The organism is Bradyrhizobium sp. MI1.10 (genome assembly GCF_055811035.1).
Genome location: NZ_JBVVPN010000002.1, coordinates 62,247 through 173,575, shown reverse-complemented (window position 1 = coordinate 173,575; position 111,329 = coordinate 62,247). Strand labels below are relative to the sequence as shown.

Sequence of the window (111,329 nt, the reverse complement as noted above, 5' to 3'; positions counted from 1 at the left end):
GGCGCCGCGCGAGCCCGCCGCGGGCGGCTCGGAGACGTGGTGGTCATCGTGGCCGTCGCCGGGCTCGTGATGTGTCTCGTGGATGACCGACGCATCCTCATTGATCGTGTCGGACGCATGGGCGTGTGCGCCATGGCCGTGATCATCGTGATGCTCGACCGTGTCGCCCGAGGGGTTGCGGGCATGCGCGCCGAAAAGCGCGATCAAGCCGGCCAGAATGGCGCCCAGCAGAGGCAGGAAGACGATTGCCTGGACCATGATTTAATCTTTCCGCATGATCTGGTCGGAAAACCCGTATCCACTTTTCCGGATCATGCGATCAGCCCTTCATCAGATTGACGTCCTCAACCGCGATCGAGCCGCGGTTGCGGAAATAGACCACCAGGATGGCGAGACCGATCGCGGCTTCAGCGGCCGCGACGGTGAGCACCAGGAGCGCGAACACCTGCCCGACGATGTCGCCGAGGAAGGTCGAGAACGCCACGAGGTTGACGTTGACCGCGAGCAGGATCAGCTCGATCGACATCAGGATGACGATGATGTTCTTGCGATTCAGGAAGATGCCGAGGATCCCGAGCGTGAACAGGATCGCGCCGACCGCAAGATAGTGTCCGAGCCCGATCGTCATTTCACCCACTCCGCCGCGTCAGAATCCTGGAGCCCCTGCCCCGGCGTCACCTTGCGTATCGCCATCGCTATTTCGGGCGTGCGCGCGTTCTGAACGTTGATGTCCTGCCGCTTGACGCTCGCCTTGTGCCGCAGCGTCAGCACGATGGCGCCGATCATCGCGACCAGCAGCACCATGCCCGAGAGCTGGAAGTAGTGGATGTACTTGGTATAGAGCACCAGGCCCAGCGCCTCGGTATTGGAGACGTTGGTCGGGATCGCCGCCGTGATCGTCTTGGCGACGCCGGGGTTGATGACCCAGAAGCCGACCGTGAGCAGCAGCTCGAACAGGAAGATGCCGCCGATCACGAGGCCGACCGGGAGGTACTCGATAAAGCCTTCGCGCAGCTCGAGGAAGTCGACGTCGAGCATCATGATCACGAACAGGAACAGCACCGCGACGGCGCCTACATAGACGACGATCAGGATCATCGCGAGGAATTCGGCGCCCATCAACACGAACAGGCCGGAGGCGTTGACGAAGGCCAGGATCAGGTACAGCACGGAGTGCACGGGATTGCGCGAGACAATCACCATCACCGCCGAGGCGACGCAGACGCCGGCGAACAGATAGAAGAACAGCGCGGGAAGGATCATGCTCTCATCTCACCGGTACGGCGCGTCGAGTTCGATCGCTTTCGCGATCTCGCGTTCCCAGCGGTCGCCATTGGCGAGCAGCTTGGCCTTGTCATAGAACAGTTCCTCGCGGGTCTCGGTCGCGAACTCGAAGTTCGGACCTTCGACGATGGCATCGACCGGACAGGCTTCCTGGCAGAGGCCGCAATAGATGCACTTCACCATGTCGATGTCGTAGCGCACGGTCCGGCGGGTGCCGTCGTTGCGGCGCGGACCGGCCTCGATGGTGATGGCCTGGGCCGGGCAAACCGCTTCGCACAGCTTGCAGGCGATGCAGCGCTCTTCACCGTTCGGATAGCGCCGCAGCGCATGCTCGCCGCGGAAGCGTGGCGAGATCGGCCCCTTCTCGAAGGGATAGTTCAGCGTCGGCTTCGGCTGGAAGAAATAGCGCATGGCGAGGAAGAACGCCGAGACGAATTCCGACAGCAGAAGCGAGCGTGCAGTGGCGTTGATGTTGATACCCATGACGGCCCTCACTTCGGCGCGATGCCGGCAAAGTGCAGCACACCGGCCACCACGATCACCATCGCCAGCGACAACGGAAGGAAGACTTTCCAGCCGAGGCGCATCAGTTGATCGTAGCGGTAGCGCGGCACGATCGCCTTGGCCATCGCGAACAGGAAGAACATGAAGAACAGCTTCAGCGAGAACCAGATGATCCCCGGCACCCAATTGAAGGGCGGCAGGTCCACCGGCGGTAGCCAGCCTCCGAGGAACAGGATCGTCGCCATCGCGCACATCGTGGCAATCGCGACATACTCGCCGAGCATGAACAGCAGATACGGCGTCGAGCCGTACTCGACCATGAAGCCGGCGACGAGCTCGGATTCCGCTTCGACGAGGTCGAACGGCGGGCGGTTGGTTTCCGCCAACGCCGAGACGTAGAAGATCACGAACATCGGGAACAGCGGCCAGACGTACCAGTTCAGGATGGTGAGCTGCGGCAGCCCGATCAGGCTGGCGAGGCCGCGGACATGCTGCGCCTCGACCACGGCCGAGAGGTTCAGCGTGCCGGCGCAGAGCAGCACCGTGATGATGACGAAGCCGATCGAGACCTCGTAGGAGACCATCTGCGCCGCCGAGCGCAGCGCCGCGAGGAACGGATATTTCGAGTTCGACGACCAGCCGGCCATGATGATGCCGTAGATCGACAGCGACGAGATCGCGAAGATGAAGAGAACGCCGACATTGATGTCGGAGATCACCCAGCCGAGATTGGTCGGGATCACCGCCCAGGCCGCGAGCGCGAGCACGCATGAGACCAAGGGGGCAAGGAGAAACACGCCCTTGTTGGCGCCGGACGGGATGATCGGCTCCTTCAGCACGAACTTCAGGAGGTCGGCGAAGGATTGCAGCAGGCCCCAGGGACCGACCACGTTCGGGCCGCGGCGGATCTGCACCGCCGCCCAAATCTTGCGGTCGGCGAGCAGGATGTAGGCGATCGCCACCAGCAGGACGACCAGCACCAGGACGCTCTCCGCGATCATGATGATCAGCGGCCAGAGAAACCCGGTCCAGAATGCGCTTTCGAAGAATTCCATCGGCTCACTCCGCTGCGGTCAGCATCTGCCCGGAGGCAAGCCGCGAACACTCCGCCATCACGGCGGACGCACGCGCGATTGGGTTGGTCAAATAGAAGTCCTCGACAAGCGGCTTGAACGGAGCCTTCTCCGTTGTGCCGCCCTTCCCCGCGAGCTTCTTGATCTGATCGGCCGAGCCGGCCTCGATCTGATCGAGACGGATCAGATGCGGCACGGCCTTGAAGATCGCCTGGCGCAGGGCCGAAAGCGAATCATAGCCAAGCTTCTTGCCGAGCGCCTCCGACAGCGCGCGGACAATCGCCCAGTCCTCGCGAGCCTCGCCCGGCGGGAATGCGGCCCGTCCGGTCATCTGCACGCGGCCTTCGGTGTTGACGTAGATCGCCGACTTCTCGGTATAGGCGGCTGCCGGCAGGATCACGTCGGCGCGATGGGCGCCGCGGTCGCCGTGGGTGCCGATATAGACGACGAAGGTGCCGTCCGACGGCTTGATCTCGTCGGCGCCGAGCAGGAACAGCAGATCGAGCGTCCCGAACGTCGTCATCTGCGCCGCGTTCAGCCCGCCCTGACCGGCGACAAAGCCGATGTCGAGCGCACCGACGCGCGAGGCACTCTCATGCAGCACGCCAAAGCCGATCCAGCCGTCCTTGAGCGCGCCGACGTCGAGCGCGAGCTTGGCCGCGGCTGCGAGAATGGCGGCGCCGTCGTGGCGCGAGGCGGCGCCGGCACCGACCAGGATGATCGGGTTCTTGGCGTTCTTCAGCACGTCCATGAAGGAGTGCTTGCCGGCCGCGAGCTCACCGAGCGTCTCGGTGCCCGCGCCGAGGTGATCATAGTCGTAAGTCAGATCGGCCTTGGCGCCGATCACGCCGACCTTGAAACCGCCGGCGCGCCAGCGCTTGCGAATGCGGGCGTTGAACACGGCCGCCTCTTTCCGCGGATTGGCGCCGATGATGAGCAGCGCATCGGCCTGCTCGACGCCGGCGAGCGTCGGATTGAAAATGTAGGAGCCGCGGCCGAGCGCGGGATCGAAGGCATCGCCACCCTGCACCGCCAGATTGGCCGAGCCGTATTTGGCCAGCAAATCCTTCAGCGCGAACATCTCTTCGACGCCGGCGAGATCGCCCGCGATCGCGCCGATCCGCTTGCCGTCGGTGCGGGCCGCCTTGGAGGCGATCGCGGCAAAGGCCTCGGGCCAGCTGGCCGCGCGCAGCTTGCCGGCTTCGCGAATATAGGGCCGGTCGAGGCGCTGCGTGCGCAGGCCGTCGACGACGTGGCGGGTCTTGTCCGAGATCCACTCCTCGTTCACGGCCTCGTTGATGCGCGGCAGGATACGCATCACTTCGCGGCCGCGGGTGTCGACGCGGATCGCAGAGCCCACGCCGTCCATCACGTCGATCGACTGGGTCTTGCCGAGCTCCCACGGGCGCGCGGCGAAGGCATAAGGCTTCGAGGTCAGCGCGCCGACCGGGCAGATGTCGACGAGATTGCCCTGGAGCTCAGACGTCAGCGCGTGCTCGAGATAGGTCGTGATCTCCATGTCCTCGCCGCGGCCGGTCGCGCCCATTTCGGGGGCGCCGGCCACTTCCGCCGAGAAGCGGACGCAGCGGGTGCACTGGATGCAGCGGTTCATCGAGGTCTTGACCAGCGCGCCGAGATATTTGTCCTCGACGGCGCGCTTGTTCTCGGCGAAGCGGCTGGTGTCGACACCATAGCCCATCGCCTGGTCCTGCAGGTCGCACTCGCCGCCCTGGTCGCAGATCGGGCAATCCAGCGGATGGTTGATGAGAAGGAATTCCATCACGCCTTCGCGCGCCTTCTTCACCATCGGCGAACGGGTGGAGATTTCCGGCGGCTCGCCCCTGGGACCCGGACGGCAATCGCGCACGCCCCAGGCGCAGCTCGCGACCGGCTTCGGGCCGCCCTTCACCTCGACGAGGCACATCCGGCAATTGCCGGCGATCGACAGCCGCTCGTGATAGCAGAAGCGCGGAATCTCGGCGCCGGCCGCCTCGCACGCCTGAAGCAGCGTGTATTCGGCGGGGACATCGATCTCTTTACCGTCGATGATGAGCTTGGTCATTGTCTCTACTCCGCCGCGACCATGTTCACGGGATCGCGGACGCCGGCATCGTCGATGTCGGCCTTATGCGAATACTGGTCGATGCGCGCTTCGATCTCATGACGGAAATGCGCGATCAGGCCCTGGATCGGCCACGCCGCCGCGTCGCCGAGCGCGCAGATGGTGTGGCCTTCGACCTGCTTGGTGACTTCCAGCAGCATGTCGATCTCGCGCTTGTGGGCGCGACCGTCGGCCATGCGGGTCAAGACGCGCCACATCCAGCCGGTGCCCTCGCGGCATGGCGTGCACTGGCCGCAGCTCTCGTGCTTGTAGAAATAGGAGATGCGGGCGATGGCGCGGATCAAATCGGTCGACTTGTCCATCACGATCACGGCCGCGGTGCCGAGGCCCGAGCGCAGCTTGCTCAACGAGTCGAAATCCATCGGCGTGTCGATGATCTGCTCGGCCGGCACCATGCGCACCGAGGAGCCGCCGGGGATCACGGCCTTGAGGTTGTCCCAGCCGCCGCGGACGCCGCCGCAATGCTTCTCGATCAGCTCACGGAACGGAATGCCCATGGCCTCTTCGACGTTGCAGGGCCGCTCGACGTGGCCGGAAATGCAGAACAGCTTGGTGCCGACATTGTTCGGACGGCCGATGCCGGCGAACCACGCCGCGCCCCGGCGCAGAATGTCCGGCGCAACCGCGATCGACTCGACATTGTTGACGGTGGTCGGGCAGCCGTACAGGCCGACATTCGCCGGGAACGGCGGCTTCAGCCGCGGCTGGCCCTTCTTGCCTTCGAGGCTCTCGAGCAGCGCAGTTTCCTCGCCGCAGATGTAGGCGCCGGCGCCGTGGGCGACATAGATGTCGAACGGCCAGCCGTTGATATTGTCCTTGCCGACCAGCTTGGCCTCATAGGCCTGGTCGATCGCCGCCTGGAGATGCTCGCGCTCGCGGATGAACTCGCCGCGGACATAGATGTAGCAGGCATGCGCATTCATCGCACAGCTCGCGATCAGGCAGCCCTCGATCAGGAGATGCGGATCGTGCCGCATGATCTCGCGATCCTTGCAGGTCCCGGGCTCGGACTCGTCGGCGTTGACGACGAGATAGCTCGGCCGGCCGTCGGTCGATTCCTTCGGCATGAACGACCATTTCAGGCCGGTCGGGAAGCCGGCGCCACCGCGGCCGCGCAGGCCAGAGGCCTTCATCTCGTTGATGATCCAGTCACGGCCCTTGTCGATGATGTTCTTCGTTCCATCCCAGGCGCCGCGGCGCCGCGCGCCCTCGAGCCCCCAATCGTGGAGGCCGTAAAGGTTCTTGAAGATGCGGTCCTTGTCCTCGAGCATGTCAGTGCTTTCCGATCAACGGTTGGCTTGCTTGTAGGCAAGCCCGGCGGCGCAGACGGCAAAGGTCAGCGCCCAGAGCAGGCTGGATTCCAGCGACGCGCTGAGGGCGAAGCGCTGAAGCAGGAAAATGAATGTGGCCGCCACGGCGGAATGCATTGCGACGAAGCCCCACTTCTTCACAACACTGCTCCCTTCAACTCGCGGCGCCGAGAGATCACGCATCAGGTGATCTCCTTCAGCGTGGTCGGCCCACCGGTCGGCGCCGAGAACTGGCGGCCGTTCTGCGGACCGGGCTTGGGCGGATTGCCCGAAGCAAAGCCGTCAAGCACCTTGCCGAAGCTTTCCTTGGTCAGATCCTCATAGGTGTCCTTGCCGATCAGCACCATCGGCGCATTCACGCAGGCACCGAGGCACTCCACCTCCTCCCAGCTGAAATTGCCGTCCTTGGAGAGATGGAAGGGCTCGTGATGGATGCGGTGCTCGCAGACGTGGATCAGATCCTCGGCGCCGCGCAGGCGGCACGGCGTGGTGCCGCAGACCTGGATGTGGGCCTTCTTACCGACCGGGGCCAGCTGGAACATCGTGTAGAAGGTCGCGACCTCGAGCACGCGGATATAGGGCATATCGAGCATGTCGGCGACAGCGCGGATCGCGGCCTCCGAGACCCAGCCTTCGTGCTGTTCCTGAACGCGCCAGAGGATGGCGATGACGGCCGAAGCCTGGCGCCCGGCCGGATATTTCGCGATCTGCTGCTTGGCGAACGCGAGGTTCTCCTCCGTGAACGCAAAGCTCGCGGGCTGGACTTCCTTCGGTGCTAATCGGCGAACGGACATCTCTTCAATCTCTCATTGCATGCGGCGCGCGGTTTTCGCATTCAGGGCATTGATCCTGTCCTGCCAGAATGCGCTTGCGGTGCCGAAAACATTGTAGCCGACATGGGTGGAGACCTTGATGCGGTCGAGGATCGACAGCTCGGTCACCGTCTCCATACGCCTTGTGCTGGGATCGTAGACGATCAGCTTCAGCGGGGTGTGTTCGAGGATGTAGCGCGATACTGCGTGCGAGCGGTCGCTGCCGTGCTCCTCGCACATGACGACGCTGTCGGCCTGGAGCAGCCGGGCGCCGCCCTTGATCGCCTCGATCTCGACGCCCTCGACGTCGAGCTTGATCAGGTACTTGCCGGTGCTAGCGACCTTGCCGTCGTCGATCAGATTGTCGAGCGCGATGACCGGCACGTCCTCGCCGACCGCCGACGCATCGCCGGCAATGCTGAAAGCCTCGTGCTTGGTGCCTGACAGACGCGCGGTGCCACGGGCCGCGCCGATCGCGCATTTCATGGTCTCGAAGCGGCTGCCATTGATGCGGACGTTGTTGGCGAGCTTCGGATAGTTCTGCCCCGACGGCTCGATCGCGATCGCCTTGTGCGAACCGAACGGCTTGCTTGACACCAGCACCGACCAATAGCCGTAATTCGCGCCGCAATCGAGCAGCGTGTAGTCGACGTCGATGGAGTCGGCGAACAACAGCTCCAGCTCGTCCTCGTAATTGTAGGAGCGGTTGAGCAGCTTGCTCCAATAGCCGTCGCCGTAGGGAAATTCGAACACGGCGTCGGGGTTGAGCTTGATCGCGATGTTGCGCTCGGGCAGCGTCTTCCGCAGCAGATTGGCGCAGGCGATGTAGCCCATATGCGAGAAGTGCGACGAGATCTTCGATCCCGTCACCAGCGCCAAGGCAGCCGTCCGCTCCCACAGGTTGGCCCCTTCAAGGGCCCCCGAGGCGCGGTCAAACTGGATCGGCGCCTGCGCCATCACCGATCGACCTCTCCGAACACGATGTCGAGCGAGCCGAGGATCGCCGAGACGTCGGCGAGCAGATGACCGCGGCAGATGTGGTCCATGGCCTGCAGATGCGCAAAGCCCGGCGCGCGGATCTTGCACTTGTAGGGCTTGTTGGTGCCGTCCGAGATCAGAAAGACGCCGAACTCGCCCTTGGGCGCCTCGACCGCGGCATAGACCTCGCCGGCCGGCACGTGGACGCCTTCGGTGTAGAGCTTGAAGTGGTGGATCAGCGCTTCCATCGAGCGCTTCATCTCGCCACGGCGCGGCGGTGCGACCTTGTTGTCCTCGACGACGACGGGGCCCTTCCCGTCGGCTGCGTTCAGCTTCTGGATGCACTGCTTCATGATGCGCACGGACTGGCGCATCTCTTCCATGCGGATCAGATAGCGGTCGTAGCAGTCGCCGTTCTTGCCGATCGGGATGTCGAAATCCATCTCGGCGTAGCATTCATAGGGCTGCGACTTGCGCAGATCCCAGGCCGCGCCCGAACCGCGCACCATCACGCCGGAGAAGCCCCACTCCCAGGCTTCCTTCAGCGAGACGACGCCGATGTCGACGTTGCGCTGCTTGAAGATGCGGTTGGCGGTGAGCAGCCGGTCGAGATCTTCGACCACTTTCAGGAACGGATCACACCAGGCGTCGATGTCGTCGACCAGCTTCTGCGGCAGGTCCTGATGCACGCCGCCGACGCGGAAATAGGCTGCGTGCATGCGGCTGCCTGAGGCGCGCTCGTAGAATACCATCAACTTTTCGCGCTCTTCGAAACCCCACAGCGGCGGGGTCAGCGCGCCGACGTCCATCGCCTGCGTGGTGACGTTGAGCAGGTGCGACAGGATCCGGCCGATCTCGCAATAGAGCACGCGGATCAGCTGCGCGCGGCGCGGCACCTCGATGCCGAGCAGCTTTTCTGCAGCCATGCAGAAGGCGTGCTCCTGGTTCATCGGCGCGACGTAGTCGAGGCGGTCGAAATAAGGGATCGCCTGCAGATAGGTCTTCTGCTCGATCAGCTTTTCGGTGCCGCGGTGAAGCAGGCCGATATGCGGGTCGACGCGGGCGACGACCTCACCATCCAATTCAAGCACAAGACGAAGAACACCGTGCGCAGCTGGATGCTGCGGTCCGAAGTTGATCGTAAAGTTGCGAAGCTGTTCGGGTTGCTCGTTCATGATCAGACCTTCGGCCCCGCTTTTTCATCGCCCGGAAGGACCGGATAGTCGGCGCCCTCCCACGGGGACAAAAAGTCGAACTTGCGGAATTCCTGGTTGAGCCTGACCGGCTCGTACACCACCCGCTTCTCCTGGTCGTCGTAGCGGACCTCGAGGAAGCCGGTGGTCGGGAAATCCTTGCGCAGCGGATGACCCTCGAAGCCGTAATCGGTCAGGAGGCGGCGCATGTCGGGATGACCGACGAAGATCACGCCGTAGAGGTCGTAGGCCTCGCGCTCGAACCAGTCGGCGCCGGGAAACACCTCGATCAGCGACGGCACCTGCGTGGTCTCGTCGGCCTGGGCCTTGAGCCGGACCCGCGCGTTCAGGGTCGGTGACAGGAAGTGATAGATCACGTCGAAGCGCTTCTCGCGCGAGGGATAGTCCGCCGCCGTGATGTCGGTGAAATTGATGAAGCGGCAGTTCGGGTCGTCGCGGAGGTACTTGACCACCTCGACGATCTTGCTGACCTCGACATCGACCGTGAGCTGGTTGAAGGCCACCGAATGACCGATGGCGGCGCCCGGAAGCGCGCTAACGATCGTCTGCCCCAGGGCGTCGAGCTTGGCGTCGTCCATGACGTAAAACCTTAGCGTTCGATGGTGCCGGTGCGGCGGATCTTCTTCTGCAGCAGCAGCACGCCGTAGAGCAGCGCTTCCGCCGTGGGCGGGCAGCCCGGCACGTAGATGTCGATCGGCACGATACGATCGCAACCGCGCACGACCGAGTAGGAATAGTGATAGTAGCCGCCGCCGTTGGCGCAGGAGCCCATCGAGATGACGTAACGCGGCTCGGGCATCTGGTCGTAGACCTTGCGCAGCGCCGGCGCCATCTTGTTGGTCAGGGTCCCCGCGACGATCATCACGTCCGACTGACGCGGCGAGGCGCGCGGCGCGAAGCCGAAGCGCTCGACGTCGTAGCGCGGCATCGACACCTGCATCATCTCGACCGCGCAGCAGGCGAGACCGAAGGTCATCCACATCAGCGAGCCGGTACGCGCCCAGGTGATGAGGTCGTCGGTCGCGGCCACGAAGAAGCCCTTGTCGGACAGTTCCGAATTGACCTCGAGGAAGAACGGATCATTGGCCCCGCCCGGCTTGCCGGTCGACGGGTCAAGGATGCCCTTGGGGGCCGGCGCGAGAACCGGACCGGCGGACGACACAGGGTTCAATCCCATTCCAGTGCGCCTTTCTTCCATTCATAGGCGAACCCGACCGTCAGCACGCCAAGGAACACCACCATGGACCAGAAGCCGGTCGCGCCAAGCTTGCCGAACGCCACAGCCCAGGGAAACAGGAACGCCACCTCGAGGTCGAAGATGATGAAGAGGATGGCGACGAGATAGAAGCGGACGTCGAACTTCATGCGGGCGTCGTCGAAGGCGTTGAAACCGCACTCATACGCCGACAGCTTTTCCGGGTCAGGCTGCTGGAACGCCACGATGAACGGCGCGATCAGCAGCACCAGGCCAATGAGGCCCGCTACCCCTATGAAGACGACGAGTGGAAGATAGTTCTGCAGAATGCCGCTCATTGACGAGCCCTTTTTCCCGCAGCCTCGGGACAGCCACGGATTCGTCCAGTTTGGAATTGTTCTGAGCCTTAGCGCAGTGCACCAATGGGCGCAAGACACGCTCTTTTTAGGCCCTTTGTCGCCCTCAGAACGGTGGAAATCCCGGAATCACCCCGCGGCTGGTATGGAGCAGATCGACCGCCCCAGCAAGGGCGCCCCGATCAGTCCACACGCGCTGGGCCGTGACGTCCGTGGTTGGGAAGGCTCACTCTATCTAGGCCGCGACGCTGCAAAGTCCAGATTACAACGAGGCCAAGCGCGCCCATTATCGGGCGAGCGACCCGGGAGCCATGCATCACGATCGGACCCGGGCTCGTCTGGCGAATGCGTCGGGCAGGAGGCGCCCGCTTCGCCGCAGCGAAAAATGGGTGGCGAGCGCGGCGGCAACGTGGCTGGGTCGTCGCGCGCCGCGCTCGCATGAGCTTCGGGCCGGGGGGCATGGCCCGCGAGCTCATCGATCTCGTGGTGGAAGCCGGGTGACGAGCCGGTCAGGCTCTCACGATCGCCTTTCGCCTTTCCCCACCATTTGGCCTGTCCTCACCATTTGTAGGAAACGCTGGCGGTGACGCGCCGGCGGTCGCCGTAGAAGCAGGAGGACGCCGCCGCGCAGCTGGCGACGTAGATCTTGTCGGTCAAATTGACCACGTTCAGCGCGGTGCGCCAGTTCTGCCATTCATGGTGGAGCGCGAGATCGCCCAGCACGACCGCGGGAACCTCAAGGGTATTGGCCGCATCCGCCCACGACGAACCGATATAGCGGATGCCGCCGCCGAAGCCGAAGCCCGCCAGCGGCCCGTCCTTGAAGGTGTAGTCCGCCCAGCCGGACACCAGAAGCTCAGGCGTGTTGGTCGGGGTCTTGCCGACCAACGCCGGGTCCAGATCCCTGCTGTTGAACAAATGGTAGGCCGTGAACGAGCCGATCAGCTTCAGCTCGCGCGTGGCGTTCGCCACCGCTTCGAGCTCGATGCCGCGCGAGGTCACCTCCCCGGTCTGGTTCTGCAAGGTCGTGACGACAGGGTCGGTCGTTGCCACATGCTGACGTTTCAAGTCGAACACCGAAGCGGTGAAGTAGCCGTCAAATCCCCGCGGCGCGACCTTGACGCCGATTTCCGCCTGCTGGCCGGTCTCCGGCAGGAACAGCTGGTTTTGCGCGTTGAGGCCGATAATTGGATTGTAGCTTGTGGCGTACGACACATAGGGCGCGATGCCGTTGTCGAAATTGTAGATCAGCCCGGCGCGCCCGCTGAACCTGCTGTCGTCGCGGCTGGCGAGCGTGGCGCCGGTATCACGGCCAGCCTGCGTCGTCTCGACCCAATCGTTGCGGCCGCTCAGCACCAGCGTGAAGTTGCCGAGCTTCATCTGATCCTGAAGATAGGTGCCGGCCTGCTTCTGCGTAATCTGGAAGTTGCGGAACGGTGCGCCCGTCAACGGAATGTCAAATCCATAGGCGGGATTGAAGACGTTGATCGAAGGAACGGTGCCGAAGTTGAAAGCCTGATAGTCGTCGATCTGGTAGCCCTTCAAATCGACCCCGAACAGCATGGTGTGCCGCACCGCGCCGGTGTTGAAGCGGTACTCCAGCTGGTTGTCGAGATTGGCTTGGTTGGCGGTGTTCTTCGCATACCAATTGTAGCGACCAAGACTAGCCGTGTTGATGTCAGCCCAATTGTTGCCGACGTAGCCGCGATAGGTCACGTCGACATGGGCAAAGCGCGCATTTTGCCGGAATGTCAGATCGTCGGTGAGATTGCGCTCGACCTGATAGCCGAGCATCTCCTGCTCGCGCGTGAACTTGTCGACGCTGGGATCCCCGGCGAAAAAGCTGGTCGGGATCTTGCCGAACCGAGCGTTGGTCACCGTGCCCTCATAGGGCAGGAAGTTGATGCCTCGGGTTTCCTGCCGGGAAGCTGAAGCCAGCACCGTGAACGTCGTGTCGGCGTCCGGCTTCCAGGTCACCGAGGGCGCGATGAAGTAGTTGTTATCCGGCGTGAAATTGACCTGCGTGGGGCCGTTCTGGACCTGGCCGACGACGCGGTAGAACAGCTTGCCGTTCTCAGGGCTCGTCGCGACCGGACCGCCGACATCGAAGCCGACATAGGCATTGCCGAAATTGTTGACGCCGGTCTCGATGAAACGGACGGGCTCCGCGGGCGGCATCTTGCTGATGACGTTGACGATGCCGCTCGGGCTCGATCCGCCATAGAGCACGGCCGACGGACCGCGCAGCACCTCGACGCGCTCCATGTTGGGCGTCTGAAGCTTCCAGCTCGCATAGGACGTGTAGAACAGCTGCATGCCGTCGAGGAACAGTCCGACATCGTCGGACTTGAAGCCGCGGATCAGCCACCAGTCGTTGCGCGTGTCCGCGCCGAAGGTCCCGGCGCGGACGCCGGCGGCATAGCGCAGGACCTCGTCGAGCTTGTTCGCCTTCTGGTCGCGGATCTGCTCCGCGCCAATCACCGACACCGCCTGCGGCGTCTCCATGATCGGCGTGTTGGTCTTGGTGCCGGACGAGCTGCGGCCGGCGACGTAGCCGTGCACCGGCCCGCGTGGCGTCTCGACGAAACCGACATTGCGCGGCGGCGGCCTGCTCCGGCTGGCGGTCTGCTCGGATGATCGCGGCGCGCGGCGCTGGACGGAGGGCGCCGCCCGGCGGCGCGCTTCCGGCGCGGTGACGGTCACCGACGGAATGTTCTGCGCGCCACTCTGCGCAGGAGATTGTGCAAGCGATGCCTGCGGCAGCAAAACCCAGGCGGATGCGGTCGCCAATACGGCCGACCGCAGCATTCCAAGACTGTTCACGCGCAACCCCAAAACTGCGTGTTTTGATTGCACATGCTGTCGGCCCATGACGGCATGCGCTTGCGGTGACGCTTAGGGGAGCGCGCGCGAATTCCCTAATTGAAAGCCTCTTAGAAGGAGTCTTAGAAAGAGTCTTGGAAAGGGTCTTGGAAGCGATCCAACATGTTCCGGGATCGCCGAAACGTCAGCGCGAAATCTTCTCGCTCTCGAGCATCTCGGCGGCGATCGCCGTCAGCTGATCGACCTGCTGCAGCAAGGTCGCGAACTCGGCTTCGCTCAGATGTTCGCGCAAACGCCGATTGCGCTCCTGCGCACCGGCGACGATCGCATCATGTGCCGCAAGGCCCGTTGCGGTCAGCGAGACCAGCACCTCGCGGCTGTCTTTCGGGTTGGCCGATTTCGCGATCAGCTTGCGCGACACGAGTTCCGCAAGCGCGCGGCTGATCTGCCCCTTGTCCTGGCCGACGGCTTCCGCAAGCCGCGCCACGCTCATCGGCGGCCGCCGGCCGAGCGAGGCGACCAGGCCGAACTCGACCGATGACAATCCGGCGAGGCGCTTGTAGCGCAGGATGGCACCGCGCTTGAGCAGATTGGCCAGCACCATCAGCCGCGACGATAGCATGACGGTGATCGGCGCCGGCGACTGACTTTCGTCCGCATCGGACGATGTGCGCCCGGCCCTGCTTGATGTCTGGCTCATGGTCCACCTCTGCCAAGAAAGCCGCGGCGTGCCAAGTCTTGGTAGCGCGACCTCCCCAGCCTGATCCGAATGCGACTAAGAGGCATTTAGAAATCGTTGACATTATCATCTATCTAATCTTCACTTGGCACAAGGCATCAAAAATGGCCCGGCCGGTACGGCCAACTGCGGGAGGACCGGTATGAGCATCACCCAGCGGGATCGCGATCTCGGCACGGCCTATGCGATGAAGCCGGCGCACACCCGCACCGAGCTCACCTCGGTCGTGCGCGGCACGCCGATGGGCGAACTGCTCCGCCGCTACTGGCATCCGGTTGGCCTCATCAGTGACGCCACCGACACGCCGAAGAAAGTCCGCACGCTCGGCGAGGATCTGGTGCTGTTCCGCGACAAGCACGGCCGCGCCGGTTTGCTGCACGCTCGCTGCTGCCACCGCGGCACCACGCTCTATTATGGCAAGGTCGAGGAGGACGGCATCCGCTGCTGCTATCACGGCTGGAAGTTCGACACCGAGGGTCATTGCCTGGAGCAGCCCTGCGAGCCCGACGGCGGCCAGTTCAAGGACAAGGTGCGCCAGCCCTGGTATCCGGTCGAGGAACGCTACGGACTGATCTTCGCCTATATGGGCCCGGCCGAGAAACGTCCGGTGCTACCGGCCTATGAATGCCTGGAGACCATGGACGACGGCGAGTTCGTCGAGGCCGACGATTCCTCGATCGGCGGCGGCGGTCCCGCGATCATCCCCTGCAACTGGCTCCAGCATTTCGAGAATGTGGTCGATCCCTACCACGTGCCGGTGCTGCACGGCTCGTTCTCGGGTCCGCAATTCACCAACATGATGGCGTCGATGCCGGAGGTGACGTTCGACAAAACGCCGCGCGGCATCGCCGTACGCTCGATCCGCAAGCAGGATGACGGCCGTGTGTTTTACCGCGTCACCGAGGCGGCGCTCCCCACCTTGCGCGTCGTGCCGAACCCTCGCGTGGCGCAGTTCGCCCGCGTCGAGTCGCTTGGCTGGACGCTGCCGATCGATGACACCTCGTTCCGCATCTACGTCGCCGGTCGCGTCAAGAGCGCCGGCGACATCGGCCGCATGCGTTCGAAGTTCAACGGCAAATTCTGGTGGGACATGACCGAGGAAGAGCACCAGCAATTTCCGGGCGATTACGAAGCCCAGGTCGGCCAGGGACCGCAGACCATCCATTCCGAGGAGCATTTCGGCCAGAGCGACCGCGGCATCCTCATGATCCGGCGCATGCTGAGCGAGCAGCTCGAAGCGATGGAAGCAGGCCGCAATCCGATCGGAATCTCATTCGATGTGAACGCGCCTCCGGTCGAATTCGAAGCGGGGAATTACATCCGCGAAGGCTGACATGCCAGCTCCAATCAGGGCTGGACCGACAACGAGAACAACGACAAATTGGGGGAAGCGATGGTCGATGTGACGTCACAGATGTCGGTGCAAACGGCCGCCGCGGCAAAACCCTCGGCACGGCGCTATTACGTGCTCGGCCTGCTCACGATCATCTACGCGCTGAACTTCCTCGACCGCACGATCTTCAACGTCCTGATCGAGCCCATCAAGAAGGAATTCCAGCTCAGCGACACCATGATGGGCCTGCTCGCGGGCTTCGGCTTCGCCCTGTTCTATTCCCTGCTCGGCATTCCCATCGCGCGCGTCGCCGACCGGCTCAACCGGCGCAACATCGTCGCCGCTGCGTTCGCGTTCTGGAGTGCGATGACGGCGTTGTGCGGCGCCGCTTCGAGCGTCACTTCGCTGGCGCTGGCGAGGATCGGCGTCGGCATCGGCGAATCCGCGGGCTCTCCCGCCTCGCAATCGATCGTCGCTGATCTCTTTGCCAAGAATGAGCGTCCGCGCGCGCTCGGCATCTACGCCGTCGGCACCTATCTCGGCGTCTTCCTCGGCTATTTCGTGGGCGGGTACGTCAACCAGCACTATGGCTGGCGGATGGCATTCTACGTCGCGGGCCTGCCCGGTATCCTGCTCGCTATTGTCCTGTGGCTGACGATCTCCGAGCCGAAGCGCGGCGCCATGCAGGAGACTTTCGTGCCTGAGCCGCTCGGGCCGACCCTGCGCTTCCTGGCCTCGCAGCAGAGCTTCATCATCGTGCTGATCGGCTTCTGTCTCACCACTTACACGAACTATGCGACCGCGGCGTGGATACCGCCGTTCCTCGCGCGCGTGCACCATCTGTCGAGCGCCGAGATCGGCACCTATGCCGGCACCTTCAAGGGGCTCGCCGGCATGGCGGGCACCCTGCTCGGCGGCTTCGTGGTGGCGCAGATCAGCCGCCGCGACGATCGCTGGAAGCTGTGGGCGCCCGCCATCACCTCGGGCCTTGCCGGCCCGGTGTTCGCGCTGTGCATGCTGACGCAGGACTTTGCGATGATGGTGGCCACGCTGGCGCTGACCTCGTTCCTGGTCGGCTTCCATCTCGGACCGATCTTCGCGATCGCGCAGACGGTGGCCAAGCCGAGCATGCGGGCGCTGGCCTCCGCCCTGATCGCGCTCACCGCCACCTGCTTCGGCCAGGGCGTCGGGCCGCTCGCGGTAGGCGTGGTCAACGATGCCCTGAAGGGCGCTTACGGCGCCGAGGCCGTGCGCTATTCCCTGCTTTCGGCGGCGGTCACGACCACGCTGGGGGCGCTCCTGTTCGTCTGGGCGGCGCGCTCGATCCGGAACGATATCGGCCGGGCGGCCGTCTGAGGCCGGTGCAGACCGCAAGCCCGGCGAAACCAACCGGGCGTATTCATGAAACCATTTTGCGGAACCCGCGAAACCATCCGGAAACAGACGGTCCTTACAAGAAGAGCCATAGACGGCGGCAAAGCCCGTCGGGAGGCTCAGATGAACCACTCCATTCACTCTGCTGATCGTGCGACCCACCTGAAGATCGTGGTGGTGGCGCTGGTGGCCGGCATCACGGTGGCCGGCTTCGGGATCGCAGCCCGCACCAATGCCGATTACAGCCAGACCGCCCAATCCGCCCACGTGATCAAGGCCGGCAAGCCGGTCGTGGTGACCAGCGCCGGGACGTCGGAGATCCGCTGAGGATCAAAAAGGTCCGGTTTGATACCGAACGGCCGCCTTCGGGCGGCCTCTTTGATTCAGGCGATGGGGTGATGCTCCGATATGGATCGGGTCAATAGCTGCCGCAGCAGTGCTTGAATTTGTCGCCTGAACCGCAGGGACAGGGATCATTGCGGCCGACACCGCTCTGCCCATAACGCAGCCGGTTGAGGGCCTTCCTGTTCTGCTCCAGGATCATCTTGCGGCGCGTCTCCTGCACGCCGATCACGGCAGCATTGTCGCCGGCGTCCCAGAACGCCTGCGGCTTCAGATGGGCGAGCTTGCCGCTGACATAGACCGGGTAGAACCAGCCGAGCGTTCCGTCGCGCAGGCGCTGCAGCGTCGTCAAATCGTAGAGGAAGAAACCTGCGTCCAGCAGCATCGCGTTGATGTCCTGGAAGTCGTCAACGTCAGTCTCGCAGACGACAACGCTGCAATTCTCGAGCACGTACCGCGCGCCCTTCAGTGCGGCCTGTTCCGCGCCCTGCACATCGAGCTTGAGCAGGAACGGCGGCTTGAGCGACAGCTCCTCGACCAGCGCATCAAGCGTCGTCGCCGGCACTTTCACCTTGCTGGTGGAGAGGTCGTTGACCCGCGACCAGTAGACGTCGCCGGCGGGGCGCAGCGATGACCAGTAGGGATGCACCGATTCCGTGATCTCGATCTCGCCCTCGTGGTCGGTGATGGCGCAAATGCGATAGTGCCCGCCAAGCACCTCCTTGATCGCCTTGAGGGAGTCCTCGTAGATCCTGTTAGCATCGACGTTCAGTGGCACCGCACCGCCGAGGCACGACTGATGGTTGAGCACGAAGTGCCCATCGGCGCAGCCCAGATCGATGACGGTGCCGTAGCGCACGCCCTTCGCGAACAAATTCTGCAACGTCGCGCTGAAATCGGCTGCCTGCATCAAATCGATCCGAACAATCCCGGATTGAGCGGTACCATGCGATCGACGGCGCGATCAATCCGGCGCCTGACGGCCGTGGCGCGGGCGAGAGATTTTGCGTGGGTCAAAGACCAAAAAGCACGCGGAAGTCGGGGCGCGCCGGACCCGGGATCGAAGCGAGATCAGGATTTGAAGGTAAGGGTATGAAAGGATTGCCAAAAATGGCGCGAGAGACGGGGCTCGAACCCGCGACCTCCGGCGTGACAGGCCGGCGCTCTAACCAACTGAGCTACTCCCGCGTGACACGCAAATGTCTGCGGAACGAGGGGGGACTTAAAGGCCGGACCTGTTGAAGTCAAGGATGTTGCATCCACAGCCGGAACGATCGGTTTTCCGCTGAGAGCGCGCACGAACGTGACCCTCGCCCGCGGGCCTGACGTGTCAGTCCAGCCCCGAATCGTCTACCCCTCCGGGAACTTGCGGGGTTTGGGAGCCGTCATCCCGACCACCGGCAGGAATCGAGGAGGCCAGACATGGCTAAGAAAGACTCGGCCAAGAAGGATTCGGCGAAGAAGGCAGCCGCTCCCGCCACCATCACGCTCAAGCACCTCGCCGCCGACATTGCGGAGAGCCAGGACCTGTCGAAGAAGCGCGCCGAGGCCGTTCTGACCGACATGGTCGACCTCATCACCAAGCATCTGAAGAAGGGCGACCGCGTCCGGATCGTCGGGCTTGGAATCCTGCAGGTGCGCAAGCGCGCCGCCCGCACCGGCCGTAATCCCGCCACGGGCGAGCCCATCCACATCAAGGCCAGCAAGAAGGTCGCCTTCCGCCCGGTCAAGGAGCTGAAAGAGGCGATCTGACCACTCACGTTTCGTTAAGCCTGATCGGCTTGCTCCGGCCGCAACGCGGCCCAGTTTTCTGGTATACCGCCTCTCTCACCTCACTCGGCGGTTTGACCAGAAATGTCCTCCCTCACCTTTTCGCACACCGTGACCGAGCGCTTCCTGCGCTACGTCACCATCGACACCCAGTCCGATCCGGAATCCCCGAGCTCGCCCTCGACGGAGAAACAGAAGGATCTCGGCCGTGTGCTCGCCGCCGAGCTCAGGGAAATGGGCGTCGAGGACGCTCATCTCGACGATTACGGCTACGTCTACGGAACGATCCCGGGCAACACACCCAAGAAGGTGCCGGTGATCTGCTTCTGCTCGCACATGGACACCTCGCCCGACGTCACCGGCAAGGACGTCAAACCGCAAATGGTGAAGAACTATCGCGGCGGCGATATCACCCTCCCAGGCGACACCAGCCAGGTGATCCGCTTCGCCGAGCATCCGGCGCTGAAGAACCAGATCGGCAACGACATCATCACCACCGACGGCACCACGCTGCTCGGCGCCGACAACAAGGCCGGCGTCGCCGAGATCATGGATGCCGCGCATTTCTTCATCAACAACCCGCAAGTGAAGCACGGCACCATCAAGATCCTGTTCACGCCTGACGAGGAGATCGGCCGCGGCGTCGACAATGTCGACATCAAGAAGCTGGGCGCCGAGTTCGGCTACACCATGGACGGCGAGAGTGCGGGCAGCGTCGAGGACGAGACCTTCTCGGCGGACGGTGCCACCATCACCATCAACGGCGTCAGTGCCCACCCCGGCTACGCCAAGGGCAAGATGGAGCATGCCATCAAGATCGCCGCCGCCATCGTCGAGCGCCTGCCCCGGGAAGGCTGCTCGCCCGAGACGACATCAGGCAAGCAGGGCTTTCTGCATCCGATCGGCATCGAGGGTGCGCTGGAGCAGGCGACGCTCTCCTTCATCGTGCGCGACTTCACCGAGGAAGGGCTGAAGGAGAAGGAGATCCTGCTCGAGAACATCGTCAAGGACGTGATGAAGGATTTTCCGCGCTCGACCTACACATTCGAAGTGCGGGAGCAGTACCGCAACATGAAGCAGGTGATCGATCGCCACCCGCACATTCTCGAATACGCCATCGAAGCGATCCGCCGCGCCGGCCTGCGCCCGATGCGCACCGCGATCCGCGGCGGCACCGACGGCTCCCGCCTCTCCTTCATGGGCCTGCCCTGCCCCAACATCTTCGCCGGCGAGCACGCATTTCACTCCCGGCTCGAATGGGTCAGCCGGCAGGACATGGAGAAGGCGGTGCAGACGATCGTCCACCTCGCCATGATCTGGGAGGAGAAGGCCTAGCGCCTCTCGTCAAAGCACCATGGCCGGGATCGCTCCCGGCTATCGGTTGGGCGCGACCCGTCGTCGGTCTTGGACATGCAATCGATGCAACACATTGTGTCTGGTCGCGCCAGGCTTGCAACCGAGGTTGCAGGCAGCGGCACTGCGACGGTCTTTCTTCATGCCAACGTGTGCGACCGTCGCATGTGGCGCGCCCAATTGAATGGAATGAGCGCCACTCACAAGACGGTCGCGTATGATCGACGGGGGTTCGGCGAAACTCGCGCCGAGCCGGAGGACTTTTCCGCACTCGCAGACCTGGTCGCGGTGCTGGAGGCTACCGCAGACGACCAGCCCGCAATCCTCGTTGGCTGCTCCCTCGGCGGCCGCATCGCGCTCGACGCCGCCCTCCGGCATCCGTCGCGTGTTCGGGCCCTCGTTCTGATCGCGCCGAATGTCGCAGGCGCAGCCGATCCGGTCTACACCCCTGACATCGAGACGCTGATAATCCAATCGAGGCAGGCCGAGGCATCCGGCGATCTCGGTCGGTTGAACGCCATGAAGGCGCGCCTCTGGCTTGATGGACCGCTGGCGCCCGAAGGCCGCGTAGTCGGTGCCGCTCGCGATTTGCTCCTTGATATGAACGGCATAGCGCTCCGGTGCCCGCCATTCGGATCGGAGGTCGACATTCGCCCCTTCTTCCACCGGCTTCATGAAATCGCGGTACCAACCCTGGTTGTATGGGGCGACCTGGATTTCCCCTACGTCCAGGAACGCTGTCGCCAAGTCGTCGCGTCAGTCCCAGACGCAGAGAGCCACGAAATGCCGGGCGTGGCACATCTCCCTAACCTGGAGCGCCCGGCGGAAATCACAACTCTCATTGCCGAGTTTATCCGCCGGCGCGCCGGGACCGACAGGTAGACAGCAACAACGCCCGATCCGCTTACGGCACCGGCATCGCGCGCGGATTGCGATGGAAGCGGTTCGAGCTTGCCATCCAGTTCGGCAGCGGCTCGCCGTCGCGATGGCGACCGCCGGCCACCGCCGCAGCCCAGGCCACCGCAGCGCCGATCAGGGTTGCTGCCGCAACGGAGAAGGCGACGATGATGGAGTTACGCCGCGCCCGATTGATCGCCGTCCTTGAATCCGCGATCACGGCGTCGACCCGTCGTTCCGAGTCGGGTGCCGCGAGTCCCGTCAGCGCGGCCACCTGCTGCACGAGGTAGGCCCGATCATCGGTGCTGACGCCGCTGTGGCTCGATGACGTCATCAGGATGCGTCCTGCTTCGGCACGAGGTTCCCTGAGGTCGGTGTTGGGGGGCCGCCGCGCTACGCGAAACAGCTTATCCAGCTCGTAACTCAACAAGGGCTCGGCGGCGGAGGTATTGCTGGCCGAACTGCGCATCGGCGAGCGGTCAATCGCTGCTGCGCCGAGCATCGCGAGCAGAGCGGCACCAAGCAGCACGGCAAGCGCCCAGGACATCAGCCCATGCACGCCATCCCGTCGTTCGCCATCGTCTTCGATCGTCGCAATCGCCGGCGCTGGTCTTGCTGTACGGCCGGCGACATAGCCGCCAAAGCCGAAGCTGATAATCGCCTGGATGATCAAATAGAAGCCGGACAGCAGCGCAAGCGCCGCCGATGCATCGCGCCATGTCGGCGAGGCTGAACTGACGCCCAGGCCGACGGCGACTCCAAAGCCGACCAGGATGAACGACATTGCGCCGGCAGCCAAAGCGCCTGCGATGACCGAGCTCCACTGGATGGTGCGCCGGTCATCGGCAGCGACGCCGCCGCCTTCCATGATGTCTTCCCGTATGAGAGTTTCCATCGTCATCACCGCCCTCTCAACGCAGGCCGAAGAACGACAGGATCGCCATGATCACGACGATCAAGCCGATGAGATAAATCAATCCGTCCATGGTCCGTCCTCCTCAATGTCTCCTCGTCGCTAATCACAACGAATAAGGAAGGTTCCAAATTGGACCGAGCCTGCGGGAACGAACCGGCGCGATGCGGATTATTTGTCCAAGTCCCAAGGATGAAGTTTGTGAGCACGAAAGCCCCAGCCGGTCGGTCCCGGCTGGGGCTTTGTTTTTGGGCGGCGGTTCCTGTCCTATGTTAACGACGCCGGCTCTCCGATCATCAAGGATGCGATCGGGGCGGAACCTCTGGATTGGGAGAGCCGCGTGGATCGCAGAACCGCGTGCCTTCATCAGGCAGATGCATTCCGGGAAAAGGCAATCGCCGATCCCGAGCACCACGACCAGTGGATCGACGAAGCCATCAAATGGCTGGAACGCGCCATGGAAGCCGGCTGTCGCGCCGTCGTCACGGTCGAAGCCGGCGATGTGCCGAACGTGGCAGGCGGAGCGTCAGCCGATGCTCAGCTCAGCTTGATCACGCGCCAATGAGAAGAGCTGCCGTCTTCGCGACCGCTGCGGCAATTGTTCCAGGGACGTAACAATGTTGCGGGTCGACACTGTTCCCGCCCCCATGCTAGGCCGGACGCAGACCGCAACCAGAGTGAAATCGTGCTCGCGAACCGCCAGCCCTCAGGATCATGCCGGCCGCGCAACTGGCGCGGGCTGCTGTCTGTGCTGATCGCGGTTGTCTACCTGCTCGCGGGAGCGCTGCATGGCCTGCACGACATCGACGTCACCACGCCCGGTGGCGGCTCGGAGATCAGCGCGGTCCTTGACGGCTCCGCAGATCACAACGACCACAAGGCCATCGGCGGACATCATTGCCATGGCTGCTTCTCGGTGACGGTGGCGCAGCCGGCGCCACCGGCCGCATCGATCGGGCTCGTGTCCGTATCGCGCCCACAACGCGCACCCCGGCTCGCCGGAATTGTTCCCGACACCGACTCCCCGCCTCCCAAACATATGACCTGAATGGATTGGTCGGGCGCTCCGCGCCCATGAGGTTCATCCTTCACAGGTCGGTTTCATGTTTTACAGGGGAATGGCCGCGCGCCTGGCGTGCGCGGTAGCGTGTCTGATTGTCGGATTGGCGCTTGCGCCGTCTCACGCCCAGACTCTGACGATGCGGAGCGCACTCTCGCGCGCGCTGGCCACGAGCCCGCGACTGACCGCGGCGGAGCGCGATGTCGGCATCGCCACGGGCCAGCGCATCCAGGCCGGTGCGCTCCTCAATCCGGAGCTGAGCTACGAACAGGACAATTCGTTCGGGTCCGGCATCTATCGCGGCACGCGATCGGCGGAGACCACGCTTCAGATCAGCCAGGCCTTCGAGCTGTTCGGCAAACGCGACGCGCGGATTGCGGCGGGTGTCGCCGGCATCGAGGTGGCCGCGATCCAGCGCAAGGCCGTCAGGCTGGAGGTGCTGTCGGAGACCGCGATTGCCTTCCTTAGCGTACTCGGCGCGCAGCGGCGCATCCAGATCCTCGACGAGCAGATCACCGCCATCGATCGGCTGACGCCGCTCTTGCGCCGCCGCGTCGAGGCCGGCGCCTCCTCGCCGGCCGAGACCGGCCGTGCGGAAGTGGCATCCGCCCTGGTGAGGGCCGACCGCGAGCGCTTCAAGGCGACGCTGGCCAGCGCCCGGCGCGAGCTGGCGGTACTGATGGGCGACGCGGCACCGAAATTCGGCGAGGTCTCCGGACGGCTCGACACGATGGGACGGCCGCCGACATTCCAGTCCGTCGTCGCCGCGATCGATGCCAATCCGCAGCTGGTGCGCTGGACCGCGATCTATGCCCAGCGCAATGCCGAGCTGTTGCTGGCGCGGCTGCGGCCCTATCCCGACGTGCGGATCGCCGCCGGCTGGCGCCATTTCAACGAGACCAATGACGACGCGGCGCGCCTCACCGTCTCGGTGCCGATCCCCGTGTTCGACCAGAACCAGGGCAATATCCTTTCGGCGCAGGAAAGCCTTGCCAAGACCAAGGCCGAGCGCGAGGCCAACCGCAACACGCTGATCGTGGTCGCGGGCCGCGCCTACGACTCGCTCCAGGGCTCGCTGCGCGAGCTCGCGGTGCTGCGCGAGAGCGCCATTCCCAAGGCCACCGAAGCCTCGGACGCCATCGCCCAAGGCTACGGCCAGGGCCGCTTCAGCCTGCTCGAAGTGCTCGATGCGCAGGCCAGCGTCACCCAGGCGCGGCTGCGCGAGCAGGAGGCGCTGCAGAATTTCCACGCGGGGGTGGCGACCATCGAAGGCCTCGTCGGCAATCCCTTCACGCTGGCGCGGGAGAGCGCACGATGAAGACGTCCTCCACCATCCTCGTCGCATTCGTTACCGCCGCGCTCGGCGCTTATGGCTATTCCCTGCTGGCCCCAACAAGGGTCGAGCATGCCGAACACGCCGCAGACAAGAAGCCGGACAAGCCGAACGACCATGTCGAGCAGGACGAGCACGGCGCCGACCGGATCCGCATCTCCGACATCAAGCTCGCAGCCGCCGGCGTAACGTTGGCGGAAGCCGCGAGCGTCACGCTGACCGACACGCTCGCCTTCAACGGCATCCTGCGCGCCAACCAGGAAGCCGTGGTGCAGGTGACGCCGCGCTTTCCCGGCGTCGCCAAATCGATCCAGAAGCGCATCGGCGACAAGGTCGGCAAGGACGATCTGCTCGCCGCGATCGAGAGCAACCAGAGCCTCACCGTCTACGAGCTCAAGGCGCCGCTTGCCGGCACCATCATCGAGCGGCAGATCTCGCTCGGCGAATACGCCTCCGAGCAGAAGCCGGCTTTCGTCGTCGCCGATCTCTCGACCATCTGGGTCGACCTGTCGATCTACCGGCAGGACCTGCGGCGCGTCCGCCTCAACGACGAGGTGCTGATCGATCCCGACGACGGCCGCGGCGAGATCAAGGGCACCATCTCCTACATGGCCCCGATCGGCTCGAGCGACACCCAGACCGCGCTGGCGCGCGTGGTGCTGCCAAATCCCGACGGGCGCTTGCGTCCCGGCCTGTTCGTCACGGCACGGCTGATCCTCGCCGCGCGCGACGTCGCGGTCGCCGTGCGCAAAAGCGCGATCCAGACGCTGGAGAATAGGACCATCGTGTTCGTCCGCGAGGACGGCGACAAGATCGAGGCGCGCCCCGTGGAGCTTGGCGATTCCGATTCCCGCCATGTCGAGATCAGGGCCGGACTATCGGCCGGCGAGCATTACGTCGCGGAAAACAGCTTCGTCGTGAAGGCGGAGATGGGCAAGGGCGAGGCCGAGCATGATTGAGCGCCTCATCGCGGTCTCGCTGCAGCAGCGCTGGCTGGTCCTCTTGCTCGCATTCGGCGTCGTCGCTTTCGGCGCCTGGAATTTCCAGCGCCTGCCGATCGACGCCGTTCCTGACATCACCAACGTTCAGGTCCAGATCAACACCCGTGCCCCCGGCTATTCGCCGCTGGAAACCGAGCAGCGCATCACCTTCCCCGTCGAGACCGCGATGGGCGGGCTGCCCAAGCTCGACTACACCCGCTCGCTCTCGCGCTACGGCCTGAGCCAGGTGACGGTCGTCTTCAAGGACGGCACCGACATCTATTTTGCCCGCCAGCTCGTCGGCGAACGGATCCAGCAGGTAAAGGACCAGCTTCCGGCCGGCGTCGAGGTCGCGATGGGACCGGTCTCGACCGGGCTCGGCGAAATCTTCATGTACACCGTCGAGGCCAAGGCGGGCGCGAAGACGCAAGGCGGCCACGACTATTCGCTGACCGATTTGCGCACCGTGCAGGACTGGATCATCAAGCCGCAGCTTCGCAACGTGCCGGGGGTGATCGAGGTCAACACCATCGGCGGCTTCGAGCGGCAATTCCACGTGCTCCCCGATCCCGGCAAGCTGATGGCCTACCGGCTTGGCTTCCGCGACGTCATGACGGCGCTCGCCGCAAATAATGCCAACGTCGGCGCCGGTTATATCGAGCGCAACGGCGAGCAATATCTGGTTCGCTCGCCGGGCCAGGTCGGCAATGTCGGCGAAATCAGGGACATCGTCATCGGCTCGCGCGGCGGCAATCCCGTCAGGATCAGGGACATCGCGACCGTCACCGAAGGCCGCGATTTGCGCACGGGGGCCGCAACGCGCGATGGCGAGGAAACCGTGCTCGGCACCGCCATGCTGTTGATCGGCGAAAACAGCCGCACCGTGGCGCGCCGTGTCGCGGCCCGGCTCGAGGAGATCGCCAAATCGCTGCCCGACGGCGTCGTGACGCGGACCGTCTACGACCGCACTGATCTGGTCGAAGCCACCATCCGCACCGTCGAGAACAATTTGGTGGAAGGCGCGGCCCTGGTCGTGGCCGTGCTGTTCCTGATCCTCGGCAACATCCGCGCAGCGCTGGTAGTGGCCTGCGTCATTCCGCTGTCAATGGCCATGACGGTCACCGGCATGGTCGAGACCAGGGTCAGTGCGAACCTGATGAGTCTGGGCGCGATCGATTTCGGCATCATCGTCGACGGCGCCGTGATCATCGTGGAGAACTGCCTGCGCATGCTGGCCGAGGCTCAGCGCGAGAAAGGCGGCCTGCTCACGACCTCCGAACGGCTGCGTGCGATCCGGCGCGGTTCGAGCGAGGTGATCAAGCCGAGCCTGTTCGGTACGCTGATCATCGCGGTGGTCTACCTGCCGGTGCTGACGCTGACCGGCGTCGAAGGCAAGATGTTCACCCCGATGGCGCTGACGGTGCTGATGGCGCTGGGCGCCGCGGTGCTGTTCTCCATCACCTTCGTGCCGGCCGCGGTTGCCATCTTCGTCACCGGCAAGGTGTCGGAACACGAAAACCTGTTCATGCGGCTGGCGAAGCGCGCCTATCTCCCCCTGCTCCGGCTGGCGATCGACCATCGCCTCAGCGTCGCAATCATGGCCGCCATCATCGTGGTCGCAAGCTGCGTTGCCGCCGCGCGCATGGGCGGTGAGTTCATTCCGAGCCTGGACGAAGGCGACGTCGCACTGGCCTCGATCCGGATTCCCGGAACCAGCCTGACCCAGTCGCTGGACCTGCAAAAGGCGCTGGAAAAACGCATCAAGCAGATTCCGGAGGTGAAGGAGTTCTTCACCCGCATCGGCACCGCGGAGATCGCGACCGACCCGATGTCGCCGGCACAGACCGACGGCTACATCATGCTGAAGCCGCGCGCCGAATGGCCCGACCCCGGCAGGCCCAAAGCCGAGGTGATCGAGGCCATCGACCGTGCCGCCGACGACATCCCCGGCAGCGCCTATGAAATCTCCCAGCCGATCCAATTCCGTGTCAACGAGCTGATCTCCGGCGTGCGCAGCGACGTCGGCGTCAAGATCTTCGGCGACGACCTCGACATCCTGCAAGGCGCGGCAAAACAGGTGGAGGCCGCGATCCGCCGTATTCGCGGCGCCAGCGACGTCAAGATCGAGCAGGTCTCGGGCCTGCCGATCCTCACGGTTCGTCTCGACCGCCAGGCACTCGCCCGGTACGGGCTCAGCATCAGCGAGGTGCAGGGCATCGTCGAGATCGCGGTCGGCGGCAAGTCCGCCGGCAAGCTGTTCGAGGGCGACCGCCGCTTCGACATCGTCGTGCGCCTGCCGGAACATCTGCGCGGCAATCTCGAAGCCATCAGGGCGATCCCGATCCCGCTGCCACCGGGTGAGGAGGCAACAATCGGCGCGCCGATCCGGACGGCACTGCCCGGCTCCCCCCTCGCCCAGATGCGCTATGTGCCGCTGTCGTCGGTCGCAACCGTCGATGCGACGCCCGGCCCGAACCAGATCAGCCGCGAGAACGGCAAGCGGCGCATCGTCGTCACCGCCAATGTCCGCGCGCGCGACCTCGGCTCCTTCGTCACCGAGGCCGAGGCGGCCGTCGCGGAGAAGGTCAAACTGCCGCCGGGCTACTGGATCGGCTGGGGCGGACAGTTCGAGCAATTGGTCTCCGCCACCAAGCGGCTTACGCTGGTGGTGCCGGTGGCGCTGCTGCTGGTGTTTTTGCTGCTGTTCATGGGCATGGGATCGGCGGCGGATGCGGCGCTCGTTTTCTCCGGCGTGCCGCTGGCGCTGACGGGCGGCGTCATGGCGCTGCTGCTGCGCGGCATTCCCCTATCCATCAGCGCTGGCGTCGGTTTCATCGCGCTGTCGGGCGTGGCCGTGCTCAACGGCCTCGTGATCATCGCCTTCATCGAGCGGCTGCGCAGCGAGGGGCACCCCGTTGTTGACGCGGTGCGCGAGGGCGCGCTGACACGCCTGCGTCCGGTGCTGATGACGGCGCTGGTGGCGTCGCTCGGCTTCGTGCCGATGGCCCTTGCCACCGGGGCCGGGGCCGAGGTGCAGCGGCCACTTGCGACCGTGGTGATCGGCGGCATCATCTCCGCGACCGTGCTGACACTGCTGGTACTACCGGCGCTCTATGTGCTGTTCCGCCGTGACGGGGCTGCCGAAACGCCTACAATGGCGCCTGATTTGGCAGCTTCCGAGGAGCGCTAGAATTGGGAAGCCACGACCATCACGGCGGTCATCACCATGACCATAGCCACGGCCATGATCACGATCATGGTGGCCACACCCATGTCCATGCGCCCGCCAGCTTCGGCAAGGCTTTCGCGATCGGCATCTCGCTCAACACCGCGCTGGTCGTGGCCGAGGCCGTCTACGGCTATATCGGCAACTCCACCGCCCTGCTTGCGGACGCCGGCCATAATCTTAGCGACGTGCTCGGCCTGGTCGTGGCCTGGTGCGCATCGATCGCGGCGCGGCGCGCGCCCAGCGGCCGCTTCACCTACGGCCTTCGTGCCTCCACCATCCTGGCGGCGCTGGCGAACGCGGTGTTCCTGCTGGTCGCGACCGGCGCGATCGGCTGGGAAGCATTTTTGCGCCTGCGTGAGCCGGAGCCGGTCGCCGGCATCACCGTGATGGTCGTCGCCGGCATCGGCATCCTCATCAACGGTTTTACCGCCATGCTGTTCGCGCGCGGCCGCAAGGACGACATCAACATCGAAGGCGCCTATCTGCACATGGCGGCCGACGCCGCGGTCTCGCTCGGCGTCGTCATCTCGGCGGCGCTGATCATCTGGACCGGCTGGCTCTGGCTCGATCCCGTCACCAGCCTCGTCATCTGCGCCACCATCCTCTGGAGCACCACCAGCCTGCTTCGCGGCTCCATCGACATGTCGATGGCAGCCGCGCCCAGGGGCACCGACATTGCCGCGATCAAGATCCTTCTGCTGGGGAGGCCCGGCGTCACTGCGATCCACGATCTCCACGTCTGGCCGATCTCGACCACCGAGACGGCTCTGACCTGCCACCTCGTCATGCCCACCGGCGCCGGCGATGCCTTCCTGATGGAGACCGCGCGGATGCTGAAGCGCTCTCACCGCATCGGCCATACCACCCTTCAGGTCGAGACGCATCCCGACAACGGCTGCGCGCTGGCGCCGGATGATGTGGTGTGAGGCGGCTGCGTGGCAGCTCCGATCTCCGGTGTCGTCCCGGACAAGCGCAGCAAAGCGGAGCGCTGATCCGGGACCCATAACCACAGGAAGTAGTTTAACGAAGACTCGTGGTTATCAGACTCGCGCCGCACTTGTCCCTGGGGCTATGGGTCCCGGCCCCCGTGCGCAATTGCGCACTAGGCCGGGACGACGCCGAGTGTTTGGCGACGGCTACGCCTAGACAGTGACGCCTACGCCGCCTTCGCCGTCACGATCCAGATCGCGCCCTGAAGCGCCACGCTCTGCCCCTTCAGGAACGGCGCGAGCATCTCGCGGATCGAGGCTTTTGCCGCGGCATATGTCTCCGGAGGATGGCCCTGCAGCGCGCGGCTGGCGGGGCCGATCTGGAGCGAGCCCTCGACCGCGGCATCCAGCCCGCCACCGATCGCGACATCCATCGCGAGATTGTGCGGCTCCATGGCGACGTCGACGAAGCCCGCGCCCTTCAGGATGCGCGTCACGCGCTCTTCGGAGGCAAAGGCGAACGGGCCCGGCTCGTCCGGCCCGACCGGCGGCATCTTGGGCACATGTTTGTAGACCGCCATCAACGGCGCCATCATCCACGGATTTTCCTTCGGCTCGCGCCAGCAGGCAAACGCCAATCGCCCCGTCGGCTTCAGCGCACGGCGGAGGTTGGTGAAAGATGCGATGGGATCGGCGAAGAACATCACGCCGAACCGCGAGGCCAGTAGGTCAAAGCTCGCCGGCTCGAATGCATGCACCGTCGCATCCGCCAGCACGAAATCGAGCGGCAAGCCCTTTGGCGCAAACGCACGCGCCTGCGACAGCATCGGCTCGGAGACGTCGAGCCCAAGCGCGAAACCATTCGGGGTCACCGCTTTCGCGAACGCGAACGTCGTCGCGCCGGAGCCGCAACCGACATCGAGGACGCGCTCGCCCGGCTTCGGCCTGGCGCGGGCGATCAGCACGTCGGCAATGGGGCCGAGCAGGCTCTCCTGCGCCGCATGGCGATCGGCCCAGCGCTGCCCGCTGGGGCCATTCCAGTAGGCGATCTGGTCGGCGTTCTGCTCGTGTCCGCTCGGCTGTTCCATTGGGGCCTCTGTCGTTTTGTCGGTCGTGATACCACGCCGGAAGGTCATCAAGCGGTTCAAATGAGCACGGTTTGCGGTGCGGCCGCCTCTTGCTCCAACACCCGAGGGGGCGCTAAAGAGGCGCCGTGGGGCGGTTAGCTCAGCTGGTTAGAGCATCTCGTTTACACCGAGAGGGTCCGCGGTTCGAATCCGTGACCGCCCACCAGCCGGCCCTCAATCTCCCGGCCGTCCCGGCAGCAGTGGCACCGCGTCGATCCACACCGCCGCCGACTGGCACCAGATCTGCCTGACGGGCCGCAATTTGTCGCGCTGGCGAATGCTGCCCCAGCGGATGCCCCAATCGTCCTCCTGATCGCCCTCGCCGCTCGTGAATAGCGGGGAACCGCAGTCGCCACAGAAATGCTGGAAGCGCATCCGGCCATTATCGCCGCGCTTGCCGTAGATTCTGGGCGTGCCGGCGGTCAGCTTGACGTCCGCCTTGGTGCAGATCGCCGTCACCCGGAACGGCGATCCCGTAAGGGTCTGGCAGTCCCGGCAATGGCAGACCGACACCGTCTCGGGATCGATCTCCGCTTCAAAGGTGATCGCGCCGCAATGGCATTGCCCGTCGATGTGCATTGTCGTCATCCGCTGCCCCACAACAAAAACGGCGCCCGAAGGCGCCGTTTTATCATCTTTTCGAGCTGTGATCTCAGTGAGCGGTCAGGCCGCCGGCGGCTTCGTCGCCGTCCGGCTTCACCGTCACCTTGGTGTCCTCTTCCCAGACGATCGGCACCGGCTTCTTGACCAGCGCCTTGGCGACGACGTCGTCGAGGCGCGAGACCGGGATGATCTCCATGCCGCCCTTGATCGCATCGGAAATCTCCGTGAGATCCTTGGCGTTGTCCTCGGGGATCAGCACCGTCTTGATGCCGCCGCGGGCAGCAGCCAGCAGCTTCTCCTTCAGGCCGCCGATCGGCAGCACGCGGCCGCGCAGCGTGATCTCGCCGGTCATCGCAACATCATGGCGGACCGGGATGCCGGTCATGACCGAGATGATCGCGGTGGCCATCGCCACGCCCGCCGACGGACCGTCCTTCGGCGTCGCGCCTTCCGGCACGTGCACGTGGATGTCGCGCCGGTCGAACAGCGGCGGCTCGATGCCGTAGACGATCGCGCGCGAGCGGACATAGGACGCCGCCGCCGAGATCGATTCCTTCATCACGTCACGCAGATTGCCCGTAACCGTCATCTTGCCCTTGCCGGGCATCATGACGCCTTCGATTGTCAACAGCTCGCCGCCGACATCGGTCCAGGCAAGGCCGGTGACGATACCGACCTGCGGCTCACTCTCGATCTCGCCGTAGCGGTACTTCGGCACGCCGAGCAGCTCTTCCAGAGTCTTCTCGGTGACCTTGACCGACTTCTTTTTGGAGATCATCAGCTCCTTCACCGCCTTGCGGGCGAGTGTGGAGAGCTCACGCTCCAAATTGCGCACGCCCGCTTCGCGGGTGTAGCGGCGGATCAGAAGCAGCAGCGCGTCGTCGTCGATCGAGAACTCCTTGGAATCCAGGCCGTGCTTGGACACCGCATTCGGGATCAGGTGCTTGCGCGCGATCTCGACCTTCTCGTTCTCGGTGTAGCCCGCGATCCGGATGATCTCCATGCGGTCCATCAGCGGCCCCGGAATATTGAGCGTATTCGCGGTGGTGATGAACATCACGTTGGACAGATCGTAGTCGACCTCGAGATAGTGGTCGTTGAAGGTCGCGTTCTGCTCGGGGTCGAGAACCTCGAGCAGCGCCGAGGACGGATCGCCGCGGAAATCGGCGCCCATCTTGTCGATCTCGTCCAGCAGGAACAGCGGATTGGACGACTTCGCCTTCCGCATCGACTGAATGATCTTGCCGGGCATCGAGCCGATATAGGTGCGGCGGTGACCGCGGATCTCGGCCTCGTCGCGCACGCCGCCGAGCGAGACGCGCACGAATTCGCGCCCCGTCGCCTTCGCGATCGACTTGCCGAGCGAGGTCTTGCCGACGCCGGGAGGACCGACGAGGCACAGAATCGGGCCCGTGAGCTTGTTGGCGCGCGACTGCACGGCCAGATACTCGACGATGCGGTCCTTGACCTTCTCCAACCCGTAGTGATCCGCATCCAGAACCGCCTGCGCGGCCTCCAGATCCTTCTTCACCTTGGACTTCTTGTTCCACGGGATCGACAGCAGCCAATCCAGATAGTTGCGCACGACGGTCGCTTCCGCGGACATCGGCGACATCTGGCGCAGCTTCTTCAATTCATGCTGCGCCTTCTCGCGCGCTTCCTTGGAGAGCTTGGTCTTGGAGATCTTCTCTTCGAGATCGGCGAGCTCGTCGCGACCGTCGTCGTCGCCGAGTTCCTTCTGGATCGCCTTCATCTGCTCGTTGAGATAGTACTCGCGCTGGGTCTTCTCCATCTGGCGCTTGACGCGCGAGCGGATGCGCTTCTCGACCTGGAGCACCGAGATCTCGCTCTCCATCAGGCCCAGCACCTTCTCGAGGCGCTGCGTGACCGACAGCGTCTCCAGGATGCCCTGGCGATCCGCGATCTTGACAGCGAGATGCGAGGCGACGGTGTCGGCGAGCTTGGCGAAATCGGTGATCGCCTGCACGACGCCGACGACCTCGGCCGAGATCTTCTTGTTGAGCTTCACATAGCTCTCGAAGTCGGACACGACCGAGCGCGCCATGGCCTCGGCCTCGACCGACTTCGCGTCGGTGTCGGCGAGCGCAATCGCGGTCGCTTCGTAATAGTCGGCACGATCGGTGTACTTCTGCACGCGCGCACGCTCGAGCCCTTCGACCAGCACCTTCACGGTGCCGTCGGGAAGCTTCAAGAGCTGAAGCACGCTGGCAAGCGTACCGGTCTCGTAAATGGAATCGGGTGCCGGATCATCGTCGGACGCGTTCTTCTGGGTCGCGAGCATGATCAGCGCGTCGTTCTTCATCACCTCTTCGAGCGCGCGGATCGACTTCTCGCGGCCGACGAAGAGCGGAACGATCATGTGCGGGAAGACGACGATGTCGCGCAGCGGCAGCACGGGATAGGCGTGCGTTTCGCCATGAACGATGGTTGGCCTGGGTTTTGGATTGGTCATGGCCTTTTCCTTTTGCTTTGCCCCCTTGCACGCAGCCCGCCATGCTCATGCGCAACCGCCACAAGGTGCCGAGGTGATCCGCAAAACCGGTCGGTCCTTCTGAGGTTGGACCGGCCTGCCGGATCGGAACTGAGGCGAATCTTGAAGAGAATTTTTGCTCGCCGCCGACATTAGGTGGCTATCGACCCGGGGGGTGTCAAGTCATTGAAAGACGCGCGCCATCAGGCGCTTACGCACGCGAACAAGCGACACAACACCGGCTGCGGAGATATTTTCCGCAGCCCCTTGCTTGATGAGACGATTGGAGCGTTCCAGCGCCGAAATCAGGCGCTGGCGTTCTCGACGGCGCGATCGGACCGATCGGCGTAGATGTAGAGCGGGCGCGCCGTTCCTTCCACGACTTCGCGGGAAATCACGACTTCTTCCACACCTTCGAGGCCCGGCAGGTCGAACATGGTCTCGAGCAGGATCGCCTCGAGGATCGAACGCAGCCCGCGCGCACCGGTCTTGCGCTCGATCGCCCTGCGGGCCACCGCGCCAAGCGCCTCGTCGGCGAAGGTCAGCTCGATGTTCTCCATCTCGAACAGCCGCTGGTACTGCTTCACCAGCGCGTTCTTCGGCTCGACCAGGATCTTCTTGAGCGAAGCCTCGTCCAGATCCTCCAGCGTCGCCACGACGGGCAGACGGCCGACGAATTCCGGGATCAGGCCATACTTCAGGAGATCCTCCGGCTCGACGTGACGGAAGATTTCGCCGGTGCGGCGGTCTTCCGGCGCGAGCACCTGGGCGGCGAAACCGATCGAGGTCGACCGTCCGCGTGCCGAGATGATCTTTTCGAGGCCCGAGAACGCACCACCGCAGATGAACAGGATATTGGTGGTGTCCACCTGCAGGAACTCCTGCTGCGGATGCTTGCGGCCGCCCTGCGGCGGGACCGAAGCCACCGTGCCTTCCATGATCTTGAGCAGTGCCTGCTGCACGCCCTCACCCGACACGTCCCGCGTGATCGAGGGATTGTCGGACTTGCGGCTGATCTTGTCGATTTCGTCGATATAGACGATGCCGCGCTGGGCACGCTCGACATTGTAGTCGGCGGCCTGGAGCAGCTTCAGGATGATGTTCTCGACGTCCTCGCCGACATAGCCGGCTTCGGTCAGCGTCGTCGCATCCGCCATCGTGAACGGCACGTCCAGGATGCGGGCGAGCGTCTGCGCGAGCAGCGTCTTGCCCGAACCGGTCGGACCGATCAGCAGGATGTTCGACTTCGCAAGCTCGACGTCGTTGTGCTTGGTCTGGTGGTTGAGGCGCTTGTAGTGATTGTGCACCGCGACCGAGAGGACCTTCTTCGCATGGTTCTGTCCGATTACGTAATCGTCCAGCACCTTGCAGATTTCCTTCGGCGTCGGAATCCCGTCGCGCGACTTCACCAGCGAGGATTTGTTCTCCTCGCGAATGATGTCCATGCAGAGCTCGACGCACTCGTCGCAAATGAAGACCGTGGGACCCGCGATCAGTTTGCGAACTTCGTGCTGGCTCTTGCCGCAGAACGAGCAATACAGCGTGTTCTTGGAGTCGCTCGTGCCGACCTTACTCATTCATGTCTCCGTCCGCGGTTCGATCCCGTCCGCTCGATCGCCCTATTCCGGCACGACAGCCGGTACAGTCCTTCAAATAGAGCAAATTCCGTACCAAAAAAGACCCTACGCGTTGCATGCCGTGCGAATCACGGTCACTCGATTCTCCGCGATCATAGCCGATCAGTCGTAGCGAACCATGCTGTCACCCGACTATCAAGAATTCGCTAATCGGGGAGCGCCGGCTACCCGTGACAATACCGTGATTTCCGGTCTTGGCACGGGCGAAGTGATCGAAATCACCCCGGCGTTGCTGGATTGCCACGAAAAACAAGCACGAAAGCGGAACTTTCTGCCTGTCGCAGGGCGCAAAACTGCGTTTTGCGACGCGCGCACGTGTCCTTAACGTGAACGCTCCCTGACGGTGCCGGCGATCCCAGAGGGATTGCCGGCACCGTAGTGCTACGGAGTCTTCGGCGCCGCGGTTTCCTCGGCGCGCTTGTCGATGACCCTGTCGACCAAACCGAACTCCTTGGCGTCGCTCGCAGTAAGGAACTTGTCGCGTTCCAGCGCGTCCTCGATCGCCTTGTAGGTCTGGCCGGTGTGCTTCACGTAGATCTCGTTGAGCCGCTTCTTCAGGTTCAGGATTTCCTGTGCGTGCAGCATGATGTCGGTGGCCTGGCCCTGGAAGCCGCCGGAAGGTTGATGCACCATGATGCGCGCGTTCGGCAGCGAGAAGCGCATGTCCTTCTCGCCGGCGCAGAGCAGCAGCGAGCCCATCGAGGCGGCCTGGCCCGTGCACAGCGTCGAGACCGGCGGACGAATGAACTGCATGGTGTCGTAGATCGCGAGGCCCGACGTCACCACGCCGCCCGGCGAGTTGATGTACATCGAGATTTCCTTCTTCGGATTTTCCGCCTCAAGGAACAACAGCTGCGCGACGATCAGCGTCGACATGCCGTCCTCGACCGGCCCGGTCAGGAAGATGATGCGCTCTTTCAGAAGGCGCGAGAAAATGTCGTAGGCGCGCTCGCCACGGTTGGTCTGCTCGACCACCATGGGCACGAGGTTCATGTAGGTTTCAACCGGATCGCGCATGAGTCACCTAGGGTTTTGAAGAGGCGGACATCGCCAGGCCCGGCTGCCAGTCGGGGCTGGATCTGCCGGAAGGCCGATGGACGTCCCGTGATGCAGGAACTTGGTAGAAGAACTTGGTAGAAGCAGAAGGCGTAGCGACAGATATAGCCCAATTCGCGCCTGACAAGTGCGGAGCGAATTAAGGCTTAATCCGTGAGGCAGTTGAAGCTGATTCGTACAAAGAGGCCCAGCCGGCCACCTGGCTAGCTCGACCTCTTCGCTGATCATCCTTAATGCAAGGCTATCCCAAAGGCTCTCCTAAAGGCTCTTCTGGAGCCCTCAGGCGGCGGTCTTTTCCGCCTCGTCGTCCTTGTAGAGATCGTCGCGCGAGACCTTCTTCTCAGTCACCTTGGCAAGCTCGAGGATGAAGTCGACGACCTTGTCCTCATAGATCGGTGCACGAAGCTGGGCCAACGCTTGGGCGTTGCTGCGGTAATAGTCCCAGACCTCCTTCTCGCGGCCCGGCATCGAGCGCGCCCGCTCGATCACGGCGCGGCCGACCTCGTCGTCGGTCACGGAGATCTTGTTCTTCTCGCCGATCTCGGAGAGCACGAGCCCCAGCCGCACGCGGCGGTCGGCGATCTTACGGTACTCTTCCTTGGCGGCGTCTTCAGTGGTGTCCTCGTCGGCGAAGGTCTTGCCGGCGGAGTCCATCTCGGCCTTCACCGAGTTCCACATCAGATTGAACTCCTCGTCGACCAGCGAGGGCGGAGCCTCGAAGCGATGGGCCTCGTCGAGGCGGTCGAGCAGCGCGCGCTTGACGCGCTGGCGCGTCGCGGTCGCGAACTCGGCGACCAGCCGCTCGCGCGCCGCTTCCTTCAGCTTGTCCAGCGATTCGAGGCCGAGCGTCTTGGCGAACTCGTCGTCGATCGCGAGATCCTGCGGCGCCTCGATCAGCGTCGCGGTGGTCTCGAACTCGGCCGGCTGGCCGGCGAGCTTATCGTTCATGTAGTTCTTGGGGAACGCCACCTTCAGCGTGCGGGTCTCGCCCGCGCCGATCCCGATGAGCTGCTCTTCGAAGCCGGGGATGAAGGTGTTGGATCCGATCACCACCTGGATGCCCTCGCCGGCGCCGCCCTCGAAGGGCTCGCCGTTGATGGTGCCCTTGAAGGCGACGGTGACGCGATCGCCCGACTCGGCCTTGGCGCCCTCGCCCTTCGCGGCATAGCCGCGGTTCGAATCGGCGATGCGCTTGATCGCCTCGTCGACGTCGGCGTCGGTGACTTCGGCGACGGGCTTCTCGACCTCGAAGGTCTTGAAGTCGGCGAGCGCGATCGACGGCACCACCTCGATCGCAACCGTATAGGTCAGGTCGGTTTTGCCGTTGAGCAGCTCCTCGACCTCGGCCTGCTCGGTCGGCATGGTGATCTTGGGTTCGGTCGCAAGGCGGAAGCCGCGCTCGGAGAACAGCTGCGTGTTGGTGTCACGAATGGTCTGGTCGATGGTCTCGGCCATCACCGAGCGGCCATAGACCTTCTTGAGGTGCGTGACCGGCACCTTGCCGGGACGGAAGCCGTTGATGCGAACCTTGTCCTTGAGGTCGACGAGCTTGGCACCGGCCTTGGCGTCGAGATCAGACGCGGGAACGCTGATCTTGAACTCGCGCTTCAAACCTTCCGAGAGGGTTTCTGTGACCTGCATGGTGTCCAATCTTCTTCTCGTTCGGTCCCGGCGCGCATGCGTCGGGACGCTGTCATTAATCGATCCGGCGCGAGGCGAGCGCCTCAACGCCGGTGGTTCATCGGACCGGCTTCCGGCGGACAAACATCCGCGCGGGAGCAGATCGCGTAATCCGTGCAAACGCTGAAAGCGCTTGGTGCGGGCGGAGGGACTCGAACCCCCACAACTTTCGTCACTGGAACCTAAATCCAGCGCGTCTACCAGTTCCGCCACGCCCGCGTAAATTTGCATCAAGACCGGCCGCGATGCCGCGGGCGGCGGGCTTATAGCATGTGCCCGCCTGTTCGCAGCAAAAAAATGGCCCGATAGAGGCAGGCTTCAACTAGGCACGACGGCTGGACTTATCCAGCACGGCGTGGTCGGGATCGGCCATGAGAACGCGGATTTTCGACCCGACGAGGCGCGAGGTTTTGGCCGGGCTTGGAGCGGGACTGGGCGCCTCTGCGGCCGGGCTGATGGCGGGCGGCGCAGTCCCGGCCATGACCGCCCAACTCGCCCTTCAGGCAAGGCCGGCGACGTTGGCTCTGAGGCCGGGTCAGCCGGCTACACCGATCTGGGAGCTGGCCGCCGTAAGCCACCTCGGGGATGTCCGTCTCAAACGTGGCGACCGCTGCGAGGTGGTCTTTCGCAACGGCCTGCCCGTACCGCTTGCACCAGTCTGGTACGGCCTCAATGGCCCGGACGCGGCCGACCCGCTTCGAGGACGCGCCCCGACGGCCCCGGACGCGACGGAAACATCAATTATTTCAGTGCCAAACGCAGGAACCCTGCTGGCCGACTTTCGCCTGTTCGAGGACAGCCTGAAGCAGCCCGCGCGCCCGCTTCCGATCATCGCCACCGAGACCAACGCGGTCGCCGCCGATCGCGACGTGGTCCTCTTGATCGAGGAATGGCGGCTGCGGCCGGATGGGACCGCGCTTCTCCCGGGCCGGGACCCGAAGGACACGTCCCCGCTCTATACAATCAACGGAACGACTTCATTCGAACTCTCAGCTTCGGCGAATGAGCGGCTGCGGCTGCGCTTTATCAACGGCTCGCAACGTTCTGTTCTGGCGATCAAATTGGAAAGTCACGAGGTCCAGGTGCTGGCCTTGGACGGACAGCCGGCTGAGCCGTTCCCGGCTCGCAACGGCGCCCTGGTGCTGGCTCCCGGCGCACGCGCCGACGCCTTCGTGGATGCGGCCACATCGGCCCCATTCCTGCTGCATGACGGCAATGAGGCGCGCCAGGTCGGCCGCCTGACGGTCTCCGGCAAGCTTGAGCGGCGCGCGCCGCTGTTGCCGCCGCAGCCGCTCCCTCCGAATGACCTGCCCGAGCGACTCGATCTGAAAGGCGCCCTGCGGTTCGATGTCGCGCTCGGGGCAGCCGACGCCGGGTGGGTACTGCCCGCAAATTTCTCGACGTCCTCCGCCCCCGCTTTTCGCACCAAGGCCGGCCGCACCGTCGTGCTGGCGCTCAAGAACCCCGCACCCGTCGCCATCGTCGTCCATCTGCACGGCCACCATTTCCGCCTGCTCGACAAGCTCGACGACGGTTGGAAGCCCTATTGGCTCGACACGCTCGCGATCGAACCCGGCCAGACTCAGCGCATCGCGTTCGCTGCGGCCTCCCCCGGGCGATGGCTGATCGAAACCGTCGTAACCGAATGGGCCGCCCCGCGGCTGGTGCGCTGGTACGGGGTGGAGTGAGGGGCTCCGACTAGGCGTGCGGCTTGGCTGTGAGTTCGATCCCGAGCGCCTTCATCACCGCAATAGTCGTTTTCAGCGTCGGATTGCCGTTGGTGCTGAACGAGCGATAGAGCTGCTCGCGAGAAAGACCAGTCTCTTTGGCGATCTGCGTCATCCCCTTGGCGCGGGCGACGACCCCAAGTGCATGGGCGATATAGGCCGCATCCTCGGTCTTGAACGCCTCTTCCATGAACACGGCAATGGCCTCGTCGGACTGCAGGTCTTCGGCCGGGTCATAGGTCGTCAGCTTCTCGCCCATCTCATTCGCTCCACATCTCGGCAAGGCGCTTCGCCGCCTTGATGTCTTTCACCTGCGTGCTCTTGTCGCCCCCGCACAGCAAAACGATGGTCGCGTTGCCCCGCTTCCGAAAATAGATGCGATATCCGGGCCCGTGATGAATACGCAGCTCGCTCACACGGTCGCCCACCGGTTCGACGTCGCCTGCGTGCCCATGAGCCAACCGATCCAATCGCGAAGCAATCAGCGCTCTGGCACGCTCATCCTTGAGACGTGATCGCCACTTCCGAAACGTCTCAGTCTGCTTTCAATCACATGTAGTTTTTAGACTACAATTGTTCACAAATGAAGTGGCCTACGCATCCAGAGGTACCGAGCGTCGGGTTCTTTCTCCTCGTTTCGGGTCCCGTTGGTCTGCTCGATCAACGTAAACCCGCGCGCTTCATAGAAGCGCCTTGCGCGCGCATTGCACTGGAAGGTCCAGAGCTCCAGCCGTTCGTTGGCATGCTTGGCGACGTCGAGAAGTTCGGCGCCAGTCCCCCGCCCTTGAACAGCGGGAAGCACGTAAAGCTGCTCGATCCAGCCGTCACGGAAAGCGATGATCCCGCTCAGTACATCGCCGTTGAAGCGTCCCCACACGCGGCACGTCGCGAACACATGCTCGCGGTAGAACCAGTGATCCTCGTCCGGCGTATGCAGCCCAGCGAGCCAGGGCATCGCATGGTCGAATGCAGCCCGGTGAACCTGCGCCGCCGCGCCCATATCGGTGAGCGCGAGCTGCCTGAGCATCAATATTCAATCCCCAGCGCATTATAGATCCGCCGGTGCACGGCCGGCAGCGTCTCGGTGAGATCCTCTGCTATCAGGCCCGGTCCCGCCTCGCTCGCCGCTTCGCCATGCATCCACACAGCGATGCTGGCGGCTTCGAATGCCGGCACGCCTTGCGCCAGCAGCCCTGCGATGATGCCGGCGAGCACGTCGCCGGCACCCGCGGTGGCGAGCCAGGGCGGCGCGTTGGCGGCGATGGTGGCGCGGCCGTCGGGCGCGGCAATCGTGGTGTCCGCGCCCTTCAGCAGCACGACCGCGCCGGAGCGTTCGGCGGCGGCGCGCACGCGCTCGATCTTCGAGCGCCCCGGATGTTTATTGCTGAGGTCGGAGAACAGCCGCGGGAACTCGCCCTCGTGCGGCGTCAGCACTACCGCCTTGTCCTGCGACGTCTTGATCGATTCGAACAGGCGCTCGGGATTGGCGGCAAAGCTCGTCAGCGCATCCGCGTCGAGCACCAGGCGCCGCTGCGCGCTAAGCGCTGTGTGGACGAGATCGCAGGTGCGCTCGCCGACCCCCGCGCCGGGGCCGATCATGCAGGTGTTGTAGCGCTTGTCACCGAGCAGCTCGCCGAACTCGATGGCGGTATCGACGGGGCGAACCATCACCGCGGTGAGCGCAGCCGCATTGATCGCCAGCGCATCACGCGGCGTGGCCAGAGTCACCAGGCCCGCCCCGGCGCGCAACGCCCCGCGCGCGGCGAGCCGCGCCGCACCGGTCGCCGCCGCATCGCCCGACACCGCCAGCACATGGCCTCGCGCGTATTTATGGCCGTCGATGCGCGGCACCGGAAAGGCTGCGCCCCAGAAGTCCGGATCGTTCTCGAAAATCTGCGGCGCGATCTCGTCCAGCACCTGCGCCTCGATGCCGATGTCGGCGACGCGGACCTGGCCGCAATGCATGCGCCCCGGCAGCAGCAGATGCGCCGGCTTCTTGCGGAAGAAGGTGACGGTCTCGGTGGCGTTCACCGCCACGCCCAGCACGGCCGCGCTGGTGCCGTTGATGCCGCTTGGCAGATCGACCGCGAGCACCGGCGCACCGTTGGCGTTGATCGCCTCGATCATCTCACGTGCCTCGCCGTCGACCGGACGGCTGAGGCCCGCGCCGAACAGCGCATCGATGATCAGCGCCGGTCGCCCGATCGCCTGCGGGTTGAACGGGAGCACCGGGTGTTTCCAGCCCCGTGCCGCCGAGGCCGCATCGCCCTGGAGCTGGTCCCGCTCGCACATCAGGATGACCGAGACCTCGCGGCCTTGCGCGGCGAGCTCGGCGGCTGCGACAAAACCGTCCCCACCGTTGTTGCCGGGGCCGGCCACGATCAGGATCGGCCCCTCCTCCACCAGCGCGTTGGCGGCCTCGGCGACCGCCTGGCCAGCACTGAGCATCAGCTTGAAGCCGGGGGTGCCTGCCGCAATGCTGAGCTGGTCGGCACGCTGCATTTCGGCGTTGGTCAGAACTTCCATGCCACTTCCCTGTCCAAAAGCCTTTTCAAGAGGCACGTTCTGCGTCGGGCGATCCGACGGAACAACGATCTGCACAAATATTGGACCCGTTTGCCTATTCCATAGTCTGCGGTATTTTGTGCGGGTCGGCGCCACCTATCAGAGCTGCACGTTAAAAGGCTGATAACGCTCCAATAATCAGGGCATTTGCAACTTGGCATAGACCCTGCTTTCGCGGAAGTCGCTTCGGTTCGTCGTGCTCACTGGCATTTATCAGGGTGTGGCCGGCCGTTGTTGCCGGACTGGTCAGGGATCCCGGCATAGCGAAGACAGGATCGTGCGTTAAGAAAAGCGCATCCTGACGAAGACGTTGCTATTTGTTCGAAAGGCCGGGAGGCGCGCAGTGAAGAAGATCGAAGCCATCATCAAGCCATTCAAGCTCGACGAGGTGAAGGAAGCGCTTCAGGAAGTCGGCCTTCAGGGCATCACCGTCACCGAAGCCAAGGGCTTCGGCCGGCAGAAGGGTCACGCCGAGCTGTACCGCGGCGCAGAATACATCGTCGACTTCCTGCCCAAGGTGAAGATCGAGATCGTGATCGGCGACGATCTGGTCGAGCGCGCCATCGACGCAATCCGCCGCGCAGCGCAAACCGGGCGCATCGGCGATGGCAAGATTTTCGTCTCCAACATCGAAGAGGCGATCCGCATCCGAACCGGCGAATCCGGGCTGGACGCTATCTGAGCCGGGTGCTATCCCGCATTTTGCGACATTCTGACAAGAAATAGGCTGCTTCGGCGGCCTCATTTTGTTTGTGCCTCGCGCGCCTCAAGAAGCGTGAACACGGTCGCTTGAAGCTTGGAAACCGACCCGCAGAGCCAAAAGGGGTATGCATGAAGACCGCCAAAGACGTCCTGAAATCGATCAAGGACAACGACGTCAAATACGTCGACCTGCGCTTCACCGATCCGCGCGGCAAGTGGCAGCACGTCACCTTCGACATCAGCATGATCGATGAAGACATTTTCGCCGAAGGAACGATGTTCGACGGCTCCTCGATCGCCGGCTGGAAGGCGATCAACGAGTCCGACATGTGCCTGATGCCCGATCCGGTGACCGCGACGATCGATCCGTTCTTCGCCGAGACCACCATGGTCATCACCTGCGACGTGCTTGAGCCGACCACCGGCGAGCCCTACAACCGAGACCCCCGCGGCATCGCCAAGAAGGCCGAGGCGATGGTGAAGTCGATGGGCGTCGGCGACACCGTGTTCGTCGGCCCCGAAGCCGAGTTCTTCGTGTTCGACGACGTGCGCTTCTCCGCCAACCCCTACAGCACCGGCTTCCGTCTCGACTCCTCGGAGCTGCCGACCAACTCTGACACCGAATATGAAGGCGGCAACCTCGGCCACCGCGTCCGTACCAAGGGCGGCTACTTCCCGGTGCCGCCGCAGGATTCCGTGCAGGACATGCGCTCGGAGATGCTCGGCGCCATGGCCAAGATGGGCGTCAAGGTCGAGAAGCACCATCACGAAGTCGCCTCCGCCCAGCACGAGCTCGGCATGAAGTTCGACACGCTGACCTTGATGGCCGACCACATGCAGATCTACAAATACTGCATCCACCAGGTCGCGCACATCTACGGCAAGACCGCCACCTTCATGCCGAAGCCGGTCTTCGGCGACAACGGCTCGGGCATGCACGTGCACCAGTCGATCTGGAAGGACGGCAAGCCGGTGTTCGCCGGCAACAAATACGCCGACCTGTCGGAGACCTGCCTCCATTACATCGGCGGCATCATCAAGCACGCCAAGGCGATCAACGCCTTCACCAACCCGTCGACCAACTCCTACAAGCGTCTGGTCCCGGGCTACGAGGCTCCCGTGCTGCTCGCCTATTCCGCGCGCAACCGCTCGGCCTCCTGCCGCATCCCCTACACCGCTTCGCCGAAGGCCAAGCGCGTCGAGGTGCGTTTCCCAGATCCGCTCGCCAATCCCTATCTCGGCTTCGCCGCGATGCTGATGGCCGGCCTCGACGGTATCAAGAACAAGATCGATCCGGGTCCGGCAATGGACAAGGACCTCTACGATCTGCCGAAGGAAGAGCTGAAGCAGATCCCGACCGTGTGCGGCAGCTTGCGCGAGGCGCTGGAAAACCTCGACAAGGACCGCGGCTTCCTCAAGAACGGCGGCGTGTTCGACGACGACTTCATCGACGCTTACATCGAGCTGAAGATGACCGAAGTCGCCCGCTTCGAAATGACCCCGCATCCGGTCGAGTTCGAAATGTACTATTCGGGCTAAACGGCCCGAACGACCGCGACACACGAAAGGCGCCCCTCGGGGCGCCTTTTTGATTGTGGTCCTCGACTTTCGTTCTGTGTCTGACTCCACTTCGTTCTCAAAGAACGAATCGGAATCGAGAAAACCGGCGCGCACCATTTCTTGATAACTGGTTTATTACGCCCGAGAGATCGAGGCCGCCTTCACGCCGTCACCCGACAGCGACTGGATTTGCTTCGCTGCGCTCACGATGACGATGGTTATGGGCCTCGGCGCGCTCGCAGCTACGCCGCCGCGCGCTGCTTCGCCACCATGGCTTCGCCAAAAGCCTCGAACAGTTTTCGATTGATCGGATTGTGCTGCGGGTCGTATTCGGCGTGCCATTGCACCCCGAGTGCAAAGGCCTTGGCTTCCGCGATGCGGATTGCCTCGATGGTGCCGTCCTCGGCGATGCCCTCGATCAGCACGCGCTTGCCGGGATCGAGGATGCCCTGGCCGTGCAGCGAATTGACCCTGATCTTGTTACAGCCGAGCAAGTCTGCGAACGCGCCGCCCGGCGTCAGATCGACGTCGTGACGATCGGCGAACACCACGGTCGGATCGGGATGGATCTCGCCGTTCTCGAGCCTCGGCATGCGGTGGTTCATGCGGCCCGGGATTTCGCGGATCTCGGGATGCAGCGAGCCGCCGAAGGCGACGTTCATCTCCTGGAGGCCCCGGCAGATGCCGAACAGCGGGATGCCGCGGGCAACGCATGCGACCGAGAGCGCCAGCGCCACCTCGTCGCGGTGGATGTCGTAGGGCTCGTGCGCCTCACACGGATCGACGTTGAAACGGGTTGGGTGGACATTGGCGCGAGCACCGGTGAGCACGATGCCGTCGACAGTGTCGAGCAGCGCGCCGATATCGGTGATATCGGGCGAGCCCGCGAACATCACCGGCAGGCCGCCGGACACCTCGGCCACGGCGCGCAGATTACGCTCGCCGACCATCTGGACCTGAAATCGATTTTCAACGCGATGGGCGTTCCCGATCACGCCGACGACCGGCTTTCTCATCTCCCGTTCAGACCTTTCGCCGAAGACGATTCTCCAAACATGCCCCTGGGATGGAACAAATTCAACAGAAGGGTACGCGGGACGGCAATGCTATTTTCGCGCAAATGGCCGGGCGGAGGACGGGCATGGCCCCTCTCTCGCCGGCGTCCGTGGCCCGCAGGGCCAAGGACGCGTCAATCGCGCCAGAGCCTGGCTTGATCCGAGGCGGGATTTCGCGAAAGAGTACCCGCCTGCCGCCTTCGCATAGGAGCCGATGTGACCATTCCCGCAGATGAACGGCCCCGGACCCGCACCGATCTGGCCTGGGCGATCTCGGTCGGGGGCATCGGAATCGTGCTGTTCGCGGCAATGCTGGTCTTCACCTGGTATTTTGCAGCTACCCTGCTCCTGATCTTCACCGGCATGCTGCTGGGCGTCGGCCTCAACGCGCTGACCAACGCGCTTGGCCGCCGCGTGCACCTGCCCCACGCGGTCCGGCTCGCGATCGTCTGTGCCGCGCTGGCGGTAATGCTCGCAGGCGTTGCTTATCTCGGCGGCGCCACCATTGCCGAGCAGGCCTCGCTGCTGAGCAAGACAATCAAGTCGCAGATCACCAACGTCCGGTCCTTCCTCGAAAACCATGGGATCGACACCAGCTTCTTCGATCTCGGCAACGCCGCGCCCGCCGCCTCCACCGATGCGACGCCGGCGCCCGCGCCGAACTCGGGCTCGCACGGCGGATTGCCGGGCGCAGGCGCGCTGGCCTCGAGCGGCGGCGCGATCGTGAGCCAGACCTTCAAGCTGCTGCTCGGCACCATCAGCGCGGTCGGCAACATCTTCATCGTGCTTTTCCTGGGGCTCGCCTTCGCCGCCCAGCCCGCGGTCTATCATGACGGCCTGTTGTTTCTCGCGCCGGCCAGGCATCGCGCCCGCATCACCCTGATCATCGACGGTATCGGCGAGACGCTGGAGCGCTGGCTGATCGCGCAGATCATCGTGATGCTTGCGGTCGGCGTGGTGACCTGGATCGGGCTCGTCCTCATCGGCATTCCCGGCTCGTTCATCCTGGGGATTCAGGCAGGCCTGCTCGCCTTCATTCCGACGGTGGGCGCCATCATAGCCGGCGTCGTGGTCGTGCTGGCGAGCCTCGCCTCAGGATGGATTCCGGCGCTGTCGGCCTTTCTCCTCTTCATGGGCGTGCACGCCATGGAGAGCTATGTGCTGACGCCGATCCTTCAGCGGCAGGCACTGGACATTCCGCCGGCCACGCTGTTCGCGTTCCAGATCCTGCTCGGCGTCGTGTTCGGAATCTGGGGCCTGGCGCTGGCGCTGCCGCTGGTCGCCATCGCCAAGGTGATGATCGACCATTTCAAGACGTATGAAGCGCCGCCTCTGGCGGAGGCGGCCTGAGCCGCCTCAGGTGGTGAGCACGGTTTCGGTGTGCTCGACCTCGGGGGGTGCCGCAAAATACTGGCCGACGAGGCCGCGCCATTCGGTGAAATTCTCGGAGCCGCGGAAATCGACGGTATGGCTCTCGAGCGTCTCCCACTTCACCATCAGACGATAGCGCTGCGGCTTCTCGATCGACTTGTGCAGCTCGAAACCGTGAAAACCCTTGGAGCGGCCGAAAGCGGCCTTGGCCTTGGCGACGGCGGCCTCAAAGTCCTTCTCGCTGCCCGGCTTGACGTCGATTTGCGCGATCTCGGTGATCATCTGTTTCCACCCATTTTGTTTGATGGGCGTGTCTACCGCAGCCCGCGACAAAGAAAAAGGCGCCGAAACGGCGCCTGCCCGGTCCAGAAATGCAGATCACTCAGGCAAGCAGCAGAACGGTGCCCGCCACTGTCAGCGCACAACCGGCGAACAGCGCGAGCGGCCAGTAATTGCGGCCTTGCGTGTAACGCCCCTGGGCGCGGCGCTCGGTGATCAGCGCGCTCTCGTATTCGTCCGCGGTCGAAAACAGGCAGGCGAAGCCGCCGCGTGCCGAAGTCGCCGCGGCTTCGAGCGACATCAGGGCGGTCTGCGGATTCTGTCGACGGATCGATTCCATGACCGCAATGGTAGGGATCGAATGGTAAACAGGGGATTACCGCGAGGCCTCCTTTGCCTAGGCCGTCGCCGGTTGTGTCTTGGATTGCGTGTTGGGCACGCCGATCCGAGCGGCGCTCTGGCGGCGCCAGTTCTCCAGCGACAGTGGCAGCTCCTCCGCCGATTCGACGCGGTTTCGGCCGCCGCGCTTGGCCTGGTAGAGCGCGGTGTCGGCCGAGGCCAGCAGCACTTCGAGCTCGGTGCCGGCCGGACCGCCGGCGACGCCGATGCTGACGGTGGTGTCGACCGGGCCCTCGTCGACGACGACGCCGGAGGTCTCGAAGGCCTCACGCACGCGCTCGGCGACCAGCACGCCCTCCTCCAGCGAGCATGGCAGCAGAGCCGCGAACTCCTCGCCGCCGATGCGACCCGACATGTCGCTGATGCGCAGATTGCTGACGAGGACGGTCGAGAACAGTTTCAACATCTCGTCGCCGGCGGGATGGCCGAAGCGGTCGTTGATCGACTTGAAATGATCGATGTCGAAGATCATCACGGTCACGGGACGGCCGGCCTTGGCCTCGCGCTCGATCACGCGTCCGCAGGCTTCCGAGAAGCCGCGGCGGTTGAGCATGCCGGTCAGGGGATCGGTGGAGGCGGCGGTCCGGTGCGCGGTGACGGTGCGCTCGGACACCAGCATGAAGATCACGAACACGGTGCCGACGGCATAAAGCACGAGCTCGACCGCGAACACGGTGACCCAGATGCTGGTGGAGAAGCCCGCATCGTTCGGGCGCAGGAAGCTGCCGAGCACGATCGGCAGCATCAAGACGCAGCCGTGCATCACCGGGACCACGAAGGCCGGCCAGCGCCGTTGCAGGCTCTTGCGCCGCTCGACCCAGAGCTCGCTCGCGGTCAGCGCCGCATAGACCGAGACGATGCCGGCGCCGACGATCATGCGCAGCATGGACGCGGCGGGATCGAGCAGTGTGGCGGCAGCGGCCCAGGCGAGCGCGCCGACCAGGAGTCCCGGCCAGTTCGGCTTGCGGCCGTGGAAGACGCGCGCCGCATTCCACACCATGCCGCAGGCGACGAAGCCGACCGCGTTCAGCGCAAGGTAAAGATGCGGCCCCAGTCTGTCGCCGGCCGCCGTCCAGAGCGCGACCGATGCGGCGCCGAGCAGATACGCGGTGCCCCACCATTTCAGCGCAGGGCTGTTCTCCTGCCTTCCGAAAAATACCATCATGGCGCCGAGCAGTGCGGCGACCATGGTCGCGACCAAATAGAGCGTGATGCTATCGAGCGACATCATGTCGGCCCCCTCTTAGACATAGCAGTTACGCGATCGGCTCAGCCGATTTGCGCGCCCTTCCAAATGCGACGCTATGTCTCGCGGGTTCCATTCAGGTTTTCATGCGGGCCCAAGTTTTCAGGAAACACGCCATCAATTTGCATACAAACGAACAGCAAAAAGGGCGCTGAAATCAGCGCCCTTTTGCATCTCATTGAAGCCGCTTTCGCGGCGAATGCGACCGAAGCGATTAACGCTTCGAGAACTGGAAGGACCGGCGGGCCTTGGCCTTGCCGTACTTCTTGCGCTCGACCACGCGGGAGTCGCGGGTGAGGAAGCCGCCCTTCTTCAGCACGGTGCGCAGCTCCGGCTCGAAATAGGTCAGCGCCTTGGAGATGCCGTGACGAACGGCACCGGCCTGGCCAGACAGACCGCCGCCGGCGACGGTGCAGATCACGTCATACTGGCCGGACCGCGCGGCCACGGAGAAGGGCTGCTCGATCATCATGCGCAGCACGGGACGGGCGAAATAGACCTCGACCTCGCGCGCGTTGACCGTGACCTTGCCGGCGCCCGGCTTGATCCAGACGCGGGCGACCGCGTCCTTGCGCTTGCCGGTGGCGTAGGCGCGGTTGAACTTGTCGACCTTCTTCTCGTGCTTGGGCGCGTCGGGCGCGGCTGCCGTCTTGAGCTGCGAGAGCTGGTCGAGCGACTGAATGGATTCGGCCATGTTATGCGGCCCTCGTGTTCTTGCGGTTCAACTTGGCGATGTCGATCTTCTCGGGCGTCTGGGCCTCGTGCGGATGATCGGCGCCGCCATAGACGCGGAGGTTGCCCATCTGGACCCGACCGAGCGGACCGCGCGGGATCATGCGCTCGACGGCCTTCTCGAGCACGCGCTCGGGATGCTTGCCCTCGAGGATCTGGCGCGCGGTGCGCTCCTTGATGTGGCCGACGTAACCGGTGTGCTTGTAATAGGTCTTCTGCTCGCGCTTGCGGCCGGTGAGAACCGCATACTGCGCATTGATGATGATGATGTTGTCGCCGCAATCAACGTGCGGGGTGTAGGTCGGGAGGTGCTTGCCGCGCAGGCGCATGGCGACGATGGTGGCGAGACGGCCGACGACCAGACCCTTGGCGTCGATCAATACCCACTTCTTCGTCACCTCAGCCGGCTTTGCCGAAAAGGTTTTCATGTCAGAGTTTCCGTGGACGGGGAGCATCGGCGCGAACACCGCACCGGACTGGCGGTTTTCTAGAGAACAGGGGCGCCGCGGTCAATGCCCAAAGCTGTAATTTACATGTGCAATATCAATTGCTTATAATTAAGGTATTACGATACCTGCAAAAAGCTCAAACGTTTGGAATGGAATAGGTTGAGGTGACATGCGCAATCGGATCGGGCGAGGTCCCGGACAACAGCTTCACCTCGCCGACCGCGAGGCGCTTGCCGAGCTTGAGCAGCCGCGCCTCCGCCAGCACGTCCTGCCCGGGCTGCCCCTTGCGCAGGAAGTTGATGTTGAGATTGGTGGTCACGGCGAGCCCGATCGGCCCGATCGCGGACAACAGCACCACGTACATCGCGAAGTCGGCGAGCGCCATCAATGTCGGGCCGGACACGGTTCCGCCTGGCCGCAGCATCTTTTCGCTATAGCGCTGACGCAAAAGGCAGGCCTGACCGTCCGCGCTCTCGATCGTGATGTCGTCGCCGCTGAAGGCCTGGGGAAACTCGTTGCGGAGGAACTGCTCGAGCTCCGCCACGCTCATTTTCGCTAACGCCATGCTACCCCTCACCCTCGCTTCACGTCCCCTGTTACATTAAGTTATCTGCGTCATCCAATCGCAATAATCCAACGGGAAACGCTTTGATGTCCGTCCAGGCCGCCCGCGCCCCTTCCCCGCAACCACCTATCCTGCTGCGCGAGACCGTGGGCCCCATCGCGGTCCTGACCCTCAACCGCCCGGCCGCCCGCAACAGCCTGTCGGCGACGATGATCGCAAGCCTGCACGCCACGCTCAACGAGATCCGCGACGACAAGGCCATCCGCGGCGTCGTAATCGCGGCCAACGGTCCCGCCTTCTCCGCCGGCCACGACATGAAGGAGCTGACCGCGCGCCGCGCCGACCCGGATCGCGGCCGTGCCTTCTTCGCCGAGATGATGACCGCCTGCAGCGCGATGATGCAGGCGATCGTGCACCTGCCCAAGCCCGTGGTCGCATCCGTCCAGGGCATCGCGACCGCCGCGGGCTGTCAGCTCGTGGCAAGCTGCGATCTCGCGATCGCCTCGGAAGCAGCACACTTCGCTACCCCCGGCGTCGACATCGGCCTGTTCTGCTCGACGCCGATGGTGGCGCTGTCGCGCAACGTGCCGCGCAAGCAGGCGATGGAGATGTTGCTGACGGGCGAGCCGATCCCGGCCGTACGCGCCCGCGAGATCGGCCTCGTCAATCGTGTCGTCGCCGCCGGCACCGAGCGCGCCGCCGCCATTGCGCTCGCCGAACAGGTCGCGCTGAAATCCGCCTATACCGTCAAGCTCGGCAAGGAGGCGTTCTACCGCCAGGCCGAGATGAGCCTTGCAGACGCCTATCGCTATGCGGCAGAGGTGATGACCGAGAACATGATGGCGCGAGACGCCGAGGAAGGCATCGGCGCCTTCATCGAGAAGCGTACGCCGACATGGCGGGATGAATAGTCAACTCCTCATCCTGAGGAGCCGCGGAACGCGGCGTCTCGAAGGATAGAGGCCCGACTGCGGCTTCATGGTTCGAGACGCGCGTGCCGCGCTCCTCACCATGAGGTCAGAGAAAGAAGAAGATGAACCACGACGCCTATCCCGACAATTACATCCGGGGCATCCTCAACAACGTGAAATCGATCGCGATGGTCGGTGCCTCGCCGGCCAACGTGCGGCCGAGCTATTTCGCGTTCAAATATCTGGCCCAGCGCGGCTACGACATGATTCCGGTTAATCCCGGCCATGTCGGAAAGGAGCTGCTCGGAAAACCCTTCGTCGCCTCGCTGTCCGACATTGACCGTCCCGTCGACATGATCGACATTTTCCGCAACTCCAGTCACATCATGCCGGTGGTCGAGGAAGCCCTCACTCTTGATCCGCTGCCGATGGTGATCTGGATGCAGTTGGGGGCGCGCGACGATGCGGCGGCGCTGAAGGCGGAATCGGTTGGTATCAAGGTGGTGATGAACCGCTGCCCCAAGATCGAATATGGCCGCCTGTCCTCGGAGATCTCCTGGATGGGCGTCAATTCGCGCACGCTGAGCTCCAAGCGCGCGCCGGCGCCGACGCAGGGCATGCGGCTATCCCTCAATCGGATGAGTGTTGGCGGCGGCGAAACCGCGGCCTCGGACCGCGCCGCCAAAAACAAGACTGAGCAAAGCTGACGCAGTTGCGAAGGTTTCATTTCGCGAACGCGACAATGCGTAGCACGATCGTTCCGATGTGAAGCCCCGCCTTGACGGCAGCCGCGGCGCCAATCAGCATGCCGCGCGATTTCAGACCACGAGAACAGGACGCCCTCAATGAGCGATCGCCTTCCGGGATTTTCGACCCTCGCCGTGCATGCCGGTGCACAGCCCGATCCCACCACCGGTGCGCGCGCGACTCCGATCTATCAAACGACGTCATTCGTCTTCAACGACGCCTACCATGCCGCCTCGCTGTTCGGCCTGCAGGCGTTCGGCAACATCTATACCCGCATCGGCAATCCCACCAATGCGGTGCTGGAAGAGCGCGTCGCGGCCCTCGAAGGCGGCACTGCCGCGCTTGCGGTGGCCTCGGGCCATGCCGCGCAGGTCGTGGTGCTGCAGCAATTGCTCCAGCCCGGCGACGAGTTCATCGCCGCGCGAAAGCTCTATGGCGGCTCGATCAACCAGTTCACGCACGCGTTCAAGAGCTTCGGCTGGAACGTGGTGTGGGCCGATCCCGACGACATCGCGAGCTTCGAGCGCGCGGTCACGCCGCGCACGAAAGCAATCTTCATCGAGTCCATCGCCAATCCCGCCGGCAGCATCACCGACATCGAGGCGATCTCGACGGTGGCGCGCAAGGCAGGCGTCCCGCTGATCGTCGACAACACGCTGGCCTCGCCCTATCTGATCCGTCCCATCGATCATGGTGCCGACATCGTCGTGCACTCGCTGACGAAGTTTCTCGGCGGCCACGGCAATTCGATCGGCGGCATCATCGTCGATGCCGGCACCTTCGACTGGTCGACCGGCGGCAAATATCCGATGCTCTCCGAGCCGCGGCCCGAATATCACGGCATCCGGCTGCAGGAGACGTTTGGCAATTTCGCCTTCGCGATCGCCTGCCGCGTACTCGGCCTGCGCGACCTCGGACCCGCGCTGTCGCCGTTCAACGCCTTCATGATTCTCACCGGCATCGAGACATTGCCGCTGCGCATGCAGAAGCACTGCGACAATGCCAAAGCGGTCGCCGAATTCCTCGCCGGCCATCCGGCGGTGGCCGCGGTGAACTATGCGGGGCTTGCAAGCGACAAGTACAACCAGCTCGCGCGCAAATACGCACCGAAGGGCGCCGGCGCCGTGTTCACCTTCAGCCTGAAGGGCGGCTACGATGCCGGCGTCAGCCTGGTGTCGAAGTTGCAGCTGTTCTCGCATCTGGCCAATGTCGGTGACACCCGCTCGCTCGTCATCCATCCGGCCTCGACCACGCACAGCCAGCTCGACGACGCTGCCAAGATCAAGTCCGGCGCCGGCCCCGACGTGGTGCGGCTTTCGATCGGCATCGAGGACAAGGAAGATTTGATCGCCGATTTGGAACAGGCGCTGGGTACGTAGCATCACCGTCATTCCGGGGCGCGCGACAGCGCGAACCCGGAATCTCGACGTCGCATCATAAGCTCTGGATTCCGAGTTCGGTGCTTCGCACCGCCCCGGAATGACGATCGCCGTTAACAGTCATTAACCATATCTGCCGCATACATCGTCACTGGATCGCCCCTTTGATTCGGAGCCGACGATGCTGCGCTGGACGGTGCCTGCCCTTGCGGCGATGCTGACGGTCTCAGCTGCGATTGCCGCCGATTTGCCGGCCACGCCGAGGCGACGGGCTGCCGCTCCGCCACAGGAGCCGCCGCAGGTCTATGTCGAGACCGATCCGGATGCGCTGATCTCGCCGGCCTACGGCATCGGCAGCTACATCCGCAATTTGCCGGGTACACCACTGCTGCCGGGCTCGCACACGCTGCCGGGCTATTACGGCCGTCCCTGGGACTACGATTACCAGGGCTCGTATTACGGCGGGAAGCAGGTCGATTATTTCTGGCGCCTGCCCTACTCGTGCGGCATCTACGGCTATTGCTGAAGAGCAGATCCGATCAGCCGGCCTGACCGATGGGAACCGCGCGCGGCTGCGCTTCGGTTGAATGCCGTGGAGCGAGCCGCTCCATCTGCGTCACCGCAAGCGTCAGCACCACGATCGCGACCGCCTGATGTGCGAGCGCGAGATCAATCGGCACCTGGTTGAGCAGCGTGAGGATGCCGAGCAATGCTTGCAGGCTTATCGCGCCCAGCAGCAAGAGCGCGCCGCGCGCCGCGGATCCCGCGCGTGAACGCACCGCATCGAACGCGTGCAACGCCGCCAGCGCCAACAGCGCATAGGCCGTCATGCGGTGCTCGAACTGCACCGTCAGCACATTGTCGAACATGTTGCGCCACCACGGCGTCTCGAACCACAGCCGCTCCCCTGAGGGAATGAACGCACCGTCGATCTGCGGCCAGGTGTTGTAGGCGCGACCGGCGCGCAGGCCGGCAACCAGCGCACCGAAATAGATCTGGATAAAGGTCACGACGAGGAGCAAGCCGCTCGTGAAGCGCAGCGGCGACGACGCCGCAATTTGCGGCCGTTCTGCGAGCCGCCGCACCGTCCAGACGATGCCGGCGAAGATGATGAGCGCGAGCACAAGATGCGTCGCCAGCCGATATTGCGACACCTCGACGCGTTCAGACAGCCCCGAGGCCACCATCCACCAGCCGACCGCGCCCTGGAGCCCGCCGAGCCCGAACAACAGCCACAGCCGCCGCTTCAAATCACCGGACAGGCCGCCGCGCCAGAGGAAGAACAGGAACGGCAACAGATAGGCGACGCCGATGAAACGGCCGAGCAACCGGTGGCTCCATTCCCACCAGAAGATCTCCTTGAACTCGGACAGGCTCATGCCGGCTTTGAGCTCGCGATATTGCGGGATCTTCTTGTAGGCCTCGAAGGCCGCCGTCCACTGCGTTTCCGAGAGTGGCGGCACGCTGCCCGTGACCGGCTTCCATTCGACGATCGAGAGCCCGGATTCCGTCAGCCGCGTCGCACCGCCGACCAGCACCATCAGCGCAATCAGCGCAGCCACTGAGATCAGCCACCAGCGCACGGCGCGATGCGGCTCGGACGGGGCGGAAATCGTCGTCATTCGAGGCAAAACCAGAGCTTGAACCGGCAAGGCTTGAACCAAACTGCGTGCCCCTTATAGTCCCCCGCTCCCGCAGCGCAAGTTACGCGAAAGCCGCGACATTCCGTCATGACGATCCGCACCCGCAAGTTCCTCGGCACCATCCTGCTCCTGGTGCTCGCCACCGTCTGGGCGCTGCTCGGCATGGCGCTCGCGCAGATGCCGTGGATCGCCGAGTCCGGCTGGCGGCAGGCAATCTACTACGTGGTGGTCGGCATGGGCTGGGTGCTGCCGGCGATGCCGATCGTGAGCTGGATGCAGCGGCCCGACCGGGCCAAGTCGAGCTCGTAGCGCTTCCAGTTCGTAGCGCTTTTAGGGTGTCGCAGTGCCCGTCGGCTTCACCGGCGCAAAGGCCGTGCCCGACACCAGCACCCGCATCATGCGCAGCGAGCGCACCCGGCCATCCCAGCAAATGCGCGGCAACGCGCGCAGATTGGTGCGGCCCTCCGCGTCCACGACGCCCGGGATCGTCGTCACAGCACTGGCAAAGCCGGCCTCCTCCGCCATGATGACATGGCTGCGCCGGAACGAGGCGCGATCGCCGAACGGAAAGGCGAGATGCCGGATGTCGCGAGCGAAGGCCGCCTCCGCCACCGCCTTGCCCATCGTCATCTCGCGCAGCGCGGCCGCATCCTTCATGTTGGCGAGAACGGGATAGTTCACGGTCGCGCTGCCGATCGTCACCAGCGGATCGGCCGCAAGCCTCGCCAGATCCTCCCAATTCATCGATGCCTCGCGTGAGAGCGCGGCAAGGTCGACCCGGTAGCGCGTGCAGAGATCTGCGATCGCAGCCGACACATCCGCCGGCGGCAGCGAGTGCAGCCAGGCCTCGACGAACGAAAACAGCGCCTGCTTCCCGGCGTTATCAGCGACAGTGAAGCGCTGCTCCTTCTCGCCCATCATCAGGCTGACACGGCTCTCGCGCGCGATCACCTGTTCGAGGCCGAGCCACCAGGCCTCGCCGACGCCATCGGGAAACGCCGTGGGCACGTAGATCGTGAGGGGCACGGCGTGGCGCGCCAGCACCGGATAGGCAAAGTCGATCAGATCCTTGCCGGCGCCGTCGAAAGTGAGCGCCACGAAGCGGCGGTGTTCCGACAGCGTCACCGCGCGCCGGCAGACCTCGTCCATGCCGATAAAATCATACTTCCACCGCTTCAGCGCGCGAATGGCGCGATCGAGGAAATGCGGCGTGATCTCGTTCTCGCGCGACGGCTGAAACCCGCCGCGCCGCCGCGGCCGCACATGCGCAAAGCGCAGGATGGCGCCGGCACCACGACTGCGCAGCGCAGCCTGGCCTGTGAACCAGGTCAGCTCAAGGCGCAGCCGTTCCAGCCATCTGTCGTCGGATGCCAATGTCCCACCTCGCGCCCGTCGGCGACCGTTCCCCCTCTTATAGTCATTACCCTTTGTTGACATTTCTTTGCAAAGGTCGGCCACAGGCCGAATTACGCATATTTTTTCTCGACAGGTTCGCGAATGACCATGGCTGCGGCGATGCAAAGCCGGACGGCGGAATTGCCAGCGCGGTCGAAAGCGGGCCGTATCGCGCATGTCGATATCGTGACCGATCTCGGCGCGGCCGAGGCCGTCTGGCGCGCCTTCGAGCAACCCGGTCACCTCTTCACGCCCTATCAGCGGTTTGATCTGCTCAGTCCCTGGCAGCGTCTGGTCGGGGAGCACGAACGCGCCCGCCCTTTCATCGTCATTGCCCGCGACGCCGAGCATCAGCCGCTGCTGCTGCTGCCGCTCTCGCTGCGCCAGAACCACGGCGTGCGCACGGCCTGCTTCATGGGCGGCAAGCATACGACCTTCAACATGGGCCTGTGGAACGCCGAATTTGCAGCGCAGGTCGGCATCGGCGATCTCGACGCGCTGTTTGCGCCGCTTGGCGAGCATGCCGACGTGCTCGCATTGACGCAGCAGCCTCTGCGCTGGAACGACCAGCAGAACCCGTTCGCGCATTTGCCGCGCCAGAGCGCGATCAACGGCTGCCCGCTGCTCACGATGGAACCGGGCGGCCCCCCGGCATCGCGGATCAGCAACTCCTTCCGCCGCCGCCTCAAGAGCAAGGAGAAGAAGCTCCAGGCGCTCGCCGGCTATCGCTATCATTTGGCGACCACCGACGCGGACATCACCCGCCTGCTCGACTGGTTCTTCCGCGTCAAGCCGGCGCGGATGGCCGAGCAGAAGCTTCCCAATGTCTTCGCCGAGCCCGGCGTCGAGCAATTCGTCCGCAGCGCCTGCCTTGCGTCACGCGGTGACGGCCGCGTCATCGACATCCATGCGCTCGAATGCGACGACGAGGTGATCGCGATCTTCGCCGGCGTCGCCGACGGCCAGCGCTTCTCGATGATGTTCAACACCTACACGATGTCCGAGCACGCCCGCTACAGCCCCGGGCTGATCCTGATGCGCTACATCATCGACCGCTGCGCCGAGCGCGGCCACCGCTCGCTCGACCTCGGCATCGGCTCGGACGAGTACAAGCGGATGTTCTGCAAGGACGACCAGGACATCTTCGACAGTTTCGTTCCGCTGACGTCACGTGGAAAATTCGCGGCGATGGCGATGTCCTCGCTGAGCCACGGCAAGCGGCTGGTGAAACAGAACCAGATGCTGTTCGAGCTCGCGCAGCGGCTGCGGCGAGCGTTCGGGTAAGAAATTCTGCGGTTGGGAAACGCTCCCCTGCGGCCCATCCTTCGAGACGCCCGCGTCTGGCGGGCCCTCAGGATGAGGACAGAGTTCGCGGCAGCAGCTTCAACGGATTCCGATTTAGCCAAGCCTCATCCTGAGGAGACCGCGAAGCGGTCGTCTCGAAGGACGAGGCGCTCGCTCGGTCCCCACGGAGAGGCAAGAACATCACGCCGCCACGACCCGCGGCGCATCCCTCGCATCCGACGGCTGCACCGGCCTGCTCAGCATCGTCACTTCGCTGAAGCCGACGGCGCTGAGCTGCTCGCGCATCAGCGCGCGCGCATCCGCCGTCATCGACGCGTCGGGCACCACGACGGCGCGGGCATTCGCCGTCAGGAGCTCAGCCGGAAGGTCGGAGGCACTGCCGGCATCGAGCAGCACGTGGTCGTAGGCGCGCAGCAGCGCGTCGATCGCGAGCGTCACGCGCGGCGACTGCAACAGGCTGCGATCGAAGCCGGGACGGCCGGCCATGACCAGATGCAGCCGCGAAAGCTTGTCCCGGGTGATGATCTGCGCGAACGACGCCTCGCCCTGCATCAGTTCGGCGAGACCGGGGGCCGAGGCATCGACGGACACGGCGGCCATGGTCGGCGAGGACGCGGCAAGATCGACCACGACGACCCGCGCATCGCGCGCCAGGTGCCGGGCCAAGGTCAGCGTCGACAGCGTGATGGCTTCGCCGCTGGCAGTGCCGAGTACCGTAACCTTCTTCGCCATGGCTCCGGCGGCGCGGAGGCTGTCGGCCAGATGCTCGATCTCCGCGAATGCGGTGACATCGGCATCGGCCGTCATCTCCGGCTGGAGCGGCGCGGGTTCTGCCATGACTGGATCGACGACCGGATCGGCAAAGGGCTCGACGACCGCTGGTTGGACGATTTGTTCCTGGCGAGCCGACGCCCGCGCTGGCGCGAACACCGCGACCGCCCGGGGCGCAGTCTGGCGCAGCAACTCTCCGGTGACGACGACGCCGGACGAGAGCAGCAGTGTCGCGATCGTCGCGATCAGCACGATCGGCAGCTTCTTCGGATAGGCCGGCGTGTTCGAAACGATGGCGCGCGAGATGATGCGGCCATCTGTCGGCGCGGTGTCGATGGTCTCGCGGGTGTTGGCTTCACGGTATTTCGCCAGATAGGTTTCGAGCAGGTCGCGCTGGGCCTTCGCCTCACGCTCGAGGGCGCGGAGCTGCACGTCCTGGCCGTTGGTGGCCGTCGCCTGCTTCTTGAGCTGCTCCAGGCTTGCGGATAATTCCTGGACGCGCCCGCTGGCGGCGCGCGCATCGTTTTCGAGCGTGCGGGCAAGCTTGGCGGCCTCGTCGCGGATCTGGGTGTCGAGGTCGGCGAGCTGCGCCTTCAATTCCTTGATGCGCGGATGGTTGCCGAGCAGCGTCGAGGATTGCTCGGCCAGCTGGGCCCGCAACGCCACGCGCTGCTGCGAAGGCGTGCGCATCGATTCCGAGTTCAGCACTTCCGACGATTCGATCGGCTTGCCGCTCTGAATCATCTCGCGGATCAGGCGCGCCTTGGACTCGGCGTCGGCCTTGAGCGCGCGCGCATTGTTGAGCTGGGTGTTGACCTCGCCCATCTGCTGGTTCGACAGAGTCGTGTTGTTGGTGCCGACGAACAGGCTCGACTTTGAGCGGAAGTCCTCGGCCTTCGCTTCGGCCTCGGAGACGTTCCGTCGCAGCTCGTCGATCCTGCCGGCATACCACTGGCTGGCGTTTCGGGCCTGATCCTGGCGCGCATCCTGCTGGAGCACGAGATAGCCGTCGGCGATCGAATTGGCGACGCGCACGGCGAGATCGGGATCGGCAGACTGGAATTCGATCACGATCACGCGCGACTTGTCGACGGCGTAGGCCTGGAGGCGCTCGTAATAGGCGTCCAGCACGCGCTCTTCCGGCGTCATCGAGAACGGATCGCGGCCGATGCCGACCAGCGCCGCAAGCGACTTCAGCGGCGAAATGCCTTGCAGCACGGGATCGAACTCGGGCCGCTCCGCAAGCTTGTTCTTCTTGATGATCTCGCGCGCGAGATCGCGCGACAGCACGAGCTGCACCTGGCTGGTGACGGCTTCGGCGTCGAGCGCCTGCCGTTCCTCGGCGCGATCGCTGTTGGGGCGCAGAAACACGTTCTCGCGGCCGTCGATCAGGATACGGGATTCCGACTTGTAGCGCGGCGTGATGAGATTGACGATCGCGACCGATGCGACGAGCGCCAGCACCGTCGGCACGATGATCCAGCTGCGCTTGCGCGCCAATGCCGCGCCGAGCGCGTGCAGGTCGATGTCGCCGGACTCGACTGGCGCGGGCCTCGGTGCGATGGGCGCAGGCTTTGCTTCAATCGGGGGCTCGAGCTCGGCCCGCTTGGCTGCGGCCTTCGCGACAGCCCGCTCGACCACCGCCTTGTCCTTGCCGGCACGCCAGAACGCTAAACGCATCGAACACTCCCGCAGGCGCAACGCCACGAACCTACCTCAACCGAGGCGATTACACTCCATTAAGGTTGCCGCTGGGTTAATCGCAGCGCCCGGCAACTCACGCGGGTACTTCCGTCACCGTTTGTTAACCACGAGGGCTCTTAATCCGTCTCGATATTTCGTCAGATTGTTCGAGCATTCGCCGTCGAGCGCTGGTTTTGATCATGCCCCCCTCTCCCGACCAGCCGCTTCGCATCCTGCACGCCGTGCGCGCTCCGGTCGGCGGCATCTTCCGCCACATCCTCGACGTCGCCAACGGTCAGGTCGATCGTGGCCACCATGTCGGCATCCTCGCCGACAGTCTCACCGGCGGTGAACGCGCCGACAAGGCCCTTGCCGAACTCGCACCGCGGCTGAAACTCGGCGTGCACCGGATGGCGATCCGCCGCGAACCGTCGCCTGACGATGTCCTGGTCTGGTTTCGCTTGCGGCGCCTGATCGCCACGCTCAAGCCCGACGTGATGCATGGCCACGGCGCCAAGGCCGGCGCTTTCATCCGAATGCGGCGGCGATCCGACGACACCATCCGCATCTACACCCCGCATGGCGGCTCGTTGCATTATCCCCTCAACACTTTCAAGGGCGAGTTTTACGCGCGGCTCGAGCGTGCGCTGATGGACGCGACCGACCTGTTCCTGTTCGAAAGCGCGTTTGCCCGCGACACCTATCAGCGCATCGTCGGCAAGCCGAAGGGCGTGGTGCATTGCGTCTTCAATGGCGTGACGCCGGAGGAATTCGAACCTGTCATCATGGCCGACGACGCCACCGACCTCGCTTATGTCGGTGAGTTCAGGCACATCAAGGGCGCCGATCTGCTGGTCGAAGCGGTGGCGCGCCTACACGAGGGCGGCAAGAAGGTCACACTGACGCTCGGCGGCGATGGTGAGGAGACCGCGGCGCTGAAAGCGCAAGTCGAGCGGCTCGGCCTCTCCAGCGCCATCCGCTTCATCGGTCACGTCAAGGCACGCTACGGCTTCTCCAAGGGGCGGCTGCTGGTCGTTCCCTCGCGTGGCGATTCCATGCCCTATGTCGTGATCGAGGCCGGTGCCGCCGGCATTCCGATGATCGCGTCCAAGATCGGCGGCATTCCCGAGATTTTCGGCGCGGAGAACCCGGCGCTGTTTGCGCCGAGCAACGCGGAGGCCATGGCGGAAGCGATTGCGGCCGCGCTCGATAATCCGCTGGGAACAGCGCAGCGCGCCTCGTCACTTCGCGAGCGCATCTCCGCGCATTTCTCCCAGCAGGCGATGGTCGAGGGCGTGCTCGCGGGCTATCGCGACGCATTTACCAATCACTAACCATTCTTAAGACCCGCTTTAGAGAATCTTCCGATTTGTCCGATAATCCAAGGCCCAGGGGATGCTCGCCCGGGGCGCAAGGACGCGGCCCGCGGGTTTTTGGAATGGACGTGGACTCCCGTGGAACCGCTCAACGCACGCTCGATGCTCGATGCCGCGACCAGCGCCGCGGCGAAGCCGGCTGACCAGCCCTTTGTGGAGCGCCGCCAGCGGCTCTCGCTCGCCGCGCTTGACGTCGTCAACCAGAAGGTCGCCCGCGCCTATTCGCCGATCGTGATCACCGGCTTCGTACGCCTCGCCGATTTCGCGCTGCTGAGCCTCGTCGGCATCGTACTCTATCTCGGCTATGTCATGCCGCACGCCGGCTCCTTCAGTTGGATCTATCCCGCGCAGATCATCGCCGTCGCGATCTCCGCCGTGGTCTGCTTCCAGGCCGCCGACATCTATCAGGTGCAGCTGTTCCGTGGTCAGCTCCGGCAGATGACTCGGATGATCTCGTCCTGGTCGTTCGTCTTCCTGCTGTTCATCGGCATCTCCTTCTTCGCCAAGTTCGGCAGCGAAATATCGCGGCTGTGGCTTGCCGCCTTTTACGTCCTCGGGCTTGCCGCGCTCCTCTGCGAGCGTCTGGTGCTGCGCTCGCTGGTGCGCGCCTGGGGGCGCGAGGGCCGGCTCGACCGACGCACTATCATCGTCGGCTCCGACCGCAACGGCGAACAATTGGTCGAGGCCCTGAAAGGGCAGGAGGATTCCGACATCCACGTACTCGGCGTGTTCGACGACCGCAACGACAGCCGCGCGCTCGACACCTGTGCCGGCGCGCGCAAGCTCGGCAAGGTCGACGACATCGTCGAGTTCGCCCGCCGCACCCGCGTCGATCTCGTGCTGTTCGCTCTGCCGATCTCCGCCGAGACGCGCATCCTAGAGATGCTGAAGAAACTCTGGGTGCTGCCGGTGGACATCCGCCTCTCCGCGCATACCAACAAGCTGCGCTTCCGTCCCCGCTCCTATTCCTATATCGGCGAGGTACCGACGCTCGACGTGTTCGAGGCGCCGATCACCGACTGGGACCTGGTGATGAAATGGCTGTTCGACCGCGTGGTCGGCACCCTCGCGCTGCTCGTGGCCTTGCCGGTGATGGGATTGGTGGCGATGGCCGTGAAGCTCGACAGCCCCGGCCCCGTGCTGTTCCGACAAAAGCGCTTCGGCTTCAACAACGAGCGCATCGACGTCTACAAGTTTCGCTCGATGTACCATCACCAGGCTGATCCGACGGCCTCGAAGGTCGTGACCAAGAACGACTCGCGCGTCACCCGCGTCGGCCGCTTCATCCGCAAGACCAGCCTCGACGAGTTGCCGCAGCTCTTCAACGTGGTCTTCTCCGGCGATCTCTCTTTGGTCGGCCCGCGTCCACATGCGGTGCAGGGCAAGCTGCAGAGCCGCCTGTTCGACGAAGCCGTCGACGGCTATTTCGCCCGCCATCGGGTCAAGCCCGGCATCACCGGCTGGGCCCAGATCAACGGCTGGCGCGGCGAGATCGATAATGAAGAGAAGATCCAGAAACGCGTCGAGTTCGACCTCTATTACATCGAGAACTGGTCGGTGCTGTTCGATCTCGTCATTCTGCTGAAGACGCCGATCTCGCTGCTGACCAAGAACGAGAACGCGTATTGAGTTTGTCGTGCCGGAGCCACGCTGTCATCGCCCGGCTTGACCGGGCGATCCAGTAATCACCGGCAGTGGAAACTGCCACGAAGGGCTCGGAGTGCTGGATGCCCCGCCTTCGCGGGGCATGACGGCGGAAGTTGTGTGGTAAGAATAGCGTGAGCATGTGATGGCGTATGCGGCAACAGCCGGGGAGATGAATGCAGCCGTTCGCGCTGCGCCCGGCGTGCTGGCGCTCCAGCGCGCGCTGGTATGGCTGGTCGGCGCCTCCGGCGCGATCGTCTTCATCGAGCCGAGCCCCTACGAGATCGTGACGCTGCTGGCCACCGTCACCTTCTTCGCCACCGGCCTGCGTCTGCGGCTCGCTTTGATGCCGCTGGTGCTGATGCTGATTCTGCTCAATGTCGGCTACACGATCAGCGCGGTCCCGCTGTTCGAGCAGTCCGAGGTGGTGAGCTGGATTGCGACCTCCTGGTACATGGCGGTGACAGTCGTGTTCTTCGCCATGGTCACGTCGGAGGACACCGCGGCCCGGCTTGACATGCTCCGCCGCGGGCTCGTGGTCGGCGCGATGGTCGCCTCGCTCTCGGCTGTCGCCGGCTACTTCCACCTGGTTCCCGGCGGCGACGATCTCCTCACGCTGTATGGACGCGCGCGCGGCACCTTCAAGGATCCGAACGTGCTCGGCGCCTTCCTGATCCTGCCGGCACTGTTCTCGCTGCAGAGCGTGGTTTCCGACAAGGCCGGCAAGGCGTTTCGCAACGTCATCGCCTTCGGCATCATGTCGCTGGCGATCCTGCTCGCGTTCTCCCGCGCCGCCTGGGGCGGGCTGGTGCTGACATCCGCCTTCATGCTGGCGCTGATGGTGCTGACCAGCCGCACCAACGCGCAGCGCTCGCGCATCATCGTCATGGCGATCCTCGCCGCGGTGCTGGGCCTCGCGCTGATCGCGGTGTTGATGTCGTTCGATTCCACCGCCGAGATGTTCAAGCAGCGCGCGAGCTTCGACCAGAGCTATGACGAAGGCAGGTTCGGCCGGTTCGGCCGGCACATCCTGGGAGCGGAGATGGCGCTCGACCTGCCGTTCGGGATCGGCCCTCTGCAATTTCACCGCTTCTTCCCCGAGGACACCCACAACTCCTATCTCAACGCCTTCATGTCCGGCGGCTGGCTGTCCGGCATCTGCTATCCCGCGCTGGTCTTCACGACTGTCATCATGGGTGTCAGGCACATCTTCGTGCCTGTGCCGTGGCAGCGCGCTTATCTTGCGGTGTTCTCGGCCTTCGTCGGCACCGTCGGCGAAAGCTTCGTGATCGACACCGACCACTGGCGGCACTTCTGGATGATGCTGGGCGCGATGTGGGGCATGATCGCGGCTGCACAGGTCTACAAGGCTAGGGCTGGCGACGAAGCTTCTTCAGCTTGAGAGTGGGACGCTTTTCCGGCGGCGTATCGAGCAGGCCCTTAAGCGCCGCAGTCGCCGCCAGCACGCCCTTGTAGCCCTCATTGGCGAAGCGCAGCAGCAGGCGCAATTCCTGGTCGGAATAGCCGCCAAAAACACTCTCCATCGCCTGCTGCATCGGCACGTAGAACTGGCCGAGTCTTTCTATCGCCTCCGGCACGACGGCAATGAAGACCTTGCGACGGTCGGCATCGTCGCGCTCACGACGGACCAGGCCCGCCTTCTCGAGCCGGTCGACCACGCCGGTGATGGCGCCGGTCGTGAGCCCCGTGACTTCGGCGAGCCGGCCGGCGGTGACACGGCCTTCCAGATACAGGATGTCCATGCATTCAAGGTCGGAATTGGCAATTCCGGCAACGTTCGCAACGGTCTGGCCATAGAGCACGCCCTGCGCGGACGATCTGCGCATCGCCTCCTCGAGTTCCTGCAGCAGCGCAGCGCGCGCCTTCGTCCTTGACAAGGCAGACCTCGTATCTTAGTAAATATATATCTTAGTCACTAAGATATTTAGCGACCATAATTCTCCTAGCACCACGGAAACGTCAGGAGCAAGCCATGTCCTATCCTCCCCGCAAGGCCCTGATCATCGGCGCCGGCATCGCCGGGCCCGTGGCAGCCATCCTGCTGCGCCGCGCCGGCATCGAGTCCGCGATCTACGAGGCCTGGCCCTATTCGAAAGGCATCGGCGGCGGCCTTCAGATCGCACCGAACGGCATGCAGGTCATGGACGAGATCGGCCTTTCGAACGAGCTGATCAGCCGCGGCTCGATCGCGGAGTCCTTCGAATTCTATTCGCAAAGCGGAGAGAGGCTCGGCTCGATCAACCGCGACATGGCGCGGCGTTTCGGCCAGCCCGCGGTCAATGTCTGCCGCGCCACGCTGAACGAGATGCTGATCGACAAGGCCTGGTGCGCGTGCGTTTCACTCTATTTCCAGAAGCGCCTGATCAAGATCGAGGATCGCGGCGACCAGCCGATCATCGCCTACTTCGCCGACGGCACCACGGCCGAAGGCGACTTCCTGATCGGCGCCGACGGCGTGCACTCAGTGACGCGCCGCCAAGTGGTGCCGGACGGGCCGCAACCGTTCGACACCGGCCTGATCGGCTTCGGCGGCTTCGTGCCGCACGCCGTCCTCGGTGGCCGACCGATCGGTCGGCACGTCGAGACCACGTTCGGGCAGAGCGGCTTCTTCGGCTATGGCTATTGCAGTCCCGATCCGAACGACGGCGTGATGTGGTGGAGCACGCAGCCGGCGCACGGCATGGACGCGGCGATGTTTCGCGCGCTCGACGATGCAACGCTGAAGCAGCACCTGCGCGGTTTCCACCGCGGCTGGCACGACCCGATCCCTGGCATCATCGATGCAGCCGAGAACATCGTGGTCACCGACACGCTCGACGTCGCCACCCTGCCGACCTGGTCGCGCAAGCGCTCGCTGCTGATCGGCGATGCCGCCCATGCGACCAGCCCGCATGCCGGCCAGGGCGCCTCGCTCGCGCTGGAAGATGCGATGCGCCTCGCCCGGTTGATGCAGCAAGGCCAGGAGCTCGGCGTCACCTTCCAGGCCTTCGAGGCCGAACGACGCCCTCGCACGGAAAAGATCGTCGCCATGGCCCGCCGCAACGGCAACAGCAAGCGCGAGTTCAGCGCCACCGGCGCGTGGATGCGAAATCAAATGATGAAGTGGCTGCTGCCCCTGGGCGCAAAGAGCATGGAGTTCATGTACGCGTACGACGCGCGGGCGGTGTAAGCGCATCAGGTCGAACCGTACTCGGCCGCGTCATGGACGGCGCAAGAAGAACCAGTCGCAGAGCGTTGAAACATAGTCATTATAACCAATGTCACATCCATAAGCTGCATAACCATATTGGAAAGACCATCCCATGATTGCAGTGACCGGTGCCACCGGCCAACTCGGCCGGCTTGTCATCCATTCCTTGTTGAAGGCTGTGCCAGCACAGCAGATTACAGCCGTCGTCCGAGATCCAGCCAAAGCAGAGGCCTTCAAGGCTGAAGGTGCTGCCGTCCGCCCAGGCGACTACGACGATCCCACGGGCCTGGAACGTGCTTTCGCCGGCGTAAGGAAGCTGTTGCTGATCTCGGCCGGCGAGCCCGGCAAGCGGGTTCGCCAGCATGAGAACGCGATCACCGCGGCGAAGGAATCTGGGGTTGAGCTAATCGCCTATACCAGCTTGCTGCATGCAGACATTTCGACACTGGAGCTTGCCGCCGATCATCGGGCGACCGAGACGCTGCTGAAGGCGAGCGGCGTGCCATATGTGTTGCTGCGCAACGGCTGGTACACCGAAAACTATCTCGGCGCGTTGCCAATGGCGCTTGCGCATGGTGCGTTTGTCGGCTGCGCCGGCGAAGCGCGCATCGCGTCGGCGAGCCGCCTCGACTACGCGGATGCCGCCGCCGCAGTCCTGACGTCGCGGGAGGATCAATCGGGCAAGGTTTACGAATTGGCGGGCGACGAGCCCTACACGCTTGCCGAACTGGCGGCCGAAGTTGCGCGCCAGACAGGCAAACCAATCGTCTACAGGAACATGTCGGAAGCAGGGTTTGGTGAGGCGCTCATTGGCGCGGACCTTCCCGAGCCGGTGGCGCGCATGCTCGTCGGGTTCGACATCGCAGCGGCAAAGGGCGATCTGTTCGACGATCGGCGCGACTTGAGCGACCTTATTGGTCGTCCGACGACGCCGTTGCGCGCGGCGGTCTCCGATGCACTTGCAGCGGTGGCCCTCCAAGCGCCACCGCCTGTCGCCGTGAAGGGATAGTCAATGCGAGCTGCAATTGTTCATTCGTTTGGTTCTTCACCGACCTTTGGCGAGTTTGCAGAGCCTTGCGCGGAGGCTGGCGAAACGGTCATCGACGTTCTCGCCGCGCCGCTGAGCCCGATCGTGAAAAGTCTCGCCGCGGGCAAGCACTACACGAGCAATACCAGTTCGGGCAGCGCTGGCTTCGTGCCTGGTGTCGATGGGGTTGGGATGAATTCCACCGGTGAACGGGTGTATTTCATATTTCCCAAGTCCCCGTTCGGCTCCATGGCGGAGAAGTCGCTGGTCGCATCGAGCGCGACCGTGCCTGTGCCCGATGGTATTGACGACGCGCGGGCGGCTGCCGTCGTAACCAGCGGGCTCTCTTCGTGGGTTGCGCTCACGCGCCGTGCGAAGTTCGTGCGGAGCGAGGCCGTGCTGATTAACGGTGCGACCGGGTCGGCGGGAAGCCTGGCGGTTCAGATCGCCTCCTATCTGGGCGCCAGCAGGATCATCGTGACCGGGCGAAATGCAACCAAGCTCGCCGCGTTCCCCAAGACGGTCGAGACAATCCGACTGGACGAAAATGTGGACGCTTCGCTGCAACGCGCGTTCTCCGGAAAGATCGATGTAGTTCTCGACTATCGCTGGGGGGAGCCCGCAACCAGAGTCATCGCTGCGGCAACGGACGGACGCGGATCTCGCAGTGGAGAACCTGCCATTCGTTACGTCCAGCTCGGCTCAATCGCTGGAGAAACAATCCCACTTTCGGCGCATGCGCTGCGCAGCTCTGGCCTGGAGATTCTTGGCAGCGGGATCGGCAGTCTCTCGATTTCGGAACTGATCTCGGGGGCCGGAGAACTTTTGGCGGCTCTGCCAGCCGGCGGTTTTGACACCCCGGTGAAGACGTTGCCCCTCACGGCGATAGCCGAGGCCTGGAACGACGCTGCGGATGACCACCGGATTGTCTTCCGACCATAGACCTGCTCAATCTTCGAATCCCCGATCATTCGGCTCCACGTGAGCGGACGTCGGCACGAGGATTCGCTCAGGCGCCTGTAGCACTCTCCTCGTCTTCAAGCTTCTTGCGCAGCGCCTTCATGAGGCGACCGGCGATCCTGAGGTCTTCCATCGGGAGACCTTGCACCAGGGAGTTGACTCTGGGGTCATACAGGCGGATGGCAGCGTCGTAAGTCTTCCGTCCCTTGTCCGTCAGCACCACAAGGTGCGCGCGACGGTGATGTGGATTGGGCTCGAACGTAACGAGCCCTTCCTGGGCCAGGTCATTGACGATGCGCTGAACGTTCTGGCGGTTCGCTCCGAGGTCGCGGGCGAGCCAGGCGACCGGCTGGGCGCGGTCCGCGGCTACGATTGCCCCCAGAATTTGCCAGCGCGCGCTGGTCAGGCCGAGCGGAGCGACCAGCCGGTCGCCCCACGTCACGGTCAGGTTGTTGACCCTGAACAGATCGAGAATGAGCTCAGTCAAAGCATCACCGGCCGGGGATCGCTTGGTAGCGCGCATATTGTTACCATGACCTTAGTTGACATCATAATGTCAATATGGCTCTCTGTAGCATAAATATCGACATCATCATGTCACATTGAACAGGCTGGCCGTCTTCGGTCAAGGGAACCCAATCATGATCAAGGTGATCCATCCCATTGCTGGCGCAATCGCGCTTCTGACCATCTCGACATTTTGGTTGTCGACCGCACTCAGCGAGCTTTTCGCATCCCAAGCCGTCATCACCGCCGTCAAGACCGCCATACCATGGGGCTTTCTTTTGCTGGTCCCGGCGCTGGCGGCGGCGGGGGGCACGGGCCTTACGCTGGCACGGGGTCGGCGAGCCGGCCTGGTCGGCGCCAAGATCAAGCGAATGCCGCTGATCGCCGGCAATGGCGTCCTGGTCCTCGTCCCCGCCGCACTGTTCCTCGCACATAAGGCGAGCGCCGCCGAGTTTGATGCAGTCTTCTATGCGGTGCAGGCTGTCGAGCTTGCCGCAGGAGCTGTGAACATCACCTTGCTCGTGCTCAACACGCGAGACGGCTTGAGGATGAAAGGTCGGTTTCGCCGCCTGGGAGAAGGGAAGGTGACAGCTACTTCTCCACCGTGAACGTCAGCCCTGCATTCTCCTGCAGCCGCTTGATCAGCCTGTGCTGCATCGCTGCTCCCGGAGTCCAGAGGCCGGCCTCTACGTTCGGCGTGTCGCGCAACAGGCAGATTGCGCATTCGGAGATGATCTTCGCCGTCGACGCATAACCCGGATCGAGATCGCCCTTGACTGCCGCGCGAACCTGACGGCCATCGGAAGCAATCGCGACATAGAGCAGGTCGTAATGACCGTTGTCGCGCTCCTCCTTTGAGGGGCCCTCGCCGGGCTTGAGCGCTTCAGGACCGGTCTTTTCGCTGTTAGCGGCCATGACGCGCTTGGCGTTGGCCTGCCCTTCCTCCCCCGCCCCCGTCAGCACCATTTCGTCGTAGACAAAATCCCGGCCATACGGGAATCCCATCAGCAAGTTGGAGCGATGGACATTGCGCGTGTTGAGGATCGCCATCGCGAACGGTGCGGACCAGGATTGCAGGTCCTCCTCGAAGATGGGCCTGTTGCCGCGCGGCTGTTTCGGTCCCTCGAAGCCCGGCGTGAAGGCAAATGGGTCTTTGAGGATCGACACCAGGCTGAGGTCCTGCGCCACCGCCTCAAAGGTGACCCTTGCACTTGCCGAAGTGCCGCCGGAGAATTTCCAGCTGAGGTCGCGGACGCGGCCCTTGACGCGCGGTGCCGGTGCGCCGAACGCGCGCTTGGCCTGCTCTTGCACGAAGAACGCACCGAGCTCGAACGGCACCGAGTCGAATCCGCAGGAGAACAGGATCCGGGCGGCGCTCGCTTTCGCTGCGGCTTCATGCTTGTCGATCATCTGCTTCAGCCAGATCGGCTCGCCGCAGAGATCCATGTAGTCGGTGCCCGACGCGACGCAGGCGGCAAGCAGATCGGAGCCATAGAGCTGGTATGGACCGACCGTGGTGACGACCAGCTTCGCCTGATCGACCATCGCCCGCAATGACGTAGAATCGGCTGCGTCCGCAACGATGAGCGGCGTGTCGGCAGGCGCGCCGATCGCATCGCGGACCAATGCGAGCTTGTCACTGCTGCGACCCGCCATCGCCCATGTCGGCGCGCCGTCACCGACGTAATGCGCGGCCAGGTACTCGGCGACGAGCTGGCCAGTATATCCGGTTGCGCCGTAGACGACGATGTCGAATTTTGCGGACACGGATCGGCTTCCTGGGATCGTGGGCTTTAAGCTTCCACAGCGAAGGTCAGCCCAGCATTCTCCTGCAGCCGCTTGATCAGCTTGTGCTGCATCGCCGCGCCCGGGGTCCAGAAGCCGGCTGCGACGTCGGTCGTGTCACGCAGCATGCAGATCGCGCATTCGGAGATCATCTTCGAGGTCGACCCGTAGCCGGGATCGCGGTCGCCGGTGACGCCGGCGCGAACCATGCGGCCATCGGGCGCGATCGCGATATAGAGCAGATCGAACAGACCGTTGTCGCGCTCTTCTTTCGACGGCCCCTCGCCGGGCTTCGGTGCGTCGGGGCCGGTCTTGCCCGCATTGGCAGCCATCACGAGCTTGGCGTTGGCCTCGCCCTTCTCGCCGGGACCGGTCAGGACCATCTCGTCGTAGACGAAGTCCTGGCCGTAGGGAAATCCCATCAGCATGTTGGAGCGGTGAACGTTGCGCGTGTTGATCAGCGCCATCATGAACGGCGCCGCCCAGGATTGCAGGTCCTCCTCGAAGGCGGCCCTGTTGCCTTTCGGCTGCTTCGGGCCGGTGAAGCCGGGCGTCAGCGCAAAATGATCGTTGAGAATGGCGACAAGGCTGAGATCCTTGGCCACCGCATCGAAGGTCGCCTTCGCGCTCGCGGCGGTGCCGCCCGAGAGCGTGCCGCGCATGTCGCGCACACGCCCTTTCACCCGCGAGGCCGGCGCGCCGAACACACGTTTGGCTTCTTCCTGGACGAAGAACGTGCCGAGCTCGAACGGCACGGAATCGTAGCCGCAGGAAAACACGATCCGCGCGCCGCTCTCTTTTGCAGCCGCCTCGTACTTGTCGATCATCTGGCGCATCCAGATCGGCTCGCCGCAGAGATCGAAATAATCCGTGCCCGTGGCCACGCAGGCCGCGAGCAGTTCCTCACCGTAGAGCTGATACGGCCCGACGGTGGTGATCACCGACATCGTCCGTTCCGCCATCGCCTTCAGCGAGGCCGCATCCGACGCATCCGCGACAATAAGCTCTGTATTCCCGGGCGCGCCGATCGCATCGCGGACCGATTTCAGCTTGCCGAGGCTGCGGCCCGCCATCGCCCATTTGAGCGAATGGTCGCTCTTGTAATGCTGGGTCAGGTATTCGGCGACGAGCTGGCCGGTAAAACCGGTCGCGCCATAGACGACGATGTCGAATTTCGCAGAGCTCATGGTCGGCCTTTGCTTTACTTCTTCGCGTAGCTCACGCCCATGCCGGCACGGACGTCGCTTTGGATACCATAGGGCGGGATCGGATAACGCAGTCCGTTCTTGGCCAACGCCTTCATGCCCACAACCGCCTTGGCGAGATGCTCGGGCTTCAAGGCCATCAGCATCTCCTCGTCCGGCACGCCGCCATAGCGCCGTTCGGCATAGCATGGCAAGGACAGGCTGGGCTCGCCGCTTTTGAGCGCCCTGCCCCAGGAATCGGCGCAGGCGGTCTCGCCGACCACGCCCCATTCGAACTTCTTGTAGCCGGTATATTGCAGCCCGTTGATCAGGATGATCATCTGCCCCGGCGTCGCATAGACGAGACAGATGTCCGGCGGATCGAGCCGGCCGCTCGCCAGCGGACTGACCGCGAGCGCCTGATATTGCCCGAACGGAACCACGTCCAGCGCCTCCTGGCGCTTGCGCGCGTCCTCGGCCGTGCCGTGCCAGACCCCGACATAGTTTTCGCCGGCGAGCCATTTCTCATCCTGCGGTGCAAGGCCGATCACCGCGCGGCACTGCGCGCCGACGAGATCGTCGGCGGTGATGCCGACAGTCCAGCCCAGACGCGCAGCCATGCTGACGATCTGGTCGGTGGTGTGGACCGCGTTCGGCCGCCGGATCTTCGGGATTGCCTCCATGTCCGCGGTCCGCGCGAACAGCTTCATGCCGATCACCGTGGTCTTCAGCCGCAACAGGCTGTTGAGATCGGCGACGAGGCCGGCAAGATCGATGCTGTCTGCACTCTGCTGTTGCATGGCGTCCTCCCGGCCGGCAGTCGCGCGCCGGCGCTGATATTGCTTGTTGAACGGTTCTAGTCCTTCGCCGGTCCCGGGAGCAACTCGCCAGTGCGGCCCATCAGGCGGTAGGCGAGGAGCCCGATCCATTCGCGCACGGCGACCTCGGTTCGGCCGAGCCCGTCCGTGCCGACATTGGTGAAAGAGAAGAGATCGTCACGGCCGCCCATTCGCCAGTCTACGGGATAGGCTTCGACGTCAAATCCCGCCTTGCGAAAGATCCCCATCGAACGCGGCATGTGAAAGGCCGAGGTGACCAGGAGCCAGCGTTCGCCCGGTTTCGGTGATACCAATTGCCTGGTGAAGATCGCATTCTCGTAGGTGTTGCGAGAGTCCCGCTCGAGGATCAGGCGCTGCTTCGCGATGCCCAGATTCTCCAGGATCGGCGCGGAGTAGTCGGCCTCCCGGGAGTCCGTCGAAACCAGGTTCGCGGTGCCCCCGGTGAAAACAACGCGCGTGTTCGGATAGCGGCGCGCGAGCTCGGCCGGCGCAAACAGGCGATCGGCCGCGTGCGCCACGACCGGCGTGCGGTGTGCCGCCGACAGATCGGTGTCGACCGAGCCGCCGAGCACGATGATGCCGTCGGGCGCACCGCGCGACGGATCCCACGGCGGAAAACGCGACTCCAGCGGATAGAGCAAGAGGTTGCCGAGCGGCGAAAACGCGGCGAGCGCCAGCATGATCAGCGTGGCCGCGGCGAGCTTGCGGCCGAAGGCGGCAAAGCGCGTCGCCATCAGGACGACCGAGACGATTCCGAGCTCGATCATCAAGTTGATCGGCAGCACCGCGGCGCCGAGGGTCTTGGACAGGACAAAAAGCAGGGGAGCCTCGCTGGAATGGTCGTGCCTGTTGCGCGCGGGCTTGACCCGCCCGTCGATCTTCAGAAAGCTTCTTGGAAGAGGATCGATTGCCTGGTCAAGCCCGGGCCTGTGAAACGGACGGACGCCACATGACCCATCACCACCTGCATTCCAGCCCCGAGACCTGTCATTGGGGCTTCTTCGAGGCTGCGCTCAAGCCCGTCCTCACCATCGCGAGCGGCGACGAGGTCACGGTCGACACCATCAGCGGCGGTCCGGATATGCTGCCCGACCGCAGCAAGTTTCACATTCCGCCCGAGATGCACGAGGTTCATGCCGAAAACGAGCGCATGCTCCCCGGCCATATCCTCACCGGCCCGATCGCGGTCGAGGGGGCCGAGCCTGGCGACGTGCTCGCGGTCGAGATCCTCGACGTTCAGCTCCGGCAGGATTGGGGCTGGAACATGATCAAGCCGCTGTCCGGCACCCTGCCCGACGATTTCCACGAGACGCGCATCCTCAACATCCCGCTCGACCGGTCGCGGATGGTCGCCCGCATGCCGTGGGGGCTCGACCTGCCGCTCAAGCCGTTCTTCGGCGTCATGGGCGTTTCACCGCCTCCCGCCTGGGGCCGCATCTCCTCGCTGGTCCCGCGCGCCATGGGCGGCAATCTCGACAACAAGGAGCTTGGCGCCGGGGCGACGCTGTACCTGCCGGTGTTCGTCCCGGGCGCGCTGTTCTCCTGCGGCGACGGCCATGGCGTGCAGGGCGACGGCGAGGTCTGCGTCACCGCGATCGAGACCGCACTCCAGGGCCGCTTTCGCCTGACGCTGCGCAAGGACCTCAGGCTCGACTATCCCCGTGGCGAGACGGCGACGCACTACATGACCATGGCCATGGACCCCGACCTCGACCAGTGCGTGGTGCGGGCGCTGCGCGACATGATCGTGCTGCTCGGCGAAAGGCGCAATTTGACGCGCGAGGACGCCTATACGCTGTGCAGCCTGGCGGCTGATCTGCGGGTGACCCAAACCGTCAACGGCTCCAAGGGCATCCATTGCATGATCGAAAAGGCGATCGTGCACGGCTGAGCCGACCCGCCCACGCCTGACCGGTCGAAGCTACGCCGCCGCCTGCCTGCCGCGCGGCGTGCCTTGTCATGCCTAATTTCCCTCGCGATTCCAACAGGCTGAACACGGGCCGCAGCCTGCATTTGACTTCTGCCTCTAAACCTAAATAGAGTCTTAATCGTAACTTTTATGTACCCGCGTATGAGGCTAGCGTTCGTCCATGGCCACCGAAAAAGCCGAGACTGACCGCATTCCCGTAACCTTGGCGCTCTCGACCATCACCTATCTGGAGAAGCTGGTGAGACAGGGCACCCACGGCACCAGCGTTCCCGGCGTCGCACGTACCTTGATCGAGGAAGGCATCCGTCTCGCCATCAAGGACGGGCTTTTGTCGATCCGCGACAATGGCAGGACGTGAGCGCGCGCCGAACGTGAGGCGGACGGATCTCGAGAGGCGGATGGCCGACATCTGCAACCTGGGACCGCACCAATGCCTGTTCTCTCACCAACCTGGACCGACGAACGACTTGAACTTTTGAAGCAGCATTTCGAGGCCGGCCTCTCCTGCCGCGAGATCGCCGCCGACATCGGCGTCAGCCGCAATGCCGTGATCGGCAAGCTGTCTCGCCTCAATCTGACGCGCGGCCGGACCATCGACGACCGCAAGGTTCAGGACAGGGGCTTGGCGCCTTCGCGCACGCCGCGGACCGTGCCGCGGCTGCAATACGAGATGCTCGCCACGATCTATGGCGAGACCAGTGCGCCGATGGTCGCCGCTCCGATCGACGACGCCAATCGCTGCTCGCTACTCGAACTTGCCGAGAACCGCTGCCGTTGGCCGATCTCGACGCCCGGCGCCGACGATTTCTGCTTCTGCGGCAACTCCGCGCCCGACGGCCAGTCCTATTGCGCCGGCCACAGCCGCCTCGCCTACCGGCCGAATTCCCGCGCGCGCGTCATGCGCGCTTAGAACCATATCCTAGAGCCGTGTCCTCAAACGAAAAACCTCCGGCAGGGCATTGCCGGAGGTTTCTGGAGGTTTAGCATCAAGTCAGAGCCGCAACTTTCGTCATCGGCTTCGAGTTATATAGCTTAGTAACTCAGGTAAGTAAATAAATTTGGGGCCGATCGAATCGCATGGCTCGTCTTCGTCGCCCGCACAGGCTGCCGGATTTCCGAAAGCCATCTTCGTAAAGAAGCTCATCTCATAAAAAAGCCCCGGCGGTGTCCCGCCGGGGCTGCGTCATATCCGAAGATCAAGGCTTACCAGTTGCGCTGGGCGCGAACCAACAGGCTGTAGGTGTCCTGGTCCTTCAGCTCATAGGTCGCTGCAGGCTTGGCAACGCTGGTGAGCGCCGGCGTCGTGATCACGCCCGAGTACTTCTGGTCAAGATGGCTGTAGGTGAAGTCAGCCGAGAAGGTCAGGTTCTTGACCGGAGTCCAGCGGGTGATGACACCGATCTGGCCGATGTTGAAGTCCGGGTTGCAGGTGCCGGTCAGGGTCGCGAACGCGGCGCTGCCGCAGATCATGCCCTTGGCCGTGCCGCTGTAGTTGACGGCAGCCCACGCACCATACAGCGCCGAGTTCCAGTACGGGCTCCAGTTGTGGGTGTAGGCACCACGGAAGCCGTAGGTCTTGGTCAGCTCGAGGCCGCTGCCGGGTGCGAACACCGCGTCAGACACGCCGGCGAAGCCGATGCTCTGATACGCGCCGCCCGAACCGCCGAACATCGAGTAGTTGGTCGCCGCCAGCTCCTGGAAGTTGTAGCGGCTCGCGCCGTCGGTGTAGACGCCCGAGATATTGATCACGTCGCCTGCACCGGTCGGGATGTTCTTGATCGACAGAGCCAGCTGGACGGCCCAGCCCCACTTGTCTTCGGGATGACCGGTGGCTTCGCTCGCGCCGTAATAGGCGACGTGGTTGTCGTGCGCCGCGACCGAGGCCTGGAACAGGCCCCAGGCCTGGTCGACGCGGAGCGTGCCGACGAGATCGGGGGCGCGGGTGCCGCCGAGATCGTTGGAGCCGTACGCACCGCCGAGGACGCCGGCGGTGGACATGCCGGCAGTGTTCCAGAGGGCGGTCTGGAAGACCTGCGTCTGGTCCTGCGCCGAGACGATCGCCGTCACGCCCTGGCCGAGATCGGCGGTGTAGGTGAACTGGGCAACACCGTTGGTGGTGCCGCTGCCGCCCACGAGCTGGTCGAAGTTGTTGCCGGGATAGTTGATCCAGGGCGCGTCGAACTGCGACACGGCCTTACCCATGGTGAAGCCGGCGAACTGGATGAAGGCGTAGTAGACACCGAGCGCGCCGCCCGAAATGCCGCCGTCGGTGCCGTTGATGGCGCCGCCGCTGGACCCGATCAGGCCCGTGCCCGCGGCATTGAGGCCGAGCGTACTGCTGTACTGGGTGGCACCCGTTCCCGAGCCGGCGCCGACATAGTTGCCGGTCGTCCAGGTGAAGACCGCATCGAAATAGGTGCGGACAACGCCGTACTCGGTCGCGGTGCGCGTGTCGATGTTGAGATCTTCACGAGCGCGCATCGAATAATAGTTCGTCAGGCGGTTGTTGGCCGCGAAAACGTTGTTGTACTGGGCGCTGTAATTGCCGCCGGCATTGAGCGCCACTTCGGCACGCAGATAGCCGCCCAGCTTGATGCAGGTGTCGCTGCCCGGGATGTAGTAGAAACCCGCGCCGTAGAGCGAGCAGACCTTCACGTACTCGACCGCCTTGGCCTTGACCGGAAGATCAGCCGCCTGAGCTCCACCGACGGCGATCAGACCCGCCGCAGTGCCGAGCAAAAGGCTCTTCACCACTTTCATATTAAAACCTCCAAGTTGCTCATGTTACGAAGACCGGACCGTGAGGCCCCCCAGATCCCCGTCTTTCAAAATCCGCTCGGCCGCTTTGCGCTTCGGACACACCCTCTTTCGAAGCGAGGGACGTGAGCAAACCACCTGGCAACGGGACGATCGAGTACCCCCCACCGTCACGACGCAATATGCCTGCGCCGTTCACTAATCAAAATACCTTATTTAATAAGGTTTTGTTATTTCGCTAAAACTGTGCCCTGTACGCAACACCGCAGTGAGGCGATTCCGTGAGCTGATCATCTTTGTAGTTTTAGTGACGAAATTACCCTGCCCTGCACTTGCGTCAGAGCAGGCTTGCGTGGACTATGGCTTGCACGACACCGGCCGCATACAAATCAGATCACGGGAGTGACGCTGTGTCAGCGACGAGGAAAGAAGGGGCGCGCCTCCGCTCCATCGGCAATCTGGATATCATCAGGCGCTTCACCTGGGAGATATCGTCGATCAACATGTATCTGGAGGAGCTGCGTCAGTTCTGGGCGAGAACGCTTGGCATCAGCGGTCCGCAATGGCTGATCCTGATGGCGATCTCCGACCTCGACAAGGACGACGGCATTCCGGTCAACGTCGTCTCGAAACTCCTCCACGTCGATCCGTCGTTCGTCACCACCCAGTCCAAGCTGCTCGAGAAGAAGGGCTTGTTGCGCCGTCGCCCCTCGCCGACCGACGCAAGGGTGGTCCGGCTGTCCCTGACCGAGAAGACGCAGAAGCACCTGGCGAGCCTCAACGAGCAGTACAAGACGATCAAGGAATTCGTCTTCCAGGAGTTCGACGAGAAGGAACTGACGGAATTCACGACCAAGCTCGCGATGCTCAAGACCCGCCTCGAAAAGGCCTGCGTCCGCCTGACCCTCGACTTCTGAGGTAACGTCCCTAGATGCGCCCCGCGGCGCCGAGCCGCGATTCGAGCCAATCGAAGATGTATTCATTGGCAAGGCTCGGATTGTCCGCATGGGCCTGTGCCGCGCCGGTTTCGGCCGCGGTGAACACCTTCAACATGACATCCGAACTGCCGAGCCGGGACGTCTGGACGATCTGACGGGCCCGATCGGCCTTGAGCCAGCCGTCCTCGCCGAGCGTGATCAGCACCGGACAATCGGCGCTGGAGGCCATCAGCGGCGCATGCGGCACCGGAACGATGCTGACGTCGCTCATCGCGAATCGGCTGGCAAAGAAGGCCCGCTCGTGCAGATCCCACAGGCCGCCATCGCAGACGGCGGCCGCAAGCCGCGGCTCCTGCAACACCGCGCGGGCCACGAAGGAAGAGCCCCAGCCATCGGCGACGATCGCGACGCGCTCGAAATCAACCTCGCTGCACGTCTCCAGATAGTCCATGACGCACGGAATCGCACTCTCGAGATCCCGGCGCCGCAACAGCGCGTCGAGATAGTCGTCGCGCTGGTCGCCGAGCAGGTCCAGCGCCAGCAGCGAGAAGCCGCGCTCGCGCGCATGCGGCACGAGCTTGAACAGAAATTCCTCCTTGCGGTGGCCGGGCTCGCCGATGCAGATCACGGTCGGGGCTCGCACGCGTCCCGACGGCGCGGGCAGGAAATAGCCCTGCAACGAATGTCCGTCGAGCCAAGGGATCGTCACGACCTCCCCGGCAGGCTCGCGCGCGACGAGGAAGCGGCGGGCGCAATCCTGCATCGCGAGGACCGCGACCCAGCGGCGCTCGTCCGCCTGATCGAGCGGCATTGCGGCCGCGCTGTAGTAATTCATGGCGCGGAGCCAGTTGCGCTGCGCGGTCGCCCTGTGACCTTCCGCGAATGCGGCCTCGGCACGATGCCGATTGGCCTGCGCCAGTTTCTTCCACTCGCGATGCCAGGACTGGTCGTCGCCCCGCTTCAGCTGCCGCGCGATCATCAGGCATTCCGCGATCGTGGCGCCGCCCTCCTGGGCCGCGGTGAGGAGCCGCGTGAACTCAGCGGAGATGTCCTCTCGCTCCGGGCAAAGAATCCAGTCGTCGGAGAGGCATGCGGGTATCATCGGGAGCTACGCTCTGGTCATCGCCTTACAGATGATTGAATAAACTATTTTGGTTCCCTGACCAAGCTGCCGTGCGCCCAATGGGAGCCGTTAGCGATCACCATCGCTTGAACGCAGGGACGTGTCGCATGCGTGACATTCCAATGCGTCATGAGTGGCCGAACGCTTGCAAGAAACGCCGGCAGCACACTGGCAAAAGGTGGCACATGAAATTGCCTGCGCGCCTCTTGCCATGATGCACATCATACCTATATCGGCGCGCGCTCGTCGCCTGCCTCAGCCGAGCCGCCAGCCGACCTCCTGCGTAAAACTTTCGTAGAAGGCGCGGTCGTAGGCCTGCTCCGGCGTAGCACGAACGCGCTCGTCAAGGCGCTTTGCATCCTCGCCCACGAGAATGCGCCATTGCTCCGCCTTGACCCCGTCGAGGATGATCCTGGCGGCCTGTGCCGCCGTCGTCGGCGCATCCTCGAGGAAGCTGCGGGCGCGCTCGGCGAACGCCGCCTGGATGTCCTCGTCCGACATCTTGTCGGCATCCGGCACGCCGGCCGCGACCATGCGCTTGCGGGTCAGCGCGACCTCGTCGCCGTTGAGCCGCTCCGAACCGTCGGCGCTCTGCACCTTGCGCGAATTGGAGACGATCGAGGTGCCGATATGGCCGGGCATCACCACCGAGCATTTGACGTGCGGCGCGTGCAGGCGGAGGTCGGTGATCAGCGCTTCGGTAAATCCCTTCACGGCGAACTTCGCCGAGCTGTAGGCGGTGTGTGACTGGGTCATGCCGATCGAGGCCCAGAAGCCGTTGACGCTCGCGGTGTTGACGATGTGGGCCTCGTCGGCCGCGACCAGCATCGGCAGGAAGGTGCGAACGCCGAGATAGACCCCGCCCCAGCAGATGTTGAAGGTGCGCTCCCACTGCTCGCGCGTGTTGGTGAACAGGCTGCCGCCGCCGCCGATGCCGGCGTTGTTGAACAGAAGGTGGATCCGGTCGGTCTTCTGCTGCTCGGCGAGCTCGTCGCGGAATCGCTTGAGATGATCCTCGATCGAGACGTCGGCGACATGGGTCGTGATGCGCAAGCCCTGCGGCAGCTTCTCGACTTCGCACAGCCGCTTGGTCTCGGCCATCGCGGCTTCCGAGACGTCGCACATCGCGACATTGCAGCCCTCGGCGACGAGCTGCCGCGCGAGCTCGCGTCCCATTCCCGTGCCGCCGCCGGTGATGACGGCGGTCTTTCCTGCAAAATCCTTCATGGGACTTTCGGCCCTCCCTTGTCGGTATGTTTCTTCATCGCTACGCCGCGCATCGGAGCGCGCGCAAAATGTAGCAGCGCCGCATCCGCAGGTAAAAGCGGATCGGCGCTGCCATCGTCACCACTAATTTCGGGGCGTGGACTATTCGGCCGCCTCGACGCGCCGCTCGTTCAACGCGCCGAGCCCGTCGAGCGCCTTGCGGATTGCCGCCTGCTGCGCGCTTGAGGGCTCCGGCATCGGCGCGCGCGGATAAGTCCTGGGCAGGCCCTGCAGCGTCTGCGCATAGCGCGTGCAGGCCGGCAGATTGTCGGCAATGACGGCGTTCCACAGCGTCAGCAGCTTCTTGTGCAGGTCGAGCGCGCGCGGATGGTCACCCGCCTTCACGGCATCCCACAGCGCGACGGAGGCATGCGGCGCCGCGGTGAGGATCGCGGCGATCGAGCCCTGGGCCCCCAATGTGTAGGACGGATACATCAGGGCATCGACCGCGCTGTAGATCAGCTTGTCCGGGGCCATCATCATGAGGTCCGCGAACAGCTTCAGATCCCCCGCGCTCTGCTTGACGCCGACCACCAGCGGCACCTCGGTCATGATCCGCGTCAGCAGCGCCGGCGAAAGATACGACCACGGCACCACGTTGTAGATGATGATGGGCATGCCGGTCTCGTCCGCCATGGCGCGGAAATGCGCCACCATCGCCTCGTCGTCCGGCCTGAACAGATAATGCACCGGCGTGACCTGGAGCGCCGCGACATTCATGTCGCGCACGAGCTTGCCGCGGCGGATCGCATCGCGCGTGGAATCGACGATAATGCCTGCGATCACGGGAATGCGCCCCTTCACCGCCGCAACCGTCGCCTCCATCAGGTCGCGATATTCCTCGTGATCGAGCGTGTGCCCCTCGCCGGTCGAACCGCCGGCCGCGACACCATGCGCGCCAGCGCCGATCATCCAGTCGACCTGGGCTGCCACAAGGGTGTAGTCGATTTCGCCATCCTTCCTGAACGGCGTCGTCATCGGCGGAATCACGCCGGTCGGTCGTGTCTTCATGGTGTGCCCTCGCGTTTCATATCCCTTGTGGCAGCCCCGCTCTTTTGGCGGGTGGCCACGGTCCTGAAAGCCTAGCGGCTGCGCGCGGCCTGTGAAGCGCCGCCGGCGCGGCGCTGCCCCCACAATCGATCATCGCTGCGACTCAGCCCGGCCGGTTCCCCCGTATTTGCCCGGCTTCGGTTTACGAGCAATTTTTTTACAATCCGAATCGCTAAATGGAGTCCGGACGCTGGGTCGAGTCGGCCAGGCCAGCGTGTTGTTTGCGTCACAGGCTCTGGCACTCCGCTTGCATCCTCTTCGTGGTCAGAAACTACCGATGAGGTGACTGGAATGTTCGTGACCGTCGTTGCCGTGCTCTGCCGGCTAAGTGCAGCCAGCTCAGGCAGTTGCATCGAGGAAATCGTGACCGACAGCAACATGACGCCCGAGATGTCGATGATGCAGTGTGCGATCGGCGCACAGGCCCCCTTGGCGAAATGGATGGGCGAGCATCCGATCTACCACGCCAACTGGCGGCTCGATCGCTACAAATGCGTTCCGGGTCGCTACGAGATCAAGGGCCACGCCTGAGGCCCCGCAAAACTACTGATACCAAGACGACGACGAGGAAACGCCCCGGGCGCCGCATGGCCTGTCCGCGCGGGCATCGACAGCGCCAGCCCCATTGCGGCGGCGAGCTTTGTGACAACGATCACACCTTCCTTTCAGGCCACCGCACACAAAATGATCGCACAGGCCTGTCGCCCCTTCGGCGTCGGCATCAGCGCATAGTGGTGCGGCTGTCCACAGAGTAGATGCAGCTCGACCGGCTCGCCCAATGGGCAAGCTCGACACTGTCCAAATATGCTATGTAACCGGCGCCGAAGTGTGCTGTAGTGCCCACCTCACTAGGCTAAAACACTGGCGATCATCACCGCTGAGATTGGAATGCAGCGGTCACGCGCGAATCTCAGCGCAGCTCCTCTGCGTATCGACTGACTTTCCCTTATAGGGATGTAGCTTTTGACGATTGGAATGACCACGAGCGCCTCAGCGAAGCAAAGGCGCTGCCGGAGAAGCCAGATAGCCATGAGTGCGACAGACCGACTTGTGTATATCTGCGAGCGGGCGATGCCACACTACGGAAAAGACTTTATCAGCGCACGTCTGCGCTGAAGATAATCAAGTTTTGGTTTTCCGATTTTAGGAGCCTGAATTTTTTTTCCATTGTATGGCTCAAGATTGCTTCTTAGCACATCGTCATCGCCCACCCGATCCCCATCGATGCGAACAATAAGATCGTCATCAATTAGGAGGTGACCATTTTCAAACGCGCGATCCACAAGAAGCGAAAGACAAATACCATTGGACGGGTCTATCGCCACGAACCCATCAGACTTGGTCGTCGATTTGTTTGGCGGAAGCGGAACCACTGCGGCCGTTGCCCATAAGATGCGGCGTCGTTGGCTAATAACGGAACGAAATTTTCAAACAGTTCGAGACTTCTTGCTGCCACGACTCCAACATGTAGTTAGTGGCACGGACCCGGGCGGGATTACCGAGATGCTCTCGTGGGCGGGGGGCGGCGGCTTTGAGGTCGCGCAAGTGTCCCCCAGATTCGGCACGGGATACAGCTCGGCCGGCTTTGGGGGTATCCGACGGAGTTTAAAGAAAACGGCAATCCGCGAGGATATATTAGCAGCCTAGCAGCGAGGCAGGAAGTACAAGACCCCATTGCGGGGCGCGTTTTGTGACAATCACACCTTCTCCTTAAGCCACTGCTCGCAAGATGATCGCACGCGTACGCCGTCCATCCGGCGTCAGCGCGCGAAGGCGAATAGCGGTTGCCCGAGGCCGGAGCCGAGGCCATACTTCGCGCCTCGATTGTCGTCGATCGCGAGCCCCGTGTCGAAGCGCCCTGTTCCTCCCCCCAGCCGCGGACCTCATCAAACCGATTTGCGCGAGCGCGCCACGCTCGCGCTGCGAATGCAGAATTTCGCCGAGGCGGAGCGGCTTGCAGCCGAAGCCTTGAGGACGAGCCGGAACGATATCGTCGCGACATGGGTTCTCGGCCGCGCCTTGCTCGCTCAGAACCGCGCAGCGGAGGCCATCCTGCCCTTGGACAAGGCGGCGCGCCGCACGAGCGATCCGGGCATTGAAACTCTGCTTGGCGCGGCCTTGGGCGAATCCGGACGTCGCACGGAAGCCGTCGAACAATTGCGCCGGACCGCGGCGCGTCGCCCACCTTTCCTGCCGGCGTTCCAGGAACTCGCCGGCCAGCTTGCCAAGGATCGGCGCCTCGATGAGGCCATCGCGGTGATCGGCACCGCTCTCGCGCTCGCGCCGGAAAGCATCGACCTACAACTGGATCTTGCGCGCCTGCATCTCGAGCGCAATACGCGCGGTGAGGCGCGCGCGATTCTCGTCAAGGCCAACGAGGCCGCGCCCGGGCGTCCCGATATCTCGACCCTACTTGCACGCGTGCTGCGCCAGGATGGTGATTATGCCACGGCCGCAGAAATGTACCGGCTCGCGCTGGCGCTGCGCCCTGACGATGCCATGGCACGAGCCAACCTCGCAGCCTGCCTGTTCGAGTTGGGTCAGCGCGAAGAGGGCGAGGCGAGCCTTCGTTCGGCGGTACGCGGCCGGCCCCGGATGCTGGCACAAGCCGCCTACACGCTCGTCCATTCATCGCGCGGCCGCTTCTTCTTCCGCCCGAGCGCGCTCAAGAAGTTTCTGCAAAATGACATCCCGTGATGCGGCTCACGCACGGAACTGCCGTCGATAAGTGCCAGGCTCCTGCGCGACCGACTTCGTTACCTCGAACACCCGCCGCATCTCCTCTGCAGTCAGTGGCGCGGTCTGAGCGACCCAGGTTTCCCGCTTCACCGCCATGCATTGCGCGATCGGTGTCCCCTTCTGCAGCACGCCGTTGAAATTCACGTCGTGCCAATGCACCGGGAAATGGATCCAGCTGTCACGATATCGATCGCAATCGACGAGGCCAGTCAGCGTCGTGAAGGGCAAATCAAACCGATTGATCGGATGCATGAACAGAACCGAATAGCCTTCCGGCGCTTCGATCAGCCATGGGTTACGAAACTTGATGAGAAGCCGGTCCGGCTCGAACAACGGCGATCCCGTGACCTGACTGGAGTCGTGAAATCCAACGGGAGAGCGCGGGAAATCAAGCTCACCACCGGCTGGCAGGTCATTGTCCCAGGAAATTTCCCCATTCTCAAACCTGACATCGCACATCAATGGGATCAGGAAGCCGCTCGTCATGGCGTCGACGACCGGAGGGCATCGCTTGACCGTATCCTCCTCGCGCTGATTGATCGCGTTGAAGGCCTGCGTCGGCATCGCCTTCAGCCAGGCAGGCAGGCCTAAACTCGCAGGGACCGGCGGCGGCAATTTGTCTTCAAGACCCGGCGGACAGCGGAACTTGAGGGTCATCGGCTCGTCGGGCACTTCTGATGCTCTCATTGTCGCCGGGCGAGCCCTAGGCCTGATCGCGAACAGACAATGCATCCGTTGCGATGCTTTTCGCGCGTGTGCTCAGCCAAGCCTACGAACAATTGGTCGGAGCGAGAGGATTTGAACCTCCGACCCCTAGTCTCCCAGACTAGTGCGCTAACCGGGCTGCGCCACGCTCCGAACGTCGTTCCATTAGCTAGGATCGCCGGTTTGCGCAAGGCGAGGTCACACCATTTTGCTGCCTCTGCCGAAAGGCACCGGAACTGGCCCAAAGCCGAGGGTGTCCGGCGTCAGGCGTCCTTGAGCGCCTGATCCAGCATTTCGCGGCAGGCGATAAGCTCGGCGAGCACCCGTCCGAGGCGCTCGCGGTCGATGGCGCTGGGGCCTGCGGGCGCGGCGGGGGTGCCGCCCTTGCGGAAGGTGGTGAGGATTTCCTCGTCGTCGGTCTCGGAGAAGCGGAAGTCGATGCCCTCCTCCTCCTCGCCCTGGTAATCGTCATCGTCGCTGTCGCGGGCGCCGCGGACACCTGTCTCTTCCTCGGGCTCCATCAGACTGGCGCCGACGGCGTCCTCGATGGCGCCGAACGAGACCGCGGCCGCGCTGTCGGCGAGGCCCTGCACCGATTTGACGCCGTGTTCTTTCAGGATCCGCTGCACCCCGCGGATGGTGTAGCCCTCCCCGTAGAGCAGACGGCGGATGCCCTTGAGCAGGTCGACGTCGTCGGGCCGGTAATAGCGGCGGCCGCCGCTGCGCTTCATCGGCTTGATCTGGGAGAAACGCGTCTCCCAGAACCGCAGCACGTGCTGCGGAATGTCGAGTTCCTGCGCTACTTCGCTGATGGTTCGGAACGCATCCGGCGCCTTGTCCAAATGCCAAATCCTTATCCGGAAGGCGGATTACGCCTCGGGTTGCGCCTTGCTGGCATCACCATTGGTGCGGTGCTGGGCGTTGATCCGCTGCTTCAGGATCGCCGACGGCTTGAACACCATGACCCGGCGCGGCGAGATCGGCACCTCGGTGCCGGTCTTGGGATTGCGACCGATGCGCTGACCCTTCTTGCGGACCATGAAGGAGCCGAACGAGGATAGCTTCACCGTCTCGCCTTTCTCAAGGCAATCGGTGATCTCCTTCAGCACGAGTTCCACGAAGGCGGACGATTCCGTGCGCGACAGGCCCACCTTCTGGTAGACGGCTTCGCACAGATCGACACGCGTTACGGTTTTACTTTGATCGGTCATCGCCCTGCCCCACATCACGGCGAACAATTGTTGTCTGAAATTATGAGCTTACGATACGGCGGTCAACAGCGCTCATCAATGCAAGCGCATCGATAATCCGCGCTGATTCGGGCAAAATTTTATCGACTGTGGCTTACCAGCGCACCAGCGCGGAGCCCCAGGTGAAGCCGCCGCCCATGGCTTCGAGCAGAACCAGGTCGCCACGCTTGATGCGGCCGTCCTTGCGCGCCACCGACAGCGCCAGCGGGATCGAGGCCGCCGAGGTGTTGCCGTGAAGGTCCACCGTCAGCACCACCTTCTCCGGCGCGATATGGAGCTTATGCGCGGACGCGTCGATGATTCGCTTGTTGGCCTGGTGCGGCACGAACCAGTCGATGCTGTCGGCATTGAGCCCGGTCGCCTTGAAGGCGTCGACGATCACGTCGGTGATCATGCCGACCGCGTGCTTGAAGACCTCGCGGCCCTCCATGCGCAGATGGCCGACAGTCTGGGTCGAGGACGGGCCGCCGTCGACGAACAGCTTCGCCTTGTGACGGCCGTCGGAGCGCAGATGCGTGGTCACGATCCCGCGGTCGGTCGCGGCATTGCCCGGCTGCTCCTGTGCCTCCAGCACCACGGCGCCGGCGCCGTCACCGAACAGCACGCAGGTGCCGCGATCGGTCCAGTCGAGGATGCGCGAGAAGGTTTCCGCCCCGATCACCAGCGCGCGCTTGAAGGCGCCCGTGCGCAGGAAATTATCGGCGGTGGCGAGCCCGAACACGAAGCCCGAGCACACCGCCTGAAGGTCGAAGGCCGCGCCGTGGTTGATGCCGAGCCCGTGCTGCACAGCGACCGCGCTCGCGGGGAAGGTGTTGTCAGGCGTCGAGGTCGCGAGCACGATCAGGTCGATCGACTGCGCGTCCACGCCGGCATCGGCGAGCGCAGCCTGCGCCGCCTTCAGCGCCAGATGCGAGGTGAACTCGCCCTCGGCCGCGATATGCCTCTCGCGAATGCCGGTGCGTTGCACGATCCACTCGTCGGACGTGTCAATGCGCGCCGCCAGTTGGGCGTTGGTCACCACCTGCTCCGGCAGATAGGAGCCGCAGCCCAGCACGACCGAACGAATTTGAGTCACGAAACATCCTCCGGCGCGGGCTGCACGAAATTGAGCGCACCACCTTCGCGGTTGAGCATCTGATTGATCTTGTTGAGGAGATCGAATTTGACCATCTCATAGCCAACATCAATCGCATAGGCAAAGCCTTCGGCAGCGATTCCGCCATGGCTCTTGACCACGATCCCATTCAATCCCAGCAACACGCCGCCGTTGGATTTGTTCGGATCCATCTTGTTGCGCAGGGCCTGGAAGGCGTTGCGCGCAAAGAGATAGCCGAGCTTTGACAGCCAGTTCCGCTTCATCTCGTCCCTGAGCAATTCCGCCATCTGCCGTGCGGTTCCCTCCGCAGCCTTCAGCGCGATGTTGCCGCTGTAGCCCTCGGTGACGATGACGTCCGCCACCCCCTTGCCGATGCCGTCACCCTCGACGAAGCCGAGATAGTCGAGCTCAGGCAGGTTCCTGGCGCGCAAGATTTCGCCGGCCTCGCGGATCTCCTCGTGCCCCTTGATCTCCTCCACCCCGATATTGAGCAGGCCGACCGTGGGTCGTTTCTTGTTGAACAACACGCTGGCCATCGCCGCGCCCATGATGGCGAGCGACACCAGATGGTGGGTATCGCCGCCGATGCTGGCGCCGAGGTCGAGGACCACGGAATCGCCGCGCCTGGTCGGCCACATGCCGGCGATGGCCGGACGGTCGACGCCGGGCAGCGTGCGCAGGTGGAAGCGCGACATCGCCATCAGCGCGCCGGTATTCCCGGCCGAGACCGCAACATCCGCCTCGCCCTTTTTCACCGCATCGATGGCAAGCCACATGGAGGAAGTCCGGCGGCCGCGCCGCAGCGCCTGGCTCGGCTTGTCCGACCCGCTGACCGCGACATCGGTGTGGATGATCTTCGACGCCGCCTTCAGCGCGGGGTGGCGCTCGAGCTCGGGCTCGATCTTGGCGCGGTCCCCGATCAGCAGGAATTCGATCTCGCGATGCCTATCAAGCGAGATGGCGGCGCCTGGAATGACCACGGCGGCGCCGGCGTCGCCCCCCATGGCGTCAAGCGCGATGCGAACCTTGCTTGGCATAAAAGTCCTGGAAACCTGGTCTGGTGCGGTCTTGAACGAGCGGGGCCGCAAATGGGTCCGCCACGAACATGGCGGTCGGTCAAGCGCCACGCTGCACCCCGACCGGGGCGCGACAATAGCGTTTTGTTATCCCGAAACAACCTCTTGCCCCCAGCCTTTTGGATTCGGGAGCATCGGGCCGCGGACGGACTAATTCACAAGAAACGCATCAAAATCAAACAGATAATTCGACCTTTCAAACCACCATCGCAAACACCTCGCGCCCCGTAGCAAAGCGGTCCTCTGGGGGAGACGGCACCTATTGGTCTTTCTTCTTGTCCTGGAGTGCCTTCAGGACCGCAAAGGGATGGTCCTCCGGATCGGGGGCGATGACCTCGGGCTCAAACACCACCCCCGGTTTCCGCGGATAGGGATCGACCGCCAGAAACAGGGCGTCGGTGGCGAGCCGGCCGAGGTCGATGATGCCATTGACGATCGCCTCCGGGGGGTCGGCGACCTGCTCCTGATCGTCCTGCCCCTCCTCCATCAGGTCGGCCAGGCGGCGGACCTCGGCCTCGGGGGCAAATATCAGGTCCACCTCCTCGTCGATCTCGCTCTCCATCGGGTCAAGCGTGACCACACAGGTCTGGCCGATCCGAGCACGAACGTGGCCCGTAACCTGGATCCGGTTGCCGCTTTTCGGCACGACATCGAAGTCGGCCTGGACCGAGACAACCTCGCGCAAGCCTGCCGTCTCGGCCATGGCCTGCCGCTCGGCGGCCGAGGCCTCGAGCTTGCGATGCAGGCCGGTATCCGGGATCTGGGCAACGATGACGGGCACCCGCCAGGGATCGGGCCCGGATGCTGGTATCGGTCGGGTCATGGCGTGACATCCTCAGGAAGCGCTGGAGGAAACTTGAAGGACGCACCCAGCAGTGCGGCCTCGCCGGTCCGGCCGAGCTCGGCCTCGGCAGCCCTGGCATAGGCCGCGAGCCGCTGCGCCTGGTCCATGCCGGCCCCATTCAAGATATTCTTGCAGATCGCCGATGCCAGCGCCTCGCCGCCGCTTTCCATGGCCTGATCGTAGGCCTGGACCCGGCCGTAAAATGCCTCGCCGAAGGCCCGCATCCGCTTCGGCACGGTCTGGTCGCCTATCCCCATCTCGCGCAGATTGTCGTCCATGTCCTCGCAGAAGCGGTCGAACAGCGCCTGCGACAGCTCGGTGGCGCCCTGAACCGTGCGCAGACGGCGCAGCAGCAGCCAGAGGTGCAGCAGCAACAGATCGAAACGCCCGTTAACGCTATCCGGCACGCCCAAGTCTCGGTAAAATATGGGTTCTCGCGCCTGCGTCACGATCATGCCATAGATGGCTTCAATGGTGCCCGGCGAGGCTAGGCGGGGTTTCCTGAAGTGATTGAACGGCCAAAGCATTGTGGTTTCCGCAAGCGGGCGCGCGCGTGTTGCATTCAGAGCCTCCGCCCGGTACTTCAGCGCCTCGCGCGACGCAAGGGGACGGAATCAGTTCCGCTATGACGATAACGAACCAGACCAGCCTGCGTGCAGACAAGCGGCGCGGCCTTCAAGCACGTTGGCGCGGCTTGCGCCTGTTCGCGGCCGCGGCCCTGGTGGGCGCTGCGCTTGCGGGCTGCACCGGCGAGCAGTTCCAGAAGGGTTACATCCTGCCGCCCAACGCGCTGGAGCAGATCCCGATCGGCGCGAGCCAGGATCAGGTGCTGATCGTGATGGGCACCCCCTCCACCGTCGCAACCCTCGACGGCGAGGTGTTCTATTACATCTCGCAGCGCTCCGAGCGCATGGTCGCCTTCATGAACCAGAAGGTGGTCGATCAGCGCGTCATCGCGGTCTATTTCGACAAGAACCGGCGCGTGCGCCGGCTTGCGAATTACGGCCTGCAGGACGGCAAGATCTTCGACTTCGTCAGCCGCACAACGCCGACGTCGGGCCAGGAGATGAGCTACCTTACGCCGATCTTCAAACTGCTCAGCTTTAACTGAGCCTTCAGCCTGCGGCCTCGTGCGGCTTGCCGTTGCGCGTCCGGTTCCATACGCTCCCCGCAAAACAAGACCCAGGGAGTGGATTCGTGCCCAATCAATTGCTGTCCCGCCGTCGTGTGCTCACCGGTGCTGCCGCCCTCTCGGCCGCAGCGATCCTGCCGCGATCGAGCCTGGCGGACTGGAAGCCCACCGAAAACGTCCGCCTCGTCGTGCCGGCGGCCGCCGGCGGCTCGACCGACGTGATGGGTCGGCTTCTGGCCGCGCATCTGCAGACCGCCTGGGGCCAATCGGCCGTGGTGGAAAACCGCTCCGGCGGCGGCGGGACGATCGGCACGGCCGAGGTGGTCCGCGCCAAGCCGGACGGCCACACCATCCTGATCGGCAATCCCGGCCCGAACGCGATCGCCTACAGCATCTTCAAGAACCTCACCTACAAGCCGGACCAGCTCCAGCCGGTCTCCAATATGATCCGGATCCCGAACATCGTCTCGGCGCATCCCAAGACCGGCATCAAGTCGATCGCCGAGCTGGTCGCCTATCTCAAGGCCAATCCGGACAAGCTCAGCTACGCCTCCTCCGGTGTCGGCCAGAGCCCTCATCTCACCGGCGCCTGGTTCCTGCAGCTCACCGGCCTGAAGATGACGCACATCCCGTTCCGCGGCGCCGGTCCCGCGCTCCAGGCGGCGCTCGCCGGCGACATCCAGATCCTGTTCGACAACCTCTATCCGAGCCTGCCGCAGGTGCAGAACGGCACCCTCACCGGCCTCTGCGTCACCACGACCGAGCGCAGCGACCTCGCGCCGAACCTGCCGACCATGCGCGAGAGCGCGCCGGAGCTTGCGGCTTTCGACGTCTCGTCGTGGTTCTCGGTGTTCCTGCCGAAAGGTGTGCAGCCTGCCGTTGTCGAAGCGCTCAACCTTCAAGTGAAGGCGATGCTCGAGCGCGACGACATCAAGAAGAACATCGTCGCCATGGGCGCCCGCGCCGACTACGGCACGCCCGACCAGTTTGCCGCCTTCGTGGACGCCGAGACGAAGAAGTTCGCCGGCATCATCCAGAAGGAAGGGCTGCAGATGGACGTGCAGTAGCCTTCGCATCCGCGGACACGGCCCAACATGCATCGCCGGCCCGTGTTTTCGGGTTGAGCGCGTGGCGACACATCGGTTGCTATGCAAGCTCGGCCGACGGCTGTCCCACCAAAGCAGCAATCGCCGAAATCGAGTCCAGGCGCGTCAAATCGAAGCCGATGTCGGAGAAGTTGATCCCGTGGTCGGTCTCAATGCTCATGATCAGCTCGACCGCGTCGAGCGAATCGAGGCGGCCGCTGGTGAACAGCAGATCGTCGTCACCTAGCGGCGCGCTGTCGCCCTTCATCAGCAGCCGCTGCACGATGTAGCGTCGCATCTGCGATCTGACTTCAGGGCCGGCTTTCGTGGTCATGTCGAGACTCCCAGGAGATAGAACAGGAATTCGGCGCGTTGCCCGAGCGAATGCTCGCGGTCGAGCGGCGCATCGAAGATGTGAATGAGACAAAAGAAGCTCGACACCCACAGGCAAGGCAGCAAGCGGCCACGCAGCCATCCTCGCGGCGCCTGTTGTGGGGCGCGGCGCATCTGCGAGAGCCCGACGCTGACGGCCAGGACAAACGTGTAGAACGCGTGGGATTGCTGACCGACCACGGCCCGCCAAAGGCCCATTTCGCCGACGAAATGAATATCGCGAATGAAGTGAAACAGCAGGTTGCCGACACAGGCCGCGGCAAAGGTGGCGAAGAACATGCGAAGCCGGCGATGGCCGCGGAGGCAGCGAACAAAGGTGGGGTAGAAGAAGTGATCGACGAGCAGTTCCTTGTAGTAGAAGTAGTAGCGGTTCCAGAATTCCGCGAGCGTCGTTGACTCCAGAGGCCGGTAGGTGTTGCGCAGCAGGCGAAAGCCGGCAAGCCGCGCCGTGGCGATGATGACGCCGCCGAACACGGTCATGCTCAGCAGGTCCTCGACGAAGAAGCTGACGAGGCTCGCCCATCCGACGAAACGCGACCAGGGATGGCCCGCGAGATATTGCGGCAGGTTGTCGTCGAACATTGGAAGCCGCAAACGCCCGTGGACGAGCTCGACGAGACAGATCCTGATGATGGCGAGCACAAGGATCCAGACCGCAAGCTTGAAGCCCTTGAGCTGCGTCACCGCAAGCTCTTCGGGTGTCTTGGCCTCGAAGCGGTCGAGATACGACAGCCCCTTCCCGAACGGCGTCAGCGACGATCCCCAGAAGGGGTGGGAAACGCTCAGATGCCGCCACACCGGAGATCGCTTCCTGCCCGCATCGGCCAGACCATAGGCAAGAAACCACAAATAGGGCTGGAACGTCATCAGAAATGACCACAGCAGAACGCGCGGCAGGCCGGCCATCATCGTGGCCTGTGTCAGCGCGACGAGTGCCAGGAACGCCAGCAACAGGCTGAGCGTCGGGCGGCGGAAGACCACCGTCCCTGCGCCCTGCATGATCAGCAACCCCGCGAACAGCGCAAACACGACGGCCACCATGACCGCTTCCAGCAGCGGCTGATGGATCCGGTCGCCAACGCCTTCGTCGATCGCCAGCCGTTCGAGAAGACCTCGGTCGATCAGGAAGCCGCTGCGATAGAGCAGCAGCAAGGTTGCGAGCAGGATCAGGACGCGCCGGTACCGGCCGGCATAGGCGCACACCAGCGCGAATCCCGCCGCTGAAAAATCGATACCTATCTGCCGAAACAAAACCACGAGCAGTCCGACCGCGCAGCAGAGCAGCACGCGGCCACCGATGTCCTGGACCCCCGCCACGAGCCTCGGGTTCCGATCGATCTTCGGGATCAACCGCCACGACGGCTTCCCATGAGGACCCGACGGCGCGTAGCCGTAGGACTGGCTTTCAACACTCATCGGACAACGCGCGCGATCACGACGAGCTGTTGCATCTATGAGGCCCTTGCAACAGCTTCGCCAAGCAGTGACACCACGGAGCGCCGGTCCGCCTTGCCATTGGCGTTGATGGGAATGTCTTCCATCCAGATGAATCGGCCCGGCACCATGTAGGCGGGAAGGTGCGCCGCGCAGTGCTGGCGCAGATCGCTTTCCGCCATTCTTGCACCCGAATACGCGGCCAGCAGCCGACTGGCACCACTGGCGTCGCGCTGCACCACGGCAAGCGCACGGGTTATTCCCCTGCACGCCATCAGCGCGTGGTCGATCTCCTCCAGCTCGACCCGATACCCCCGAAGCTTGACCTGATTATCCGCGCGACCGCGGAAGCGCAGGACGCCGGTTTCAACGTCGGCCTCCACGAGGTCGCCGCTCCGATAGAGGATCGACCGATAGCCGTCGATTAGAGGGTCCTGACAGAAACGGCGGGCCGTCTCTTGCGGGTTGTTGATGTAGCCGAGCCCTACCCCAGGGCCTCCCAGCCACAACTCGCCGGCGGTGCCCCCGGGCACCGGCTTCATCTCTTCGTCCAGAATCCGGTAGCTGAAATTGGGATTGAGCCGTCCCAGAGGAGCCAGCCCGTCCGTGGTCTCGAAAACGGATTCGACGATCTCGAAACCACTGCAAATACAGCTCGTCTCGGTCGGCCCGTAGCAATTGATCAGCTTCGCCTTGCCGGCAAACGCGTCGTGGAACCGACGAAGCCGGGCCAGCGGAAACCCCTCACCGCCGAACATGAACCGGCTGATGCTCGGCAGCCAATCCGGGCTCAGAAGGTGCATGGAGTCCAGGAACATGAAGAGGGTAGGCACGGCGAAGAAGAACGTGCACTGATGCTTGGTGATCTCCGACACCAGCTCTGCGGGGGGCCGCCCCTTCAGCGCGTCCAGCGCGACAACCGCCGCTCCGTTCAGCAAGCCGGCATAGATGTCGAAGACCGAATTGTCGAAATAGATCGGGTTGACATTCGTCAGCCGGTCACCGGGTCCAATTCCAAGATCGTTCTTCGCCCAGGCGACCAGGTGAAGCACCCCTTGATGGGGGATGACCGCGCCCTTCGGTTCGCCCGTCGATCCCGAGGTGAACATGACATAGGCCGGATCGGCCCCGGTGATCAAGGACGTCAGCGACAGATTGTCGTCTTCAAGCTGCGACAGGGCATGATGCAAGGCAGCCCGGGCACTTGCATCGCCGATCAATGTCCGCGGTCCAGCACCCTCGCGCACGCTGACGATCAGCGCGGGCCGGCATCGCTCCAGCATCAGCCGGGCACGTTCCTCCGGGGCCGCGGGATCGAGGAACGCATAGGGTGCTCCGATCTTGATGCAGGCGATCGCGAGCGCATAGGCCTCGGCGATTTTCGGCAATTCAAGGCACACCACGGCGCCCTTGTTGACGCCCCGCGATGTCAACCAGCGCGCCGACCGGTTTGCCAACTGGTTGAGCTCCGAAAAGGCAAAGCTATCGCCTTCGCAGTACAGGGCGACGGCGTCCGGCGAGGACGCAACGACCTCTTCGAAATGCAGCGCCAGATTATGGGCGGTCATACCGACGCCTCGATCATTTCATTGTCGCCGGGATCGCCCGGCGCGTTCGACGAGGCCTGCACGATCTCGGCAAAATCTCGCTGGTTGAGCGCGATCACGGCCGCGGGCAATTTCGCCTCCGGAAACTGGGCCTGCAACACGCCCCCGAACTCCATGCCGAGATGCTGAAGGAACGCGGCGGCCATCGGATCGGTCGCCAGCGGCCTGCCCTCACTTGCTCCCTGGTTCATATCGGGCACGAGGCTGCTGTTCTCGCTGCCAGCTGAAGCAGCTTCGCGATCGACACGCAGCACCACGTCATAGCGATAGCGGGTCAGCTCGTAGCTTGATCCGCGCTTGAGCAGGATTTCCGTACCCGATATCCGCGGGATGGATCGGGAAATGCCCTGAAAATAGTGGGGATGGATCACCAACTCGCGCTCCTGGGCGATCGACAGGAAGATCTTTCGCGCGAGTGCGGCATCGGTGGCACTCGAAACTTTCGCGGATTGAACTTCGCGATGGAACACCGGCAGGAGCTCGAGGTTACGAACGTCGCCGACGAAGATGTGCCCCCCAGGAGCCACCAGGCCCGCGGCTTGCTCCAAGACTGCGTGCAGGTATTCGATGCCGGGAAAGTATTGCACGACCGAGTTGAGCACCACTGCATCGAACGAATTCAGCGACAAGCCGCTCAAATCGGTGGCTTCCCGCTCGAGAAATTCGACATGCCGAAGCTCGGGCTTCGACTGTGCGAACGCACGCAGCCGCTGAACCGCTACCGGCGAGAGGTCGGTGCCGCAATATACGTCACAGCCGGGCGCGAGCTTTTCGACGAGCAAGCCGACGCCGCATCCGATCTCCAATACCCGCCTTGCACCAAGAGCACGAATTTGCAGGACCGTATGATCCAGCCAATCGACCATGTCGGGTTCGGGAATGGGCCTGTTGGTGAAGTTGCTGGTCCAACCGACGAATGACGGCACAACACCATCGGCATCATGGCGATACGCTTGATCGAAAGCGCGACGCCATTGCGCAACTCTGCGATCTGTCTCGGCCTGAAGACGCTTCGCCTTGCCGGCGCTCAGATGATCGGGGTCAATTGCGATGAAAGCGACCTCGGACTGGCCGCCGTGGCCAGGCTCGGCGCTGAAGAAAGCATCCGCCACGCCCGGATGCGCCATCAATGCCCGTTCAATCTCGTTCACAGGCCGTGCAGGCAATGGAAACCTCCCTCGTGCGGGCGGCAAGCAGCGAACCCCTGAACATACCGAGAGCGCGCCTCGCGCGGAGCATCTCCACGCGTGCTGCGGAACTCGCTAAAATGCCGCCGACAATCTCGCGTATTTCTAGAGCTCGGCCGGTTAAGCAACCTTAAATGTGGCGCACGCGTAGGATGCACATTTTCGGGCGGCTTACGCTCTCGGCATCGATGGATGGCTCTGATGACCGGATTGTTGCAGTTCCACGTCTCGTTGGCCCTTCAGATGATGCGGCGGCCCCGGCACGCACGCAAAGAAAGACCCCGCAGGCCTGCGCCGCGGGGTCTTTGTTCAGCAATGTGTACCTCAGTGCGCCAGGATCGCCAGCAGCAGCAAGGCAACGATGTTCGTGATCTTGATCATCGGGTTCACCGCCGGGCCGGCCGTGTCCTTGTAGGGATCGCCGACGGTGTCGCCGGTCACGGCCGCCTTGTGGGCGTCACTGCCCTTGCCGCCGAAATGACCGTCCTCGATGTACTTCTTGGCGTTGTCCCAGGCGCCGCCGCCCGAGGTCATGGAGATCGCGACGAACAGGCCCGTCACGATCACGCCGAGCAGCATCGCGCCCACGGCCGAGAACGCCGCCGACTTGCCGGCCGCCCCGCCCCCCGCGATCGCATAGATCACGAAGTAGACGAAGATCGGTGACAGCACCGGAAGCAGCGAGGGGATGATCATTTCCTTGATCGCCGCCTTGGTCAAAAGGTCGACCGCCTTGCCGTAATCCGGCTTGTCGGTGCCTTGCATAATGCCCGGCTTCTCGCGGAATTGTCGGCGGACCTCCTCGACGATCGCGCTCGCCGCGCGGCCCACGGCGGTCATGCCCATCGCGCCGAACAGATACGGCAAGAGCCCGCCGAACAACAGGCCCACCACGACGTAGGGGTTGTTGAGCGAGAAGTCCGGTTTGACGCCGGCGAAGTAGGCGTGGTGCGCGGAGTCCGCAATGAAGAACTTGAGATCCTCGTTGTAGGCCGCGAACAGCACCAGGGCGCCGAGACCGGCGGAGCCGATCGCGTAGCCCTTGGTCACCGCCTTGGTGGTGTTGCCGACCGCGTCGAGCGCGTCGGTCGATTTGCGAACCTCCTTCGGCAGGCCTGCCATCTCGGCAATGCCGCCGGCGTTGTCGGTGACCGGACCGAACGCGTCGAGCGCGACGACCATGCCGGCGAGCGCCAGCATCGTGGCGGTCGCGATCGCGATGCCGAACAGGCCGGCGAGGCTGTGGGTGACCAGGATGCCGGCGATGATCACGAGCGCGGGTAGCGCGGTCGATTCCATCGAGATGGCGAGGCCCTGGATCACGTTGGTGCCGTGGCCGGTCACGGAGGCCTGGGCGATCGACTTCACCGGACGATAGTCGGTGCCGGTGTAGTATTCGGTGATCCAGATGATCAGCGCGGTCACGGCGAGGCCGACCACGCCGCACTCGAACAGCGCCATGCCGGTATAGTCGACGCCGGCGAGCTTGCCGAAGCCGATCAGGTAATAGATCACGCCGGCAATGCCGACCAGCGACAGGACGCCGGTTGCGATCAGGCCCTTGTAAAGCGCGCCCATGATCGACTGGCTCGGCCCGAGCTTCACGAAGAAGGTGCCGATGATCGAGGTGATGATGCAGATGCCGCCGATGGCGAGCGGCAGCGTCATCATGTCGGCGAGGATCGGCGTCTTGGCGAAGAAGATCGCCGCCAGGACCATGGTGGCGACCGCGGTCACCGCATAGGTTTCGAACAGGTCGGCGGCCATGCCGGCGCAGTCGCCGACATTGTCGCCGACGTTGTCGGCGATGGTGGCCGGGTTGCGCGGATCGTCCTCGGGAATGCCGGCCTCGACCTTTCCGACGAGGTCGCCGCCGACGTCCGCACCCTTGGTGAAGATGCCGCCGCCGAGACGGGCGAAGATCGAGATCAGCGAGGCGCCGAAGCCGAGCGCCACCATGGCGTCGATGACGACGCGGCTGTCAGGCGCAAGCTTCAGCGAATGGACCAGGAAGCCGAAATAGAGGGTCACGCCGAGCAGCGCGAGACCCGCCACCAGCATGCCGGTGATGGCGCCCGCCTTGAAGGCAAGCTCGAGACCACCCGCGAGCGACGTCGTCGCCGCCTGGGCGGTGCGCACATTGGCGCGGACCGAGACGTTCATGCCGATGAACCCGGCCGCCCCCGACAGGATCGCGCCGATGGCAAAACCGATCGCGACATAGAGCCCCAGGAAATAGGCAAGCAGCACGAAGATGACGATGCCGACCATTCCGATCGTGGTGTATTGACGCCGCAGGTAGGCCTGTGCGCCTTCGCGCACCGCTGCCGCGATTTCCTGCATGCGCGGAGACCCCGCATCCGCGCTCAACACCGAAGACGTCGCCCAGATCGCGTAGACGACGGAAAGCACTCCGCAGAGCACAATCAACCATAATGCTGTCATGTGATTTTTTGCCTCAGATCCTTGATGAACGTACCCCCAGCGCCTTTTGTTTTCCGTCGTGCGGTGCGGCGCCTTGATTTGAAAAAGGCCGCCCCTTGCCCGAAGGCGCGGCCTTAGTCGGTCACGACCTTGCCAAAATCAAATTGAGGGTGCAACGCCAGATAAGTCCGAAAAGCCGATCTCGGCAGGTATTTAGCCGGTCTTGGCAGCCCGGACGCCGGTTTGGAGCATTTCCTAGAAGTGGCTGTAGGACAGTCGCTTCAAGACCAGCTCCTGGCCCTGCCCGTCCAGGAAGCGCGGCCGCTCATGGCCCGCGACGATCGTGCCGATCGCCGTGACGGCAAGGCCTGCCGCCCGCCCCAAGGCAATCAGTGCGTCACCTTGCGCCGGCGGAACGGTGCACAGCACCTCGTAATCGTCACCCCCGGCCAGCAGCGTCTCGACGCCAACGACCTTGCCCGCGATCAGGGCGGCGGCTGCTGCCGAGAGCGGCACGCTGGTCACGTCGATCGTGGCCGAGACGCCTGACGCCGCACAGAGCTTGGTCAGATCTCCGGCCAGCCCGTCGGAGACATCCATCGCAGCCGTCGCATGCTCACGCACGCCTTGCGCGAGAGCATTGCGGGGCTGCGGCACGCGATAGCGCGAGATCAGAGTCTCGCGCGCGTGCGAATCGGAGGCCAGCGCATTCGCCACCGCGCCGCCCTTGAGCACATCGAGGCCAAGCGCGGCGTCGCCGATCGTTCCCGTCACCAGAATACGGTCGCCCGGTTGGGCGCCGGTGCGGCCGACCATCCGCCCCTGCGGCACGCGGCCAAAGGCGGTGATCGAGATCATCTGCGGCCCCGGCGTCGACACCGTGTCGCCGCCGAGCAGCGGACAGGCGAAGGCTTTCGCATCCTCGCCGAGCGCGTCCACGAACGGCCTGAGCCAGGCGTCTTCCTTGCTGCGCAGCGCCAGTGTCAGCACGAAGCCGGCCGGCGCGGCCCCCTTGGCAGCGAGATCGGACAGGTTCACCCGCAGCGCCTTGCGCGCGATGGTATCGGGCGGATCGGTGGCAAGATAATGCACGCCCTCCACCACCGCGTCGGTGGTGACGACGATATCGCTGCCGAGCGCCTGCAGGATGGCGGCATCGTCCACCAGCCCCAACGCGCCGGGATCAGTCGCCAGCGGCTTGAAATAGCGCGCGATGAGGGAGTCTTCGGCGGAGGGATTGTGCGGGCTGGTCATTAGCGTCCGCCACATACATCGCTGTCATCGCCCGGCTTGACCGGGCGATCCAGTACGCCGAGCCGCCTCTGCTCAAGCACCACCGCCGCGGCGTACTGGAGCACCCGCCTTCGCGGGTGATGACAGCGGAATATGGGGCAGCCACATCGCATCAAATCACCGCCCTGCGCCTCAATCTACCCCCGCCCGAACTCGTCACCGCGAAACTGGCGGCCGATCTGGTCGAGCACCGCGTTGACCATGCCGGTCTCCTCGCGGTCGACGAAGGCATTGGCGACGTCGACATATTCGGAGACGACGACGCGGCCCGGCACGTCCTTGCGGTGTTCCAATTCGTAGGCCCCTGCCCGCAGCACCGCGCGCAGGATCGCTTCGATGCGCTTCAACGGCCAGCCCTTCGACAGCGCCTCGTCGATCAGCGGATCGAGCTTCTTCTGGTCGCGCACGACGCCGGAGACGACGTCGCGGAAGAACGCCGCTTCCGCAGGGAGATATGTGTCGCCCTCGACCTCGTTGCCGAGCCAGTGGCTCTCGAACTCCGCAAAAATGTCGTTGATGCCGGCACCGCCGATATCCATCTGGTACAGCGCCTGGACGGCTGCGAGCCGCGCCGCACCGCGCCGATTCGCCTTCTTCTCCGTGCCAACCGGCGGCTTCTTGTTGTTATCGGCCATGATCAAGCCCGCGCCAGCCGGCGCTTTATGCGCAGCATCGCAATCGCGGCCCGCGCGGCGTCGCCGCCCTTGTTCAGCTCGCTGGCGCGCGCCCGCGCCCAGGCCTGCGCCTCGGTGTTGACGGTGAGGATGCCGTTGCCGAGCGGCAGCTTGCGCGCCACCGCCAGGTCCATCAGCGCGCGCGAGGATTCCTGCGAGACGATCTCGAAATGGATGGTGTCGCCACGGATCACGCAGCCGAGCGCGATCGCGGCGTCATACGGCTTGCCATTGGCGGCCGCGGAATCGATCGCGATGGCGATCGCCGCAGGAATCTCCAGTGCGCCGGGAACCGTGATGACGTCGTGGGTCAGACCGGCCGCCTTCAGCTCGGCCACCGCGCCTTCCAGCATCGCGTCCTGGAGATCGTCGTAGAACCGCGCCTCGACAATCAGCGCGCGCGCGCCGGAGATGTCGGTCTGGTCCTTCAGGGGTGCGCGCCGCGCGTCTGCCATTGCTCAATCCGTCTATTTTGGGTCGGCCGTTTTGTAGTCGCCGCAAGCCGGCAAGCCAAGTTTTAAACTGTCATTCCGGCGCGATGCGAAGCATCGAACCCGGAATCTCGAGATTCCGGGTCTGGTCCTGCGGACCATCCCGGAATGACGGCTACGCAGTCATTTCCGTCAGCCGCGCCGCATAGCGGGCCATCAGATCGACCTCGATATTGACCGCATTCCCCGCCTTCCAGCCGCCGATCGTCGTGACCGTCAGGGTGTGCGGGATGATCAGCACCGAAAAGCTCACGTCCTTCACCGTATTTACCGTCAGCGAGACGCCGTCGAGCGTGATCGAGCCCTTGGTCGCGATGAACCGCGCCAGCTCCCGCGTCGTGGAGAGCTCGAACCGCGCCATGTCGGGCAGGTCCTCGCGGCTCACGAGGGTCGCGATGCCATCGGCGTGGCCGGCGACAATATGCCCGCCAAGCTCGTCGCCGATCTTGAGCGCACGCTCGAGATTAAGCCTGGTGCCGACCCTCCAGTGCTTGGCGGTCGTCAGCGCCAGCGTCTCGGCCGCGGCATCGACGTCGAACCAGGTTCTTTGAGCAGAGTCTTTGCCGCCTTCGACGCCGGACGCAACCACCGTCAGGCAGACGCCGTTGCAGGCGATCGAGGCGCCGTCCGCAATGGTGGTCTGGTCGTAGCGACAGGCGATGCGCAGCCGGTGCAACTGGCCCTGCGCCGTCGGCGTAAAGCCGACGATCTCGCCGATATCGGTGACAATGCCGGTGAACATTACGCGCGCTCGTAGATGGTGAGAGTATCCTTGTCGAAGGTCTCGCTAGCATGAACCTTGTAGGCTTGCGACTGCGTGATTTTCGACAGGGGCAATGCAGCGAGCGCATCCACCCCGTCGACGCCCACCGCCTCCGCACCGCGGAACAGCCAGATCTCGTCAACGAGGTCGGCGGCGATAAAGGACGCCGCGACGCGGCTGCCGCCCTCGACCATCAGCCGCGTGATGCCCATCCCGGCCAATGCATGCAGCACCGCCGCAAGATCGAGTCCCGAGGCGTTGCCGGGCGGCACGCGGATCACCTGGGCGCCGGCAGCACCGAGCCGCGTGGCGGCCGCGGCCTCCGCCAGTTCAGAACCCACCACCCACAGCGGAATCTCGCGCGCGGAGCCCACGAGCTTGCTTGCGCCGGGAATGCGCAGGCTCTGATCGAGCACCACGCGCACCGGTGAGCGCGCTGCCATGCCCGGCAGGCGGCAGTCGAGTAGCGGATCGTCCGCCAGCACCGTGCCGATGCCGACCAGGATGGCGTCGCTCGAGGCGCGCAGGAGATGCACCCGGTTGCGCGCCGCCTCGCCGGTGATCGCGACCGGCTTGCCGCCGGCCGCGCCGATCTTGCCGTCGGGCGAGACCGCGAGCTTCAGGATCACATGCGGGCGGTGATCCCTGACGCGACGGAAATGCCCGGCATGATCGAGGGCGGCTTCGCGCGCGCACAGACCCACATCCACCGTGATGCCGGCCGCGCGTAACCGAGCATGGCCCTGACCGGCGACCTCCGGATTGGGATCCTCGATCGCGGCCACCACCCGCTTGATGCCGGCGGCGATCACTGCGTCGGCGCACGGTGGCGACTTGCCGAAATGCGAGCACGGCTCCAGCGTGACGTAGAGCGTGGCGCCGCGCGCGCCCTCGCCCGCGCGCCGCAGCGCTTCAGGCTCGCCATGCGGTCGTCCCCCTGGTTGGGTCCAGCCGCGGCCGACAATCACGCCGTCCTTGACGATGACGGCGCCGACGGCGGGATTGGGCCAGGTACGTCCCTGCCCGCGCCTGCCGAGCGCCAGCGCAAGCTCCATGAAGCGCCGGTCGGCATCCCTGGACTCGCGCGCCTTCTGCGCGAATTGATCCTCCAGGATGCGGAAGATCATTTGCGGATCGCGGCGAGCCGCGCTTCCTCCTCACCGGAGAGCTCACCGAGCACGTCGGCGAAATCCTTGGCTTCGCGGAAATTGCGGTAGACCGAGGCGAAGCGGACATAGGCGACGTCGTCGAGCGTGCGCAGATGCTCCATCACGGTCTCGCCGATCACTTCGGAGGAGATTTCGGCTTCGCCCCCGGTCTCGAGCTCGCGCACGATGGTGGAGACCATCTTCTCCACCCTTTCCGGCTCGACCTGCCGCTTGCGCAAGCTGATCGACACCGAGCGCATCAGCTTGTCGCGGTCGAACGGAACGCGGCGGCCGTTGCGCTTGATCACCGTGAGCTCGCGCAGCTGCACGCGCTCGAAGGTGGTGAAGCGGAAATTGCAGGCGACGCACACGCGCCGCCTGCGGATCACGGAAGAGTCCTCGGTCGGACGCGAGTCCTTCACCTGCGTATCGAGACTGTTGCAGTTCGGGCAGCGCATCCGTTGACCTTGACCGGTTTTCTTGAGCCTTACTGATAGATCGGGAAACGGTCGGTGAGCGCCTTGACCCGTTCCTTGATCGCGGCTTCCACCAGCGGCGCCTTGCCGTCGGAAGATTGCGCGATCGCGTTGAGGACTTCAGCGATCATGCTGGCGACCTGCTGGAATTCAGCGACGCCGAAACCGCGGGTGGTCGCCGCTGGCGTCCCCAGACGAATACCGGAGGTGACAAACGGCGACTCGGGGTCGAAAGGAATGCCGTTCTTGTTGCAGGTGATGGCGGCGCGAACCAGCGCCTTCTCCGAGGCGTTGCCCTTCAGGCCCTTCGGCCTGAGGTCGACGAGCATCAGATGGTTATCGGTGCCGCCTGAGACAATGTCGAACCCGTGGCTCTTCATCGCTTCGGCCAGCGCCTTGGCGTTCTCGACGACGTTCTTGGCATAGACCTTGAAGTCCGGCCGCAGCGCCTCGGCAAAGGCGACTGCCTTCGCCGCGATCACATGCATCAGGGGGCCGCCCTGCAGGCCCGGGAAGATCGCCGAGTTGAATTTCTTGGTCAGCGCCTCGTCATTCCACAGCATCAGGCCGCCGCGCGGACCGCGCAGCGATTTGTGGGTCGTGGTGGTGGTGATGTGCGCGTGAGGCACCGGCGAGGCATGCACGCCGCCGGCGACGAGACCAGCGAAGTGCGCCATGTCGACCAGCAGGTACGCGCCGACGCTGTCCGCGATCTCGCGGAAGCGCTTGAAGTCCCAGGCGCGCGAATAAGCCGAGCCGCCGGCCACGATCAGCTTCGGCTTGACCTCCTCCGCCTGCTTGGCGACCGCGTCCATGTCGATGATCTGGTCCTCGCGGCGCACGGTGTAGTGCGCGGCCTTGAACCACTTGCCACTCATGTTGACGGGGGAGCCGTGGGTGAGATGGCCGCCGGCCGCAAGATCGAGGCCCATGAAGGTGTCGCCGGGCTGGAGCAGCGCCAGAAACACCGCCTGGTTCATCTGGCTGCCGGAGTTCGGCTGCACGTTGGCAAAGTTGGCGCCGAACAGCTTCTTGGCGCGATCGATCGCAAGGTTCTCGGCGACGTCGACCCACTCACAACCGCCGTAGTAACGCGCGCCCGGATAGCCTTCCGCATATTTGTTGGTCATCACCGAACCCTGCGCTTCCAGCACGGCACGGCTGACGATGTTCTCGGAGGCGATCAGCTCGACCTCGTGACGCTGGCGGCCGAGCTCGCCCTTGATGGCGGCTGCGATTTCCGGGTCAGCCTGCTCGAGCGAGGCGGTGAAAAACGAATCGGGCGCGGAGGCGGTTTTGGCGAAGGTCATCTTGCGAATATCTCCACCGCCGCAGCCTTTTGGCGGGCTACGGGCGGGTCTGGTGTGGCGATCGGAAGCGGCGTGCGCGATCTACCACATTGCCCGCAACAGGCCAAGGGTTTGCGGGTCGGGCCTGTGATTTGTGCAAGATATGGTGGGATTGGAAATTTGGACGACCGGCCGGCATCCGGTCGTCCAATGCTCCCGAAAGGTCCGGGAAGGCCCGCTTTGGGCTCGAAACGCCGCGCGGTGCGACCGGCTTGACCGTCCGGCCGGCCTCTAAAGCCCGGTATACCCCGCCTTCACGGGGTCCACGCTGCCGTCGAGCTGCCGCAGATAGGTCAGGCCGCAAACCGTCAACCTGTGGGTGTCCTTCTCGCCGGCTTCCATCAACGTGTTGAGGTAGTTCGTCACCTTTTCCCGCGCCTCCGCGCTCGCCGCAGACGTGCGGTTGGCGAGCAGGTCATAGGTATGCATGATCCGGTCGATGGCAGCTTCCATGGCACCCTCTGGTTCTTGCCGCGTTTGGGAGTTGAGATCAGGCAACCGCTTTGGCCTCGGACTGCGCCTCGAACCTCACGATGGCCTTGTTGGCCAACCTGATCTTGTTGAATTCGCCGAGCTGGAGCAGCTTGATGACGATCTCGAGCAGGCGTTGGTCGGTGACGAGGGTGTCCCGGATCGCGCCGGAGCGGCGAAGATAGTTCGCGGCGATCGCGTAGGCCTCGCTCACGAGTTCCACGTTCATCACCCCAACGCCACGCTCGACCAGCATCGTCAGCCTCCGATCCGGAGGAGATAAGCATCGAACCGGGAACTCGTTCCCTGGTGTCGGGGAATTTTTTCGCAACCGCGAAATAAAAACGCACCGGTCCGGACACGGCCGGGCCGGCGCGCTTGGGGAAGCTCAGGCACGTTCGGGAGGCTTGCCGGTCTTGTTGTGGGCCGGCTTGGCCAAATCCCGTCGAAAGAGCTCAGAGACGATACAGGATCTGGTCGGTCCAGAACCGCTCGAGGCGGTGCAGCGACTTGTTCAGGGTCGAGAACTCCTCGCCCGAGATGCCGCCGACCTGCTCGACCGTCTTGACGTGCTTCTGGTAGAGCGAGTCGACGATGCGGCGGACTTCCTGGCCCTGCGGCGTCAGGCGGATGCGCACCGAGCGGCGATCAACGCGCGAGCGCTGATGGTCAAGGAAGCCGAGCTCGACGAGCTTCTTCAGATTGTAGGAGACGTTGGAGCCGAGGTAATAACCGCGCGTGCGCAGTTCGCCCGCGGTCAGCTCCTTGTCGCCGATGTTGTAGAGCAGCAGCGCCTGAACCGAGTTGATGTCCGCACGACCGCGGCGATCGAACTCGTCCTTGATGACGTCGAGCAGCCGGCGATGCAGCCGCTCCACCAGAGTCAAAGCTTCCAGATAGAGCGTCTGCACCGAACCCTGCTGGCCGGAGACGCGCTCTGCGGTATCTGCCGCAGTTGCGACGGCTTTCATCATGACACTTCCCCTGTTGTCGTTTTTATCGACACTCATTCGACGAAACTTGTGTCCCGTCTGATAGGTGCAACTTAAGGGGCTCGTTTGAAGATCGGCTTAAATAAGAGAATAAAGAGATCATGAATTTAAGACAGTGAATTGCGGATTAAGCCTGTGCCACAAGCACTTTTCGCAATAGTCTGTTGACTCTCGCAAGGTCCTGTTCACCCTCCGTCCGCCCCGATTGTCGCATTCCAGAACAGCCCCGCCCCGTTTCGAAACGGCCGCGTAAGAGCTGTGGCGGAACATGCTGGTTAGCGAAAACTTACGTCGAATTTTACGCAACCAACCGTCAACCAAGCGCGACATTCTCGTGTCCCGGACCAGCACAGCGAAGCGGCGCGCAGAGCCGGGGCACGAGAGTTTGCTATGGCGGCCGTTCGCGTGCGGCCATCCAGGCCAGTGCGAGATAGGCAGCCAGCATGAAGGTTTCGACCCCGACCACGACCAGGCTGCCGCCGTAGATGCCCGGGAACATCAGCTCGATCACCGCCATCGACACCACGGTCGTGAGCCACACCACCGCGCCCCAGGGTGTGGCGAGCCAGAGGCCAACCGCTGCAACGAGTTCGATCACAGCGAAGTAGATGGTCGAGGCCTGCCACGCCATCGACTGGTTCTCGAAGGCCTCGTCCTCGCCGCCGACGAAGCCCGTCACCTGCGCCCAATGATAGAGGCCCTTGAGGATCGAGAGCAGCGCCATCACCCGCAGGAACAGCACGAGCCGGCGCGTCCAGACATTGTCGTCGGATTCAGCCCGCTCCGACGAGATCGCCGCCACCGACATTGCGCTGTCTCTGGCATTGTCTCGAACGGCGTCCCTGGCACTGTCGCGGGCCGCATCGCGGGTGGAGATCTCGGACATGCCCCCTTCTGGCTGCTTTGCCCCGCAAAATCAATCGGCTGTGCCCAATCCGTTCTTTGCCTTGCGGCAGGTCAAGCCGCGGTGACGGGAACCATGCGAGCTGGTATAAGAATAATTCCAGCCGGAGGAAGAGTGATGGCGATCAAATACGGACGTCCGATCGAATTGCGCGAGGTCTCGCGCCGGGATGGCACTGGGGCCTCCCCTGCCCTCGATCTGACCGTCCGCCCGCGCCGCAACCGCAAGGCCGAATGGGCCCGGCGCATGGTGCGCGAGAACGTGCTCACGACCGACGATCTGATCTGGCCGCTGTTCCTGATCGACGGCAACAACAAGCGCGAGCAGATCGCCTCGATGCCGGGCGTCGAGCGTCTCAGCGTCGACCAGGCCGTGCGCGACGCCGAGCGCGCGATGAAGCTCACCATCCCCTGCCTCGCGCTGTTTCCCTATACCGAGCCGTCTCTGCGCGACGAGGAGGGCTCGGAAGCCACCAACCCGAACAATCTGGTCTGCCAGGCGGTCCGCGCGATCAAGAAGGAGTTTCCGGAGATCGGCATTCTCTGCGACGTCGCGCTCGATCCCTTCACCAGCCACGGCCATGACGGCCTGATCTCCGACGGCAAGATCCTGAACGACGAGACGGTCGCCGTGCTGGTGCGTCAGGCCCTGGTGCAGGCCGAAGCCGGCTGCGACATCATCGCGCCCTCCGACATGATGGACGGCCGCGTCGCCGCGATCCGCGAGGGCCTGGATCGCACCGGTCTGCTTGACGTGCAGATCATGGCCTATGCCGCAAAGTACGCCTCCGCCTTCTACGGCCCGTTCCGCGATGCCATCGGCTCGGCCAAGACGCTCACCGGCGACAAGCGCACCTACCAGATGGACAGCGCCAACACCGACGAGGCGTTGCGCGAGGTCGAGCTCGACATCGCCGAGGGCGCCGACATGGTGATGGTCAAGCCCGGCATGCCCTATCTCGACGTCGTCCGCCGCGTGAAGGACACGTTCGCGATGCCGACCTTCGCCTACCAAGTGTCCGGCGAATACGCGATGATCGCGGCCGCCGCCAACAACGGCTGGCTCGACGGCGACCGCGCCATGATGGAGAGCCTGCTCGCCTTCAAGCGCGCCGGCGCCGACGGCGTGCTGAGTTATTTCGCACCGAAGGCGGCGGAGAAGCTGCGGGCACAGGGGTAAGCCCCAATGTCGTCCCGGCGGAGGCCGGGCGCCCCTGTCTCTTATCGTCGTCCTGGCGAAAGCCAAGACCCATACCGCGTGATCTATCAAGAGCACGCGGTATCGACACCGGCGAACGTACCAACCTCCAGCCTTCGCCAAACTTCTCCCTGGGGTAATGGGTCCTGGCTTTCGCCAGGACGACACTGAGGGGTGTGGCGCCAGCTCCCGCTCTCCCGGCTACCGCCGCCCCCGAATCGCCGGAATATTTCGGCTTGTTAATGTCGGCACCCTTGGCGCGCGGACGACCTGTTCCCATGTCCTTCCACGGGAGTCCTGCCACGGGAGTTTCCCTCGGGAGAACGGTCATGTCGTATTCGGACTCGGGCAATGCCTGGCGCAATGACGGCGGGGCGCAGCCGCATGCCTATGATCCCTATCTGCACCCAGAACTGTTCCGCGGCGTTGCGACGCGGCGGGTGTTCGCCTTCCTGATCGACATGGTCGTGATCTCGGTGCCGGTGATCCTCGGCTACCTCTTCATCGCGGTGTTCGGCGTGGTTACGCTCGGCATCGGCTGGGCGCTGTTCTGGCTGGCTTGGCCTGCCTCCGTGATCTGGGCCATCGTCTATTACGGCGCCTGCATCGGCGGTCCGTCGTCCGCGACCATCGGCATGCGCGTGATGGATCTGGAGCTCCGCACCTGGTACGGCGCGCCCGGCTATTTCGTGCTCGGCGCCACCCACGCCGTGCTGTTCTGGGTGACCGTTTCGTTCCTGTCGCCCTTCGTGGTGCTGGTCGGGCTGTTCAACGGCCGCAGGCGCTTGCTGCAGGATTTCGTGCTGGGAACGGTCGTGATCAACAATTCCGTTCGTGCGCCGGTGCCTCAGGGCGCCAGAACCTACTGATCAAAGGACCTACTGATCAACCAACCCGGATCAAGAACCTATCAACCTGGACCCGCTATGCTGACCGATCTGACCTGCCGAGTAGACCGATTGACCGGGGGCTTTTGTAGCGCGATGCTGATGCACATTTTGGAGGCCCACGACGTCCCTTGACCCAGCACTCGCGCGACACCCCACAATTTTACCTCACGGCGCCGTCCCCCTGCCCCTATCTGCCGGGCCGACACGAGCGCAAGGTGTTTACGCACCTCGTAGGTGAGCGCGCCGGTGACCTCAACGACCTCCTGACCCATGGCGGCTTCCGTCGTAGCCAATCCATCGCCTACCGTCCGGCCTGCGACCAGTGTCGCGCCTGCGTCTCGGTCCGGGTGATCGCCAACGAGTTCCGCCCCTCCCGCAACTTCCGCAAGGTGATCGCGCGCAACGCCGACATCATCGGTGAGCAGCGCAGCGCGGTGCCGACCTCCGAGCAATATTCGGTGTTCCGCGCCTATCTCGATTCCCGTCACCGCCACGGCGGCATGGCCGACATGACCGTGCTCGACTATGCCATGATGGTCGAGGACAGCCATGTCGAGACCCGCATCATCGAGTACCGCAAGCGTGGTCCCGACAGCGGCATCACCGGCCGCGGCGAGGAGCTGATCGCGGTCGCGCTGACCGACGTGCTCAGCGACGGCCTGTCGATGGTCTATTCGTTCTTCGAGCCGGGCGAAGTCAGCCGCTCGATGGGCACCTTCATGATCCTCGACCACATCGCCCGCGCCCGCCGGCAAGGACTGCCTTACGTCTATCTCGGCTACTGGATCGAAGGCTCGAAGAAGATGGACTACAAGGCCCGCTTCCTGCCGCAGCAGCGCCTTGCACCGTCAGGCTGGCTGCGCATCGACGCGCAAGGCGACGCGGCATCCGAGCCGCAGGATTAGCTCTCCGTCGTGCCGCGAAATCGGGGCATCCAGTACGCCGCGGCTTCTCGGGTCAATCACAACCGTCTCTGGAATACTGGGTCGTCCGGTCGAGCCGGCCGACCACACCCGCGCAGTGTTGACCCCAACACCCTATCCGCCCGCCGCGTCAAGTTAAAAACCACCATGATTCCGGCAACCAACCACGCGATCGCCCCCCCCCCCCC

112 protein-coding genes, 4 tRNA genes and 1 pseudogene (1 of these 117 only partly in view) are annotated in these 111,329 nt (G+C 64.0%); 42 read left to right on the top strand and 75 right to left on the bottom strand.

The window, feature by feature from the left end; translation table 11 throughout:
- From nuoL to AC0L3K_RS02880, 16 genes are all read right to left on the bottom strand, one after another.
- On the bottom strand, positions 1–258 hold the 5' end (the start) of the coding sequence (nuoL, locus tag AC0L3K_RS02955) for an NADH-quinone oxidoreductase subunit L (RefSeq protein WP_007603560.1). Its footprint begins 1,842 nt before the window's first position; 258 of the gene's 2,100 nt are visible here — the first part of the coding sequence; the start codon lies at positions 256–258; its stop codon lies off the left edge, out of view.
- 61 nt (positions 259–319) lie between these two features.
- The gene (nuoK, locus tag AC0L3K_RS02950) at positions 320–628 is read right to left on the bottom strand and encodes an NADH-quinone oxidoreductase subunit NuoK (protein ID WP_007603558.1); all 309 of its coding nucleotides are present in this window, start codon (positions 626–628) and stop codon (positions 320–322) included.
- Positions 625–1,263 (bottom strand): NADH-quinone oxidoreductase subunit J, encoded by a 639-nt coding sequence (locus AC0L3K_RS02945; RefSeq protein ID WP_007603557.1) that lies wholly within the window; start codon positions 1,261–1,263, stop codon positions 625–627. Before AC0L3K_RS02945 ends, nuoK begins: the two co-directional genes overlap by 4 nt.
- Before the next feature lie 9 nt (positions 1,264–1,272).
- Positions 1,273–1,761, bottom strand: a complete 489-nt coding sequence (nuoI, locus tag AC0L3K_RS02940; RefSeq protein ID WP_026232873.1) for an NADH-quinone oxidoreductase subunit NuoI — start codon at positions 1,759–1,761, stop codon at positions 1,273–1,275.
- Positions 1,762–1,775: 14 nt separating this feature from the next.
- The gene (gene nuoH, locus AC0L3K_RS02935; protein ID WP_007603555.1) at positions 1,776–2,843 is read right to left on the bottom strand and encodes an NADH-quinone oxidoreductase subunit NuoH; all 1,068 of its coding nucleotides are present in this window, start codon (positions 2,841–2,843) and stop codon (positions 1,776–1,778) included.
- 4 nt (positions 2,844–2,847) lie between these two features.
- The gene (gene nuoG, locus AC0L3K_RS02930; protein ID WP_473365469.1) at positions 2,848–4,923 is read right to left on the bottom strand and encodes an NADH-quinone oxidoreductase subunit NuoG; all 2,076 of its coding nucleotides are present in this window, start codon (positions 4,921–4,923) and stop codon (positions 2,848–2,850) included.
- A gap of 5 nt (positions 4,924–4,928) precedes the next feature.
- Positions 4,929–6,254, bottom strand: coding sequence for an NADH-quinone oxidoreductase subunit NuoF (gene nuoF / locus AC0L3K_RS02925; RefSeq protein ID WP_219682216.1), 1,326 nt, complete (start codon positions 6,252–6,254; stop codon positions 4,929–4,931).
- 15 nt (positions 6,255–6,269) lie between these two features.
- Positions 6,270–6,476, bottom strand: coding sequence for a hypothetical protein (locus tag AC0L3K_RS02920; RefSeq protein ID WP_007603552.1), 207 nt, complete (start codon positions 6,474–6,476; stop codon positions 6,270–6,272).
- The gene (gene nuoE / locus AC0L3K_RS02915; protein ID WP_219682217.1) at positions 6,476–7,087 is read right to left on the bottom strand and encodes an NADH-quinone oxidoreductase subunit NuoE; all 612 of its coding nucleotides are present in this window, start codon (positions 7,085–7,087) and stop codon (positions 6,476–6,478) included. Before nuoE ends, AC0L3K_RS02920 begins: the two co-directional genes overlap by 1 nt.
- A gap of 12 nt (positions 7,088–7,099) precedes the next feature.
- Entirely contained in the window at positions 7,100–8,062 is a 963-nt protein-coding gene (locus tag AC0L3K_RS02910) for an FkbM family methyltransferase (protein WP_219682258.1), read from the bottom strand.
- On the bottom strand, positions 8,062–9,258 hold the full coding sequence (locus tag AC0L3K_RS02905) for an NADH-quinone oxidoreductase subunit D (protein WP_007603549.1): 1,197 nt from the start codon (positions 9,256–9,258) through the stop codon (positions 8,062–8,064). Before AC0L3K_RS02905 ends, AC0L3K_RS02910 begins: the two co-directional genes overlap by 1 nt.
- Before the next feature lie 2 nt (positions 9,259–9,260).
- Positions 9,261–9,875: an NADH-quinone oxidoreductase subunit C gene (locus tag AC0L3K_RS02900; RefSeq protein ID WP_007603539.1), complete on the bottom strand. Its 615-nt coding sequence runs from the start codon at positions 9,873–9,875 to the stop codon at positions 9,261–9,263.
- Positions 9,876–9,886: 11 nt separating this feature from the next.
- Positions 9,887–10,474, bottom strand: coding sequence for a NuoB/complex I 20 kDa subunit family protein (locus AC0L3K_RS02895; RefSeq protein ID WP_473365468.1), 588 nt, complete (start codon positions 10,472–10,474; stop codon positions 9,887–9,889).
- On the bottom strand, positions 10,465–10,830 hold the full coding sequence (locus AC0L3K_RS02890) for an NADH-quinone oxidoreductase subunit A (protein WP_007603535.1): 366 nt from the start codon (positions 10,828–10,830) through the stop codon (positions 10,465–10,467). The genes AC0L3K_RS02895 and AC0L3K_RS02890 overlap by 10 nt, the downstream gene beginning before the upstream one ends.
- A 576-nt stretch (positions 10,831–11,406) precedes the next feature.
- Positions 11,407–13,656, bottom strand: coding sequence for a TonB-dependent siderophore receptor (locus AC0L3K_RS02885; protein WP_473365489.1), 2,250 nt, complete (start codon positions 13,654–13,656; stop codon positions 11,407–11,409).
- A 199-nt stretch (positions 13,657–13,855) separates the two neighbouring features.
- Positions 13,856–14,371, bottom strand: coding sequence for a MarR family winged helix-turn-helix transcriptional regulator (locus AC0L3K_RS02880; RefSeq protein ID WP_007603531.1), 516 nt, complete (start codon positions 14,369–14,371; stop codon positions 13,856–13,858).
- A gap of 181 nt (positions 14,372–14,552) precedes the next feature.
- Between AC0L3K_RS02880 and AC0L3K_RS02875 the strand changes: the two genes are divergently transcribed.
- From AC0L3K_RS02875 to AC0L3K_RS02865, 3 genes are all read left to right on the top strand, one after another.
- Positions 14,553–15,743 (top strand): aromatic ring-hydroxylating dioxygenase subunit alpha, encoded by a 1,191-nt coding sequence (locus AC0L3K_RS02875; protein ID WP_007603530.1) that lies wholly within the window; start codon positions 14,553–14,555, stop codon positions 15,741–15,743.
- Positions 15,744–15,803: 60 nt separating this feature from the next.
- Complete coding sequence (locus AC0L3K_RS02870; RefSeq protein WP_473365467.1) at positions 15,804–17,099, top strand: spinster family MFS transporter; 1,296 nt, start codon at positions 15,804–15,806, stop codon at positions 17,097–17,099.
- Positions 17,100–17,240: 141 nt separating this feature from the next.
- The gene (locus tag AC0L3K_RS02865; RefSeq protein ID WP_026232877.1) at positions 17,241–17,444 is read left to right on the top strand and encodes a hypothetical protein; all 204 of its coding nucleotides are present in this window, start codon (positions 17,241–17,243) and stop codon (positions 17,442–17,444) included.
- A 91-nt stretch (positions 17,445–17,535) separates the two neighbouring features.
- Here the strand turns inward: AC0L3K_RS02865 and AC0L3K_RS02860 are convergent, their stop codons facing one another.
- Complete coding sequence (locus AC0L3K_RS02860) at positions 17,536–18,369, bottom strand: FkbM family methyltransferase (RefSeq protein ID WP_219682218.1); 834 nt, start codon at positions 18,367–18,369, stop codon at positions 17,536–17,538.
- Positions 18,370–18,570: 201 nt separating this feature from the next.
- Positions 18,571–18,647 (bottom strand) — tRNA-Asp (locus AC0L3K_RS02855).
- A gap of 234 nt (positions 18,648–18,881) precedes the next feature.
- Between AC0L3K_RS02855 and AC0L3K_RS02850 the strand changes: the two genes are divergently transcribed.
- From AC0L3K_RS02850 to AC0L3K_RS02840, 3 genes are all read left to right on the top strand, one after another.
- Positions 18,882–19,211 carry an HU family DNA-binding protein gene (locus AC0L3K_RS02850; protein WP_007603525.1) on the top strand — a complete coding sequence of 110 codons (330 nt, stop codon included), beginning with the start codon at positions 18,882–18,884 and terminating at the stop codon, positions 19,209–19,211.
- Positions 19,212–19,313: 102 nt separating this feature from the next.
- The gene (pepT, locus tag AC0L3K_RS02845; protein WP_219682219.1) at positions 19,314–20,564 is read left to right on the top strand and encodes a peptidase T; all 1,251 of its coding nucleotides are present in this window, start codon (positions 19,314–19,316) and stop codon (positions 20,562–20,564) included.
- Between the two features lie 84 nt (positions 20,565–20,648).
- The gene (locus AC0L3K_RS02840) at positions 20,649–21,464 is read left to right on the top strand and encodes an alpha/beta fold hydrolase (RefSeq protein ID WP_219682220.1); all 816 of its coding nucleotides are present in this window, start codon (positions 20,649–20,651) and stop codon (positions 21,462–21,464) included.
- A 22-nt stretch (positions 21,465–21,486) separates the two neighbouring features.
- Here AC0L3K_RS02840 and AC0L3K_RS02835 read toward each other — a convergent pair whose 3' ends face one another.
- The gene (locus AC0L3K_RS02835; protein ID WP_007603523.1) at positions 21,487–22,380 is read right to left on the bottom strand and encodes a hypothetical protein; all 894 of its coding nucleotides are present in this window, start codon (positions 22,378–22,380) and stop codon (positions 21,487–21,489) included.
- 352 nt (positions 22,381–22,732) lie between these two features.
- On the opposite strand from AC0L3K_RS02835, the gene AC0L3K_RS02830 reads away from it, so the two are divergent.
- From AC0L3K_RS02830 to AC0L3K_RS02805, 6 genes are all read left to right on the top strand, one after another.
- A complete protein-coding gene (locus tag AC0L3K_RS02830) occupies positions 22,733–22,957 on the top strand; it encodes a protein-tyrosine phosphatase family protein (protein WP_219682221.1) in 225 nt (74 codons plus the stop codon).
- Positions 22,958–23,077: 120 nt separating this feature from the next.
- Complete coding sequence (locus tag AC0L3K_RS02825) at positions 23,078–23,440, top strand: hypothetical protein (protein WP_219682222.1); 363 nt, start codon at positions 23,078–23,080, stop codon at positions 23,438–23,440.
- A 55-nt stretch (positions 23,441–23,495) separates the two neighbouring features.
- Positions 23,496–24,770, top strand: a complete 1,275-nt coding sequence (gene ihpA, locus AC0L3K_RS02820; protein WP_219682223.1) for a divalent metal ion exporter subunit IhpA — start codon at positions 23,496–23,498, stop codon at positions 24,768–24,770.
- Positions 24,767–25,744, top strand: a complete 978-nt coding sequence (gene ihpB / locus AC0L3K_RS02815) for a divalent metal ion exporter adaptor subunit IhpB (RefSeq protein WP_219682224.1) — start codon at positions 24,767–24,769, stop codon at positions 25,742–25,744. Before ihpA ends, ihpB begins: the two co-directional genes overlap by 4 nt.
- On the top strand, positions 25,737–28,955 hold the full coding sequence (locus AC0L3K_RS02810) for an efflux RND transporter permease subunit (protein WP_219682225.1): 3,219 nt from the start codon (positions 25,737–25,739) through the stop codon (positions 28,953–28,955). Before ihpB ends, AC0L3K_RS02810 begins: the two co-directional genes overlap by 8 nt.
- Positions 28,956–28,957: 2 nt before the next feature.
- Positions 28,958–29,920 (top strand): cation diffusion facilitator family transporter, encoded by a 963-nt coding sequence (locus tag AC0L3K_RS02805; protein ID WP_219682226.1) that lies wholly within the window; start codon positions 28,958–28,960, stop codon positions 29,918–29,920.
- A gap of 230 nt (positions 29,921–30,150) precedes the next feature.
- On the opposite strand, the gene AC0L3K_RS02800 is transcribed toward AC0L3K_RS02805, so the two are convergent.
- Positions 30,151–31,011 (bottom strand): class I SAM-dependent methyltransferase, encoded by an 861-nt coding sequence (locus AC0L3K_RS02800; protein ID WP_219682227.1) that lies wholly within the window; start codon positions 31,009–31,011, stop codon positions 30,151–30,153.
- 128 nt (positions 31,012–31,139) lie between these two features.
- Between AC0L3K_RS02800 and AC0L3K_RS02795 the strand changes: the two genes are divergently transcribed.
- A tRNA-Val gene (locus AC0L3K_RS02795) sits at positions 31,140–31,216 on the top strand.
- Between the two features lie 8 nt (positions 31,217–31,224).
- Here AC0L3K_RS02795 and AC0L3K_RS02790 read toward each other — a convergent pair.
- The 6 genes from AC0L3K_RS02790 to AC0L3K_RS02765 all read right to left on the bottom strand — a co-directional run bounded on the left by AC0L3K_RS02790 (position 31,225) and on the right by AC0L3K_RS02765 (position 38,736).
- Positions 31,225–31,629, bottom strand: coding sequence for a GFA family protein (locus AC0L3K_RS02790; RefSeq protein ID WP_219682260.1), 405 nt, complete (start codon positions 31,627–31,629; stop codon positions 31,225–31,227).
- Between the two features lie 73 nt (positions 31,630–31,702).
- Entirely contained in the window at positions 31,703–34,126 is a 2,424-nt protein-coding gene (gene lon / locus AC0L3K_RS02785) for an endopeptidase La (protein WP_007603504.1), read from the bottom strand.
- Positions 34,127–34,449: 323 nt separating this feature from the next.
- Positions 34,450–35,721, bottom strand: a complete 1,272-nt coding sequence (clpX, locus tag AC0L3K_RS02780; protein ID WP_007603503.1) for an ATP-dependent Clp protease ATP-binding subunit ClpX — start codon at positions 35,719–35,721, stop codon at positions 34,450–34,452.
- Between the two features lie 441 nt (positions 35,722–36,162).
- Positions 36,163–36,798, bottom strand: a complete 636-nt coding sequence (locus AC0L3K_RS02775) for an ATP-dependent Clp protease proteolytic subunit (RefSeq protein ID WP_007603501.1) — start codon at positions 36,796–36,798, stop codon at positions 36,163–36,165.
- A 318-nt stretch (positions 36,799–37,116) separates the two neighbouring features.
- A complete protein-coding gene (tig, locus tag AC0L3K_RS02770; RefSeq protein WP_219682229.1) occupies positions 37,117–38,478 on the bottom strand; it encodes a trigger factor in 1,362 nt (453 codons plus the stop codon).
- Between the two features lie 173 nt (positions 38,479–38,651).
- Positions 38,652–38,736: transfer RNA gene (locus AC0L3K_RS02765), tRNA-Leu, on the bottom strand.
- A 152-nt stretch (positions 38,737–38,888) separates the two neighbouring features.
- Here AC0L3K_RS02765 and AC0L3K_RS02760 point away from each other — a divergent pair.
- Positions 38,889–40,205, top strand: a complete 1,317-nt coding sequence (locus AC0L3K_RS02760; RefSeq protein WP_219682230.1) for a multicopper oxidase family protein — start codon at positions 38,889–38,891, stop codon at positions 40,203–40,205.
- 10 nt (positions 40,206–40,215) lie between these two features.
- Here AC0L3K_RS02760 and AC0L3K_RS02755 read toward each other — a convergent pair whose 3' ends face one another.
- The 4 genes and pseudogenes from AC0L3K_RS02755 to AC0L3K_RS02740 all read right to left on the bottom strand — a co-directional run bounded on the left by AC0L3K_RS02755 (position 40,216) and on the right by AC0L3K_RS02740 (position 42,770).
- The gene (locus AC0L3K_RS02755; protein ID WP_007603498.1) at positions 40,216–40,503 is read right to left on the bottom strand and encodes an addiction module antidote protein; all 288 of its coding nucleotides are present in this window, start codon (positions 40,501–40,503) and stop codon (positions 40,216–40,218) included.
- A gap of 1 nt (position 40,504) precedes the next feature.
- A pseudogene (locus AC0L3K_RS02750) lies at positions 40,505–40,789 on the bottom strand (type II toxin-antitoxin system RelE/ParE family toxin); the annotation flags it as partial.
- Positions 40,790–40,821: 32 nt separating this feature from the next.
- Positions 40,822–41,271, bottom strand: a complete 450-nt coding sequence (locus AC0L3K_RS02745) for a GNAT family N-acetyltransferase (RefSeq protein WP_219682231.1) — start codon at positions 41,269–41,271, stop codon at positions 40,822–40,824.
- Entirely contained in the window at positions 41,271–42,770 is a 1,500-nt protein-coding gene (locus AC0L3K_RS02740) for an NAD(P)H-hydrate dehydratase (protein ID WP_219682232.1), read from the bottom strand. Before AC0L3K_RS02740 ends, AC0L3K_RS02745 begins: the two co-directional genes overlap by 1 nt.
- Positions 42,771–43,152: 382 nt before the next feature.
- On the opposite strand from AC0L3K_RS02740, the gene AC0L3K_RS02735 reads away from it, so the two are divergent.
- A complete protein-coding gene (locus AC0L3K_RS02735) occupies positions 43,153–43,491 on the top strand; it encodes a P-II family nitrogen regulator (protein WP_007603495.1) in 339 nt (112 codons plus the stop codon).
- Positions 43,492–43,640: 149 nt separating this feature from the next.
- Complete coding sequence (gene glnA, locus AC0L3K_RS02730; protein ID WP_007603494.1) at positions 43,641–45,050, top strand: type I glutamate--ammonia ligase; 1,410 nt, start codon at positions 43,641–43,643, stop codon at positions 45,048–45,050.
- A gap of 263 nt (positions 45,051–45,313) precedes the next feature.
- Here the strand turns inward: glnA and AC0L3K_RS02725 are convergent, their stop codons facing one another.
- Positions 45,314–46,087, bottom strand: a complete 774-nt coding sequence (locus AC0L3K_RS02725) for a gamma-glutamyl-gamma-aminobutyrate hydrolase family protein (RefSeq protein ID WP_219682233.1) — start codon at positions 46,085–46,087, stop codon at positions 45,314–45,316.
- A 255-nt stretch (positions 46,088–46,342) separates the two neighbouring features.
- Here AC0L3K_RS02725 and AC0L3K_RS02720 point away from each other — a divergent pair, with 255 nt between their 5' ends.
- Positions 46,343–47,476 (top strand): AI-2E family transporter, encoded by a 1,134-nt coding sequence (locus tag AC0L3K_RS02720; RefSeq protein ID WP_007603489.1) that lies wholly within the window; start codon positions 46,343–46,345, stop codon positions 47,474–47,476.
- 6 nt (positions 47,477–47,482) lie between these two features.
- On the opposite strand, the gene AC0L3K_RS02715 is transcribed toward AC0L3K_RS02720, so the two are convergent.
- The 6 genes from AC0L3K_RS02715 to AC0L3K_RS02690 form a co-directional block, all read right to left on the bottom strand.
- Positions 47,483–47,779 (bottom strand): antibiotic biosynthesis monooxygenase family protein, encoded by a 297-nt coding sequence (locus AC0L3K_RS02715; protein ID WP_007603488.1) that lies wholly within the window; start codon positions 47,777–47,779, stop codon positions 47,483–47,485.
- 100 nt (positions 47,780–47,879) lie between these two features.
- Complete coding sequence (locus tag AC0L3K_RS02710) at positions 47,880–48,116, bottom strand: hypothetical protein (RefSeq protein ID WP_007603487.1); 237 nt, start codon at positions 48,114–48,116, stop codon at positions 47,880–47,882.
- A gap of 57 nt (positions 48,117–48,173) precedes the next feature.
- A complete protein-coding gene (locus tag AC0L3K_RS02705; protein ID WP_473365466.1) occupies positions 48,174–49,406 on the bottom strand; it encodes a GGDEF domain-containing protein in 1,233 nt (410 codons plus the stop codon).
- A 229-nt stretch (positions 49,407–49,635) separates the two neighbouring features.
- Entirely contained in the window at positions 49,636–50,115 is a 480-nt protein-coding gene (gene rpsI, locus AC0L3K_RS02700; protein WP_007603485.1) for a 30S ribosomal protein S9, read from the bottom strand.
- 1 nt (position 50,116) lies between these two features.
- Positions 50,117–50,581, bottom strand: coding sequence for a 50S ribosomal protein L13 (gene rplM, locus AC0L3K_RS02695; RefSeq protein ID WP_007603484.1), 465 nt, complete (start codon positions 50,579–50,581; stop codon positions 50,117–50,119).
- 157 nt (positions 50,582–50,738) lie between these two features.
- Positions 50,739–51,167 (bottom strand): PaaI family thioesterase, encoded by a 429-nt coding sequence (locus AC0L3K_RS02690; RefSeq protein ID WP_007603483.1) that lies wholly within the window; start codon positions 51,165–51,167, stop codon positions 50,739–50,741.
- Positions 51,168–51,253: 86 nt separating this feature from the next.
- Between AC0L3K_RS02690 and AC0L3K_RS02685 the strand changes: the two genes are divergently transcribed.
- The 4 genes from AC0L3K_RS02685 (at position 51,254) to AC0L3K_RS02670 (ending at position 54,730) form a co-directional block, all read left to right on the top strand.
- Positions 51,254–52,078, top strand: a complete 825-nt coding sequence (locus AC0L3K_RS02685; RefSeq protein WP_473365465.1) for an enoyl-CoA hydratase — start codon at positions 51,254–51,256, stop codon at positions 52,076–52,078.
- A gap of 122 nt (positions 52,079–52,200) precedes the next feature.
- A complete protein-coding gene (locus AC0L3K_RS02680) occupies positions 52,201–52,785 on the top strand; it encodes a CoA-binding protein (RefSeq protein ID WP_219682238.1) in 585 nt (194 codons plus the stop codon).
- Between the two features lie 138 nt (positions 52,786–52,923).
- Positions 52,924–54,204: an O-acetylhomoserine aminocarboxypropyltransferase gene (locus tag AC0L3K_RS02675; RefSeq protein WP_473365464.1), complete on the top strand. Its 1,281-nt coding sequence runs from the start codon at positions 52,924–52,926 to the stop codon at positions 54,202–54,204.
- 181 nt (positions 54,205–54,385) lie between these two features.
- Positions 54,386–54,730 carry a hypothetical protein gene (locus AC0L3K_RS02670; protein ID WP_473365463.1) on the top strand — a complete coding sequence of 115 codons (345 nt, stop codon included), beginning with the start codon at positions 54,386–54,388 and terminating at the stop codon, positions 54,728–54,730.
- A gap of 13 nt (positions 54,731–54,743) precedes the next feature.
- Here AC0L3K_RS02670 and AC0L3K_RS02665 read toward each other — a convergent pair whose 3' ends face one another.
- Positions 54,744–55,826 (bottom strand): COX15/CtaA family protein, encoded by a 1,083-nt coding sequence (locus AC0L3K_RS02665; RefSeq protein ID WP_473365462.1) that lies wholly within the window; start codon positions 55,824–55,826, stop codon positions 54,744–54,746.
- A gap of 108 nt (positions 55,827–55,934) precedes the next feature.
- Here AC0L3K_RS02665 and AC0L3K_RS02660 point away from each other — a divergent pair, with 108 nt between their 5' ends.
- Entirely contained in the window at positions 55,935–56,156 is a 222-nt protein-coding gene (locus tag AC0L3K_RS02660) for a DUF2842 domain-containing protein (protein ID WP_007603477.1), read from the top strand.
- 21 nt (positions 56,157–56,177) lie between these two features.
- Here AC0L3K_RS02660 and AC0L3K_RS02655 read toward each other — a convergent pair whose 3' ends face one another.
- A complete protein-coding gene (locus AC0L3K_RS02655) occupies positions 56,178–57,221 on the bottom strand; it encodes a polysaccharide deacetylase family protein (protein ID WP_473365461.1) in 1,044 nt (347 codons plus the stop codon).
- A 123-nt stretch (positions 57,222–57,344) separates the two neighbouring features.
- Between AC0L3K_RS02655 and AC0L3K_RS02650 the strand changes: the two genes are divergently transcribed.
- Positions 57,345–58,526 carry a GNAT family N-acetyltransferase gene (locus AC0L3K_RS02650; RefSeq protein ID WP_473365460.1) on the top strand — a complete coding sequence of 394 codons (1,182 nt, stop codon included), beginning with the start codon at positions 57,345–57,347 and terminating at the stop codon, positions 58,524–58,526.
- Positions 58,527–58,727: 201 nt separating this feature from the next.
- Here the strand turns inward: AC0L3K_RS02650 and AC0L3K_RS02645 are convergent, their stop codons facing one another.
- Positions 58,728–60,998: a GumC family protein gene (locus AC0L3K_RS02645; protein ID WP_473365459.1), complete on the bottom strand. Its 2,271-nt coding sequence runs from the start codon at positions 60,996–60,998 to the stop codon at positions 58,728–58,730.
- A gap of 203 nt (positions 60,999–61,201) precedes the next feature.
- Between AC0L3K_RS02645 and AC0L3K_RS02640 the strand changes: the two genes are divergently transcribed.
- The 3 genes from AC0L3K_RS02640 (at position 61,202) to AC0L3K_RS02630 (ending at position 65,423) form a co-directional block, all read left to right on the top strand.
- Positions 61,202–62,335, top strand: coding sequence for a glycosyltransferase family 4 protein (locus AC0L3K_RS02640; RefSeq protein ID WP_354128900.1), 1,134 nt, complete (start codon positions 61,202–61,204; stop codon positions 62,333–62,335).
- 120 nt (positions 62,336–62,455) lie between these two features.
- On the top strand, positions 62,456–64,006 hold the full coding sequence (locus tag AC0L3K_RS02635) for an undecaprenyl-phosphate glucose phosphotransferase (RefSeq protein WP_473255092.1): 1,551 nt from the start codon (positions 62,456–62,458) through the stop codon (positions 64,004–64,006).
- 160 nt (positions 64,007–64,166) lie between these two features.
- On the top strand, positions 64,167–65,423 hold the full coding sequence (locus tag AC0L3K_RS02630; RefSeq protein WP_473365458.1) for an O-antigen ligase family protein: 1,257 nt from the start codon (positions 64,167–64,169) through the stop codon (positions 65,421–65,423).
- Here the strand turns inward: AC0L3K_RS02630 and AC0L3K_RS02625 are convergent.
- The gene (locus AC0L3K_RS02625; RefSeq protein WP_473365488.1) at positions 65,392–65,868 is read right to left on the bottom strand and encodes a MarR family winged helix-turn-helix transcriptional regulator; all 477 of its coding nucleotides are present in this window, start codon (positions 65,866–65,868) and stop codon (positions 65,392–65,394) included. The genes AC0L3K_RS02630 and AC0L3K_RS02625 overlap by 32 nt on opposite strands.
- A 146-nt stretch (positions 65,869–66,014) precedes the next feature.
- Here AC0L3K_RS02625 and AC0L3K_RS02620 point away from each other — a divergent pair, with 146 nt between their 5' ends.
- The 3 genes from AC0L3K_RS02620 (at position 66,015) to AC0L3K_RS02610 (ending at position 69,201) form a co-directional block, all read left to right on the top strand.
- Entirely contained in the window at positions 66,015–67,211 is a 1,197-nt protein-coding gene (locus AC0L3K_RS02620) for an FAD-dependent monooxygenase (protein ID WP_473365457.1), read from the top strand.
- Positions 67,212–67,344: 133 nt separating this feature from the next.
- Positions 67,345–68,241, top strand: a complete 897-nt coding sequence (locus AC0L3K_RS02615) for an SDR family oxidoreductase (protein ID WP_219682245.1) — start codon at positions 67,345–67,347, stop codon at positions 68,239–68,241.
- Between the two features lie 3 nt (positions 68,242–68,244).
- Positions 68,245–69,201: a quinone oxidoreductase family protein gene (locus AC0L3K_RS02610; protein WP_473365456.1), complete on the top strand. Its 957-nt coding sequence runs from the start codon at positions 68,245–68,247 to the stop codon at positions 69,199–69,201.
- Between the two features lie 67 nt (positions 69,202–69,268).
- Here AC0L3K_RS02610 and AC0L3K_RS02605 read toward each other — a convergent pair whose 3' ends face one another.
- Positions 69,269–69,742, bottom strand: coding sequence for a MarR family winged helix-turn-helix transcriptional regulator (locus AC0L3K_RS02605; RefSeq protein WP_007603464.1), 474 nt, complete (start codon positions 69,740–69,742; stop codon positions 69,269–69,271).
- 118 nt (positions 69,743–69,860) lie between these two features.
- Here AC0L3K_RS02605 and AC0L3K_RS02600 point away from each other — a divergent pair, with 118 nt between their 5' ends.
- The gene (locus AC0L3K_RS02600) at positions 69,861–70,334 is read left to right on the top strand and encodes a hypothetical protein (RefSeq protein ID WP_007603463.1); all 474 of its coding nucleotides are present in this window, start codon (positions 69,861–69,863) and stop codon (positions 70,332–70,334) included.
- Here the strand turns inward: AC0L3K_RS02600 and AC0L3K_RS02595 are convergent.
- Genes AC0L3K_RS02595 through AC0L3K_RS02580 form a run of 4 tightly spaced genes read right to left on the bottom strand, consistent with a single transcriptional unit; the run spans position 70,318 to position 74,301 of the window.
- Entirely contained in the window at positions 70,318–71,493 is a 1,176-nt protein-coding gene (locus AC0L3K_RS02595; RefSeq protein ID WP_007603462.1) for a saccharopine dehydrogenase family protein, read from the bottom strand. The genes AC0L3K_RS02600 and AC0L3K_RS02595 overlap by 17 nt on opposite strands.
- 26 nt (positions 71,494–71,519) lie before the next feature.
- Entirely contained in the window at positions 71,520–72,698 is a 1,179-nt protein-coding gene (locus tag AC0L3K_RS02590) for a saccharopine dehydrogenase family protein (protein ID WP_007603461.1), read from the bottom strand.
- A gap of 14 nt (positions 72,699–72,712) precedes the next feature.
- Positions 72,713–73,495 (bottom strand): DUF169 domain-containing protein, encoded by a 783-nt coding sequence (locus AC0L3K_RS02585; RefSeq protein ID WP_219682248.1) that lies wholly within the window; start codon positions 73,493–73,495, stop codon positions 72,713–72,715.
- A gap of 56 nt (positions 73,496–73,551) precedes the next feature.
- Positions 73,552–74,301: a YdcF family protein gene (locus AC0L3K_RS02580; RefSeq protein ID WP_246648835.1), complete on the bottom strand. Its 750-nt coding sequence runs from the start codon at positions 74,299–74,301 to the stop codon at positions 73,552–73,554.
- 182 nt (positions 74,302–74,483) lie between these two features.
- On the opposite strand from AC0L3K_RS02580, the gene AC0L3K_RS02575 reads away from it, so the two are divergent.
- The 3 genes from AC0L3K_RS02575 to AC0L3K_RS02565 all read left to right on the top strand — a co-directional run bounded on the left by AC0L3K_RS02575 (position 74,484) and on the right by AC0L3K_RS02565 (position 76,374).
- Positions 74,484–75,425, top strand: coding sequence for an acetamidase/formamidase family protein (locus tag AC0L3K_RS02575; RefSeq protein WP_219682250.1), 942 nt, complete (start codon positions 74,484–74,486; stop codon positions 75,423–75,425).
- Positions 75,426–75,624: 199 nt separating this feature from the next.
- The gene (locus AC0L3K_RS02570) at positions 75,625–75,822 is read left to right on the top strand and encodes a hypothetical protein (protein WP_007603456.1); all 198 of its coding nucleotides are present in this window, start codon (positions 75,625–75,627) and stop codon (positions 75,820–75,822) included.
- A 72-nt stretch (positions 75,823–75,894) separates the two neighbouring features.
- On the top strand, positions 75,895–76,374 hold the full coding sequence (locus tag AC0L3K_RS02565; protein WP_007603455.1) for a GcrA family cell cycle regulator: 480 nt from the start codon (positions 75,895–75,897) through the stop codon (positions 76,372–76,374).
- Between the two features lie 293 nt (positions 76,375–76,667).
- Here the strand turns inward: AC0L3K_RS02565 and AC0L3K_RS02560 are convergent, their stop codons facing one another.
- Positions 76,668–78,224 (bottom strand): porin, encoded by a 1,557-nt coding sequence (locus AC0L3K_RS02560; protein WP_219682251.1) that lies wholly within the window; start codon positions 78,222–78,224, stop codon positions 76,668–76,670.
- A 407-nt stretch (positions 78,225–78,631) separates the two neighbouring features.
- Here AC0L3K_RS02560 and AC0L3K_RS02555 point away from each other — a divergent pair, with 407 nt between their 5' ends.
- A complete protein-coding gene (locus AC0L3K_RS02555) occupies positions 78,632–79,138 on the top strand; it encodes a MarR family winged helix-turn-helix transcriptional regulator (protein WP_007603453.1) in 507 nt (168 codons plus the stop codon).
- A gap of 10 nt (positions 79,139–79,148) precedes the next feature.
- On the opposite strand, the gene AC0L3K_RS02550 is transcribed toward AC0L3K_RS02555, so the two are convergent.
- The 3 genes from AC0L3K_RS02550 to AC0L3K_RS02540 all read right to left on the bottom strand — a co-directional run bounded on the left by AC0L3K_RS02550 (position 79,149) and on the right by AC0L3K_RS02540 (position 82,559).
- A complete protein-coding gene (locus tag AC0L3K_RS02550; RefSeq protein ID WP_007603452.1) occupies positions 79,149–80,261 on the bottom strand; it encodes an alpha/beta hydrolase family protein in 1,113 nt (370 codons plus the stop codon).
- A gap of 276 nt (positions 80,262–80,537) precedes the next feature.
- Entirely contained in the window at positions 80,538–81,509 is a 972-nt protein-coding gene (locus AC0L3K_RS02545; RefSeq protein ID WP_007603451.1) for an SDR family NAD(P)-dependent oxidoreductase, read from the bottom strand.
- Positions 81,510–81,650: 141 nt separating this feature from the next.
- Positions 81,651–82,559, bottom strand: coding sequence for a dihydrodipicolinate synthase family protein (locus AC0L3K_RS02540; RefSeq protein ID WP_007603450.1), 909 nt, complete (start codon positions 82,557–82,559; stop codon positions 81,651–81,653).
- Between the two features lie 330 nt (positions 82,560–82,889).
- Here AC0L3K_RS02540 and AC0L3K_RS02535 point away from each other — a divergent pair, with 330 nt between their 5' ends.
- Complete coding sequence (locus AC0L3K_RS02535; protein ID WP_007603449.1) at positions 82,890–83,129, top strand: hypothetical protein; 240 nt, start codon at positions 82,890–82,892, stop codon at positions 83,127–83,129.
- 548 nt (positions 83,130–83,677) lie between these two features.
- On the opposite strand, the gene AC0L3K_RS02530 is transcribed toward AC0L3K_RS02535, so the two are convergent.
- A complete protein-coding gene (locus AC0L3K_RS02530; protein WP_157158691.1) occupies positions 83,678–83,923 on the bottom strand; it encodes a hypothetical protein in 246 nt (81 codons plus the stop codon).
- On the opposite strand from AC0L3K_RS02530, the gene AC0L3K_RS02525 reads away from it, so the two are divergent.
- Both AC0L3K_RS02525 and AC0L3K_RS02520 read left to right on the top strand, forming a co-directional pair.
- Positions 83,904–84,245: a DNA methyltransferase gene (locus AC0L3K_RS02525; RefSeq protein ID WP_371261361.1), complete on the top strand. Its 342-nt coding sequence runs from the start codon at positions 83,904–83,906 to the stop codon at positions 84,243–84,245. The genes AC0L3K_RS02530 and AC0L3K_RS02525 overlap by 20 nt on opposite strands.
- Before the next feature lie 249 nt (positions 84,246–84,494).
- Positions 84,495–85,295 (top strand): tetratricopeptide repeat protein, encoded by an 801-nt coding sequence (locus AC0L3K_RS02520; RefSeq protein WP_245286058.1) that lies wholly within the window; start codon positions 84,495–84,497, stop codon positions 85,293–85,295.
- A gap of 6 nt (positions 85,296–85,301) precedes the next feature.
- Here AC0L3K_RS02520 and AC0L3K_RS02515 read toward each other — a convergent pair whose 3' ends face one another.
- The 8 genes from AC0L3K_RS02515 to AC0L3K_RS02480 form a co-directional block, all read right to left on the bottom strand.
- On the bottom strand, positions 85,302–85,994 hold the full coding sequence (locus AC0L3K_RS02515) for a hypothetical protein (RefSeq protein WP_007603447.1): 693 nt from the start codon (positions 85,992–85,994) through the stop codon (positions 85,302–85,304).
- A gap of 123 nt (positions 85,995–86,117) precedes the next feature.
- A tRNA-Pro gene (locus AC0L3K_RS02510) sits at positions 86,118–86,195 on the bottom strand.
- 110 nt (positions 86,196–86,305) lie between these two features.
- Entirely contained in the window at positions 86,306–86,884 is a 579-nt protein-coding gene (locus tag AC0L3K_RS02505) for a MerR family transcriptional regulator (RefSeq protein WP_007611070.1), read from the bottom strand.
- A 27-nt stretch (positions 86,885–86,911) separates the two neighbouring features.
- Positions 86,912–87,253 (bottom strand): integration host factor subunit alpha, encoded by a 342-nt coding sequence (locus AC0L3K_RS02500; RefSeq protein WP_018456841.1) that lies wholly within the window; start codon positions 87,251–87,253, stop codon positions 86,912–86,914.
- 133 nt (positions 87,254–87,386) lie between these two features.
- Complete coding sequence (locus AC0L3K_RS02495) at positions 87,387–88,367, bottom strand: beta-ketoacyl-ACP synthase III (RefSeq protein WP_026233249.1); 981 nt, start codon at positions 88,365–88,367, stop codon at positions 87,387–87,389.
- On the bottom strand, positions 88,364–89,425 hold the full coding sequence (plsX, locus tag AC0L3K_RS02490) for a phosphate acyltransferase PlsX (RefSeq protein ID WP_219685260.1): 1,062 nt from the start codon (positions 89,423–89,425) through the stop codon (positions 88,364–88,366). Before plsX ends, AC0L3K_RS02495 begins: the two co-directional genes overlap by 4 nt.
- Positions 89,426–89,723: 298 nt before the next feature.
- Entirely contained in the window at positions 89,724–90,287 is a 564-nt protein-coding gene (locus AC0L3K_RS02485) for a YceD family protein (protein ID WP_007603442.1), read from the bottom strand.
- Positions 90,284–90,835: a ubiquinol-cytochrome C chaperone family protein gene (locus AC0L3K_RS02480; protein WP_007603440.1), complete on the bottom strand. Its 552-nt coding sequence runs from the start codon at positions 90,833–90,835 to the stop codon at positions 90,284–90,286. Before AC0L3K_RS02480 ends, AC0L3K_RS02485 begins: the two co-directional genes overlap by 4 nt.
- 98 nt (positions 90,836–90,933) lie before the next feature.
- On the opposite strand from AC0L3K_RS02480, the gene AC0L3K_RS02475 reads away from it, so the two are divergent.
- Both AC0L3K_RS02475 and AC0L3K_RS02470 read left to right on the top strand, forming a co-directional pair.
- Positions 90,934–91,419 (top strand): outer membrane protein assembly factor BamE, encoded by a 486-nt coding sequence (locus tag AC0L3K_RS02475; protein WP_007603438.1) that lies wholly within the window; start codon positions 90,934–90,936, stop codon positions 91,417–91,419.
- Positions 91,420–91,505: 86 nt separating this feature from the next.
- Positions 91,506–92,507 (top strand): Bug family tripartite tricarboxylate transporter substrate binding protein, encoded by a 1,002-nt coding sequence (locus tag AC0L3K_RS02470; RefSeq protein WP_007603437.1) that lies wholly within the window; start codon positions 91,506–91,508, stop codon positions 92,505–92,507.
- Positions 92,508–92,586: 79 nt separating this feature from the next.
- Here AC0L3K_RS02470 and AC0L3K_RS02465 read toward each other — a convergent pair whose 3' ends face one another.
- The 16 genes from AC0L3K_RS02465 to AC0L3K_RS02390 form a co-directional block, all read right to left on the bottom strand.
- Positions 92,587–92,859, bottom strand: a complete 273-nt coding sequence (locus AC0L3K_RS02465; RefSeq protein WP_007603436.1) for an acyl carrier protein — start codon at positions 92,857–92,859, stop codon at positions 92,587–92,589.
- Entirely contained in the window at positions 92,856–94,334 is a 1,479-nt protein-coding gene (locus AC0L3K_RS02460; RefSeq protein ID WP_473365455.1) for a hypothetical protein, read from the bottom strand. Before AC0L3K_RS02460 ends, AC0L3K_RS02465 begins: the two co-directional genes overlap by 4 nt.
- 35 nt (positions 94,335–94,369) lie before the next feature.
- The gene (locus AC0L3K_RS02455) at positions 94,370–95,920 is read right to left on the bottom strand and encodes an amino acid adenylation domain-containing protein (protein WP_007603434.1); all 1,551 of its coding nucleotides are present in this window, start codon (positions 95,918–95,920) and stop codon (positions 94,370–94,372) included.
- Positions 95,917–97,125, bottom strand: coding sequence for a class I SAM-dependent methyltransferase (locus AC0L3K_RS02450; RefSeq protein ID WP_246649478.1), 1,209 nt, complete (start codon positions 97,123–97,125; stop codon positions 95,917–95,919). Before AC0L3K_RS02450 ends, AC0L3K_RS02455 begins: the two co-directional genes overlap by 4 nt.
- Before the next feature lie 345 nt (positions 97,126–97,470).
- On the bottom strand, positions 97,471–99,591 hold the full coding sequence (locus AC0L3K_RS02445; protein WP_219685265.1) for a sodium-translocating pyrophosphatase: 2,121 nt from the start codon (positions 99,589–99,591) through the stop codon (positions 97,471–97,473).
- Between the two features lie 234 nt (positions 99,592–99,825).
- Entirely contained in the window at positions 99,826–100,824 is a 999-nt protein-coding gene (gene thiL / locus AC0L3K_RS02440) for a thiamine-phosphate kinase (protein WP_007603431.1), read from the bottom strand.
- A gap of 176 nt (positions 100,825–101,000) precedes the next feature.
- Positions 101,001–101,498: a transcription antitermination factor NusB gene (nusB, locus tag AC0L3K_RS02435; protein ID WP_007603430.1), complete on the bottom strand. Its 498-nt coding sequence runs from the start codon at positions 101,496–101,498 to the stop codon at positions 101,001–101,003.
- A 2-nt stretch (positions 101,499–101,500) separates the two neighbouring features.
- Positions 101,501–101,992 carry a 6,7-dimethyl-8-ribityllumazine synthase gene (gene ribH, locus AC0L3K_RS02430; protein WP_219685266.1) on the bottom strand — a complete coding sequence of 164 codons (492 nt, stop codon included), beginning with the start codon at positions 101,990–101,992 and terminating at the stop codon, positions 101,501–101,503.
- A gap of 151 nt (positions 101,993–102,143) precedes the next feature.
- Complete coding sequence (locus AC0L3K_RS02425; RefSeq protein ID WP_007603428.1) at positions 102,144–102,770, bottom strand: riboflavin synthase; 627 nt, start codon at positions 102,768–102,770, stop codon at positions 102,144–102,146.
- Positions 102,770–103,918, bottom strand: coding sequence for a bifunctional diaminohydroxyphosphoribosylaminopyrimidine deaminase/5-amino-6-(5-phosphoribosylamino)uracil reductase RibD (gene ribD, locus AC0L3K_RS02420; protein ID WP_007603427.1), 1,149 nt, complete (start codon positions 103,916–103,918; stop codon positions 102,770–102,772). Before ribD ends, AC0L3K_RS02425 begins: the two co-directional genes overlap by 1 nt.
- A complete protein-coding gene (gene nrdR / locus AC0L3K_RS02415; RefSeq protein WP_007603426.1) occupies positions 103,915–104,397 on the bottom strand; it encodes a transcriptional regulator NrdR in 483 nt (160 codons plus the stop codon). The genes ribD and nrdR overlap by 4 nt, the downstream gene beginning before the upstream one ends.
- Positions 104,398–104,426: 29 nt before the next feature.
- Entirely contained in the window at positions 104,427–105,725 is a 1,299-nt protein-coding gene (gene glyA, locus AC0L3K_RS02410; protein ID WP_007603425.1) for a serine hydroxymethyltransferase, read from the bottom strand.
- 270 nt (positions 105,726–105,995) lie between these two features.
- Positions 105,996–106,217, bottom strand: a complete 222-nt coding sequence (locus AC0L3K_RS02405) for a hypothetical protein (protein ID WP_007603423.1) — start codon at positions 106,215–106,217, stop codon at positions 105,996–105,998.
- Positions 106,218–106,254: 37 nt separating this feature from the next.
- A complete protein-coding gene (locus tag AC0L3K_RS02400; protein WP_007603422.1) occupies positions 106,255–106,491 on the bottom strand; it encodes a hypothetical protein in 237 nt (78 codons plus the stop codon).
- Positions 106,492–106,690: 199 nt separating this feature from the next.
- On the bottom strand, positions 106,691–107,209 hold the full coding sequence (ldtR, locus tag AC0L3K_RS02395; RefSeq protein WP_007603420.1) for a transcriptional regulator LdtR: 519 nt from the start codon (positions 107,207–107,209) through the stop codon (positions 106,691–106,693).
- A gap of 406 nt (positions 107,210–107,615) precedes the next feature.
- A complete protein-coding gene (locus tag AC0L3K_RS02390; RefSeq protein WP_473365454.1) occupies positions 107,616–108,113 on the bottom strand; it encodes a DUF6163 family protein in 498 nt (165 codons plus the stop codon).
- Positions 108,114–108,248: 135 nt separating this feature from the next.
- Between AC0L3K_RS02390 and hemB the strand changes: the two genes are divergently transcribed.
- From hemB to AC0L3K_RS02375, 3 genes are all read left to right on the top strand, one after another.
- A complete protein-coding gene (gene hemB / locus AC0L3K_RS02385) occupies positions 108,249–109,310 on the top strand; it encodes a porphobilinogen synthase (protein WP_007603418.1) in 1,062 nt (353 codons plus the stop codon).
- Positions 109,311–109,657: 347 nt separating this feature from the next.
- Positions 109,658–110,197 (top strand): RDD family protein, encoded by a 540-nt coding sequence (locus AC0L3K_RS02380; RefSeq protein WP_007611123.1) that lies wholly within the window; start codon positions 109,658–109,660, stop codon positions 110,195–110,197.
- Positions 110,198–110,346: 149 nt separating this feature from the next.
- A complete protein-coding gene (locus tag AC0L3K_RS02375; RefSeq protein WP_007603416.1) occupies positions 110,347–111,123 on the top strand; it encodes an arginyltransferase in 777 nt (258 codons plus the stop codon).
- Positions 111,124–111,329 lie beyond the last annotated feature (206 nt).

Excerpts from the sequence above, each read along its gene's own strand:
- nuoK (WP_007603558.1), bottom strand. The coding sequence starts at position 628 with ATGACGATCGGGCTCGGACACTATCTTGCGGTCGGCGCGATCCTGTTC.
- AC0L3K_RS02945 (WP_007603557.1), bottom strand. The coding sequence starts at position 1,263 with ATGATCCTTCCCGCGCTGTTCTTCTATCTGTTCGCCGGCGTCTGCGTC.
- nuoH (WP_007603555.1), bottom strand. The coding sequence starts at position 2,843 with ATGGAATTCTTCGAAAGCGCATTCTGGACCGGGTTTCTCTGGCCGCTG.
- nuoG (WP_473365469.1), bottom strand. The coding sequence starts at position 4,923 with ATGACCAAGCTCATCATCGACGGTAAAGAGATCGATGTCCCCGCCGAA.
- nuoF (WP_219682216.1), bottom strand. The coding sequence starts at position 6,254 with ATGCTCGAGGACAAGGACCGCATCTTCAAGAACCTTTACGGCCTCCAC.
- AC0L3K_RS02920 (WP_007603552.1), bottom strand. The coding sequence starts at position 6,476 with ATGCGTGATCTCTCGGCGCCGCGAGTTGAAGGGAGCAGTGTTGTGAAG.
- nuoE (WP_219682217.1), bottom strand. The coding sequence starts at position 7,087 with ATGTCCGTTCGCCGATTAGCACCGAAGGAAGTCCAGCCCGCGAGCTTT.
- AC0L3K_RS02910 (WP_219682258.1), bottom strand. The coding sequence starts at position 8,062 with ATGGCGCAGGCGCCGATCCAGTTTGACCGCGCCTCGGGGGCCCTTGAA.
- AC0L3K_RS02905 (WP_007603549.1), bottom strand. The coding sequence starts at position 9,258 with ATGAACGAGCAACCCGAACAGCTTCGCAACTTTACGATCAACTTCGGA.
- AC0L3K_RS02900 (WP_007603539.1), bottom strand. The coding sequence starts at position 9,875 with ATGGACGACGCCAAGCTCGACGCCCTGGGGCAGACGATCGTTAGCGCG.
- AC0L3K_RS02895 (WP_473365468.1), bottom strand. The coding sequence starts at position 10,474 with ATGGGATTGAACCCTGTGTCGTCCGCCGGTCCGGTTCTCGCGCCGGCC.
- AC0L3K_RS02890 (WP_007603535.1), bottom strand. The coding sequence starts at position 10,830 with ATGAGCGGCATTCTGCAGAACTATCTTCCACTCGTCGTCTTCATAGGG.
- AC0L3K_RS02885 (WP_473365489.1), bottom strand. The coding sequence starts at position 13,656 with ATGCTGCGGTCGGCCGTATTGGCGACCGCATCCGCCTGGGTTTTGCTG.
- AC0L3K_RS02880 (WP_007603531.1), bottom strand. The coding sequence starts at position 14,371 with ATGAGCCAGACATCAAGCAGGGCCGGGCGCACATCGTCCGATGCGGAC.
- AC0L3K_RS02875 (WP_007603530.1), top strand. The coding sequence starts at position 14,553 with ATGAGCATCACCCAGCGGGATCGCGATCTCGGCACGGCCTATGCGATG.
- AC0L3K_RS02870 (WP_473365467.1), top strand. The coding sequence starts at position 15,804 with ATGGTCGATGTGACGTCACAGATGTCGGTGCAAACGGCCGCCGCGGCA.
- AC0L3K_RS02865 (WP_026232877.1), top strand. The coding sequence starts at position 17,241 with ATGAACCACTCCATTCACTCTGCTGATCGTGCGACCCACCTGAAGATC.
- AC0L3K_RS02860 (WP_219682218.1), bottom strand. The coding sequence starts at position 18,369 with ATGCAGGCAGCCGATTTCAGCGCGACGTTGCAGAATTTGTTCGCGAAG.
- AC0L3K_RS02850 (WP_007603525.1), top strand. The coding sequence starts at position 18,882 with ATGGCTAAGAAAGACTCGGCCAAGAAGGATTCGGCGAAGAAGGCAGCC.
- pepT (WP_219682219.1), top strand. The coding sequence starts at position 19,314 with ATGTCCTCCCTCACCTTTTCGCACACCGTGACCGAGCGCTTCCTGCGC.
- AC0L3K_RS02840 (WP_219682220.1), top strand. The coding sequence starts at position 20,649 with ATGCAACACATTGTGTCTGGTCGCGCCAGGCTTGCAACCGAGGTTGCA.
- AC0L3K_RS02835 (WP_007603523.1), bottom strand. The coding sequence starts at position 22,380 with ATGACGATGGAAACTCTCATACGGGAAGACATCATGGAAGGCGGCGGC.
- ihpA (WP_219682223.1), top strand. The coding sequence starts at position 23,496 with ATGTTTTACAGGGGAATGGCCGCGCGCCTGGCGTGCGCGGTAGCGTGT.
- ihpB (WP_219682224.1), top strand. The coding sequence starts at position 24,767 with ATGAAGACGTCCTCCACCATCCTCGTCGCATTCGTTACCGCCGCGCTC.
- AC0L3K_RS02810 (WP_219682225.1), top strand. The coding sequence starts at position 25,737 with ATGATTGAGCGCCTCATCGCGGTCTCGCTGCAGCAGCGCTGGCTGGTC.
- AC0L3K_RS02800 (WP_219682227.1), bottom strand. The coding sequence starts at position 31,011 with ATGGAACAGCCGAGCGGACACGAGCAGAACGCCGACCAGATCGCCTAC.
- AC0L3K_RS02790 (WP_219682260.1), bottom strand. The coding sequence starts at position 31,629 with ATGCACATCGACGGGCAATGCCATTGCGGCGCGATCACCTTTGAAGCG.
- lon (WP_007603504.1), bottom strand. The coding sequence starts at position 34,126 with ATGACCAATCCAAAACCCAGGCCAACCATCGTTCATGGCGAAACGCAC.
- clpX (WP_007603503.1), bottom strand. The coding sequence starts at position 35,721 with ATGAGTAAGGTCGGCACGAGCGACTCCAAGAACACGCTGTATTGCTCG.
- AC0L3K_RS02775 (WP_007603501.1), bottom strand. The coding sequence starts at position 36,798 with ATGCGCGATCCGGTTGAAACCTACATGAACCTCGTGCCCATGGTGGTC.
- tig (WP_219682229.1), bottom strand. The coding sequence starts at position 38,478 with ATGCAGGTCACAGAAACCCTCTCGGAAGGTTTGAAGCGCGAGTTCAAG.
- AC0L3K_RS02760 (WP_219682230.1), top strand. The coding sequence starts at position 38,889 with ATGAGAACGCGGATTTTCGACCCGACGAGGCGCGAGGTTTTGGCCGGG.
- AC0L3K_RS02755 (WP_007603498.1), bottom strand. The coding sequence starts at position 40,503 with ATGGGCGAGAAGCTGACGACCTATGACCCGGCCGAAGACCTGCAGTCC.
- AC0L3K_RS02745 (WP_219682231.1), bottom strand. The coding sequence starts at position 41,271 with ATGCTCAGGCAGCTCGCGCTCACCGATATGGGCGCGGCGGCGCAGGTT.
- AC0L3K_RS02740 (WP_219682232.1), bottom strand. The coding sequence starts at position 42,770 with ATGGAAGTTCTGACCAACGCCGAAATGCAGCGTGCCGACCAGCTCAGC.
- glnA (WP_007603494.1), top strand. The coding sequence starts at position 43,641 with ATGAAGACCGCCAAAGACGTCCTGAAATCGATCAAGGACAACGACGTC.
- AC0L3K_RS02725 (WP_219682233.1), bottom strand. The coding sequence starts at position 46,087 with ATGAGAAAGCCGGTCGTCGGCGTGATCGGGAACGCCCATCGCGTTGAA.
- AC0L3K_RS02715 (WP_007603488.1), bottom strand. The coding sequence starts at position 47,779 with ATGATCACCGAGATCGCGCAAATCGACGTCAAGCCGGGCAGCGAGAAG.
- AC0L3K_RS02710 (WP_007603487.1), bottom strand. The coding sequence starts at position 48,116 with ATGGAATCGATCCGTCGACAGAATCCGCAGACCGCCCTGATGTCGCTC.
- AC0L3K_RS02705 (WP_473365466.1), bottom strand. The coding sequence starts at position 49,406 with ATGATGTCGCTCGATAGCATCACGCTCTATTTGGTCGCGACCATGGTC.
- rpsI (WP_007603485.1), bottom strand. The coding sequence starts at position 50,115 with ATGGCCGAATCCATTCAGTCGCTCGACCAGCTCTCGCAGCTCAAGACG.
- rplM (WP_007603484.1), bottom strand. The coding sequence starts at position 50,581 with ATGAAAACCTTTTCGGCAAAGCCGGCTGAGGTGACGAAGAAGTGGGTA.
- AC0L3K_RS02690 (WP_007603483.1), bottom strand. The coding sequence starts at position 51,167 with ATGGCGTTAGCGAAAATGAGCGTGGCGGAGCTCGAGCAGTTCCTCCGC.
- AC0L3K_RS02685 (WP_473365465.1), top strand. The coding sequence starts at position 51,254 with ATGTCCGTCCAGGCCGCCCGCGCCCCTTCCCCGCAACCACCTATCCTG.
- AC0L3K_RS02680 (WP_219682238.1), top strand. The coding sequence starts at position 52,201 with ATGAACCACGACGCCTATCCCGACAATTACATCCGGGGCATCCTCAAC.
- AC0L3K_RS02675 (WP_473365464.1), top strand. The coding sequence starts at position 52,924 with ATGAGCGATCGCCTTCCGGGATTTTCGACCCTCGCCGTGCATGCCGGT.
- AC0L3K_RS02670 (WP_473365463.1), top strand. The coding sequence starts at position 54,386 with ATGCTGCGCTGGACGGTGCCTGCCCTTGCGGCGATGCTGACGGTCTCA.
- AC0L3K_RS02665 (WP_473365462.1), bottom strand. The coding sequence starts at position 55,826 with ATGACGACGATTTCCGCCCCGTCCGAGCCGCATCGCGCCGTGCGCTGG.
- AC0L3K_RS02660 (WP_007603477.1), top strand. The coding sequence starts at position 55,935 with ATGACGATCCGCACCCGCAAGTTCCTCGGCACCATCCTGCTCCTGGTG.
- AC0L3K_RS02650 (WP_473365460.1), top strand. The coding sequence starts at position 57,345 with ATGACCATGGCTGCGGCGATGCAAAGCCGGACGGCGGAATTGCCAGCG.
- AC0L3K_RS02645 (WP_473365459.1), bottom strand. The coding sequence starts at position 60,998 with ATGCGTTTAGCGTTCTGGCGTGCCGGCAAGGACAAGGCGGTGGTCGAG.
- AC0L3K_RS02640 (WP_354128900.1), top strand. The coding sequence starts at position 61,202 with ATGCCCCCCTCTCCCGACCAGCCGCTTCGCATCCTGCACGCCGTGCGC.
- AC0L3K_RS02630 (WP_473365458.1), top strand. The coding sequence starts at position 64,167 with ATGGCGTATGCGGCAACAGCCGGGGAGATGAATGCAGCCGTTCGCGCT.
- AC0L3K_RS02625 (WP_473365488.1), bottom strand. The coding sequence starts at position 65,868 with ATGCGCAGATCGTCCGCGCAGGGCGTGCTCTATGGCCAGACCGTTGCG.
- AC0L3K_RS02620 (WP_473365457.1), top strand. The coding sequence starts at position 66,015 with ATGTCCTATCCTCCCCGCAAGGCCCTGATCATCGGCGCCGGCATCGCC.
- AC0L3K_RS02615 (WP_219682245.1), top strand. The coding sequence starts at position 67,345 with ATGATTGCAGTGACCGGTGCCACCGGCCAACTCGGCCGGCTTGTCATC.
- AC0L3K_RS02610 (WP_473365456.1), top strand. The coding sequence starts at position 68,245 with ATGCGAGCTGCAATTGTTCATTCGTTTGGTTCTTCACCGACCTTTGGC.
- AC0L3K_RS02605 (WP_007603464.1), bottom strand. The coding sequence starts at position 69,742 with ATGCGCGCTACCAAGCGATCCCCGGCCGGTGATGCTTTGACTGAGCTC.
- AC0L3K_RS02600 (WP_007603463.1), top strand. The coding sequence starts at position 69,861 with ATGATCAAGGTGATCCATCCCATTGCTGGCGCAATCGCGCTTCTGACC.
- AC0L3K_RS02590 (WP_007603461.1), bottom strand. The coding sequence starts at position 72,698 with ATGAGCTCTGCGAAATTCGACATCGTCGTCTATGGCGCGACCGGTTTT.
- AC0L3K_RS02585 (WP_219682248.1), bottom strand. The coding sequence starts at position 73,495 with ATGCAACAGCAGAGTGCAGACAGCATCGATCTTGCCGGCCTCGTCGCC.
- AC0L3K_RS02580 (WP_246648835.1), bottom strand. The coding sequence starts at position 74,301 with ATGATCGAGCTCGGAATCGTCTCGGTCGTCCTGATGGCGACGCGCTTT.
- AC0L3K_RS02575 (WP_219682250.1), top strand. The coding sequence starts at position 74,484 with ATGACCCATCACCACCTGCATTCCAGCCCCGAGACCTGTCATTGGGGC.
- AC0L3K_RS02570 (WP_007603456.1), top strand. The coding sequence starts at position 75,625 with ATGGCCACCGAAAAAGCCGAGACTGACCGCATTCCCGTAACCTTGGCG.
- AC0L3K_RS02565 (WP_007603455.1), top strand. The coding sequence starts at position 75,895 with ATGCCTGTTCTCTCACCAACCTGGACCGACGAACGACTTGAACTTTTG.
- AC0L3K_RS02560 (WP_219682251.1), bottom strand. The coding sequence starts at position 78,224 with ATGAAAGTGGTGAAGAGCCTTTTGCTCGGCACTGCGGCGGGTCTGATC.
- AC0L3K_RS02550 (WP_007603452.1), bottom strand. The coding sequence starts at position 80,261 with ATGATACCCGCATGCCTCTCCGACGACTGGATTCTTTGCCCGGAGCGA.
- AC0L3K_RS02545 (WP_007603451.1), bottom strand. The coding sequence starts at position 81,509 with ATGAAGGATTTTGCAGGAAAGACCGCCGTCATCACCGGCGGCGGCACG.
- AC0L3K_RS02540 (WP_007603450.1), bottom strand. The coding sequence starts at position 82,559 with ATGAAGACACGACCGACCGGCGTGATTCCGCCGATGACGACGCCGTTC.
- AC0L3K_RS02535 (WP_007603449.1), top strand. The coding sequence starts at position 82,890 with ATGTTCGTGACCGTCGTTGCCGTGCTCTGCCGGCTAAGTGCAGCCAGC.
- AC0L3K_RS02515 (WP_007603447.1), bottom strand. The coding sequence starts at position 85,994 with ATGACCCTCAAGTTCCGCTGTCCGCCGGGTCTTGAAGACAAATTGCCG.
- AC0L3K_RS02500 (WP_018456841.1), bottom strand. The coding sequence starts at position 87,253 with ATGACCGATCAAAGTAAAACCGTAACGCGTGTCGATCTGTGCGAAGCC.
- plsX (WP_219685260.1), bottom strand. The coding sequence starts at position 89,425 with ATGCCAAGCAAGGTTCGCATCGCGCTTGACGCCATGGGGGGCGACGCC.
- AC0L3K_RS02485 (WP_007603442.1), bottom strand. The coding sequence starts at position 90,287 with ATGACCCGACCGATACCAGCATCCGGGCCCGATCCCTGGCGGGTGCCC.
- AC0L3K_RS02480 (WP_007603440.1), bottom strand. The coding sequence starts at position 90,835 with ATGCTTTGGCCGTTCAATCACTTCAGGAAACCCCGCCTAGCCTCGCCG.
- AC0L3K_RS02475 (WP_007603438.1), top strand. The coding sequence starts at position 90,934 with ATGACGATAACGAACCAGACCAGCCTGCGTGCAGACAAGCGGCGCGGC.
- AC0L3K_RS02465 (WP_007603436.1), bottom strand. The coding sequence starts at position 92,859 with ATGACCACGAAAGCCGGCCCTGAAGTCAGATCGCAGATGCGACGCTAC.
- AC0L3K_RS02460 (WP_473365455.1), bottom strand. The coding sequence starts at position 94,334 with ATGAGTGTTGAAAGCCAGTCCTACGGCTACGCGCCGTCGGGTCCTCAT.
- AC0L3K_RS02455 (WP_007603434.1), bottom strand. The coding sequence starts at position 95,920 with ATGACCGCCCATAATCTGGCGCTGCATTTCGAAGAGGTCGTTGCGTCC.
- AC0L3K_RS02445 (WP_219685265.1), bottom strand. The coding sequence starts at position 99,591 with ATGACAGCATTATGGTTGATTGTGCTCTGCGGAGTGCTTTCCGTCGTC.
- thiL (WP_007603431.1), bottom strand. The coding sequence starts at position 100,824 with ATGACCAGCCCGCACAATCCCTCCGCCGAAGACTCCCTCATCGCGCGC.
- nusB (WP_007603430.1), bottom strand. The coding sequence starts at position 101,498 with ATGGCCGATAACAACAAGAAGCCGCCGGTTGGCACGGAGAAGAAGGCG.
- ribH (WP_219685266.1), bottom strand. The coding sequence starts at position 101,992 with ATGGCAGACGCGCGGCGCGCACCCCTGAAGGACCAGACCGACATCTCC.
- AC0L3K_RS02425 (WP_007603428.1), bottom strand. The coding sequence starts at position 102,770 with ATGTTCACCGGCATTGTCACCGATATCGGCGAGATCGTCGGCTTTACG.
- ribD (WP_007603427.1), bottom strand. The coding sequence starts at position 103,918 with ATGATCTTCCGCATCCTGGAGGATCAATTCGCGCAGAAGGCGCGCGAG.
- nrdR (WP_007603426.1), bottom strand. The coding sequence starts at position 104,397 with ATGCGCTGCCCGAACTGCAACAGTCTCGATACGCAGGTGAAGGACTCG.
- glyA (WP_007603425.1), bottom strand. The coding sequence starts at position 105,725 with ATGACCTTCGCCAAAACCGCCTCCGCGCCCGATTCGTTTTTCACCGCC.
- AC0L3K_RS02405 (WP_007603423.1), bottom strand. The coding sequence starts at position 106,217 with ATGGAAGCTGCCATCGACCGGATCATGCATACCTATGACCTGCTCGCC.
- AC0L3K_RS02400 (WP_007603422.1), bottom strand. The coding sequence starts at position 106,491 with ATGCTGGTCGAGCGTGGCGTTGGGGTGATGAACGTGGAACTCGTGAGC.
- ldtR (WP_007603420.1), bottom strand. The coding sequence starts at position 107,209 with ATGATGAAAGCCGTCGCAACTGCGGCAGATACCGCAGAGCGCGTCTCC.
- AC0L3K_RS02390 (WP_473365454.1), bottom strand. The coding sequence starts at position 108,113 with ATGTCCGAGATCTCCACCCGCGATGCGGCCCGCGACAGTGCCAGGGAC.
- hemB (WP_007603418.1), top strand. The coding sequence starts at position 108,249 with ATGGCGATCAAATACGGACGTCCGATCGAATTGCGCGAGGTCTCGCGC.
- AC0L3K_RS02380 (WP_007611123.1), top strand. The coding sequence starts at position 109,658 with ATGTCGTATTCGGACTCGGGCAATGCCTGGCGCAATGACGGCGGGGCG.